Source organism: Bradyrhizobium sp. MI1.10 (genome assembly GCF_055811035.1).
The window spans coordinates 125,539-229,453 of the sequence record NZ_JBVVPN010000007.1; the positions used below are offsets into that span (position 1 = coordinate 125,539).

Sequence of the window (103,915 nt, forward strand, 5' to 3'; positions counted from 1 at the left end):
CCGGATCTTCGCCACGGAAGCCTATCCCGCTATCCGGTCTATCATTCAGCAGATCGTAGCCTCCGGCCTGATCTACCTCCCTTCCAGTGCCAGGGATCTGAAGGTGCCGGAGATCGAAAAGTACCTCGCGCGCTATGCACGCGGTTCGAACGGCATCGATCACGTCGAGCGCATCAAAATCATGAAGGCGCTCTGGGATGCCGTCGGATCCGAGTTCGGCGCGCGTCACGAACTCTACGAGCGCAACTATGCCGGCAACCATGAAGCGATCCGACTTCAGGCGCTCATCCACGCCAAGGTGTCGGGTACCATGGGAGAAATGGAGGCTTTGGCGACTTCCTGCCTCGCCGACTACGATGAGAACGGCTGGCGCGATCCCGCATATCACAACGGCGACGACGTCTCTGTGCTCGATTATCTCGCAAGGAGCCGCTGATGTCCGTCGATCGCATTGCCTTTCGGGACATGATGTCCCGGTTCGGCGTCGCCGTTTCGGTGATCACAACCGATGGCGCCGCCGGCCAGTGTGGCTTTACCTGCACGGCCGTTTGTTCGGTCACGGACGAACCGCCGACGATCCTGGTCTGCCTCAATCGCAAGACTCAGATGAACGCCGTCTTTCGTCAAAACGGTGTCCTGTGCGTGAACGTTCTGAGCGCGGAACAGGAAGACCTTTCCGCAACGTTTGCCGGACGTCGTGACATCAGCATGGCTGATCGATTCGCCGTTTACCCTTGGGATCGGGTCGCCACCGGCGCCCCTGCGCTACGACACGCTCTCGGAGCCATCGACTGCGAGATCTCCGAAACGCAGGATTATGGCACACATACCATCTTCTTCGGACGGGTGGTGGCGATAGCACTCAATCAAGCCCGCGACGCGCTGCTTTACCTCAACCGCGAATATCGTGTCGTGCCCTTTCTGCCGCCGGCTGGGGTCGATCAAAGCGGAGCCCGTACGCGCTAACCAACAACCTGGAGAGACCTATGAAACACGCGTTGGAGAACCCACCAATCAATCTCGACGATTGGATTGAAAAGAACAAGGCAACGCTCAAGCCCCCGATCGGTAATCGTCAATTTTGGAAGGGCTCTTGGGAGACAACCCTCGTTATGATGGTTGGTGGGCCGAATTACCGACCGGACTACCATGACGATCCAGGCGAAGAACTGTTCATTCAACTGCGCGGTGATGTCACGCTCAAGCTGATCGACCCCGCGTCGGGCGAACGCAGCGAGGTAGTTGTGCGGGAAGGGGAGATGTATCTCCTGCCGTCGCACGTCCGCCATTCGCCGCAACGGCCAGTGGGCTGCATCGGGCTCGTCATCGAGCGCTACCGTCAGCCAGGGGAGGTCGACGCCTTGGAGTGGTATGACGAGAAGGGCTGTCTGGAATTTCGTGGCGAGTTCCTGGTAAAGAATATTGAGGAAGATCTCGCCAAAGTTCAGGCGGCCTGGAAGGCTTGGTCAATAAATCCTGATCGGCTGATCCCCACGATGTGGAGGGTTGGAATGCCGGTGCCCACTTAGTAGGCACCGTTAGCCAGTAAGGGGACGAGCATGAAGCGCGAGAAGGAACCTATCGAGGTGCCTAATCATGAGCAACCGACGCAGGTGCTTAACGTTCCTGCCTATTTCCTTTATGGGGAAAACTGGTCGGGCTCCATCTTCGGCTTCTTCCATATCGAAGAACTGTTCGTTCGGAACGCTCCGAACAAATGGCACATTGCGCTGCACCGGCATTTGGACTTTGACCAACTTTCCATTCTTCTCAGTGGACACTGCACATTTGAACACGACGGTGTTTCGCGGCGGATCGAGGCGCCAAACTGCGTTTATACGCCAGCCAACGTTGTGCACCAATTTGACTATTCATCTGCGGCGGTCGGATTTGTCATCAGCGTATCACCAGACTTCGTTGTTGGTTTGCCTTCTGTCGAGGGAGCGACGAATACAGTTCTCCTGCGCTTGGCGGAAGAACGGGTCGTCGCCTTGGAAGGCGGCCGGCAGGTTACGACGGTCCGAAAGTTGCTCGAGTTGATCTCCGAGAAGGCGGCCTCGCGCAACCCCTATCGCCGCGACGCATTGCGATATCTCTTCGGAAGCCTACTTCTCGAACTCGGTGGGACATTGATGTCCCCGTCTCAGAACAAGATGCCGCAGGCATCCACATTCGAACTCGATCTATTCAAACGCTATCGTGAATTGATCGGCGTAACACTGAATGCAATTGGCTTCGCCGACGACCAGAGAACCAACCCTCTCACTGTCGAACTCTTCGCACAGCGCCTCTCGGCCACTCCATATACGCTCAATCTCGCTTGCCAACACATTTCCGGCATTCCAGCTCGCGACGTCTTGCAAGCTGCCGTCTTGGAGCAGGCAACGCGCCTGTTGTTGTACACGACAAAGCCCGTGAAGGAGATCTCATTCCTTCTTGGTTATTCGCACGCCTCCCACTTCGCTCGTTTCTTCAAACAACGACGCGGGACGACGCCGGAAGCATTCCGCAAGGCTTGCACCGACGGCCCGCCCGGCGAGGCCGCAATTAATTCAAACGCACATGGTTCGATCGCCAACAATGAGAAGGATGCCTGATGACACGGACGATCTTCAACAATCCCAACCTGCCACGGTCGAAGTCTCCGCATTCGAACGCGGTGAGAATTGGTAACCTGATCTTTGTCTCGGGCTTTCCGGGTTACGACGATAACGTGCAGATTCCGAAGGGTGATTTCGCAACGCAAATGCGGCTTGCTCTCAAGCACATCAAGGCGACGCTCGAATATGCCGGCAGCTCAATCGACAAGATCGGCAAGGTGAACATCTATCTCGATCGCAGAGCCGACTTCGATCAAATGAATGAGATTTATCAGGAGTTCTTCGGAACCGATCCCTCTGGCTGGCCTGCGCGCACGACCGTCGAAGCCAGGCTACCGCGGCCCGATTTTCTCCTCGAGATTGATTGCGTCGCGGAAGCATGAGCGCGATTCAGACGGCTTATGAGGCCGTTGGACCAATCTCGTGCGCGTGTCAGCCGCGCGCGCATCTTCAGAGCTGCAGGAAAGTGCACATATGCTAACAGACCAACAGCGCCACCAGGCCGCAGACGTTCTCATGGAGGCCGAGGGTGTTCGTGAGCAGGCGGGGCAACTCTCGACTGAGTGGCCGTCGATCGGCTTTGATGACGCGTATGCGATTTCGGCCGAGGTCAACAGGCGTCGCCTCGAAGCGGGCGCAAAGCTGATCGGCTATAAGGTTGGCTTGACCTCGAAGGCGATGCAGAGGTCCTCCCAGATCGACGAGCCTGATTACGGCTATCTCTATCAGCACATGATGATCGCGGACGGCGGAAAGACGCCTCGCGAAAAATATTGTGTCCCACGAGTTGAAGTCGAACTCGCTTTCGTGTTGGGCAAGCCTCTCAAGGGCCCCGGCGTCGGGATATTCGAAGCTCTGGATGCTTGCGATTATGTCTGTCCAGCGATCGAGATCGTTGATGCTCGCGTAAAGGATCCGCGAAAGATTTACGATACTATCTCCGACAATGGGGCGGCGGCAGGCCTTGTGCTTGGCGGACGACCCCTCCGACCCAGCGAAGTCGATCTGCGCTGGACCGGCTGCATCCTCTATCGCAACGCCGAGATCGAAGAAACGGGGCTCGCGGCTGGTGTGCTTGGCCACCCGGCCCTCGGCGTCTCGTGGTTGGCAAACAAGCTTGGTGCCCAGGGCATTACCATGGAGGCCGGTCATATCGTCCTTACTGGCTCATTTACCCGGGTGGTGTTCGCCCAGCAAGGCGACAGCTTTCACGCAGATTTCGGTGCGCTCGGCGGCGTTGCGGTTCAATTTAGCTAAGCGAAGTCGATGCTGAATCAGCCAGAACGATCGCGCTGGATCTTCTAGTAGCACTTGGCGCAAATGAAACATGATGGAAAATCCGAGGAACCGCGGGATTCCTTGGATCGAGTAGGCGCAATGTCACCGGCGCGGGTAAGTGGTTAGCGATTTTTCACAAATGGCTGTTGTGCAGACCTCCCTCCACCTCTCTTATTTCGTCGGCCCCGTTGTCGTAACTCGGGGCCTTTAGGAAGTGTAACGAAAGGAGAAGAGGATGCTCGTCCGTCTCATGGCGTCGCTGATGATGCTCGCGCTGTTAAGTTGCGCGGAGGCTTCCGCTCAGGTCCAAGCGGATTACAAGAAGGAGAGCTTCAACTACAGTGAATGGACCAAGGGGAAGTTCTCGGAGGTCGTGACTGTCACAAACGCGAACAAGTTCATCTTTCTTTCCGGGACGGGGGCAGAGCGCGAAGGAGACGGCGAGATTCTATTTCGCGATGACTTCATGGCGCAATGCACATACGCATACTCGAAGATCAAGAAGGCCCTGCAGGCTCAAGGCGCCACAATGAATGACGTGGTGCGGACCGTTACTTACACCACTGACGTAAGGTTCTTTCGGGATGCGCTAAAATGCAGAGCGGATGCCTTCGGGAGCGCTCCAATTCCCGCCTCGACCTTCTTAGTCGTCAGTCAGCTCGCGTGGCCGTTCATGACCATAGAGATCGACGTAACCGCCGCCCTTGGAAAATAGCGCCTCTTTCGGCGACTTGGTCGTCATCGGCAGTCGGATTCGATCATCGTGACGACTGCCCCGCTGCCGTCTCGGTGATAGGTCCATCGACCGACGACGCTTTAGGATATCGCTCGCGGCACTGCGGTGTTCGCTCCTCGTGAACGTCTCCTGAATTGTCGTCTACGCCTCGCGCTGCTGCTATTGCCGACCGGTTCGCGATTTTCCGGAAATGGTCATTGTCAGCTCGCGGACGCGACTTCAGCATGAAGGAGTAAGAACCCAAAGCGAGCGCGGCACCTGGCCTCTCAAGGGATGGTGCGCAACCTGTGAGGGCCACGAGGGGCTATGTTTCGTGGCGAGGAGAAGGGCTGCAGCGATGACGACAACTCGTCGAATTCCAGAACTCGACATCGATCCGTTTTCAATGGAGTTCTTCGACGATCCATATCACACGCACGATCTTCTACGCGAAACCGGACCGGTCGTCCGGCTTTCAAAATGGAACGTCTACGCGGTTGCCCGTCATCGGGAGGTTCGAGCCATTCTACATGACCACGTCAGCTTTTGCTCGAGCCGCGGTGCCGGACTGAGCGATTTTGCAAAGGAAGCGCCGTGGCGGCCGCCTAGCCTTATCCTTGAAGCAGATCCTCCGGAACATACCAGAATCCGCGCCGTCTTCGATCGAATACTGTCGCCGGCTCTCGTGAGAGACCTGCGGGAGCACTTCACAAGTATCGCTGAACTGAAGGCGGAGGAGGTGGTCTCAAAGGGCAATGTCGATGCTGTTTCCGATATTGCCGAGGCGTTCCCACTCTCAGTATTTCCTGATGCGGTTGGGCTGAAAAAAGAGGGGCGGGAGCATCTTCTTCCGTATGCCGGGGTCGTATTCAATGCTTTTGGCCCCCCGAATGAGCTTCGCCATCAGTCGCTGGAGCGGTCAATGCCTCATCAGGCTTATGTTCAAGAGCAGTGTCAACGGAAGAACCTCATGCCGGGAGGCTTGGGCGCGTCCATTTATTCTCGCGTTGAACTTGGCGAGATCAGCGATTTGGAAGCCCCATTGTTGGTGCGGTCACTGTTAAGCGCGGGCCTCGACACAACCGTCAATGCGTTAGGAGCAGCGTTGTATTGCCTGGCGCGCTTTCCGGACCAGTGGAGCCGGTTGAAGGGAGATCCCACACTGGCGCGCAAGGCGTTTCAGGAGGCAATCCGCTTCGAATCGCCAGTGCAAACCTTCTTCCGAACGACCACGCGCAAGGTCGAGATAGACGGCTTCGAAGTTCCAGCGGGCGAAAAGGTGCTGATGTTCCTGGGCGCCGCTAACCGCGATCGACGCAAATGGGACCGTCCGAATGAGTACGACATTTGTCGGCAAACGAGCGGGCACGTCGGCTTCGGTTCGGGAGTACACATGTGCAGCGGCCAATTCCTCGCACAGCTCGAGGGAGAAGTCATGCTGTCGGCTTTGGCGAGAAAAGTGAAATCAATCGAAATCTCGGGAGCGGTTCGGCGCCGCTACAATAACACGCTGCGCGGCCTAGACAGCCTTCCCGTTACCCTCAAAGCAATGGATTGACGCATGCCTTCCATAAAGTTCGTTCAGCCGTCCGGGAGCTCGGAATTTGTCCAGGCACGCGAGGGAGAGAGCGCAATGGAAGCGGCTACCCAGAACGCGATACCGGGCATTCTGGCTGAATGCGGCGGAAACGCCATGTGTGCGACGTGTCACGTTTACGTCGATGATGAATGGCTCGATCGACTGCCATCAGTCTTAGAGCAAGAGGAAGCGCTGCTCACCGAAGTCGCGGCCGAACGCCGCCAGACGAGCCGGTTGTCGTGCCAGATCCAGATGACGTCAGACCTCGACGGACTACTTCTCCACATTCCGAATAAGCAGATCTAAGTCCGAAGAAAGCCAATCCCGCTATTGCTGAACCGAAGGGTAACGAGATGAGAATGCGCGTGCTTACTTTGCTCATCATGGCCGCATTCGCCGCGCCGCAGATGGCGAACGCCGAATTGTCGGACAAGGTCGTCCGGATCGGCGTGCTCACCGACATGTCGGGACTTTATCAGGACACAAATGGTTCGGGGTCGGTCGAGGCTGCCAGGATGGCAGCGGAGGACTTCGAGAGTGCTCATAAAGGTATAAAGGTCGAGGTGATCTTTGCAGACCATCAGAATAAAGCCGATGTGGCGTCAGCGATCGTACGAAGATGGCTTGATGTCGACCGGGTCGATGCAGTGGTCGATGTGCCAAATTCGGCGGTCGGACTGGCGGTGAACTCGCTGCTCCGCGGTACAAGGGCGACCTTTCTCGCTGCGTCGACGGCCACATCCGAGCTTACCGGCAAGGAGTGCTCTCCCAACACCATCCAATGGGTCAATGACGTCTGGGCGACCGCGCATGCGACCTCGGCGGCAATGATGGAGCGTGGAGGCAAAGACTGGTATTTCATAACCGTGAACTTCGCGCTCGGCCAAGGCCTCGAGTCAGAAGCGACGAACTATATCGAAAAGCACGGCGGCAAAGTGTATGGCTCCAGCAAGCACCCCATCGGCACGTCGGACTTCGCGTCGTTCCTTTTGCAAGCCCAGAGTTCCAAGGCCAAGGTCATCGGGCTCGCAAATGCCGGCGGCGATACGGTCAACGCGATCAAGCAGGGGTCTGAATTCGGTATTCAGCAGGGCGGCCAGTCTATGGTCGCCTTCCTCCTCTTCATCAACGATGTTCACGGAATGGGTCTTAAGGTCGCGCAAGGTCTGCAATTGATCGAGGCGTTCTACTGGGACGCGGACGATGACACGCGAGCCTTCGCGAAGCGGTTCGCTGCGCGCGCTGGCATGAACGGAAAAATGCCGAGTGGAAACCAAGCTGGCGTCTATTCGTCGACGTTGACGTTTCTCGACGCGGTTGCCGCCACGCAAAGCGACGATTCGAACGCTGTGGTGCCGGAAATGAAGAAAGTGAATGGACGGGATAAGTTGTTCGGCGATATCAGAATTCGCGAGGACGGTCGCGTGATACATCCGATGCACTTGTTCGAGGTGAAGCGTCCGGAAGAATCGAGATATCCGTACGATTATTACAAGCATCTCTCGACCATCCCTTCGGAACGGGCATTTCGTCCTTTGGAAGCCGGTGGGTGTCCCTTGGTGAAATGAGCCTTCGCTTCCCCTTGCTCGACAATAGGACTGCTGGCGCCTGCCTTCGGCTGGGAATATGGTCAAGGCCGCCGCCGGCAAGGCACGCTGACCAGACGCCATGGCGGCCGAGGTGATCGAAATGGGGATCGTTGACGACCTTACACTTTTCGTGGAGACGGTCAGGGCCGGCAGCCTTTCTGCTGCAAGCCGTAAGACCGGCATTCCGAAGTCCAGCCTAAGCCGTCGTATCGGCGATCTCGAGAGCCAGCTTGGCGTGCACCTGCTTTACCGGGGGCCGAGAAATTTCTCCGCAACCGAAGTCGGAATTTCGATCTATGAACGGAGTGAGCGGATCAAGGAGGAGTTAGATGCCATTAAGGCGCTGGCGGAGAGCTTTTCAAATCACCCGTCAGGCAAGCTCCGCATCTCTTGCCCGGCCGTGCTGGCCGAAAGTCTGGTTTCCGAATTCGCGATCGGATTCTCGATCGTGCATACCGACGTTCGCATCACCCTGGATAGCGCGGTCGGTGCTTTCGATACCGCGATCGGCGACTATGACCTGATGATTCACCCGGCGCGCGGGGACACCATGGCCGACTCCGAGCTGGTCCGGCAAAAGCTTGCCGCCGCAAGCTACCGGCTCGTTGCCTCGCCTGGCTTCATGAAGCCACTCGGAATGATCAACGATCCATCGGAGCTTCAGGACCGGAACGGAATTGGCTGGGCGGCAGACGGCCATCTGGCACGCTGGACGCTCGTCAACCGAAACGCAAACACGACCGAATTGAACGTCAATCTGAAGTTCAGCGCGAACAACCTCAACGTGATCAGGCAGGCGGCGTTGAGCGGCGCCGGCTTGGCACGGTTGCCGCTAACGATGTGCGAAGCCGACCTCGTGGAAGGACGTCTGGTGCTTCCGCTGCCCGATTGGGCGCCGCCTTCTGTTACCGTTTATGCTCTTTACCCTTCGCGGCGGTCATTAACGCTTGCCGGCCGCCTGTTTGTGGCCGGATTGGCTCGTCATTTGCAGGACAGAATGCCGGCAGCCTAACCGAGTCGTGGCGAACAGCCCGCGGCCGACGAGACCTGATCCGCAATCATCCTGGGAACGCGGCTTGCAACGTGTCGCTTATTGCTTCGGCTGGCGATCAACGGACAAGAGGTTGGGAACTCCTGCGGCTATGCGAGCTGCCCGTTGCGTCCTCCATCCCGCTGAGAGCCGCCTGTCCCGGATTCGGAATGCACGGTCCCATTCCTGGGTCTCGACAAGCCCCGAACGAAATCTTTTAACAAACGAATGCGCGAGACAACGTAGTCATCGGGGGATGAGCTTGACGAACAAGATGGATGTGATTGGAAGGGGCGATGCGGCAAGCGTCGCAAGCGCCTCTCCGGCTGTTTCCGAAAGTCTTCAGCCGTCCTTTCTCAAAACCTTGCTGTTGTGTTTCCTAGCGATATTGCTCGACGGCCTTGATACGGGCTCCATCGGAGTAGCCGGTCCGGCAATCGCGGCTCACTTCGGCGTGTCGACAGCGTCCTTGACACTGCCATTTATCATGACAAGCATCGGAGCCGTGTTAGGATATCTGGCTTCCGGCTATCTGGTGGCCCGATGGCGGGCCCGACGTGTGTTGATTTTCAGCGTGATTGGATTCGGGGTGCTCACCTTGGCAACACCCTTTGCGAGTTCGATTATTGTCCTGTCCATCCTCCGCCTTGTCACGGCCATAGGACTTGGCGCTGCACTTCCCTCGGCCGTGGCGATCGCGGTCTTGCAGGCACCCGTCACGCTGCGAGCTGCCGCCACGATCGTGGTCGGAACGGGACTTGCTGCGGGTGGGGCCCTAGGCGGTGCGCTTGGCGGCCTTCTGACCAGAAAGTATGGCTGGGAGTCACTGTTCTACTTCGGAGGCGCGCTTCCATTGTTGCTGTCACTTGTACTGTTGCGCTGGCTGCCTGCGTCAGATGAAGCCGATGCTGCGGCAACGGCGGCGGGCGACAAGCGTATGGCGGGAAATCTGAAGCTCATCTCAAGCATATTTGCCGGTTCGCTCGGCGGTCGAACCGCAGGTCTCTGGGTCTTTTCATTTCTCATCTTCGCCGACGCCTATGCACTCATCTTCTGGCTGCCCCCGCTGCTGATCGGGTTCGGCTTTCCGGCCGCGGACGGCCAGTTCGCGGTCGGCTTCTTCAGCGCCGGCGGCCTCATCGCCAATTTGATTGTCGTGCCGCTGGTGGGCCGCTTCGCGGTCACCAGCGTGATGAGGATTGCCGCGTCGACGGCTGGGCTATGCGTGACTGGAATCGCGCTTTGGGCGACGACGTCGTGGGTCTGGGCGCTGATTCTAGGTGCCGGCGCCGGGCTTATCGCCTGTTCGGTCGGCCAGTCGGCGCTGGCCGTCTCAATCTATCCCGCGCCATTGCGAACCAACGGCGTCGGCTTCTCTGCGGCAGCGGGGCGGATCGGTTCGATCGTCGGGCCTGCTTTCGTTGGTCTGCTGTTCTCGCTTGGCTGGTCTCCGAAATCCATCGTCTTGGCGGCGGCCGTGCCGATCCTGGCCGCGATTCTCGTGCTGTTGCTCCTCCCGCGATCGGTTCAGGGCAGTGAGCTTTGGGATGTTTCCGCAGGGAAGCGGGGCACCTGATCGCATTTCGCGAGGTGCACCAAAACAGGCATTGGTCATGCAATGTTCAGGCTCCGCCCTTCTTCTACATGCCCTTCGCCTCGCTGCCGATCGACCCTGGACTTGTCGAAGCAATAAGTGAGCGTGGAGCAAACGGAAGGTCTCAATGCGAAACGACGGCTCTGTAGCGCGAAGGTTTGAGCTTGCAGAAGCGGGCAGCATTCGAGACCCGGCCAATGCCCCTCTTATCCAACACCAGGGGTTGGGAGTTAAGCTGCCCCCCGGTAGGAGAACAGCGCCTCCACGGCGGTGGGTTTAGCAATGTGGCGGTCTAGTGACTCGATCCCCGACAGATCACGGCATAGTCTAATGCGCTTACCCTCGCAGGCCTCGGCTGCTCGGCCGCCAGTCCAAGATCCCAATGACGCGCCGAGCGCCGTTCTCCCTGACTGCCGCCGCAACGAAATCGCAACGATTGGACGAAACGAGCGTGAACAAAACGGGACGGAAAGGCCATCCAGATCAAGAAAAATCAACGACTTAGAAGTTGTTCGCTGCGTTCGGGACGCTGGGCTCGCTCAGTCAGATGGTAATCTGAACCGAATGTCGGTATCGGTGGCTGCGCCTCCGAGATCTGAAACCTGCGTGGATCGTGCGATCGCGGGGACTGCAATCGAGCGGACTGCTTCAACGACGAATGTCATTGTTGACAGTGCCCAGTTGGATCACGATTGCCCGAGTTAAATCAAACTTCCCCATCATGGACTGGAGCGAGAGCACGGGTTTTTCAACCGGTTAGATGGCGTCGTGTGCACCGGGAGATCTAGAAAAATCTATCGTCAGCAAGAGTGGGGTATTCACTCTCTGACTCTCTGAAGGGATGCTGGGTCTATAGCTGGGTGCTTGCGTGAAGGCGGCTGATGCCCGTTATCAACGAGAGCTCGGCTTGGCGTGTTGTCGCGACTGTTTTGCGGTGAGGACAATCGTATTGGGGACCAGTCACGCCCTCTACCGTGGGCCACGATTTTGCGCGCCGGACTGCGATTTTATGCGATGTGTACCTTTGACGATCGCGGACGCTTCCAATAGTAGTAATTGCGTCGGCTTGGACCAAGGGTGAAGCCGTCGAGAGCTGACTGCTTCTTGGCGAAGTCGCTTCGAATTCCGGCCACATGTGCAGAAGCGGTGGTTTTCCGACTACGTCGAGACGCCAAACAGCTTGCGCACTGCCGGCAGCCACTCGCCAGTCATCGTGAACTCAAGCCCGAGCCGCGCTCCGACGGCAATCGCCAGCATTGTGATCGGCGCCGAGAGAGCGAGCGTTGAGAATGCGGCCAATCCCTGCCCGATGGTGCAGCCCATCGACATGATGCCGCCAATACCCATCAGAAGCGCGCCGCTCATGTGACGCTTCAATTCACGGGCGTCGTCGCAAGCCTCCCAGCGAAAGCCGCGCCCGAGCATGGCGGCGGCAAACGAGCCGACGACGACGCCGGCGACCGAGCTGATGCCAAAATTCAACCGCGCGCCGGAGAAGGTGGCGATGTAGAGGATGGTGTCGCCAAGCGGGGCAACGAAGGTGAGCGAGGAGACGCGCGCGGGATCGAATTCGTCATCCGCGAGCCACCCCGTCGCGAACCATCCGAACGTAATAGCGGCGCCGACGGCAAGACCGGAGACCAATAGTCGCGGCGACCGGATCAGCCGGCCATCCGCGAGCGCCCAGAAAGTGAGCGCGGCGGCAATCGACACGACGAGGATTGCGCGCATCGTGCTGCCGGCCCCGAGCAGCGAAGTTAGCGTCTGATTGTTGCCTTCGGTGAGGCGCACCGACAATGGCTCGATCAGCTTCACGCGGAGCATGCCGGTGATGCCGCGCATGGTCGCGAGCGCGGACAGGCCGAGCACTAGAAAGACCACGATGGCGCGTAGATCGCCACCGCCGATGCGCACCAGCGTGCCGAAACCGCAGGTCCCGACCAGCGCCATTCCGACGCCGAACATCAGCCCGCCGATGATCGCGCCGCCGAGGCCGATCGATGCTGTGAGATAGATCGACCGCGACAGGTCTACGATGCCGAACTCGGCCAGCGCTTGGGTCATGAGCAGGGCGACCGCCGCTGCCAGTGCAAAGGATTTCAGCCGGCGAAAATCCGATCCGAAGAACGCATCCTCGAACATCGCCAGCGTGCAAAAACGTCCCGCGCGGCCGGCAACGCCGAGCACGGCGCCGGCGGCAAGCCCACATGCAAACGCTATGGTCGATGTGCTCAGCATTCCCCGGCATCTGTTGGTTCTGCCTCGCGGGTAGTCTGCGCCGGTGGGTCGCGAAAAGCCAGCGCGGAAAATTACCGGCGGCGCCGGCGCACCGGCTCGCAGAACACGTCGTAAACGGCAGTGAGAATCTTGCGGACGTCCTCGCTCGCGAGACTGTAGTAGATCGTCTTGCCGTCGCGGCGAGTCGTTACCAGCCGATCGAGCCTCAACCGCGCCAGCTGCTGCGAGACGGTCGATTGTCGCTCGCCCAGGAACTGCTCGAGCTCGGTCACGGATTTCTCGCCCTCGGCGAGGATGCAGAGCAGCAGCAATCGGGACTCGTGCGACAGCGCCTTGAGCATGTCGCTCGCCTCGCGCGCCTTCTCGATCATCTGCTCGAGTTCGACGGAGCCCTCGATCTCCTTCAGCTTTGGCAACGGCATCGCGTCAAATTCTCCTGAGCAAAACCCGCAAGAACGGTCACGACCCCTTAAGCTCCGATCCCGTGCTTGACAGGATTCGGTCCAGGAGGCCGAAGAAAAAGGCATCCCCAGGATAGCCGCGAATGCGCCCGATCTCTCGGCCTTCTTGTACCACGACGAAGGTCGGCGTGAAGGCACCCGGATCGATTCCAGCGAGATCGGCGGGAAGGGGACCGTTGAGGTCGACCCGGCGCAGGGGTGCGGCCCGGCTTTCCCCGGTCTTGGCGTAGATCGGCGCGATCTCGGCGTTGAAGCGCGCGCACCAGGCGCAGCCGGCCCGCTCGAACATGACGAGCTCGGCGGCGCGCGACGCCGTCACGGGCAGCGCGAGCCCGACCGCGATTGCGAGCAAAATGATGATTCTGGTCATGCTGCGTCACCGGCCTCGTGGACTTGCTTGTAAACGGCTTGCTTGTAACGTCCCCGGCGCTTTATATCATTAAATTCGTATATGTGCTAGGGATGGGGCGCAATGACCTTGGACGTCACGCTTGGCGCGGCCTTTGTCGCCGGCCTGTTGTCGTTTCTGTCGCCGTGCATTCTGCCCCTGGTACCGCCCTTCCTGTGCTACATGGCCGGCGTATCGGTCACCGATCTGTCCGGCGGCAGGCCGGATCTACGGCCGCGCATCCTGATCTCCGCGCTGGCTTTCGTGGCTGGCTTCTCGCTGGTCTTCGTCGTGCTCGGCTCGACCGCGTCGATCGCGGGACGCTTCATCTCGGCGCATCTGTCGACGCTCGGCATCGTCGCCGGCGCCCTGATTATCGTCATGGGCCTGCATTTTGTGGGGCTATTCAGGATTCCGCTGCTCTATCGCAGTGCGACCGTGCAGGTCGACAGCCGTCCGGCCGGCGTGGCGGGAGCCTTCGTCATGGGCCTGGCATTTGCGTTTGGCTGGACGCCCTGCGCGGGACCGATTCTCGCCGCCGTGCTGCTGATGGCCGGCTCCGAGGATACGACCGGACGGGGCGCGCTACTGCTCTTCGCCTATTCGATCGGGACCGGCATTCCCTTCCTGGTCGCGGCTGCCTTCACCGGTCGCTTCATGGCCGCGCTCGGCCGTGTGCGCCGGCATCTCGGCCTGATCGAGAAGACGATGGGCGTCTTCCTGGTCGCGACCGGCCTGATGTTCCTGACCGGATTGATGCCCACCGTCTCGGAATGGCTGCTGGAGCATTTTCCTGGATTGACCCGCATCGGCTAAAGCATAATCCGGAAAAGTGCGCAGCAGTTTTCCCTCGCGACAAACGCGGAACGCGTTTGCGCGCAGATTATGCTTAAACAACAACCTAAAGCGCAATGACGATTCATCCTCATCGCATCTCGCTCTAGCCGTAACGAAAGTCGAGCAACTGGGCAAAGGACTGCAGCTCGATGAGGTTGCGATGCACGAGGGACCCGTCGCCCGCCATCGCGGCATGAGCGATCTCTTGGCTGCTGGCGATTGCGCCATCGATCAGGCGACGGAATTCACCTTGGGCAGCGATCTCGCCATTTACCCATTCGTTGCAGCGTATGAGCCGATCGCGGAATGCGCTCGCGGCGGCAACGGTCTCCTCGGCGTTCACCGGCGCCGGCCGTTCGCCGTGCCTGACAGCCGCGACACGCAACGCCTCCATGGCGGGCGCGATCTCGAAGATGCAATCGCCGAGATCGTACAGGCCTGCGTGACGCCTGAGCTCGTGAAAAGCCTGCCGAAGCGCAAGTAATTCGCGGCCGGCGGCGACGTCGTCCCCGCGGTCGAGGGCGCCCGTTGCCGTCACGAGCCGTTCGCGCCCCCGGTCGAGAAATCCTGACAGTTCGGCCGGCGCGTAAGCGGGCAGGGGATTGGAGCTGTCCGGCCCGAGCCGTTTCCACCTGGCGACCGCCTCATCGGTCTCGATCTGCGCCAGCGCGACGTTTCCGGTGCGCGCATAGCTCGCGGCGGTGCGCAGATTGGCCATGATCGGCGTCATCGCCGTCGCGAAATCCGCAGGTCTGTCGGCTCCCGCGCCGAGCGCGATTGCGTTCGACGCCAGCCATGCCAGCAGCACTATGGTGCAGCGCAAGATCGGAACTCCTTGTCACATTCGTGTATTCGAATATCATAATGAAAATGAGCAGCGCGCAAGATCTTCCAACGCAGAAAACCCCGACGTCGCTTCGCATGCCGACGCGGCGCGGCCTTCTCGCATTCGCATTTGGCGCGGCCTGGGCCGGCCGCGGCGTGGCGGCGGCCGAGCCCACGCCTGGAGAAGACGGGCTCTATCATGAGCCCTGGTTTCTGCAGAGCTTCCTCGATCTGCGCGAGGACCTGGAGAGTGCGGCCGCCGGCGGCAAGCGCCTCGCCATCATGTGGGAGCTGCGCGGCTGTCCCTATTGCCGCGAGACGCATCTGGTGAACTTCGCCGATGCCGGCATCGCGAGCTACATCCGCGACAATTTCGAGGTGTTGCAGCTCAATCTGATCGGCTCGCGCAAGGTGACCGACTTCGACCGCCAGGAATTATCCGAGAAAGAGCTCGCCCAGAAATACGGGATTCGGTTCACGCCGACCTTTCAATTCTTTCCGCCATCCCCCGACGGTCTCGAAGCCAAGGACGCGATCGCGCGCGAAGTGGCGCGGGCGCCCGGCTATCTCAAGCCGCAGCACTTCCTTTCGATGTTTCGCTTCGTGCGGGAGCGCGCCTATGAGCGCGGCTCGTTCCGGGATTTCCTGGCCGGGAATGGCTGACCGGACGCGTCGTTCGGATTTCGCTTGACGCCGCCTTTCATATGATCATATCATAATACTTGAATTTGATGGTCCGTCAGTCCATCGCCATCAAGAGCGGGCGTCACCCCGCGATCCCAAGGGTAGGAAACATGCGGCGCTCGCTTGCGGCTGCGTTTGCACTTTGCCTGTCGGCTGGCGGCGGTCTCGCCCAGCAGCCGATGCGAGAGCCGATCAAGGAGCCCATCAGGCTCGAAATCGTCGACGATTCCTTGCCGAAATCCCTGACCGGCGCGCCCGGCAATGCCGCCGCCGGCAAGAAGGTGTTTCTGACACGCACGCTCGGCAACTGCCTGGCCTGCCATCAGGTCACCAGCCTGAAGTCCGAGGAATTCCACGGCGAGTTCGGTCCGTCCCTGGACGGTGTCGCCGGCCGCTACACCGAGGCGCAATTGCGCCTCATCGTCGCCGACCCCAAGCGCATCTTCACCAACACGGTCATGCCGGCGTTCTTCAGGAACGAGGGCCTCAGCCGGGTGCGACCGGAATTCGCCGGCAAGTCCATTCTGACGGCCGCGCAGGTCGAGGACGTTATCGCTTATCTCAAGACGCTGAACTGACGGCGAGGAGGATCGGAATGAAAGCCATCAATCGACGGCAGGCATTTGCACTCGGGGGCGGCTTCATCATGCTGACGCTGATGCCGATGGCGGCCGATGCCGAAGTGACGAATGACGCGGCGAAGTGGATCGAGAAGTTCACCGGCGGCAAGCAGCCGGTCAAGGGCAAGATCGCGCTCGACCTGCCGGAGATCGCGGAGAACGGCAACACCGTGCCGCTGTCGATCAATATCGATAGCCCGATGACCGCGGAGTCCCACGTCACGGACGTTCTGATCATCGCGGACGGCAATCCGAATGCGGGCGTCGCGACGCTGTCGTTCACGCCGCTGTCCGGCAAGGCGGAAGCCTCGATCCGGATCCGGCTCGCGACCACGCAGAACGTGGTTGCGGTCGCGAAGATGAGCGACGGGTCGCTGTTCACGGAGCAGAAGACCGTCAAGGTCACCATCGGCGGCTGCGGCGGCTAAGAGCTTCAGGAGAGAAACAATGGCAGACAAACCGCGCATCAAGCTTCCGAAGGAAGCGGCCAAGGGCGAGGTCATCCAGATCAAGACCCTGGTCTCGCATCTGATGGAATCGGGCCAGCGCAAGGACGCGCAGGGCAAGACCATTCCGCGCAAGATCATCAACAAGTTCGCCTGCGAGTTCAACGGCAAGCCGGTGTTCTCCTGCGCACTCGAGCCGGCGATCTCGGCCAATCCCTACGTCCAGTTCGATGCCAGGATCGACGAATCCGGAACGTTCAAGTTCGCCTGGACCGACGACGACGGCTCGGTGATCACGGCCGAAGAGAAGATCGCGCTCAAGGCGTAACGCCGGAGAGGGAGAGGGCGGATGCTGTCGCGATATATTGGATTCGCCGTCGCGGTCGCCGCGGCCACATCGGTAGCGACATGTGCCTCCGCGCAGGAGGTCGAACGCAAGGGCATCCCGGCGCCCCCCGGACACGTCTTCAAGACCATCATCTCCGGCTACCAGTTCCGCAGCAAGGAAACGCGGGCGCTGCAGGACGACGATTTGGAGAACCCCGGCTTCCTCGCCGTCGAACGCGCGGCGGATGTCTGGAAGAAGGTCGAGGGCGGCGAGGGCAAGTCTTGCATGAGCTGCCACGGCGAGGCCGAGACCAGCATGAAGGGCGTCGGCGCGGCGATGCCGAAATGGGACGACAAGCTGAAGAAGCCGGTCAATCTCGAGCAGCGCATCAACATCTGCCGCAGCGAGCACATGAAGGCGGAGCCCTGGAAATTCAAATCCCAGGAGCTGACCGACATGACGACTTTCGTGCGCTATCAGTCGCACGGCATGAAGGTCTCGGTGAAGACCGACGGGCCGATGTCGCCCTGGTTCGAGCGCGGCAAGCAGATCTATTACACGCGCTATGGTCAGCTCGATCTCGCCTGCGAATCCTGCCACGAGCGCAACAACGGCAAGTTCATGCGCGCCGATTTCCTGAGCCAGGGCCAGACCAACGGCTTTCCGACCTATCGGCTGCGCGACCAGCGTGTGGTGCCGCTGCATGAGCGGTTCGAGGGCTGCATGTTCGACGTGCGGGCCGAGCCGTTTAAGCCGCTCTCGGACGAGTTCCTCGCGCTCGAGCTCTATGTGGCCTGGCGCGGCATCGGCTTGCCGGTCGAGACGCCGTCCGTCCGCAACTGAAACGATGAACCTGCAGGAGTATTGCGCATGATCTCTCGCCGCGAGTTCATTCAGGTTGCCGCTGCAACGGCGGCACTCTCGGCCGGCGCAGGTTCCGGCCTCAGCCGGGCGGTTGCCCAGCAGCGCCTGACCGAAAAGGACCTGCTGGTCTTCGAGCCGCTCGGCAACGTTACGCTGGTGCACGTGACCGATATCCACGGCCAGCTGATGCCGCTCTATTTCCGCGAGCCCTCGACCAATCTCGGGGTGGGCGAGGCCAAGGGCGTTCCGCCGCACGTCAGCGGCAAGGAGTTTCTCTCCCGTTTTGGCATCGCGCCCGGCTCGTCGGCGGCATATGCCCTGACCTCGGAGGATTTCGAGGCACTCGCCAGGAGCTATGGTCGGATCGGCGGCCTCGATCGCGCCGCGACCGTGATCAAGGCGATCCGCGCCGAGCGCGGCGACAAGGTCGCGCTGCTCGACGGCGGCGACACCTGGCAGGGCTCGTGGTCGTCGCTGAAGACGCGCGGCCAGGACATGATCGACTGCATGGCGCTGCTCAAGCCTGACGCCATGACCGGGCATTGGGAGTTCACCTACGGCACCGAGCGAGTCAGGCAGGCCATCGAAGGCCTCGGCTTTCCGTTCCTCGGCCTCAATATCCGCGACACCGAATGGAACGAGGCGGCTTTCGACGCCTCGACCACGATCGAGCGTGGCGGCGTCAAGATCGCGGTGCTCGGCCAGGCGTTCCCCTATACGCCGGTCGCCAATCCGCGCTGGATGATTCCGAACTGGTCGTTCGGCGTGCGCGAGGAGGACGTTCAGGCGCAGGTCGACAAGGCGCGCAGGGGCGGCGCGCAACTCGTCGTGCTGCTCTCCCACAATGGCTTTGACGTCGATCGTAAGCTTGCGAGCCGCGTCAAGGGCATCGACGTTATCCTGACCGGGCATACCCATGACGCGCTGCCCGAAGCCGTCAAGGTCGGCAAGACCCTGCTGATCGCGTCAGGCTCGTCCGGCAAGTTCGTATCGCGGCTCGATCTCGACGTTCGCGACGGCGAAGTCAAGGCTTACAGCTACAGGCTCATTCCGCTGTTCTCCGATGTGATCGCGGCGGACGCCGAGATGGCCGCGAAGATCGCCGAGGTTCGCAAGCCCTTCGCGGCGGATCTGGCCAAAGTGCTCGGCAGGACCGACTCGCTGCTCTACCGGCGCGGCAATTTCAATGGCACCTTCGACGATCTGATCTGCCAGGCGCTGATGCAGGAGCGCGACGCCGAGATCGCGCTGTCGCCCGGCTTCCGTTGGGGCACCAGCGTGCTGCCGGGGCAGGACATCACCTTCGAGGACGTCACCAACGCAACCGCGATCACCTATCCCGCGGTCTATCGCATGGGCATGACGGGCGCACGGTTGAAGGAGATCATCGAGGACGTCGCCGACAATCTCTTCAACGTCGATCCCTATTATCAGCAAGGCGGCGACATGGTGCGGATCGGCGGACTGTCTTACGCGATCGACGTCACCAAGCCGCAAGGCGGCCGCATCTCGGACATGCAGGTTCTCAAGACCGGCGCGCCGATCGATCCCGCCAGGGAATACCAGGTTGCCGGCTGGGCCAGCGTCAACGAAGGAACTGAAGGGCCGCCGATCTGGGACGTCGTCGCGAACTATTTGACGCGACAGAAAACCGTTCGGCTCGAGCCCAACAGGGCCGTCAAAGTTACCGGAGCGTAAGAAGCGATGTCGAAGTTGGACACTCCCCGGCAATCCCGACGCAGTTTCCTGGCCGCTGGCGCCGGTGTTGCAGCGTCTGTGCTCGCCAAGCCTGCCGCGGCCGGCGCCAGCAATCCCGCCAACCAGCCGCCCAACGTCCCTGAATGGACCAAGTCGCTCGGCGAGGGCGTCGCCGTCCGCCCGTACGGCAAGCCGTCGAAATTCGAGAAGGACGTCGTGCGGCGCGATGTCGAATGGCTGACCGCCTCGCGCGAGTCCTCGGTGAGCTTCACGCCGCTGCACGAGCTCGAAGGCATCATAACCCCGAACGGACTCTGCTTCGAGCGGCATCACGGCGGCATCGCCGAGGTCGATCCGGCCGATCATCGCCTGATGATCCACGGGCTGGTCGAGCGTCCGCTCATTCTCACGCTGGACGAGCTGAAGCGCTATCCGCGCGTCAACCGCATCCACTTCATGGAATGCGCGGCGAATTCGGGCATGGAATGGCGCGGCGCCCAGCTCAATGGCTGCCAGTTCACCCACGGCATGATCCACTGCGTGCAGTACACCGGCGTCTCGCTGCGCACCTTGCTGGAAGAAGCCGGCGTCAAGACGAGCGGCAAGTGGCTGCTGGTCGAGGGTGCCGATGCGGCCGCGATGGATCGCAGCCTGCCGATCGAGAAGGCGCTCGACGACTGCATCATCGCCTACAAGATGAACGGCGAGGCGCTGTATCCCGAGCAGGGCTATCCGATGCGGCTCGTGGTGCCGGGCTGGCAGGGTAATCTCTGGGTCAAGTGGCTGCGCCGCATCAAGGTCGGTGACCAGCCCTGGCACACCCGCGAGGAGACGTCGAAATACACGGACCTGATGCGGAACGGCAAGGCGCGCCGCTTCACCTGGTCGATGGACGCCAAGTCGGTGATCACGTCTCCGAGCCCGCAGGCGCCGATCAGGCACGGCAAGGGCTTTACCATCGTCTCAGGTCTGGCCTGGAGCGGCAACGGCAAGGTCAAGCGCGTGGACGTCTCGCTCGACGGCGGCCGCAACTGGTGGCCGGCGCGGCTCGACGGGCCCGTTCTCGACAAGGCGCTGACCCGCTTCTACTACGAGTTCGACTGGAACGGCGAGCCGCTGCTGCTGCAATCGCGGGTGCAGGACGAAACCGGATACGTGCAACCGAGCAAGGCCGAACTGCGCAAGATTCGCGGCGTCAACTCCATCTATCACAACAATGGCATCCAGACCTGGCATGTGCAGGCCAATGGTGAGGTCGAGAATGTCGAAGTCGCTTAAGCTCATTGCAGCCGCGCTGACGACGGCCTGCGCGCTGAACGCGCCGGCGCTCGCGCAGCAGAAGGCGGACGCCAAGAGCGGTTCGCGCTATCACATCGGCCGCGCGCCAACGGCGGACGAGATCCGCGGCTGGGACATCGACGTTCGCCCCGACGGCCAGGGCCTGCCGGAAGGCAAGGGCACGGTCGCGCAGGGCGAAAAACTGTTCATGGACAATTGCGCGACCTGCCACGGCGAGTTCGGCGAGGGCAACGGCCGCTGGCCGGTTCTGGCCGGCGGCAAGGGTTCGTTGACCTCAGACAATCCGGTCAAGACCGTGGGCTCGTACTGGCCCTACGCGTCAACCGTGTTCGACTACATCAGGCACGCCATGCCTTATGGCAACACGGGGTCCTTGTCCGTCGATGAATATTATGCGCTGGTCGCCTACGTCCTCTATCTCAATGACGTCGTTACCGATCAGAACTTCGAGCTGAACAAAAAGAACCTTGCCGCGATCAAGATGCCGAACGAGCAGGGCTTCGTGATGGACGACCGCGCCACCAGTGAGAAGTCGTTCTGGCAGAAGGACCCCTGCATGAAGGATTGCATCGCGCCGGTGAAGATCACCGGGCGAGCTGCCGCCATCGACGTGACGCCCGAGGACGGCAAGGAGAAGAAGTCGCGGGGCGTGGAGTGAGAACAGGCCGGGCGAGCCGTCGCACGCTTCTGCATGCCGGACTCGCTGTTGGCTTGCTCATCGCGATCCGTCCGGCCGCGGCCCATGCGGCCGAACCTCATGGGCTCGCGCTGCAGATCAGTGACGACGACCCGCTCAAGATGCGCGCCGTCCTCGATGTTGCGGCCAACGTCTCGCGGCATTATTCCGGGCAGGGCGAGGACGTCGAAATCGCAGTGGTCGCCTTCAACGGCGGTCTCGACATGCTGCTCGAGGACCGCTCGCCGGTAAAGGAGCGCCTGGTGAACTTCCTGAAATCGATGCCCAATGTGAGCTTCATCGCCTGCGGCAACACCCTGGAGACGCTGGCGGCGAAGGAGGACAAGCGACCGCCGCTGATCGAGGGCGTCAGCGTCACACAGGTCGGGGTTGCCGCGCTGATCGAACTTGCGGAGAAGAACTGGACGATTGTCCGGCCCTGAGGAGAAAGCCGCCGATGCGATGGTTGATGGAACTGACGGTCTTGCTCGCGCTCGCGGCGCCTGCGAACGCTGCCGAGCAGGAGCTCGAACAGTCGGTCGCCGGCCGTACGACGTTCGCGACCTTGCGCACACCCGCTGCGATGACACCGGATACGCCGCTCGTCGTGATGACCCACGGCACGCTCGCACACAAGGACATGGAGGTCATTCAGGGCGTTGCCAAGGCACTGGAGCAGCGCGGCATCGCTTCGCTCGCCCATACGCTGTCGCTGGGGCTCGACCGCCGCAAGGGCATGTATGACTGCGCCGTGCGGCATGACTACGTCGTTGCGGATGCAGTTGCGGAGATCGGCGCCTGGGTCGCGCGGGCGGGGGGTATGTCCCGGCTCGTCTTCGCGTTCGGCCATTCGCGCGGCGGCAACCAGGTCGCGCGGTATCTCGCAAGTGAAACCCCGCTGGCGGGTGCGGTGCTGCTGGCGCCGGTGACCGCAAAAGCCGAGGCCGACTTGCGCGCGTCCTACGTGAAGACATATGGCAAGCCGCTCGAGCCATTTCTGGAGCTTGCGACCAAGGCGGTCGCGGCGGGCCACGGCGGGGAGTGGATGGACGTGCCCGGCTTCATCTATTGTCGCAATGCCGTGGTCACCGCGCGGGCCCTTGCGTCATTCTACGGACCCAATGCCGGCCAGGACACGGCCGCGCTGGTGGCGCGCATCAAGCTTCCGGTGCTGGTGCTCGCCGCGACCAAGGATAATGTCGTGCCCGACGTGGCAGACGCATTCGCTCCGCTTGCGGGTTCGAGCGGGGGCAGGGTCCAGCTCGACAAGATCGAGGATGCCGATCATTTCTTCCGCGACCTGTTCGCGGAAGACGTCGCCGACCGCATCGCCGAATTCATCGAGCAGACACGATAGGAGGGGGACCATGCAGCGTCGATCCATGCTTCGCGCGAGCCTTGCCGGACTATTTGGTGCCTTCGCGGTGCACCAGGCATCCGCGGCGACGGAAGCGTCCGCGCGACAGCGCGTCGTCTATCATCTCGCCGACGCCGATCGTGTCGTCTTCGTTCTCGGCAATCTGCAGAACCATGTCGACGGCGTCGGCGGATCCGGGAAGGCCGACATCAGGCTGGTGGTGCACGGGCCGGCGCTGCGAGCCTTCCACGCGCTCGCGGCTCAGGACCACACGATTGCGATGATGACAAAGCTCGTCGACGCCGGCGTCGGTTTCGACGCTTGTGCCAACACGATGAAGGCGCAGGGCGTCAAGCTGGACGACCTCACGCCCGGCTTCGTGGTGGCCGAGAAGGGCGGCGTGGTGCGGCTCGCTGAGCTGCAGCAGCAGGGATATGCCTATCTACGGCCATGAGGCCGCTTCGCTCGGGCATCCTGAGGCATTGGCGCTTTGATCTGGCTCATGGGACGCGACGCCGAGATCGCTAGAATCGCATGCTCGCAGGAATAGCTGAGGCGGACGTGCTGACGCCGATCATCGATCTCTTGGGTGAAGACCGGCTGTCATGGCTCGGCGGGCTCCTGGTCGGAGGTCTGTTCGGGTTCTTCGCCCAGCGCAGCCGCTTCTGCCTGCGTGCCGCGGCGGTCGAATTCTCCCGTGGCGAGGGTGGACCGCGCCTTGCGATCTGGCTCCTGACCTTTGCCGCGGCGCTGGTGGGCACGCAAGGCCCGGTCGCGCTCGGCTGGCTCGATGTATCCGAGGCGCGCCAGCTCGCTCAACAGGGCAGCATCTCTGGCGATCTCGTGGGCGGCCTGATGTTCGGTTGCGGGATGATTTTGGCGCGGGGCTGTGCCAGCCGGCTCTTGGTGCTTTCGGCCAACGGCAATCTCCGCGCATTATTGTCAGGGCTGGTGTTTGCGGTGACCGCGCGGGCCTCCTATCGCGGCCTGGTATCGCCTGCTCGCGAACGCAATCTGTGGCTGGTCGATGGCGGCCCGTCGCGCGACATCATGGCCATGTTCGGTGCTGGCACGCCGAGAAACTTGCCTTCTGCACCCCTATGGGACTTACCAGAAGGACGCGGTGCCCTGCTGAGACATCTGCGGCATCTCAGCGGTGAGCTGTCAGAACGTCTCGGTAATCTTGCTCAAGCGAGGTGGACGATCCGGGTCAAATCCGCAGGCCCGCGCAGTCTGCTCGATCATCCGATAAGCCGGAATCAGCATGGTGATCGGGTCGGTGGCGGGATCATCCGCGGCCAACCAGGGCAGCGAGCCACGCGGTCCGCCGCATAAATGAAGCGCGATTTTTTGCCCGCGCAATTCTTCTGCCAGCGCGTCCACCATGGCCGCCGTTTCATCCATGAGGCGCATCATGATAACTGGCGTGCGCGACGATAACGCAGCGCGCGGCCCATGCTGCAGCTCGGCGGCGCTCAGACCAATGGAAGGCAGGCGCAGGATTTCCGACAATTTGAGAGCGATCTCCCGCGCCGAGCCGAGGCCCAGGCCCCGCGCCGCCACAAACACCGCTGACGCTTTGGTGAGGTCGTCAGCAATTCCGGACCAGTCGAGCGGTAGCGCGCAGTGCAGGCGCTCCGGCAGCCTGTCGAGGGCTGACCGCAGCGCATGATCTCCCGCCAGCTCGGCAACAAGTCCGGCGGCGGCGGCCATCGAGCCGATCACGGTCTTGGTCGCCGCTACGGAGTGCTCCTGGCCGGCTTCGATCGGAACAACGAATTCCGCTTCGTCAGCCACCGGCGACGACGTCGCATTGACGATGGCGATGGTGCGGGCGCCCGCGGCGCGCGCCGACCTGGTCGCCGCGACAAGATCCGGGCTGCGCCCGGATTGCGAGATCACGATGAACAGCGCATGGCGCAGCATCAACGGCGTGCGAAAAGCCGTGATCACCGAAGGAGCGCTGGCTGAAACGGGAAGGCGGAGCCGCGTCTCGACAAGGTATCTCAAGTAAACCCCGGCATGCCCCGAGCTGCCCCGGCCGCACACGACGCACAGGGGCGCACAGCCAATCCCAATTCGCCGCGCGATGTCGCGCGTGGCCGGGCGATTACCAAGGCTTTTGGCAACAACATCCGCGCTTTCCCCTATTTCGCTCGCCATCGCGGATGTCGTCACGGCTCGCGCGCTCCGCCTTGCTTCCGCGCCGCTTCCTTGGGATGCCGGTCAGGATGCGAGTCACGATCCCCGGCGAGCTCGGCAAACACGCGCCGAAGATTGCCGTCACAGTTTTTCAGGATAGTCTCGGCATCGACCCTGTCGACACCCAACGCCAGCAGGCCTGCCGTCTTGATGTCTCCCTCGGCCTGCTCAAGCCAGTGTGCTGCGTGCGACGGATCACAGCGCGCGATTTGCGCCACCATGGCCTCGGCACGCCGCTTCAGCTTGGCATTGGTCGGCTGCATGTTCACCATCATGCCGCGGTACACCCGGCCAAGGCGCAGCATGATTCCTGAGGAGATCAGGTTCAGCACGACCTTTTGCGCGGTGCCCGCCTTCATCCGCGTGGAGCCGGCGATCAGTTCGCGGCCGGTCTCGATCAGCACCGGAAACTTTGCCGACGCCAGCAGTATGGTGCCGGGATTGTTGGCAACGCCGATCGTCACTGTACCAAAAGAGCCTGCCTGCTGCAGCGCCGCGACCGTGAATGGCGTTGTCCCGCTGGCGGCAACGGCAATCACAACGTCGTGCGGCGTGAGCCGCGCGGCATTGATCTGTGTGACCGCGTCATCGATATCATCCTCAGCACCTTCGATGCTGGTGACGAACGCGCTGTCTCCGCCGGCGACGATGAAGTGAACGCGCTGGCTGGGCCAGGCGAAGGTCGGCATCAACTCGGCGCCGTCCTGGACCGCCACGCGGGCTGAGGTGCCGGCGCCGACATACAAAATGCGTCCATGATCACCCAGCGCCGCTTTGGCCGCCTCGGTCGCCGCAGTAATCGCGGGAAGGGCATGGCCGATCGCCGCGACTGCCGCAAGCTGGCCCTCCCACATCGCTTCCATCGCCGACGCGAGCTGCCATGCATCGAGATCGGCAAAGCGGGGGTCGACTTCTTCGGTGGCCATATTGTTGATCCATGCTCCATTAAACGCGGAACTTTGAAGCCTGCTCATGGTCAGCCTCTCTCTTGGGCAGGTCTTTGCTGGCCAACTCAAGCCGTCCTCGCGCCACCAGTAATGCGCCGGCCGCCGCGTCCGCGTCGGGATACCGCAGGCGGGCGCGCAGGTCAGGCGTCAGCCAGGGCGTAATGGCATCCGCGAGCCCGCCTACCAGCGAGAGCCGGTCAATCCCTCTCGCCAGGAAAAGATCAAGCAGATCGCCAATGGCATCGGCCGCGCGTTCGACAATGCGACGGCCGACCGGATCGCCCTGGTTGGCGTGCCGTATCACGATCGGCGCGAAGGCAGCGTAGTCTGTGGCCCTGGCTTCTTCCGACCAGGCCACCGCCTGATAAGGATCATGATCGAATGCGCCCAGCACCTCTGAAAGCAATGGGGTCAGCTCGCCGCGGCGATCCGCGGCCCGCAGCGCCAATCGAACAACCTGCAGGCCGATGTCGGCTCCACTGCCTTCGTCCGACACGGGAAAGCCATAACCCGCGACACGGATTTCGCGGCCGTCGATCAGACCGACACCCACGGAGCCTGTGCCGGCTACCACGATGGCGCCATCCGCGCCGCTATGGGCGCCGAGACAGGCCGCCAAACCGTCGCTGATGAAGATGACGGACGCAAAGGGATGCGCGATCTTCTTGAACTCTGCTTCCGCGCCCCGGCGGCCAAAACCAGCGAGACCAATTCCGGCGTGCATCCGCGCGAAATCCTCGCGCATCAGTCCGGCCTCTGCGGCAGCCGCTTCCGTGGCCTGCATGATGGAGCGCCAAGCCTTCTCGGAGCCAATCCGCGTGGTGGCGGGCCCCGAGATCGCTGCACCGAGCACCTTTCCATTTTCGTCCTCGATCCGGGCACGGCAGCCGGTTCCGCCACCGTCAACGCCGAGATACGTGGTACCTTTTGTTCCCATGCAAAGTTAACGCGAAGGTTTCGCTTCGGGTCCCGCCGGAGCTAGTTGGTGTACATGTCCTGCACGGGCTCCCCTCACGAGTCCGTGACTGCCATTGGTGGATGAATAGTGATGGGCCTCGCCGGTTCTCCCTCTCTCACGATTGCCGCGCAGCACATCTTCGATGGTGCCGACATGCGCGGCCCGGGGTCGGTCAGGATCTCGCAGGGGCGGATTGAGAGCGTCACCTTGGGCGAGGCTGAGACGCCCGCCTCAATCCAGCTTCCCGCAGACGCGATCCTTGCACCTGGATTCATCGACATCCAGGTGAACGGAGGCGGGGGCGTCCTTCTCAACGACCAGCCAACGGAAGCTGGCATTCGACGCATCGTTGAAGCGCACCGCGAGAAGGGGACCACCAGCTGCTTGCCGACTCTCATCACCGATCGTATCGAGGTCATCGAGCGATTGGCTGCTGTCGCCAAGGCTTGTCTAGAGATTCCGGGCGTTCTCGGCTTTCATCTGGAAGGACCCGCTCTCAACAGGTCTCGCAAGGGCATTCATCCGGAAGCCGAGATACGCGTGCCCGATCGGCGCGATCTCGCTGCGATCAAGAGTTTCGGTGGGCTTGGGCGCTCCGTTCTGACCTTGGCCCCAGAATGTGTGCCCGAGTCCATGATCGATGAATTGATCGGCGCTGGATTGCGTATCGCGGCCGGCCACAGCGACGCCACCGCAGCCGAAATCGGGCAGGCGGTCGATCGCGGTGTCTTGGGGGTCACCCATCTGTTCAATGCCATGTCGCAGTTGAACGCCCGGGAGCCGGGCCTGGTGGGCGCCGCGCTTTGGGAAGACCGGCTGTTTGCAGGCATCATCTGCGACGGCATCCACGTTGACCCCACTAGTTTGCGTGTTGCCTTCCGTTGCAAGGGACGCGATCGATTGATGCTGGTCAGCGACGCCATGCCATTGGCGGGCACCGACGACCGGCAATTCATGCTGCACGGAAGGCCGATCACGTTGCACGAAAACCGCCTGACGGGCCCCGATGGCACGCTCGCTGGCGCTCACCTCACCATGATCGAGGCGGTGCGCAACGCTGTTGCGCTGCTCGAAATCTCCCTTATCGATGCTCTCATCATGGCCTCTCGGACGCCCGCGGCATTTCTCGGGCTTGAGTCCGAGCTTGGACGCATAGCGCCGGGATATCTCGCGGAGTTGGTCGCCTTCAATCGGAACTTTGAAATCGTCGGCACGTGGGTAGGCGGTGTCGGTTCGATGGGCAGACAACTTCACGCTGAGGATTGAAGGAGAGGACGCAAGTCGGCCGCCCGGTTCATAGCGGATCACCGACTCGCAACCGCGACACTGAAGCGGGCGATGTCGGCATCTCTTCCGCTGGTGCTTGGGAGAGCCTCCAAGAGACCTGTCAGGCAACAGTGGCGGCCGTTCTCTCTCAGAACTCCGCAACGAAATCGCAATGAATTGGGTGAAACAACCGTGAACAAAACGGCATGGAAACGCCTGCCACAGCGAGAAAGATCAATTACTTAGAAGAGGTGCACTGCGTTCGGGACGCAGGGCATCCCTCAGTCAGATCGCAACTTGGACCGAATGTCGGTATCGGTGGTTGCGCCTCCCCGCAACCACTTTCATTATAACTCACTCACCGTCCCGGTCTAACCACCGGGACGGACTCAGATTTCTCTCAGGAACGTCTGATCGGTGCCTTTTACCCAAACGGACGTGACGACCCCGCGCGTTCTTGTTTTGGCTGCGCCGGCTAAGCCACAGCTTTCGAAATGGCATCCAGCAAGACATGCTGAGCGAACGGCTTGCGCAAATAGGCGATGCACCCGGCGTCCATCGCCTCACTGCGCGTGGCCTCGTCGTCGTTCGCGGTCATGAAGATGACGGGCCACTTCGATCCCGATGCCGTAAGCCGACGCTGCAGCTCAATTCCCGAAATTCCCCCGAGGTGAATGTCAAGCAGCAAGCAAGTTGCCGTCTGCACGCAGTCGCTCTCAAGCAACGCCTTCGGCCGAGGCGAACGTACGGCTCTCGATGCCGTGGTGCGTTAACAGCCGCGCCACGCTCTTCAGAAGGCCCGGATCGTCATCGATCACGATCACGAATGTCTGCTGCGCCATCATATCCGTGTCCAGCCCTTAGGCCGTAGATGGCCCCCAAAAGGGGTCGGCCAAACGTTGATCTGGATCAATGGAATCGAGTCCGCAATGAACCTAAGACGAACGGATCGTGGCCTGTAGAGGCACTAGCGTAGGACTAGGCGCGAACGCAGGTGTGGCTTACGCATGTACACTTCCGCTGATCGCACTAAAAAGCGCAAGAAATGTCGCGAGGATCAACTCGCCAACCAGCAGGGAGATTGTCCCGGACAGCCAGCCCCATCGCACCAGTTTGAATTTCGAGAGCAGGGGCCCACAGCGCGAACGACATAGAGGCACAAAATAATGATCATGGCTGGCCCTCATCATTTGGTTGTGCTAGCGTTCCATTCGCGAGGAGGTTTCAAGAAATATCTAATATCGCCTCATAGCAACGTTTTTCACCGCGCCTAATTTCGATTCCACATACGCCGTCAGGCGTTTGATCCAGCTACGTTGCGCGTTCTCTTGCAAATGCGCGCCCAAGCTCGTGCATATGCGCTCCCTCGTGCGACCAAGCGCGAGTGCTTCAAGTCGTTCCGACGGTTTTTGACGGGGAATGATGTCATGCGTATCACAATATTGAATCAGATCTTCGGAATGCTGGCCGTGACCGCAACGCTGTGCGGGGGCGAAACAGCGCTTGCTCAAAACGCGGCTGCTCCGCCTTCCATGAAAACGATCGGCACGCCATCTGCTTCGGCCAAACCTGAAATTGTGCCCTCGCTGTTCGTGCTCAACTCCCGCGGCGCGACGTTGCAGGGCGACACTCTCACCTTGACCGGCGTAACACCCAGTTCGATCATATTCGCCGACCGTCCGGTAAGATCCGCAGGCCACCAGCCCACCGCTGATGTGATCGCAGAATGGGGATCGGGCGACGACAGCTTCGCCAAGAACCCGCCGAACGCAACCTTGTCCGTGTTCGGCAAGGACGGTTCGGTGAAGGACGCCGTCGTTGTGCTGAAAAACCCGAAGCTCGAAGGTGACAAGCTGACGTTCAACGTTCAGACCCTCGAGGGAGACATCACCGGCGCGGATGGTGGGGCAGCACTCTTTATTGATATCATCGGCCGGCCGTTCACGCCGATGTCGTTTGCCGGCGTCGCTCGCCGTTCGGCGTTTCGCGGCGCCATGTATGCCGGCGCCGCCGGTGCCGCCGCTTATGGAGCGGCTGCCTACCCTGCACCTTATGGCTACGCCCGTCCGGCCTGCGGCTATTATCCTTATCCACCCTGTTACTAAAACGAATGAATACACGGAGAGGCGCGCGCTTCCCCGCATTCAATCGACCGATTCACTTTCGATCCGCGACTGAAGGATCCTGAGCGGAAGCTGGAAACTTCCACTGGTGGTCAAGGTGAACTGAGACGGAGGCGTCATGACAATCGCCGATGCGATCTCGTCGTCGAGCCGCGAACAGCTGCTGGAGCGTTCGACCGATTTGGGCATGCTCTACGTCCCAGGCGGCACGTTCCGCATGGGTTCGGATCGACACTATCCGGAGGAGATGCCTGTCCATCGCGTGACGGTAGACGGATTCTGGATGGACCGTACGCCGGTGACCAATCGGCAATTCCGGCAGTTCGTCGAAGCGACGGGCTATGTCACTTTTGCCGAAACAGCACCGGACCCCAAGGACTATCCGGGCGCGCTGCCGCATATGCTCAAAGCGGGCTCCCTCGCATTTGCGCCGCCCAAGCGGCGCGTTGATCTGCGGAATTGGGGCGAGTGGTGGACGTTCAAATTTGGCGCCAATTGGCGGCGGCCTTACGGACCCGGCAGCTCGATCCGCGAACTGGACGAGCATCCGGTCGTGCATGTGGCTTTCAAGGACGCCGAGGCTTATGCCAAGTGGGCAGGCAAGGAGCTACCCACCGAGGCCGAGTGGGAATTCGCGGCGCGCGGCGGTCTCGACGGCGCGGAGTACGCCTGGGGCGACGAACTCATGCCCGGCGGACGCCAGATGTCCAACACCTGGCAGGGTGAGTTTCCGCACGAGAATCTGGCGACCGACGGCTATGAGCGCACGTCACCGGTGACGGCGTTTCCGCCGAACGGCTATGGCCTCCACGACCTGATCGGCAATGTCTGGGAGTGGACGAGCGATTGGTACGTGGCGAAGCATAAGGCCGATGCGCTGAAAGCCTGCTGCATCCCGGAGAACCCGCGCGGCGGGCGCGAAGATCAGAGCTACGATCGCTGCACGCCCAATATCAAGATCCCGCGCAAGGTGCTCAAGGGCGGGTCGCATCTCTGCGCGCCCAACTATTGCCGTCGCTACCGGCCGGCGGCACGCCATCCCGAGCCGGTCGACACATCGGCAAGTCACGTTGGATTCCGCTGCATCAAACGAGAGGGCAAATCCCATGATCGATGAACAAAACAGGCTCCGATTGAAACAGAGGTGGCTGTTGGCCACCGGTCTTGCGAGCCTGCTCATCACTTTGCCGAGCCTCCTCGCAGTGACGGCAGCGGCCCAGCAAATTACGAGTACGCCGGGCACACCCGGCGCCACGATGACACTCGACGGCAAGCAGCTTCCGCCCGAGCCTCCGAAATTCGGTGGCGTGATCAAGGAGGATGCCACGGATTCCAAGCCATACTGGCCACCGTCGGTCGTGCCGCCTAAAGGCGCGCCAAACGTGCTGTTGATCATGACAGACGACCAAGGTTATGGCGTGTCCGGCACGTTCGGCGGCGTCATTCCGACGCCGAGCATGGATCGCATTGCCAACGCGGGCCTGCGCTATACCCAGTTTCACTCGACGGCGCTTTGCTCGCCGACGCGGGCAGCGCTGATCACCGGCCGCAACCACCATTCGGTCGGATTTGGCGTGATCGGCGAGATGTCCACCGGCTATCCGGGCTATGATTCCGTCATCGGCCCCGAGAGCGCGACGATCGGAACGATTCTTCGCGACAACGGATATGCCACGTCGTGGTTTGGCAAGAACCACAACACCCCGAGCTACCTGTACAGTGCCGCGGGCCCCTTCGATCAATGGCCAGTCGGAATGGGGTTCCAGTACTTTTACGGATTCATGGGCGGCGAGACCGACCAGTGGACGCCTTATCTCTTCCGCAACACGACTCAGATTTCTCCATGGCTTGGCAAGCCCGGCTACAACCTAATCACCGACATGGCGGACGAGGCCATCGGCTACATGAACAGCCTGAACGCGGCCGCGCCCGACAAGCCGTTCTTCGTCTATTACGTGCCTGGCGGCACCCATTCGCCACATCAGCCAAAGAAGGAATGGATCGACAAATTCAAGGGTAAGTTCGACATGGGTTGGGAGAAGTTGCGCGATCAAATCTTCGCCAACCAGAAGCGGCTTGGAGTCATCCCGGCGAACACCCAGCTCACGGCCTGGCCGGATACCCTGCCGAAATGGGACTCGCTCTCATTGATACAAAAGAAGCTGTATGCGCGCGAAGCCGAAGTGTTTGCCGGCTACGCGGCCTATACCGACAACGAAATCGGCCGCGTCATCCAGGCGGTCGAGGACATGGGCAAGCTCGACAACACGCTGATCATCTATATCAGCGGCGACAACGGTACTAGCGCCGAGGGTACGCTTGAGGGCACCCCGAACCAGATGACGGCCTACAACGGCGTTCTGAAACTCCCTGAGGCCGAGCTGATGCTACATTATGAGAATTGGGGCTCCGACAAGACGTACCCGCATATGTCGGTGGCGTGGTCATGGGCATTCGATACGCCCTTCATGTGGACCAAGCAGGTGGCCTCGCATTTCGGCGGCACCCGGCAAGGCATGGCCATCTCGTGGCCCGACCACATCAAGGACGTCGGCGGTCTCCGCAGCCAATTCCATCACATCATCGACATCGTACCGACCATCCTAGAGGCCGCGGGCATCCCGGCGCCGACGACGGTGAATGGCATAACGCAAAAGCCCATCGAGGGCATCAGCATGGCCTATACGTTTGACCGGGCCAACGCCAACGCACCGTCAAAGCGCGATACGCAGTATTTCGAGATGTTTGCAAATCGCGGCATCTACCACGATGGCTGGTATGCATGCACGACGCCGCCTGCGCCGCCATGGCTTCTGGGAACGGCAAAGCTGCCTGACATCAACAATTACAAATGGGAGCTTTACAATATCGCCGAGGACTTCTCGCAATCCAACGACCTCGCAGCCAAGAATCCCGACAAGCTGAAGGAGCTGCAAGCAGTGTTCATAAGTGAGGCTGCAAAATACCAGGTCTTGCCGTTGGACAATTCGGTCCTGCCGCGACTCGTCACGCCGCGTCCGAGTGCGACCGCCGGGCGAACTGAATTTACCTACAAGGGCGTGAATCCCGGCATCCCCGCCGAGAACGCACCCAGCATCATGAACAAGGACTACAAGATCACCGGCGATATAACGGTCTCAAACGGTGGCGCTGAAGGAATGATCGTGACCCTCGGCGGCCGATTCAGCGGCTATGGCCTCTATCTGCTGAAGGGCAAGCCGGTCTTTGTCTACAACATGCTGGATTTGAAACGCTACCGCTGGGAAGCCGGCGTGGGCGCGCGGGACTGGTTGGGCTCGGCGCTGAAACCGGGCAAGCACACCATCGTGTTCGATTTCAAATATGACGGGCCGGGCTTTGGCAAGGGTGGCACCGGGGTACTCTCGGTGGACGGCAAGGAGGTTTCCCGCCAGTCGATCCCGCACTCGATTGCGTTCCTGATGGCGATCGACGAGTCCTTCGACGTCGGCCTCGACAGCCGCACCGGAGTGGATGACAGCTACAAGCTCCCGTTCCAGTTCACCGGGAAGATCGACAAGCTGACGTTCAAGCTTGGACCAACGCAGCTGTCTGGTGATGATCAAAAGCTTATGCGTCATGCACTCGAAAAAGCGAGGGACTGAGCGAGACAAGCTCACACAATGCTTGCCCTACATCTTGGACAGAATAGACTGAGCAGCGAGCACGTGCGCGAAATATAACCACACAGCTTTTACATGGAGTGCTGGCGGTGGATTCTTCATTCGGCGCGTTGGATGCGTTCGCGTTTGTCGTGTTTGCTGTTCTGATCCTTGTTGGCGTCATCATTGTCGTCAATCTGGGCAAACTTCCAGGTCAGCTCGCACACAAATGGAATCATCCGCAGGCCGGCGCGATCAATGCCATGAGCTGGATCGGGATCGCGACCGGCGGGTTGCTGTGGCCGGTGGCGTTCATATGGGCGTTCACGACGCCCTTTGGCACCAAATCCCCGGTCGGGGACGGGAGACAGCCGGGTCGCGCGGCTGAATCCGAGGTCGCAGCAGCGCCTTTAGCGGTACTGCGCAAAGCTCCGGACAAGGAGACGCGCCCGTGATCGCATTTCTGATCATTGTCTACGTTGCCGTCGTTCTCGTGCTGTTCAAGGTGCTGCGCATCAAGCCCACGGCTTATATAATCGCAGGCATGATCGTGGCTGGCGTATTCATGATCGGCGGCGTCGTGGTGGTCTGGACGCAGTCGGCGCCGATTACGGACAAGATGGTCACCAGCCAATACGTGGTGCAACTCGTCCCTTACGTCAAAGGGCAGGTCAAGACGATCTACGCGCAGGCAAATCAACCGTTGAAAAAAGGTGATCTGCTGCTGGAGGTCGATCCGGCTCCCTACCAGTACACGGTCAACCAGGTCGAGGCGCAATTAACGGCAGCGAAGGCAAACGTAAAACAGGCCGAGGCTGCGCTCACGACCGCAAACGCAGCGATACCGAATGCGCAGGCCACTCTCGCGAAGGCGAAGGCTGCGGACGAACTGGCCAAGACCCAGGAACAGATTGCGCTCAACATTCAGCGCGCGGACAAAGCTGCCATTAGTCAGCTTAACGTAGCCAAGGCGACGCAAGAACGTCAGGAGGCGGACGCCGCCGCTCAACAGGCCGAAGCGGGCCTCGCGCAAGCGCAGGCTTCGGCTCAACAGGCTGCCGCCGCGTTGGTGACGGCCCAGAGCAATGTTCCTGCTGTCGAAGCTCAACTGGACGACGCGCGCTTTAACCTCTCGCAGTGCAAGATGATGGCACCTGGCGATGGCTACGTCACGAATTGGCAGGTGCAGGTCGGAACCATGCTGGTGCCGCTTCCGCTTGCCCCTGCTGGAACATTCGTCAACGTGTCAGATACCGCGGTCGCCGCGGTGTTTCCGCAGAACTGGCTTTCGAATGTCGAACCGGGCGATGAGGTGGAGATGGTGCTCAATCCCTACCCGGGCCGTCTGTTCCTTGGAAAAGTGGACTACGTGATTCCGGCCACTGGAGGCGGTCAGTTCACAACCAGCGGCACAATCCCGAACGCGGCCCGGATCGGATCTGACGGGCTTTATGCGGTGCGGATCAATTTCAGCGACGATGCCGTCGCCCACAAGCTGTCCCTCGGGTCAGGCGGATCGGCGGTAATCTACACGCAGAAGGGCAAGGCCACGCATGTCATTTCGAAGGTCGCGATCCGGATGAAGAAGTGGCTGTTGTACGTCGTGCCCACTGTGGAAAAGCCGCCATCGTAACGTGCAGTGCGACAATGAAGGGATACAGTCAGGTCAACGTGCGTGGGGAGCGAAAGCCTTGGAGACGCAGCATCGGGCACCATTTGGGCGGCGGCATAACGTCGGCGCTGATCTTGGCTGGTCATTTCATTGGTTGCTTGTGGCTGTGCTTCTCCTGCCAACTGCGGCATGTACGATTGGGCCGAATTTTACAACACCTGTCGCTCCGCTTGCCGAAAAGTTTCGCGGCGCAGACAATCGCTCGGTTAAATCCGGCCCCCTTGAGTACGTACACTGGTGGACGGGCTTTCATGACCCCACCCTCAACAAGCTGATCCAGATTGCGTATGGCCAAAACCTGACGCTGGAGAGCGCAGGGACTCGGGTGCTGCAGGCACGTGCGGCGCTGGGAATAGCTATCGGCATAACTTATCCGCAGGTGCAGCAAGGCGTGGGCTCGGTCATCTACAATCGAACCAGCGCGGCGACGCCGCTGGCCGGTCCGAATGCGACGCCTGCATATTTCTGGACCGATGCTCTTGCTGCGCAGGCAGCTTGGGAGCTGGACTTCTGGGGCAAGTTTCGCCGCGGTGTTGAATCCGCCGATGGCGTGTACCTGGCGTCGATCGCGACTTATGACGGCGTTCTGGTGTCGCTTCTCGCCGATGTTACCGCAACTTATATCGGTATCCGCACAACGGAGCAGTTGATCGGAATTGCACGGGCCAATGTCCGCAGGCAGGAACAGGCGCTTAGCATCGCAAAGGCAAAGTTCACGGGCGGCGGGACTTCAGAGCTTGACGTCTTCCAGGCGACAAACGTCCTCGAGCAGACACGTGCGGCAATTCCCCAATTGACGATACAATTGCAGCAGGGGCAAAATGCGCTCTGCGTCCTGCTTGGCGTTCCGCCGCAGTCCCTCGGTATGATGCTTTCACGCTCGGTAGGGCGAATACCATCGCCACCTCGCACAGTCGTTGTTGGAATCCCTGCGGATTTGTTGCGCCGCAGACCGGACGTCCGCGCCGCTGAACTCGCCGCGCTGGCGCAGAGTGCGCAGATTGGAATTGCCACGACGCAGCTCTATCCGGCCATCAGCATCACGGGCACGTTCGGCGGTTCGGCCAGTACTGCCAACGGCCATACCCTTGGCCAAGTCGTCAGTTGGAAGGGCGTGGCGTATGCTGCGGGCCCGTCGTTTCAATGGAATCTGCTGAACTACGGGCAAATCACCAACAACATTCGTTTGCAGGATGCCAAACTTCAGCAGTTGCTGATCGACTATCAGAACGCCGTGTTGAGTGCCCAGCAGGAGGTGGACAACGGTCTTGCGGCATATCTGCAATCACAGAACCAAGCCGCGTATCTGCGTCGCAGCGTTGACGCGGCAAATGGTGCCCTCAGAATCGCGCTTGAGCAATATGAGCAGGGTGCGACGTCATTCACCACAGTACTGACCGCGGAACAGAATCTCTTTCAGGCGCAGAACAGCCTGGCCAGCGCAACGGCCAGCGTTCCGCTCGGCCTCACCGCGGTGTTTCGGGCCCTCGGCGGCGGGTGGCAGATACGGGAAGGCGGCAACTTCGTGAGCCCGGCAACGGTTGACCAGATGCGTGCGCGAACGGACTGGGGCAACTTGCTTCCGCCCGCGAATGCGCCGCAACCGCCGGCGCCGGGCCTGCCAGGTTCTGAGGACATCGGGCCGACAGTCCGGCCTCCGGAGTGGTGATTGTCGCTGGCGAAAGCGTTGCATCTTCGGAGATGCCGATGTCCGCTACTAGCCGATTTTGTTGAATAAGTTTTTTGAGGTGACGAACGAAAATTTTCAGGACGCTGAGGCGCGTCTGGAGTGACGGATATGATGTCGATAAGATTGCCGCTCTGGCTTCGCTTTCTCCTGCTCATCGGCGTCGCTGGCTTTGCGGCGGGCGCAGGTCTCCTTGCCTATCGGTACTACACTCGCCCGGTAACGCTGACCGTGGCGGTGGGCTCGATCGACGGCGAGGCCGCCAAGGCAATGTCCGCGATGGCAAGCGAGTTCGTTTCAACGAACGCGCCGGTCCGGCTCAAGGTCGTCGACAGCGGCACCGCGCTTGAGGCCGCTGCCGCTTTCTCCGCGGGTAAGGTAGATCTCGCTGTGGTTCGCGGCGATGTCGGCGACTTGTCCCAGGCGCAAGCCGTCGTCGTCGTCAGCCACATGGTCGTACTGATCATCGCGCCGCCGGGATCGTCCATCGATAGCATTGCCAGCTTGAAGGGACGCACGGTCGGTGTGGTCGGCGGAGCAGCGAACGCCAAGATTGTCGATGTGTTGACCAAGGAATATGATCTTGCGAGCGCAAAAGTTGTATTCAAGAACGTTGCTTTGACGGATGTCCGGCAAGCCATTCAGTCAAAACAGGTCAGTGCCCTGCTTGTCGCCATCCCGCTCGCCGAAAAATACCTCTCGCTCGTTCGCGGATTTTTTCAACTCGACCATAAAAAGGTCCCGATACTGATCGCAATCGAGTCCGCGGGGGCAATTGCAGAGAATGAACGCGCCTTTGAAAGCTTCGACGTCCCAAAGGGCACGCTGCGGGGATCGCCGCCGGTCCCGGATGATGACCTGACAACCCTGAGGACCTCGCTGTACCTGGTTGCGCAAAAGAAGCTCGGCACTGATCTTATAACCAGCCTCACGCAGGCGATCATGAGCGCCCGCAGGAATCTTCTGCGCGAGCAGCCGATTTTCGCGCAGATCACGGCGCCCAGCACCGACCAGGATGCCTACCTTCCGCTGCACCCTGGCGCGGCAGCCGTCTACAACAGCACCACGCAGAGCTTCATGGATGAATACGGCAACTGGATCTATTTGACGCCGATGGTACTGGGTGGTGCGATTACCATGCTTGCGGCGGGGTGGAAATTCCTGGGTATCGGCAACCGTGCAACCGAAGGCCCGCTCGACTCTCTCTACGCCCTGGCGCGCCGGATTCGGAAAGTCGATACGGAGGCTGAGCTTTCGGATATCGAAGAAGAAATCGACGGCCTTCTAAAGGCGGAGCGTGCCAAATCCGCTGGTGGAGACGAGCGCGCGGTGGATGATGCCACATTGACCGTGGCAGCGCACCGGCTGGAGAGCTTGATTCACGACCGACGCACATTGATCGCTACGGGACCCGCAGTTGCCTCCGCGGCCAAGGCGACACACCGCTAAGCCGCAACACGCCGCGGCACCGCGATTGCTGGAACCCACAGAATAACCACCCAAGGGGAAAGCCGTCATGAAACATCTGATGATTTCCGTAGTCCGGCCGGTCCGGTCGCCGCGCCGCGGGCGTCCGTTGTTCGGCGCAGGGTGTACTGATGAGGGGCCACGACGCGTCAGGATACCCCGTCAACGATACGCGGCAGAGACCGAGGCTGCGCTCAGGCGAACGAGCTTGAACGGCCTGTCAGGCTCGTCGCTCTGTTGTTAAACTGGACGACCAACAGAGAGACGGCCGCTGCCTCGCGAGACGGGTGAATCATGAATGCAATCGCGTTATCGTGCATCACGTTTGTATGCATCTCAGGCGGCGCTTTGCTCGGTATGTTCCTTCCTGGGCATCACCTGAGCCCTGATGACAAGGATGTGGTCAGGCTGGGCACGGGCCTCATCGGGACGATAGCCGCGCTTGTGCTCGGGCTGCTGATCGGCTCGGCGAAGGGCTCCTACGACACGCAGAGCACTCAAGTCACGCAGATGACGAGTAATGTTGTCGTGCTCGACAATCTCTTGGCGGAGTACGGACCGGAGACGAACGACCTACGCAATCTATTGCGGCGCAGCATCGTTGTATTAGCCGATCGAATGTGGCGCGAGAAAAGTTCCGAGGTTGCCAGGGCGAACCCCTTCGAGGCGAGCGCCGCAAGCGACGCATTCTTTGCGAAGCTTCAGCAGCTTTCGCCGCAGAACGATTCCCAGCGCTCCCTGCAAGCCAGGGCCATACAGATCGCCACCGACATTGCGCAAACCCGCCTGCTGCTGTTCGCACAGACGAACAACTCGATCCCGATGCCGTTCCTGGTGGTGCTGATTTTCTGGCTCACCATCATCTTTGGAAGCTTCGGCCTGTTTGCCAAACCCAGCGGAACCGTTTTCGGCTCGCTGTTCGTTTTTGCACTGTCGGCTGCCGGGGCGATCTACCTGGTCCTGGAGCTGGGTCAGCCATTTGCGGGTTTGATGCAAATTTCCAGCGCGCCGCTGCGCAGCGCCCTCACGCCGACCCGCAGCGAGCCTCTAAATCCCTGCGCCTTGAGGCAACACCAAAGGTCGGCGCCATTACAACGGCCAGCAGTCCACTGAGCGTCGAGCCACGGCAGGTAGTGCTCGAGCGAGCTCTCGCGCACCCTGAACACGTCGGATCGCTGACCTCGCAATACCCTGCGGATGAGGCCCCGGCTATGGCCGGTGAGCCGTACGATCTCCTTTATGGAGATGCCCGTCTCAGCCTGTTTGAGGATTGCCGCGTTGGTGTCTTCTCGCCGAAGATAGCCCTCATATTGAATGCGCTCGGCGGCGGTCAACAAGCTGGGATTTATGGTGGCGGAGCCGACCGCGATGCGGACCTGGCGCATGGATTTGCGAACCGCATCCAGGAAGGCGTGGCTCGCGTTCTCCATGAGGTGCCAACGGTCGGCGACCTGGGTAGCGTGCGGGAGTGCCTTGGCCACAGCAAGGGCATATCCACCGCCGCGGTCGCGCGCGACCACAGCGATTTGTGGCTGCCCCGCGAGCCAGGCCTGCGCAGTGGCTGGCTCTCTGTCGGGTAAGAGAGTGATCGGTCGTCGCCGCTCGAGGTCACAGATGATCGTTCCGTACCGCTGATTGCGCCGCCAGGCCCAATCGTCGATGCCGATAACGCTCGGCACAGCAAAGGGCGGACACCCGCGCTTTCTAACCACCCGAAGCAATGTGTCGTTGCTCACGGGCAGCATAAGTCGACGGGCAAAACTCGCCGCCGGGCGGCCACCCAAGGCAAGGCCAAGGTGATGGACGATCAGATCGAGCCGGGTCGTTCGCCGCGCCCACGGTGCCAGAGCTGCGTCGTCAAAGCGCTCGGTGAAAACACGCCGACCGCACAAAACAGTAACGCAGCGAAAGCGGCGCGCCACGACCACCAGGCGAACCTGCCGCCCCGCCAGCGGCAGATCAGTGAGGCGCCGCTGATATCGGCTATGAATCCTCTCTGAACTGGTCCCGCAACCGGGACAGAGACTCGTCCTGCTCGTGGGATGTACGGTGATCACGGTTGTAGCGCCACTACAAAAGGCGCTTTCCACGTCAAATCCGCGAGGGACCAAGACCGACGGACGTAGGGCTCGCTGCATCATATTGATTCCTTTGTGAAACCAACGCGAGCCGGCGCCTGAACTTCATCAAAAGTGAGTCAGAGCCCTTATTCCATGCCGAAACACACGCGGTATTCGGCGAGCATTCGCCGTCCGCAGCGGAACGGCCTTGCTCCATGCGACTTGATTCTCCCAAGCGCCTCAGCTCGGAGAACGATCATGAAAACAATCCTAGCCATCACCTGCCTGTCCGTACTCGCCTTGGCGTCACCGGCGGAAGCCAAAGGATGCATCAAGGGCGCCATCGTCGGCGGCGTCGCCGGCCATGTAGCGGGCCATGGCAAGCTTGGCGCCGCGGCGGGATGCGTGATCGGACATCACGAAGCCAACAAGCAGAACCCGAACAACTCGAACGCCCAGACTCCCTCGGGGCAGAAGTAGAGCGGGCGCCCGGGCCTCGTCGTGAAGATCAGATCACATTCCGAGAGCCACATCGTCGAGCTCGACGATGGCTCGCGCTGGCGAATATTCCCTGGCGATCTCGATCTGACGCTGAACTGGAAGCCGAGACGGACATCGTCGTCATGCCGGCTGACGACGATTTGAGTTCTTACGTGCTGGTCGGCGGAGATGCAAAGGTCCGCGTGATCGCGGACGGCGAAAGCTGGCCGGTACGTGAGGTCAAGTCGGCGCTGAAGGAAGGATAGGACCGGGCTCCGCCGGTTCGGCGGAACGCGACCCGGAGGGAAATGCAATGAAAGCAACGATGGCGGCTCTTGCCTTGGCACTCGCTGCCTCGACAGTGACGGTATCGGCGCAACCGGTGAGATGGACCAGGTACACCATCTCGCAGACTGGCACCTCTGTAGATTTCCCTGCCTCGATCTTCACGGAAGAAGCCGGCCAACCCGACGGGTACGGGCAGCGATTCCGAACCGCAGACGGCCGCGCCGACCTCACGATCCAGGCTGCTCCCAACCTTGAGAACGATTCACCCGCCGCCTTTCTCGCCAAGAAGCACCCACCTTCCCGCATCCAGTACAAGCGCGTGACGTCGCGCTTCTTCGCGGTTTCCAGCTACAAGGGGGACAAGGTTTTCTACGACCGCTGCAGCTTCTCCGGGCGGCTGGTCCATTGCGTGTTGATCAACTATTCCGCCGAGGAAGAGCATGCCTGGGACGACGTCGTCACCCGCATGAGCCTATCCCTCAGCGGCAAGTAGGTCGTACCGGGTTCCTCCGTAGGCCTCGCGCTCTGAGCGCACTCAGATCGTCCGGGACGTCTTCGAACACGCGGATGAGCTCGGCTCCGGCCGACGGGGATTGGCGAACGGCACAGGCGCGCCGTCGACGATCGCATACCACCGGTGCAGCGGCCTAGCGGTGCGTTGGCTGCCGCCCGACCTTGGGCGGCTCGAGCAGGACTTCCTTCAAACGGTCACCGGTGGCGACGACGACAACGAAATTGAGTTTGCCGTCCTGCTTCATCAGTCCGCCAGCGAGCGCTTTTCCCTCCGCCGCTTTCTCCGCGACCCGCACCGCATCCGACAGCTCCTGCTTGATCCACTTCAGGGCGACGACCTTGGCGAGATCTTCTCGATCGAGATCCTTCAATGATGATGCAATCTCGCGCTGCGACACGCTCCCGGTGCTCGCATCTATCACATTCTCGTAGATATGCTCGTTCTTGACCGTGCGCACGCGGTAGACGGGCGGACCGGATATCTCGAAGTTGACGTCAGCGGTCCTTGAGCCGTCGTGCAAGCGCTCGGCGATCGTCATCGCCTGATCCAGCGGCACGCGGGTGGTATGGAACTGCTCGATCACTCGGCGGATGGCCGCTTCGTCGACATCGTGCTGCGTGGCAGCGCTTTGCTGTGCAGCGTCGGAAGGAGCTTGGGTGATGTCGGCCATCGCTCCCGTCCCGGTCAGGGCGGCGGAGCAAACCATGAGGGCAAGCAACTGCATTTTTGGCATCGGATAGTCCTTTGGTGTTCATTCAAAAATGGCTGGGGGATTAGTTCGGCGACCATGCGGTTCGGCAATGGCGGCGCTCGCGGATCGATGAACCGCAGGCACCAAGGCCGTTAGCGAAAGCAGAATGCGGAGCGTGCCGCCGCTTTACGGGATGGGCGCGATCGAGTTTGCGCTCTCGCACCGCGATGTCGCCTCGACTGGCGGTTTCGCCTGCGTGGTCGCGAACGTCAGGCTCCGATTGCCCCAGGCTTTGCCGAAGGCGCAGATCAGTCGGCTGCGTCGGAGTTTCGTCGCTACTTTCGAGGTGAGCTTCGGGCTGCCCCGCTGGACCGTCGGCGATGTCGTGCTCGGCTGCCCTCACGCGCAGTCCGAACCCGCTGGTATCGATGACGACCGCCTCCGGTGCCTTGGTGTCGGAGCGGATCCGGATCGGCGGCAGCGCAGAACGCGAGTCCGTGAGTGGGCTCGGCGCAGGAGCAGGCAGCGCCCAACCGGCTGCCAAAAGCAGCAAGAGCAGCGCGCCTCCGACCGAGAAAAAATAGCCCCGCAGGGGTAGCTCCGGTTCGACGAGACCGCTCGCACTTCGTGACAGCATGGATTGCCTGCTCATGGCAGCTCGATCCTGGACATGGCACGAGACCTTCTCATTGTCAGATGCCCCAAGGTCGCGGATGCCGGCGCGCGAGCTGGGCATCGAGATAACCGCGCTCGTCGATCCATTCGACCGGGCAATAGGCCGTGGCTTTTGGATCGATCGCGTGCCCGTCGCGCTTGAGGGCGGTGCGCGTGCCCGTGAGGCCGGTCCACACCGGATGGCCAGTGGCCGGATCCAGGTGCATGACGTCGAAGACTTCGATCACGCCGAGCATGTCAGAATTTCCGCCAGGATTGTCGTGGGGTGCAACAGAGCGCCGTCGAAGGCATCCGGAGCCCGGCCGGCTCGCCACATCGCAGGGGCGCGGGCTCCCGGTCGGCAAGCTGGTGAAGCCAGGCGAGTGCCGCGATGGTCACCGTCAGCAGCAGGCTCATGCCCACGAGCGACAAGGCGACCATGAAATTGAGAGATGCGAGTGCGATTCCGGGCCAGGGATTTTCCCTTGCGAGCGTCAACAGCAGGCTTGACATCGTTCCACCATTAAATAAACTATACCGTATATTTCGCATACAGCATGGGTCGCGAAAGTGTCAAGTGCAGAGACTCACAAGCGCGTGTTCGCGCTGCTCGGCCGCGGGGCTTCGGGTCCTGCGATGCGCGGTCGAATGAATCAACCGGTGAAAGGGATCGGATATGTTTAGGAAGCGAGCAGCGCTCGTCGGTGTGACGTTAGTTTCAGTAGCCAGCGCGGCGTTCGCGCAGGAGGGCCGGGGCACGGCCGAGCAGAGGGCCGCCTGCGCGCCTGACGCGTTTCGCCTGTGCATCGGCTACATTCCCGACCCCACCGGTGTGGAAGCCTGTCTCCGGCAAAGAAGGTCCGACCTGAGCGATGCTTGCGGGGCCGTCTTCGACCAGGCAGCCGCCGCTGCAGCCTCGATCAGAACGATGGAAGCGCGTCGGCATCGCGGCGCAAAAGATGAGGAGTGATCGCATGAACACGATCTATTTCCCCGCTTTCGCCGCGTTCGGAGGCTCGGCCTTCGGAGCGATTTCCACGATCGTCACGGGGTGGGCGACCCGCCGTCGGAGGGTCCGCGAACGCCATCATGCTCACGCGTTCGTCAAACGTGAAAAGCTGTATCGATGCTTCATCGAGGAGGCGTCCCGGCTGTATGCGGACGCGCTTACCAGCGACAAATCCGAGATTCCGGCGCTGGTGAATCTCTATGCGCTGATCGGGCGCATGCGGATACTATCCGACGACGAGGTGGTCCATGCCGCAGAGCGGGCGGGACGGCTGATCATCGAGACCTACCTGGCACCGAACACCTCGTTCGTCGACCTGCCGGGCTTCCTCGAAGAGATGGATCCGCTGCGTGAATTCGGCGAGGCTTGCCGGCGCGAGGTGCAGGCAATTCCGCCGCATTGAGCCCGAAGATGAACAAGACCCAGGCATCCCCGGGCGGATCGCCGTGCCCTCGCGAAAGAATCGTGCAGGCCGCCATTCGACTGTACCGGGCCATCGGCTATCGGAAGACGACCGTTGCGGACATCGCCCGCAGCGCCTCCATGTCCCCGGCAAATATCTATCGGTTCTTTCCTTCCCGCCAGGCGGTAGAGGAGGCCGTGGTGGCAGGACTCCTCGGCGAGATGTGCGCCGATGCGGGAATCGAGGCCCGCAGTAATGTCTCGGGCGAAGAGCGCCTGGAGGCCGCTTTTTGGGCGATCTGCCAGCGGCATGAACATAGGCTGGCGCACGATGCGAGGCTGCACGAGCTGGTGATTGCAGCAGAACAAGCGGATTGGCCGGTCGTGTTGTCCCATGCCGACACGGTCCGCGGCCTGGTCCGGTCGATCATCGCGGCCGGGCAGGCGAGTGGCGAGTTTCGGGCAGGGAGCCCGACGGCGCTGGCCCGCTGCACGTGTGAGGCAATGGGTGCGTACCTCTATCCGTCGCGCATGAGAACGATGGCTGGTAGGGCGGCCTTCGACGAGATGATGAGCTTTTGCTCGGGCGCGCTCCGCAGCGCCGCGCCGGCGCAGGTCGCCGGCCAGCCGCTGCACTACCGCGCGACGTGCCGGGCCTAGCGTCCGGTGCGGTTCAAGGCGTCCAATCCGCCTCGCACGCCGAGAGGAAAAACCGGACGCGTTCCCGCACGAAAGACGGCAACTCCCGTCGCAAGTCCTTCGGCGTTTCTCCCACCAGTGAGCGGAAAAGCATCGGGAGCAGGATCAGATCCAGGAAGATCTGAGCGGTGGCGATGCTGCGCTTGCCCGTGAAGGGACCTTTCGGTGCGCGCGCGACCTTCTGGGTCGTCTCGTTCAGTAGCTGAGAAATGGCGCCGACGGAACGATCCCGCGCGGCGTCGTGGACGTTGCGGCTCAACTCCGGGAAACGCTGCGCTTCCGCGATGGTGGCGCGAACCATCCCCAGAGATTCTTCGATTACCTTCTCCACGATCGCGGTGCCCAGGCTCATGAGCTTGTCCTGCAGGGTGCGGCCCTCCGGCTCGAAGCCTTCGAAATCCGACAGGCCGCTGATGGTCCGCGCCACCACGGCCGCGAACAGCGCCTCCTTGCCCTGGAAATGCGCATAGATCGTCGGCTTGCTCGCAGGGGCCAGCTCGGAGATGTCGTCGATGCTGGCGCTGCGGTAGCCCTTTTCGAGAAAAAGCTGCTGGGCCGCATCGAGGATCCGGGCCTGGACGTCGCCGGCGAATTCCTTCGCCGGCCGGCCCCGTTTCGGGGTGGTCTTCTTCGTCATCGACGGTCTCCCAATCACGAGTCTGTGCGTACGCAGAAGCCACTTGACATAGGCGGTCCGGAAAGGCAAGAAAAAGAAAATATACGGTATAGTTTGATTTACGCTTGCAGCGCCTTCGGGTGATCGGGGCCGCAAGAGCCTACGCGCCGAGGCCGATCATCCGATCCCACTTCAGGAGAACGCAGTGCCGGTTTTGAGCCAAGATTCGCATCGTCTGCCGGAAGGCGTCCTGTTGCGGGAGTCGCATCACAGGGTCGCGGACGGCGTCGCCTCGGCGCTCGATCTGGTCTCGGCTGCGATCGTCCGGGCCGAAGGGGCCGAAGCGAAGGCCGCCTTGAACGATGTGGCCTCCCTGCTGCACGGACATGCCGAAGTGCATCTGATGCTCGCGCGGCCTCAGGGCGAAGCCCTCGTCGATGCCGCAGCGCACGTCCATAAGTTGGGCTGCGCAATGCGCCGGTCCCGACTGGACGGCATGAACATCCAGCTGATCTTCGACACCGAATGCGTCCCCCTTCAGTCGGAGCGGTGCTGGCGGCTTGGTCTGATCGTCCATGACCTGATCGCGACGGCCGCCAAACACGCCTGTTTCGATGCGCGTGCCGGTGAGATCAAGGTCAAGCTGACCCGCCGCGGCGCACTGGTGAACTGCATCGTTCTCGACAACGGCTCGCGTTCGGCGCGGTCGGATTCCGGACGGCGGGTTCGGACCGACAACGACCTCGCGAGGAGCCTGGGCGGTCGGATCGAGCAGGGTTTCGGCAGCGAGTTCACGTCGGTCGTCCTCTCGTTTCCGCTGACCGAGCGCGAGCGGCAGACGAATTGGGGGATGGCGACGCGGCGCATGAGGTTGACTCGGCCCGTCAAGGCCAAGGCGGCCGACACCGCGCCTGTTCGTCCGCCTGCCCCCGTCCCGCACCAAGCCAATCATCCCGTTGCAGCCAAGCCGGATCCGAAACCGTCCGATGCCTTGGGTCAGCTGTTCTCATCCCCCAACCGCATGGTCGCGCTATGAAACCTCCCTGTCCGAAATTCGTCCGTGAGATGCGCTTGGTGAAGCCCATCGGCGGACTGACCCTCGCGCTCGTCGCCGCCGCGCTCGCAGGCTGCGACGATCACGCGGCCGCTCCCGCTGCTCGCGCAGCCTTCGTGCGCACGGAAATCGTGCAGCCGAAGGATCGGCAAGCCTCCCTCACCTTGACCGGGGAGGTCCAGCCTCGCTTCCGCGCCGATCTGTCGTTCCGTGTCAGCGGACGTGTGATCGCGCGCTTCGTCGAAGTCGGGACCCACGTCGAGGCGGGCGAGGTGCTGGCACTGCTCGACCCGGCCGAGCAGGAGGCCGATGTCGATGCCGCGACGGCCGCAGTGCTGGCGGCCGAAGCCCAGCTGCGCGTGGCGAAGACGACTTTCGAGCGCCAGAAGTCGCTGATCGCAAGCGGCTTCACCACGCGCACGGCCTACGACCAGGCGCAGGAAGGATTGCGAACCGCTGAAGGTGCGCTTGAATCGGCGCGAGCGTTGCTGGGGACGTCGAAAGACGCCCTCGGCTACACCGCGCTGCGGGCCGAGGCAGACGGCGTCGTCACCGCCCGCAACCTCGAAACCGGTCAAGTCGTACAGGCGGCGCAGCCGGTCTTTTCGCTGGCGCAAGACGGCGAACGGGACGCGGTCTTCGATGTGTACGAGTCGATGTTTCTTGGAAATTCCGACGGTGGCGACGTTTCGTTGAGGCTGGTGGCCGACTCGGCCGTGACCGCGAACGGCGAGGTTCGAGAGATCTCTCCGGCCGTCGATCCTAGGAGTTCGACCATTCGGGTGAAGGTGGCGATCAAGGCTCCGCCCCCCACGATGACGCTTGGAAGCGCCGTCGCGGGAACGGTGAAAGTGAAGGCCGAGCGGCAGGTCGCCCTGCCATGGAGCGCCTTGATGGCGGCGGGCAACAGACCCGCGGTCTGGACCGTCGATCCGGCGACGCGGATCGCCTCCCTGAAGCCGGTGATCGTCGGTGGGTACGAGGCCGGCGAAGTGTTGATCAAGGCGGGTCTCGAGCCGGGCGAGCGAGTGGTGGTGGACGGTGGCAAGCTCCTGAGCGTGGGCCAGCCCGTGACTTACGAAGGAGATCACTCATGACGAGGCCCGTGACTATGGCGGGCGCGCTGGCATGCGCGCTTGCGCTTGCCGGATGTCAGCAGGAAGCGAAGGCGCCTGAGCCCACGCGTCCCGTTCAATCGATGCTTCTCGAAGCCGATCATTCCGCCGATACCGTCGCAGTGGGCGTCATCGAGCCGCGCTACAAGACCAATCTCGGGTTCCGCGTGCTGGGACGCCTGACGAGCCGTCCCGTCTACGTCGGTGATCTCGTCAATGAGGGACAGACGATCGGCACCATCGACGCGACGGCCCTCGAGCTCGCCGTTCGCGCCGCCAAAGGGCAGCTTGCCAAGGCCGAGGCGCAGTTCGCGACCCTTCGAGCGACGGAGGAACGGCAGCGGACGCTCATCACCACCGACGCCACCACCAAGCAGACCCTGGACAATGCCGAGCAGGCGCGCGCCGGCGGCGAAGCGACGGTAGCGCGCGAACAGGCAAATCTGACGAAAGCGATGGAGCAGCTCGGCTATTCGCAGATCAAGGCCGACTTCGCCGGCGTGGTCACCGCGATCGGGGCGGAAGTCGGCCAGGTGGTGTCCCCCGGTCAAACCGTGGTGACGATCGCGAGGCCGGACGTTCGCGAAGCGGTCGTCGATATCGGCGAGGACTTTCCGCTGCCGCTTGAGGTCGGACTGCCATTCACGGTCGCCCTGCAGCTTCTGCCCGCTGTTCAGGTGCGAGGGACCATCCGGGAGATTGCGCCCCAAGCCGATGCGGTCACCCGACTGCGGCGCGTCCGGATTGCCCTCGACAATCCGCCCGACAGCTTTCGGCTTGGCGCGACCGTGACCGCCAAGCTCGACAGGGCTCAATCCCGGGCGCAGCACGTGCCTGCTTCGGCGCTGCTCGCCAAGGAAGGCGCAAATTTCGTCTGGGTCGTCGATCAGACCGCCAACACCGCCTCGCTGCAAAAGGTCGATGTCGTTGCCGATCCCGCCGGTCTCCGCGTCGTCGGCGGTCTTGCCTCCGGCGCCCGCGTCGTCACCGCCGGAATCCACAGCCTCAAGCAAGGACAGCAAGTCCGCATCGAACAGGATCAGAAGCCATGAAGTCGTTCAACCTCTCCGACTGGGCGCTCAGTCATCGTTCGCTCGTCTGGTATTTCATGATCGCCTTCATGGCGGCGGGCCTGTTTGCGTACCTTCAGCTGGGCCGGCAGGAAGACCCCGACTTCACCATCAAAACCATGGTGATCCAGGCGCAGTGGCCGGGCGCCTCTCCCGCGGAGATGACCCGGCAGGTCACCGACAGGATCGAGAAGAAGCTCGAGGAGCTGGAATCGCTCGACTACACCAAGAGCGTCACCGTCGCGGGCCAGACCACCGTCTTCGTCTATCTGCGTGACACCACCAAGGCTGCCGACGTGAAACCGACCTGGATCCGGGTCCGCAACATGATCGCGGACATCAAGGGCGAGTTTCCGCAAGGCGTGATCGGACCGGGCTTCAACGACCGCTTCGGCGACGTGTTCGGCAACATCTACGCGTTCACCAGCGACGGCTTGAGCCAGCGTCAGCTGCGCGATCACGTCGAAGACATCCGCGCCAAGGTGCTGACCGTGCCGGACGTCGGCAAGGTCGACATTCTCGGTGCGCAGAACGAGGTGATCTATCTCGAATTCTCCACCCGGAAGATCGCGGCCCTCGGCCTGGACGTCCACGCGATCATGGCCTCGCTGCAGGGGCAGAATGCGGTCGCGCCCTCCGGTGTGTTCCAGGAAGGGCCGGAGCGGATCAGCGTGCGGGTGAACGGCCAGTTCACCTCGGAGGCAAGCCTGAAGGCGGTCAACCTCCGCATCAACGACCGCTTCTTTCCCTTGACAGACGTCGCAACCATCACGCGCGGCTATGAGGATCCGGCCAAGACCTTGTTCAGGTACAACGGCGAGCCTGCGATCGCGCTGGCCATCGGCATGAAGTCCGGCGCCAACCTGCTTCACTTCGGCGAGGGCTTGAAGGAGGAAATGACCAAGATCATCGCCGACCTGCCGATCGGCGTCGGCGTTCACCAGGTCGCCGATCAGCCCGTCATCGTCGAGCATGCCGTCTCCGGCTTCACGGAAGCGCTGTTCGAGGCCGTGATCATCGTGCTCGGCATCAGCTTTCTCAGTCTGGGCTTGCGCGCAGGCCTGGTGGTCGCCGTCGCGATCCCGCTGGTGCTCGCCATCACCTTCGTCGTGATGGCCTATGCCGGGATCTCGCTTCAGCGAATTTCGCTTGGCGCGCTGATCATCGCTCTGGGCCTGCTGGTGGACGACGCCATGATCGCGGTCGAAATGATGGTGGCGCGGCTAGAGATCGGCGAGCCCCTGGAGAAGGCCGCGACCCACGTCTATACGTCGACCGCGTTTCCGATGCTGACGGGCACGCTGGTCACGGTGGCCGGGTTCATCCCGATCGGGCTCAACAGCAGCAATGCCGGTGAGTTCACCTTCACGCTTTTCGTGGTGATCGCCGTCTCCCTGATCGTGTCCTGGATCGTCGCGGTGCTGTTCACGCCGCTGCTCGGCGTCACGATCCTGCCCGCCAAAATGAAGGGCCATCATGGAGAGAAGGGCCGCGTGGCGCAGGTGTTTGCGCGTCTGCTTCTATTCTGCATGCATCATCGCTGGACGACCATCTCGGTGACGGCCGCAGCCTTCCTCGTCGCCTTGTTCGGTCTTCAATTCGTGCAGCAGCAGTTCTTTCCGTCCTCGGACCGCGCCGAGCTCGTGATCGACTGGAACTTGCCGCAGAACGCCTCCATCGCCGACACCAACGTCCAGATGGCGCGGTTCGAGCGCGAACAGCTTCAGGACAACCATTCGGTCGATCACTGGTCGACCTATGTCGGAACCGGCTCGCCGCGTTTCGTCCTGTCTTTCGACGTGCAGACGGCGAACACCTGGTTCGGCCAGATGGTGGTCGTGACCAAGGGCGGCATCAAGGCGCGCGACCAGGTCAAGGCGCAATTCGAGGCCTACCTGAAGAAGACGTTCCCCGGCACCGACACCTACGTCAAGCTGCTCGAGGTCGGTCCTCCGGTGGGGCGTCCCGTGCAGTACCGGTTGAGCGGTCCTGACATCGGCAAGCTGCGGGATCTTTCGCAGAAGCTTGCCGGGATCGTCCGGAGCAGCCCCGATTTGGGCAACGTCGTGTTCGACTGGATGGAGCCGGCGCGGGTCGTCAAGGTCGACGTTCTCCAGGACAAGGCGCGCCAACTCGGCGTGACCTCCGAGGACATCGCCACCACCCTGAATTCGGTGCTCGAGGGCACGCCGATCACCCAGGTGCGCGACAGCATCTACCTGGTCAATGTCACCGGACGGGCGACCGCGGCGGAACGAGCGTCCATCGACACTCTGCGCGATCTGCAGTTGACGGGCGTCGGTGGTCAGTCCGTGCCCCTCGGGGCCGTGGCCAACCTGCGTTACGAGCTCGAGCAGCCGACGATCTGGCGGCGCGCGCGGATCCCGACCATCACGTTGAAGGCGGGCATCGTCGGCAGCGCGCAGCCCAAGACCGTGGTCGATCAGCTCGCGCCGAAGGTGGCGGAGTTCACGAAGGAGCTGCCGGCGGGGTACTCGGTGAATATCGGCGGCTCGGTGGAGGAGAGCGCCAAGAGCCAGGCGCCGATCGTGGCCATCGTTCCGCTCATGCTGTTCGTCATGGCGACGGTGCTGATGATTCAGCTGCAGAGCTTCCATCGCCTGTTCCTGGTGTTCGCGGTCGCCCCGCTCGCCGTGATCGGCGTCGTCATGGCTCTGTTGCCGAGCGGAGCGCCCCTCGGCTTCGTCGCTATCCTAGGCGTGCTGGCCCTGATCGGCATCCTGGTCCGAAACTCCGTGATCTTGATCGTCCAGATCGAGGACCTCAGGAAGGAGGGACGCCCGGCCTGGAACGCCGTGGTGGAGGCGACCGAGCATCGCATGCGGCCGATTCTGCTGACGGCCGCCGCCGCAAGTCTCGCCCTCATTCCGATCGCGCGCGAGATCTTCTGGGGCCCGATGGCCTACGCGATGATGGGCGGCATCATCGTCGGCACGCTGCTGACGCTGTTGTTCCTGCCGGCGCTGTATGTGGCCTGGTTCCGCATTCAGCCCGATCTCGACCATGAAACATCCGCGGAGGAGCCCGCCGCGCCTGCGCACGACACCCGGCGTCCGGAGGCGCCGACGCCGGCATCCGTTCCCGCGTCCAAGCCGACGCCGGTCCTCGAAACACAGTCCTGAGAGAGAGAACGCCATGAAACGAATGACACTGATGCTGTCGCTCACCGCGACGCTCGCAACATTGACGCTGTCGACGCACGCCGCGTTCGCGCAGTTTCCGCCGCCGCCCCCGATGGCGGGACCTCCGCCGATTGCAGCCGGAGGTCCGCCGCCGCTGGCAGCCGGGGGCCCTCCGGCCTTTGCGGCTCGTCCTCCGATGGGACCCGGCGGTGCGCCGCGTGCCGGCCTCGCCGGCGGGGCGCCTCGTCTCGGTGCCGGACCTGCGCCGCGCGGCGATCTCGCCGGCGTCGGAAGGGGCGGACCGGCGAACGCCACCCGTGCCGCATCGGCCGGCTACGGCCGCTTCGGCGGCTATGGCCGTTACGATGGATCGCGGTACGGCTATCGTGGTGCGTATGCGGCGAGCGCTTACGCGGGAGCCGCTGCGGGTTACGCGTACGGACGCGGCTACTCGTCCGACAGCGACTGCTACTACACCTACACGCGCCACCGTCGCGTTCTGGTCTGCGACTGACGACCACGAAAGTCCGTCCTTTGGGGTCGCGTCGGCCCGCCGAACAGATCGGCGTGGCTGACGACTCCGCACCCGGCACCCATCAGCTCCAGCACGCGCATGTGAACGCGAGTGTCTTGACCATTTAATAAACTATACCGTATAGTTCATTAAATGATTGGCTATGCGGGCCGGCCGGCGGAACGAGCCGCCGGCTTGAACAACCGAAAAATCAAGGGCAAGAACCATGAACTTTCAGCCTCGACAAAATCTCGCGACCGCCGACCGGCGTCTGCCGTTCGATTGCATCGCCCTGCTGCTGCAGGGCGGCGGCGCCTTGGGGGCCTACCAGGGAGGCGTCTATGAGGCCTTGGCCGAAGCCGATATCCATCCCGACTGGATCGCGGGCATTTCGATCGGGGCGATCAATGCGGCGATCATCGCCGGCAATCCGCCGAACGTCCGGGTCGATCGGCTCCGCGAGTTTTGGACGCAGGTGACGCTGGACGCGCCGTTCACCGATCTGATGAACGGCGATCACACTCGCAATTTTCTCAATCAGGTGAATGCGGGCTTTGCTGCGGTGTTCGGGGCGAACGGATTCTTTTCCGCGCGGCCGTTCGCGCCGTGGCTTCAAGCGGGTGGAACGCTTGCCGCCACCAGCATCTACGACACCAGCGCGCTGAAGACGACGCTGGAGCGTCTCGTGGATTTCGACCGCATCAACGCTGGTGTGACGCGGTTCAGCGCAGGGGCCGTGAACGTGAGGACCGGCAATATGGTCTATTTCGACACTGCCACCCATACCATCCGGCCGGAGCACATCCTGGCGAGCGGTGCGCTGCCGCCGGGCTTTCCGGCCGTCGAAATCGACGGCGAACAGTATTGGGATGGCGGGCTCGTATCCAACACTCCGTTGCAGTGGGTGATCGAGTGCGGCGCCCGACAGGACACGCTTGTGTTTCAGGTCGATCTCTGGAGCGCGCGCGGCCAGATTCCGGGCAACATGGCGGAAGTGATCACTCGCCAGAAGGAGATCCAATACTCCAGTCGCACGCGGGCGAGCACGGACCAGTTCAAGAGCCTGCACCGGTTGCAGCGAGACCTGGCGGCTCTCTTGAGCAGGCTGCCGGAAGACCTGCGCGATCAGGAGGACGTCAAGCTGCTCAGGACCGCTGCCTCCAACAACGTGCATAGCCTGGTCCACCTGATCTATCGCGCGCGGGACTACGAAGGCCACTCCAAGGACTACGAGTTTTCCCGTCTGTCGATGCAGGATCATTGGCGCGCCGGCTATCACGACGCCTTGCGCACCCTTCGGCATCCCGAGGTGCTGGCCCGCCCGACGAGTGCGGACGGCGTCTCCACGTTCGATCTTGAGCACGACGGTCGCGAATAGGCCGGCTCTTCCCAATCACAGGACAATTCAAATGCGCGAGAGTGAAGTCGTGAGGCGTGCGTTCGCCATGCCGCTGACGAATCCGGCATATCCGCCGGGACCGTATCGTTTCGTCGACCGCGAATACCTGATCATCACCTATCGCACCGATCCGGCGAAGCTGCGATCGGTCGTTCCGGCTCCGCTTGAGCTCGATGAACGCGAAGCGCTGGTCAAGTACGAATTCATTCGCATGCCGGATTCCAACGGTTTCGGCGACTATGCCGAGAGCGGCCAAGTCATCCCCGTGTCGTTCCGCGGTCGCAAGGGCGCCTACACTCACTGCATGTTCCTGAACGATGAGGGACCGATCGCGGGCGGCCGGGAGCTCTGGGGCTTTCCGAAAAAGCTCGGCCAGCCAACGTTGCGGACCGAGCTCGATACGCTGATCGGTACGCTGGATTACGGTCCGCTGCGGGTAGCGACCGGCACGATGGGATACAAGCACCGCGAAGCCGACGTGGCGCAGGTGAAGGCCGCGCTGCAGGAGCCGAACTTCCTGCTCAAGATCATTCCGCACGTCGACGGCACTCCGCGGATCTGCGAGCTCGTCGAATATCACCTCGAGCAGCTTGTCTTGAAAGGCGCGTGGACCGGACCCGCCGCTCTCTCCTTGACGCCCCATGCCCTCGCTCCGGTGTCCGATTTGCCGGTGCTCAAGATCGTGTCCGCGGTTCACATCCGCGCAGACCTTACGCTGGGATTGGGCAAGGTCGTTCACGATTATCTGCAGCAGCCGGTCCGACGTCCGGTCGGGAGCTACGAGCGAGCCCTTGTCACCTGAGTGACGGTCTCAACGGGCTGCGTAGGTCCGGAAACACCGCGGCGAGGAGCCGCAGCACCTCACAAGAAGGAAAGACCAAATGAGTATACTGAAAGGTAAAGTCGCAGTCGTGACCGGGTCCACCAGCGGCATCGGTCTCGCGTATGCTCGTGCTTTCGCGGGCGCCGGGGCCAACGTCGTGCTCAATGGAATGGGGGCGCGGGCCGATGTCGAGAACGAGCGCTCCGCGATCGAGAGGGAATTCGGCGTCAAGGCGGTCTATTCGGCTGCGGACATGGACAGCCCGGACCAGATCGCCGAGCTCATCGCGCTGGCGGAAAGCACCTTCGGCAGCGTCGATGTCCTCGTGAACAATGCCGGCGTCCAGCACGTCGCCCCTGTCGAGGAGTTTCCGGTCGACAAGTGGAATGCGATCATCGGGATCAACCTGTCGTCCGCCTTCCACGCCATCCGTGCAGCCGTGCCCGGCATGAAGAAGCGCGGCTGGGGCCGGATCATCACCACGGCCTCGGCGCATTCGATCGTCGCTTCGCCCTTCAAGTCGGCCTACGTCGCCGCCAAGCACGGCATCGTCGGACTCACCAAGACGGTGGCGCTGGAGCTCGCCCGGTCCAAGATCACCTGCAACTGCATCAGCCCCGGATATGTCTGGACACCGCTCGTGGAGAAACAGATCCCGAACACGATGGTGGCGCGCAACATGATGAGGGATGAGGTGATCAGCGAGGTTCTGCTCGCGGCCCAGCCGACGAAGGAATTCGTCACGGTGGAACAGGTAGCTTCGCTGGCGCTGTTCCTGTGCAGCCAGGACGCCGCCCAGATCACCGGCGCCAACCTTTCCGTCGACGGCGGCTGGACGGCCGCATAGCCCCAGAAAAACGTCAGAGACCGAGAGGGGTTCGCGAAGAATTGCTCGCGAACACCTGCGCTTGATCAAGCGCCGATGCTCCGACCTATGACCCCTTAGTACCAACATCAACAAATCATGTGGAGAGAAGATCATGAACAAGCGACTAATCGCGAGTGTCGTCGGCTTTGCGTGCCTTACCATGGCGACGGCCGCCGAGGCCCGAACCTCTTACGATGGATCCTGGAATCTACTTTTCGTCACGCAGCGCGGCAGCTGTGATCCGACCTACAGCTTTACCGTGAACATAAACGACGGCTTCGTCACGCATCCCAATCTGGTGAAGTTTGCCGGCCACGTCGGACGTTCGGGCGCGGTTCACGCCTCGGTTACGGTCCACGACAAATACGCAGCAGGGTCCGGGAGGCTGACGCGAGACGCTGGCCGCGGGAGCTGGAGTGGCCACGCAGCAGGCGCGCGCTGCTCGGGATATTGGACCGCGCAACGAAACGGGTAGGAAGCAAGGCACGGCATTTGGCTCCGAAACCGCTCAGACCCTGCATCGGCGCTGCGTTTGCGCACCGGCGCCTCGCGCCGGTGCGGGGCGATGGACGCGGAGCGGCGAGGCTAGTTGATCCTGGTCAAGGTGGAGCAGGCGCAGGGTGCGTACGCTGATCGCATCGATGAAACCGATGGAGACGAGCGATGAGCACGCAAGCGAACTTTCAGTCCTGGGCTAAGGAGCGGCTCGACGAAATGGAAGCTACGCTCACCTTTCTCGATGGCAAAGCGGGGGAGGTGCAGGCGGAGCTTCGAGCCAAGGCCGACGGACTTCGCACCGACCTTCGCGCCAAGCAAAGCGAATTCCGAGACATCGTCAAGAAGCACGCCGAGGCGAACGAAGCGGCCTTCGTTGCCGCCAAGGCAAGACTGGAAGTGGACTGGAAGGCTTTCGAGGCCGATGTGGCGAAATACGTCGATGGCTTCAGCAAGCGGCTCGAACAGCAGCGGGCCGCTTTCGAGGTTCAGGCCGCAGCCCAACTGAACGCCTGGCGCGAAGCGGCCGACAAGATCGCCAGCGATGGCACGCAGTTTGCTGCAGAGCGTCGGGCCCAAATAGAGGAGGCCGTGAAGCGCATGAAGGCCGAGGCGGCCGAGGCGGAGGGAAAGCTCCAGAAGCTAAGCCAGGCCGGAGCGCAGTCATGGTCCGCCCTGATGGTGGCTCTGGCCGAAACGCGGACCAGCTTCGATCGCGCCAACCAGGCCGCGCAGGAAGCGTTCAAACGAGCGGCCTGAGACTCGACCTTTCGGGGGAGACTGCCGCGAGGCGGTCTCCCCCTGTTCACTCAAGTCGGCCTCGCCGAGCCGCCGCTCTCGACGCGTTGCGGAGAGCGCCGACCATCTGAGCCGGTCGGTGAATGACGCTGGCCCGCTGCAGCATCTGGATCTCGCGCTTCTGGGCTCGGACCAGCCCGCCCAAGCAGGCGGATCTCCGTCCGGAACCAGTGAAGTCTCACAGGGCGCTGAGATCGTCCGGCACCTCGCCGAACTTCCGGATCAGCTTGGCGTCCCTGAAGTCGCCGCTGGACGGGTCCCCGGTCCGCGAGAACGCGATGGCGCCGGCATGGCCCGGCTTGCGGGACAGCGCCTCCGCCCGCATGACCGCGGCGTTGGCGCTCAGGCACTCCGCCGCCTCGCCGGCGGCTATGCCGTCGTCGGAGGAAACGAACGGTAGAGCGACATAGTAGGTCACTTCAGCCATCTGCCTCATCCTTGCGTTCGCGCGTCCCTGGGAACCGTCCCCGGGCGTAGCCTTTGGGGACCTTCGTAGCTCGTCGGCCTCGGCCTCGAGAAAGTCGATGGCGACGAGCAGCGCCTTGGTCGCCCCCCCTGCGTCGCCGCCGCACGCCGCGATCGCCTGGTCGGCGGCGGCATCAAGGTCGTCGGGGGCCGGACCGGCCTGCTCGAAGGTAGCTTCATCCGATTATGTTCCCGTTTTGTTCTCAATAGTCAAGAGACCCTCTCCCGAATTCCCATGGTGCAGCCGCGGGCTTTGAAGGAATCTCGGGGACGCGCGCCGGGCTTGTCGGAACCGCGCCGCCCCGTTCGTCTTGAGTCCGTGTCCCCGTAGTCTGGAGCGTTGCGTACCCATGGCCCCCCGCGCGAACTGGAAAGGCTTCCTCCGTCTGTCCCTCGTCACCTGTCCGGTCGCGCTCTACCCGGCGACGTCGGAGAGCGAGAAGATCTCGTTCAACCAGCTCAACCGGCAAACCGGCCACCGCATCAAGTATCTCAAGGTCGACGCCGACACCGGCGACGAGGTCCCCAACGAGGACATCGTCAAGGGCTACCAGCTCGAGAAGGACCAGTTCATCGAGGTCACGAAGGAGGAGCTCGAGGAGATCGCGCTGGAGTCCACGCGCACCATCGAGATCGACGAGTTCGTCGACAAGGCCGACATCGACCCGCGCTACCTGATCCGCCCCTACTACATCAGGCCGGACGGCAAGGTCGGGCACGATGCCTTCGCGGTGATCCGCGAGACCATCCGCGAGATGGACAAGGTCGCGATCGGCCGGGTCGTGCTGACCAACCGCGAGCACATCATCGCGCTCGAGCCGATGGACAAGGGTCTCGTCGGCACGCTGCTGCGCTACCCCTACGAAGTGCGCTCCGAGCAGGAGTATTTCGACGAGATCCAGGACGTGAAGGTCACCAAGGACATGCTGGATCTCGCCAGGCACATCGTGAACCAGAAGGCCGGCAACTTCGAGCCGGAGAAGTTCGAGGACCACTACGAGACCGCGCTGATCGAGCTCATCAACCAGAAGCGCGCCGGCAAGCCGATCACGCCCAAGGAAAAGCCCGCCGCGACCAACGTGGTCAACCTGATGGAGGCGCTGCGGCGGAGCGTCGGACAGGAGGCCGCGCCGGCGAAGGCGGGCAAGGCCGCCAAGAAACCGCGCAAGGCTACCGCGGGCCAGAAGGAGATGCTGATGCCGATCGCCGGCAAGAAGCCCGCGAAGGAGGCGGGAGCAAAGAAGCCTGCGGCCAGGTCGCAGCGGAAGTCCGCCTGACAAACAGGAGAGCCGCATGGATATGAAAGAAGCCTCGGCAATGACGGAAGCGTCCGGCCTGACGAACGAGCAGGACGGCGTCGATCATGTGTCCGCGGCGAGGTTGCGCGCCGAGGCGGAAGCGAGCCGGCGCCCGCTGCGGCCGACGTCGCGGGATGCCGCGATGCGCTGGGTCGACCAACTTCGCGAGGTGACCTTGAAGGCGCCGCTGCAGTCGCTGTGCGTAGCGTTCCTGCTCGGAGTATGGGTCGCGCGCCGGCGCTAGACCTTTAGCCGGCAGCGCCCGCCAGTTGGCTGTGGCAAACGGTTCGCCTACATGCAGATAGTCCGGAGAGCGGGTGCGCGGAGGGAGATGTCGGCCGGCATCGTGCTGGTCGCGGTCTTGACCTTGTTCGTCGCAGTGCATCTCGGCACGCGCGCCTCGATCTGAGGGCGGTTCCTGAGTTCCGACGGGCACTCGCTGGTCGAAGACCTCGCCGTCAGAGTCCGAACGGATAGGTGTCCGGGAGGCCGGCGCGGCGATGTTCCGGTCCCAAGGGCCTGACTGCCTTCGTCTCATCGAACCACAAGAATGCATCAAACTGCTGAGGCAGCGACGCTTCGGCGTAATGGCTTTGCAGTTCGGTGTTCGGCCGGTAGATCACGCCGATGAACCGTTCGAGGCGCGGCTCGAGCAAGCGCCGCCGAAGGCTCTCGTCCCGGCGAAATTCGAGCAGGCCGCGCGCCACACCGGCGTCGTGAAACTGCCGCTCGTAGCTGTCCGGTCGAGAAGGCCGCACCTGCATCACTTCCATCTCGCCGTCCCAGTCCGACGCGGCGGCCACGGTGCCGGTATGGGTGCCGAAGCCGACCAAGAACGCCGCCTCGGCGAACTTCTCTCGACAAAGCTGACCGATGTTGAGCTCCTCGCGGACCGCCCCCATCTCGGTGAAGCGTGCGTCGCCGATATGGGAATTATGCGCCCAGACCACCGCCTTGGATCGCGGGCCCTGGGCGTCCAGGACATGGCCCAAGGTTTCGAACATGTGCGTGTCGCGCAGGTTCCAGGATTCGGCCCCGCCATAGTACATGATCCGGTAGTAGCGCTCGGCGGAGGCGATCAACCGCGCGTTCTGCGCAGCGTCCAGGAAGCTGTCCGGGTCGTTCGCGGCGTAGTTGAGTTGCTTTCCCAGAATGTCCTGGCACTGGCGAACCACCAACGCCTCGCATTTCCGATAGGCTTCGGTCAGGACGGCACGGCCGTAGGTCGAAGGTTCGCGCTGCCAAGGGGTTAGGCATCCGTAGCGCTCGCGCGCCACGGCCGCGGCTTCTGGATCTACGCCATCGAGGTAGGCGAGAACGGCCGCGATCGAGCTCCGCATGTTGTAGATGTCGAGCCCGAAGAATCCGGCCCGCTCGCCTGCGGGCTTGCTTTCGTTGTGCTCGCGCATCCAGTCGATGAAAGCGGCGACGTCGGTGTTTCGCCACATCCAGGTCGGGAAGCGCTCGAACGGCTTCTCGCCCGAACCGCGCGACGACCGGTGGCGAACGTAGCGGTCGACCGCCGCGGCGTCGGGCCAATCGGCTTCAACCGCGACGGTCGTAAATCCGTGCTTCTCGATCAGGCGCCGCGTGATCGCAGCGCGCGCCCGGTAGAACTCCGACGTGCCGTGGCTGGCTTCGCCCAGCAGGACGACCCTGGACTGCGCAAAGCGATCGAAGAGGGCGCCGAAGGCGGGATCTTCGAAAGCCGGCAAGGGTTCGAGGGCGGCGCCGATCATGTCCGTGAGCGAGCGGAAACGCGTGCGCCCGGGGAGGTGATTGCTGGCGGAGCGCGTGCCGTCCTCGGCCCATCCGTGCTCTCCGATCAGGGGCACGAAGCGAACGGCCCCGAAAGCTTCTTCGTCGTATTGGGTGTCGCTCCGGCGCGTGATCCGCAGCAGCGATTGTTCGTGCTCCAAATCGCCGATTGGGATGACGAGACGCCCCCCAATGGCCAATTGGCCCTTGAGCGCGTCCGGTACTTCCGGACCGCCGGCCGCGACAAGGATCGCATCGAACGGCGCCTCTTCGGGCAACCCGCGGGTGCCGTCGCCGGTATGGACGACGCAATTGTCGTAGCCGAGCGCCGCAACCCGCTCGGCGGCGACCCTGGCCAGGGCGCGATGGCGCTCGACGGTGTGAACCGTTCTGGCGAGCCGCGATGCGACCGCCGCCGCATAGCCGGAACCCGTTCCGACCTCGAGCACCTTGTCCGCTGGCTTCAGCTCGGCCGCCTCCGTCATCAGCGCGACGATGTAGGGTTGCGAGATGGTCTGCGCGTTCGCGATCGGCAGGGCGCCGTCCTCGTAGGCGAATTCCTCGAAACCGGATTCCACGAACCGCTCCCGAGGGACCTGTGCCATCGCGTCCAGAACGCGCCGGTCGCGGATGCCGCGGCGTGCAAGTTGAACCTGGACCATGCGGTCGCGAAGCTGTGCGAATTCGACCATGGCCGCGCCGTTCGTCAGAGTTCTGGTGCGACAAGCCAATCGGGACGAGCCGGACAGGTTCCTCCTACGACAAAGTAACAGGTTGGGTGGCGCGCCGGCGCTAGGACGGCCTCGACACGGGCCGTCGGCTGCTTCGGAACGAACGCAACGCAGCCGGGTGGGTCGCCGATAATCGGAGTGCTCGATGCACTTGGTCCGCCGGTCACATGGACGGAAAACGATCTCCGCGGGAACCTTCCTGATCGCTGTCTTGGTCGTCATGGCCGCGGTGCATCTCGCTACGCGTTCCGAGACGTGACGTGTTCGGGCGGATCTCGCGTGGCGCGAGAGGCATTCCGCCATGATCGTGCAGACCATCGAGATCGCTGCGGGAATGGTCCTGGTCGCGTTCGCGCTGCGCGATGTATTCGACACGGTGGTGGTCCCGGGCGAGAGCAGGGGCGCACTGCGCGTGGCGCGGCGGCTCCTCGCCGTCGCGCTGCCGATTCGGAAGTGGGCTCGCCGCGGCAAGAGCGGGGTCTCGACCAGCTTCGCGCCGTCGATCCTCATGGGCTCCTTCCTGATCTGGATGGGACTTCTCTTGCTCGGCTACGGGCTCATCGCGCATGCGCTGGGGGGCTGGTTCTCTCCGCCGGCCGATTTCCAGGAGGCGCTCTTCATCGTCGGAAGCGCGTTGTGCACGGTGGGACTGAGCGGCATCGAGGCGCACGGACCGGCTCGCTGGGCTCTGGTCTGCGCGGGCCTTTCAGGCCTCTCCGTTCTGACCATGGCCGTGACGTACCTGCTCGAAGTGCAGGAGGGGATCTCCCGTCGCGACACCGGAATTCTAAAGCTCACCACCGCCCCAGGGGAGCCGCCCTCGGCGCTCGGTCTGCTGGAGCGCTACTCGGATCTCGACTCTCCCGAGGAAATCAGGCGTGTGATGTATCGCGGGCGCGACTGGTGCGCGTCCGTGCTGCAGAGTCACGCTTCGCATCCTTCGCTGATCTACTTCCGATCCGTCGGCGTCGGCTCCGGCTGGCCTGCAACGCTCGGAGCCCTGATGGACCTCGCACTGATCTTCGAACTGCTGATCGAGGACCGCGAGAGCCGAGCGCTGGCGATCCTCCTTCGAAGTGAAGGATTGCGCCTCATCGACGATCTGAATGGACTGATCGGCCTCGAGCCAAAATCCGACGACACCACTGCTGGGGCGGTGCCTCGGGTGTGCGCCCGCTTGAAGGCGGCTGGATACAAGCTGCGTTTGCCGGTCGACGCAGCGGAGTTCGCGGAGCAGCGGCGAAAGCACGCTGGCCGGGTACGCGCCGCTGCTGAGCATCTTGGCACCACGGCGGCGCCCCTGATCCCTTGATCGACAGCGGCATCGGACCGTGGGTTGTCAGTGCGGTTCAGTCGGGCGGGCATTCAGGGCAGGTATCGCCGATCGAATCCAGCACTTCGCGGACCTCGGCGACAGCCCGGTCCGGAGACAAGCCGTCTGGAGGCTCCTGCCTCGCGAGGTCCAAAGCGCGCTCGCGGGCGTGAGGGTCGGCCCGATCCTTTGCCCAGCCATGCTCCTCGCATTCATGGATGGCGCCCGCCTCCTGCAGCACGCCGAGTGCCCATCCACGCAGCGTTCTGATTGCCGGCCGTCTTTCTTTCGTCATCAGCATCGAGCTCGCTCCTGCCGGGACGAATCCTTTCGCCCGTCTTCTCGTTCCGGGCGGTTAGCACGCAGCAGGGATTCGCAATCGGCAGGGCTGAGGTTTGTCCCCGTGTTCCGCGGTGCTGTGCACAACGCCACCTTCCGGTGCCGCCATGAGGCGCGCGCCAGTGCCCTGCAAGCTGTTCGGCATTGCGATCCCGACCGCGGAAGCTGTAATTGCACTCGCGGGTACCTCCGAACTGACAGGAGGGGTGCATGGGTAACTGGCTCGTTATTCCCAAAGGGACAAGCTTGGCGAGGCGGACCCGAGCGCGCCGTGCTGCGCAGTACGTTCGAATGTCGAGGGAGCTCCAGCGCTACTCGATCGCGAACCAGATGGCGGCCATCGCCGCCTATGCCGAGACGAACGCGCTCACGATTGTGCAGACCTATCGCGACGAGGGCCGCAGCGGCCTCCAGATCAAGGGGCGTCCTGGTCTTATCGAACTGATCGAAGACGTTCAGTCAGGCCGAGCCGATTTCGACCACATCCTCGTTTACGATGTCAGTCGCTGGGGCCGGTTCCAGGATGTCGACGAGAGTGCCTATTACGAATTCCTGTGCAAGCGGAGCGGCGTGCAAGTCGAATATTGCGCGGAGATTTTCAAGAACGACGGCGCCTTTGTTTCCGGGATCGCGAAAAGCCTGAAGCGCGGCATGGCCGCCGAGTGGAGCCGGGAACTCTCCGTCAAGGTGCACGCCGGACACTGCCGGGTCGCGAGCCTTGGATACCGCGTTGGCGCTCCCGTCGGCTACGGCCTCCGACGCTTGATGGTCGACGAAAGCGAGCATCCGAAGGCCGTTCTCGCAAAGGGGCAATTCAAGGCTCTGCAATCGGATCGCGTTCGGCTGCAGCATGGCTCGGCCGAAGAGACCGCCGTGATCCGGGAGATTTTCGATCAGTTCGTCAACTGCCGGGAATCCTACAGCGACATCAGGCGTCAACTGAACGACGCGGGCATCGCCAATCACAACGGTAGGCCCTGGACCGACGGCATGATACCCACCATTCTCGGGAACGAGAACTACATCGGCAAGACCGTCTACAATCGCACCTCAAGACGCTTGGGGCAGAAGCTAGTCAAGAATCCGGATAACGCTTTGGTCCGAGGCGCTGCGGCGATCGAGCCCATCGTGGACCAAGGCATCTTCGCTCGCGCCCAGAAGCTGCTGGCCGAACGCCGCGTGGAGATTCCGGAAGAAGAGATGCTGTTGCGCCTTCGTCTCACCCTCCGCCGGCGCGGTAAGCTCAACTCGCACATCATCAATACGACGCTGGGTCTCAATCACGTCTCCTCGTACGTGAAGCACTTCGGTTCGCTGCGGAAGGCCTATGCGCTGATCGGATATGTGTCGCCGCGCGACTGCGACTGGATCGATACCCGGGATTTTTGGGCCGCCGAACAATCGAGGCATGCGACCGAACTCGCGGAGGCGCTGCGAATGGACCTTGGCCTCCAGGCTGATCTTGTTCCGGACGGCATAGGGCTTGATGTGGGAGGCGCGCGCGTGATTTCGTTTCTCGTCGCGCGACGACTGGCGCATCGTGGAAAGGACCACGCTGCGCAATGGAAAGCCTACCGAAGGCAGATCTCATCGGGCCTACTTGCCGTGATGCGGCTGGATGCGGCGAATCGGGAGATCGAGGACTACGTGCTGATGCCTGCCCCGTTGAGGTCAGGACGGTACGTCTGGCTCTCATCCGATTCCCTTCGTCGACGTCAGGGCGCACTTTACGAAGAAAAGGGGGCATTGTTCTGTGCCATCAAGGCAATGCTGGCAAAAACCAGCCGTGTCGCCCCAACCAGCTCAGCGCCGCCGAAAAAGCGATCGAAATCAGGCCGGCCCAAAGCCAAGGGCTTCGGCGGGCGGCGCTCACCGTGCGGAGATACAAAATCGCTCCGATGATCGTGCCGTAGTTCCTTCGGAAGTCACCATTCAGTTTGGCAATCTTGGACAATTCCGAGGATGTATCGACGTCATTTGCCATCGGGCTGGCTCCTTCGTCCTGCTAGGACCAGCGCCTTATGAACCACTGTTTTGCCCGACGGAGCAAGTGATATTTCGCGTTATCAGAAATGACATGGTCGCAGTGGAACTTGGCCGGAAGCTTTAGAGCTCTCAGATGCGGCCACAGTCCAGGCCCCTGCTTGGTTATGAATTGCTACGCTGCTTCGCGGTACCCCTCTTCGCTCCGCTTCTTGTTTATGAGATTCAACAACTGCGCCGAGGCCCGCGCATCGCATAAGGCTCGATGATGATTGTCGAGCGAGATGCCATATATCTCGCAAAGCCGCCCAAGTCCGTAGGACTTGTGTCCTGGATAGCGCCGCCGCATTCCGGCGCACGTGCAGAGCTTCGGGAATCTGAAACGCCGCTCGATCCTATCGAATTCGTAGGACATGAAACCGTAGTCAAAGCTGACATTATGGGCGACGAAAATGCCGTCTCCCATGAACTCCATGAAACGATCCGCCACCTCCGCGAACAAAGGTGCGTCCCGAACCATTTCGTTCGTGATGCCGGTCAGCTGAACGATCTTTGCGGGAATGGAACGCTGAGGATTGATGAGAGAATGCCACTCGTCGACGACACAGTGATTGCGAACCTTCACCGCGCCGATCTCGGTGATGCGATCGCCATTCGACCAGGAGCCGGTCGTCTCGCACGTAGTCCTGCTCGGGGTCGAAACGATAATCCACCCGACCGATCTCGGCCATGATGCCGGCTGCGCCGAGCTGGCGGAGGCGGGTCAGCTGGTTGCGGCGGATCACATCCCCTTCGGCCTTGACCTCCACGAAGGACGCTTTGCCGTCTTGCACCAGCATCAGGTCGGGGAAACCGTCCCGCATGCCGCGGAAGTCGTCGCACATGCTGCGGACAATGCTGACTATCGCAATCGGATCGCATCCTTCGAGCAACGCGCGGAGCGCCTCCACTTGCACATGATCCCAGCTGAAGATCCCATTCGGGCGGCCCCATTTTGCTGCGACAGTGCGGAGGATCAACGGAAGAGAAGCTCCGGACGCAATGGCGGCCAGCTTCTCGTCGATCGTCACAGCGAAGAGCCACGCTCGGGACCGTAAAACTACGGCTGAGACGGTGATGAGACGACCGTCGCAAGCACCGCAGCTGTTATTCGGGTCGTAAGAAAGAGTTGGGAGACTGATAAGCTTTCGAGCAAAACGGAGTCAGTTTGCAGACTGATAAGGTTTCATACGAAACGGAGTCAGTTGGCCAACTGATAAGGTAATTGCCAAAAGCTTATCAGTACTCCTGCTTGACGCTGTTCACGGTGGAGAGATATGGGCCTGACTGGCTGACTGACGGATCACCGCTTCTCCAACCCATTTTCACTATCGACCTGATCTTACAGTGTGTTTACCAAACAGGGTGTCATTTCCATGCCTTAGCTACGGTAGTGATCTACGCTTTGTCGTCCCATCGCGCCAGCCCAGGGCGGCTCGCTCGGCCGCGATAAGGCATGATTACCAATAGTTGGATTGGACTTGGTTCAACACCGGCGCGGCTACCGGCGCTTTCGCCTTCCGCGCCCGGCGCCCGCTCCTGGAATGGTTGCCGAGCGGAGCGTACACGTTTTCGTTAGCAGCACGTCGGGCGGGGACCTGTGGATGACCTCCATGCCAATGGCAACAGCTCTAACGTCCTAGTACTCGCCGGACGCAAAGCATTCTGATTTCATTAGTTTGGCGTAGTTGCTCAGCGCTCGGGGGATCAATGGAGCCGAGAGTCTCGGTACTAAATTTCGCTTCCAATTCTGAGGCCATGCAGTTGCAAATCTGCGAGCAAGCGTCCGTCGAAAAGCCACCATGCTGCGCGCAACCGTTTTGGCACGCCGAGAGAAACTGCGGTCGCCATTCTGCGGCCGTGGCGATTGTTATCAAATTGATAGCAGCTATCGTCAGAGCTGGAAGAAACGCGGACATCGCTTCGCTACCTTTTTTTTGTTTGCTGAGGGGCTGCTCTAATTCGACTCCATCTTTTTCGCCTCTAGCAAATCGAGCTACTTGCGTAGTTGTCCCCTGAAGCGGAACCACAAATGACCGATCAATGATAGGGCTATGGCGGTCAGAATTATCGGGAGCCAGATCGACGTGGTTATGAAGAACAAGGATATGATGACGACGCGTCCAAAGACCGATTCGCTGACCGGATTCTTAAGGCGAGCGAAATAGGCGTAGATAATAAAAATGGTGGCCGGCACCATCCACGCGGCGAAAAGCACCAGTAACAGGTCAACAAGTTGGCTGGCATAATGGTGCATGAGCGCACCTCCTGACAGCGTCGGTGCGAATTGCTGTCACCGCCGCGAGAGATGCGGTGATTGTCGACGATAATTGGTCTTTGTTCGCGTTGGTGGGCATCTGCACGCTCGGGGTCGCTGTCACGGTCGGTGCCCAAACTCATGCGAACTCGCAACCTTCGACCCGCCTGAGCTAGGGCCTCTCAACGCGCACTCGTTGAGATGGCTCGGGCAAGGCCTCGTCCAATGCAATCATAACCATCGGCGGTGTTGTGCAATCCGTCCCATGTTACAAGCGCGCTTTGCGCAACCCCGGCACTGACCGAGTTTCGCATCAGCGCAAAACGAGAGAACAGCCCGACCCGTTCCTGTTTTGCGACATCGATTATGATGTCCTCCATTGTCGAATAGCCAACTGAGGCGAGCACCTGTGGCGCATATTGCAGATCCATCAACACGACATCGGCAGACCCCGCCTTAAGTGCCCTTACCCCTTCAAGAACGCTTCTTTTGAGCCCTTGGTCCGGCCGGCCACCCCAGGCGACGTCATTAGTACCTAATTGCCAGATAACGAGATCAGGCGTGTGCGCGAAAACGTCACGCTCGAACCGTGCGACGTTGTTCGGAATCGTGTCGCCGACTCGACCGCTGTTGATGACCTCGATCGTGGCGTTGGATCTAAGTCTCGAGAGTTCTCGGCGCATCACCTCCGGATATGTGGCCGCGGACCTAAGTACCCAAAGTCCCACCGTCGACGATGATCCAATCGCTACAATCTTTAACGGCTCACCAGATTTCAAACGCGACGCCGTGCGGGGCAATTGTGCACCCAGCGAGGCGTTGGAATTTGCTGAAAGGCATTTCTCGGCAGATGATAACTCGTCCTGCGCTTGAGAGGACCCACTGCCAGACAATCCGATAAGCAAGACCGCGCCGATTGACGCTATTGTTCGAGCGGTTCGGCTTACGCATGGAAGAACAAATCGACACATGTTCCCCAATAACTGGTCGATTCTCTCTTGACAACCCTTGGCGTCAAACGTCTGTGTTTGATTACAGGTCGATTGACGCGTGGGCAGCGAGCAGCACGATGAGTCCGGGGATAAGACCATGTCCGGAAAGCCTGTAGCGAAGCGGCTGGTAGTTCATATCGGCGGCTATGATCCAATCACGTCGCATGTCAGCGCGCAACGACGCTTTGTGCGCGAAATTGCCAGGTTCCAACGAACCTGGTCAGTGAAAGCGACCGTTGACGGTTTGCAGGATACCCCTGATCAGATTCGATGGAATGTGACGACAACCGGCCCCGATTGGCTCGTCGAAACCGATTACCGTCTGGTCCGGTGGCACGACGTCATTGAGGCATTCGGGCGTCGGAGCATTGGCTCACGCATTTCCGTCGGCATTCTTGCGTTTCTGGATTTCGTTTTAACCGGCACTCTCTGGCGGTACTTGCTGACCAACTGGCGCTACGCACTATTCTTTCTCTATCCCTTGGTCATGTTCGGACTGCTCATCGTGGCCGCCTTTTTGATTGGCGTGGTCGCATTCGAGATTACCGGATCCATCGCTATCGCTGCCGGTGGCGGTCTCTTCGGAATCGTAGCTGTTTTGGCGGGTCCGTGGCGCTGGCTCCACCTAGGCGACTTGTTCGACGATTGGATTTTTTCTCGCGAGTATATTCGATGCGTTAATTCGGAAATTGAGCAGAGGCTTGACAGAGTGGCCGCCGAGCTCGTGGCTGCGGCGAGCAACTCCGCCGCAGACGAAATTTTGGTCATAGGGCACAGTCTTGGCGCCGTACTTGCGGTTGATCTACTTGATCGCGCTTTGAGGCTGGACCCTACGCTCGATCGGAACAAAACTCCCGTGACATTCTTGAGCGTTGGATCATCCATACTCAAGATCGGCCTGCACCCGAAGGCAATACGCTTTCGCACCGCTATGGAACGCGTCGCCAATTCACGCGCGATCTTCTGGGGCGACTATCAAGCCCTCATCGACCTGTTGAACTTTTACAAAAGCCGGCCAATGGCCGAAATGGGCTTGTCGACAGAAAACGAGGCGATCGTTAGGATCGTGAGACTTAGTCGTATGCTTGACGCCGACATGTATCGACGCATCCGCTTCAACTACTTCCGCTTGCACTGCCAGTTCGTTAGCGGAAATGATAAGCGAACATCGTATGACTACTTTATGCTCACTTGCGGACCTATTTCAGCCAAATCCCAGACGCTCGCGCCGGATGGCGCCCTGTCGATGATCGCTGACGGCGGAGGACTTATTGCGAGCGCGCCGCTGTCAGGAAGCGAACTGCCCGGTATCCCGGGCGCGGCAGCCTAGTTCAAATGACGCCCACCATTTCGAAAATCATCTTCGTTGCGTTGGTGATCGGCTGGTACGTTATACGTTATAAGTACGCGCGGCGTTCTCGCCGTGCCAGGATCGTGTGGAGCGCTCGCGGCCCCCTGGAAATTGCTCTCCTGCTTACATCTCTTTCGGGACTCGGACTTGTTCCGCTCGTCTACGTAGCGACTGGAATGCCTCGTTTCGCAGCTCACAGCTTTTATCCCTCGTTGGCGTGGCTGGGGTCTTTCTTTGCGATTGCGGCTTTGGGCGTGTTTCACCTTACTCACCGTGCACTCGGCCGGAATTGGTCGATAAGTCTCGACGTGCGGGAGAATCATGAACTCGTGACGGAAGGGATTTACCGGAGAGTTCGACACCCGATGTATTCGGCATTTTGGCTGTGGGCTATCGCCCAGACATTGCTGCTGCCTAATTGGATTGCCGGTTTCGCGGGCCTGGCCGGCTTCGGGATTTTGTTCTTTGGCCGCGTCGCACGAGAAGAGCGAATGATGTTGCAGACGTTTGGCGACAGCTATCGCGAATATATGGCGCGGACCGGTCGAGTCTTCCCGTGGATACTCTGAGGTAGGTCCCGGCACGTCTCGACCTGTGGTACCCACGAGATTGATTTGGAACCAAACGCCTCAATTTGCGTGCCATTTCCGCAACATGCGGCGGAAAAAGCTGTCGGAACCGCCGACTCCCCAGTCTATTCGTTAGTGTCGTGGCGAGTGTCAGGTTATTTCTATGCGTGTCAGGTGAATTCCAATCCCTCCCGAACAATGGTGAGAACCCGATGTTGAAATTCGTTGTCCTTGGAATCGCTTCTCTGGCTTTCGTGGGAACCGCAGTTGCTGCCGACATGCCACGGCCTCAGCCGGTTGCCGCCGCCGCCGCGCCGGTTGGCAAATATCCCGTTGGCAAATACCCCGTTGGTAAGAGCCCGGTGGGCAAATACCCGGTCGCTGCCCCGGCTCCGTTGGTGACCAAAGGTTGATCTGACTTCCATTCCGACGCCAGCGGCGTTCGTGTGGGGTAGCAGACTACCTGTGGCATCGGTTCTTGGATCCAAGAGGATTCGAAGATGGTGGGAGTGATTCGGAAATATCCGGGTCTAAAGCTCCTTGCAAAGGCCGCCATGCTGGCGGCCTTTGTGGGCTTGGGGTCCGGGATCAGTAGCGCACAACCACTCGCGGCGCGTACCGACCAGCAGCGACGGGACGTTCTCCCCAGTTCGGCGATGAAGCATGCGGAGAGCATGGCTGCTGCTACGCCGGCCACATCAGATGTAAAGCCAGTTCGAAGAGCTGCCGCCACGGGTCCCTACTACGTTGATTTTCGTGCCCGCACGGCAGCAACGTACGGTCATGCATTCGTCTGGTACGGGAAGACGAGCGAAAAGCAGGTCGAGGTCGCTGGTCTGGCTCCGGCCGGCGACGAGATACCGTACCTCTTGGGACACCTCATATTTGTCCCCTCTGAGACGGGTGCGAGCTATGGTGATCTTGACGAGCAATATCTGACGGCCAGCTATCGCGTCTATTTGAATGAGGCTGACGCAAAGAAGGTCTTTGCTCATATCAAGCACCTGCAGGACACTTCGCCGCTGTGGAATGCAGCAACGATCAACTGCACTGCTTTCCTTGGCCGCATAGCGACTTTTATGGGCCTCAATGCTCCGTTTCACCTGCTAAAGCCTGAGGAATACGTCAACAAACTCAGAGAGCTGAACGGGGGGCGAAAGACAGTCCAGCTTGAACCCGGCCGAGGCTAGAATCCTCGGATTGAGTTCATCTAGTTTTCCTTGCGTCAGGATAGGTGTGAGGTTTTCAAGAAATTCAAGCGAGCTTGCTCTTTGAGGATGCGGTTCGATGTCGAGATCTGTACCATCAGTTCGCCTATGTTGATCCGCGATCATGATCACGGCGGATCCGACCTTTGCGACGGCAACGGCGCGGAAAGCTGCGTATTATAAAGTCGACACTTCGGCTTTATGGAAGGAAGAGCTGAGTTCACGCCGCTCTTATTTAGACGGTGGATCAGACGCTTTTTATCAGCTAAGCCGTCGGAGCCGCTTGGAACGGCGCGGGCGGCCGCTTTATTGCGGCATACTGAATCCAGTAAGCTGTCGCGCCGCTGTTCGGGGGACGCCGATGCGGGTCCATATTATTGTTGCCGGCCTAATCCTATCGGTCATCGGGAAGGCGAGCGCCACGGTTGTCGATAAAGGAAGCGACGCGCAAAAGTACTGCGAACTGCTTGTTCAGAACTCGTTTCGGAATCAGGACGAAGCTCGGTCCGCTGGCGTATGTGAGGGAATGATCGAGACTGCGATGCTCTTTTCACCAAATCTGCCAGCTGACGTGCGTGCATGCCCCCCCGCCCAAGGCAGCACTTTGCAGAGTGCCAAGATTCTTCTGCGATATCTTGATAACAATCCGGATCGAGTGGATGCACCGGGGATCACCGTCGCCATCGAAGCATTCAGAGATGCTTGGCCCTGCCGTGGGGACGACGCTCAGTCGTCCACCGGAACTGGATCGAAAAAGCGTGCCCCAAAAAAATCCAATTAGAAGGCGTATCTGCGGATACTGATACTAGGCTTATGGTCCGTCTTCATATTCATCTCTCGGCTGAGGATATGTTCCGTCAGGCTTGATTGATTCGCAATGCACTGCCGCGGAGGTGCGAAACGGGACCGCAGTGCACACCTCCACGATCAGCACTCAACGTCTTATCGACGAGCGAAAGCGAATCCTTGAGCCCCGATAAACAGCGGGGCATTGCGCCATCAACGCCCGGGCCTGTAACAGCATGACAATCCCCTGCCGCGTCCTGATGATCTATCCGAAGTTCGTTCCGAATTCGTTTTGGAACTATGCGGAGGCCTGCGAACTCGTCGGTGCGAAGTATCCAACGGCGCCACTCGGCCTGATCACCGTCGCCGCTATGTTGCCGAAGCATTGGGACATCCGCCTCGTCAACCGCAATACCGAGGCTTTGACAGAGGCGGACCTCGATTGGGCCGATCTTGTGATGATCGGCGGTATGCTCAACCAGCAACCGGATGCCATCTACCTGATCAATCTCGCTCACCTGCGCGGCAAGCCAGTATGTGTCGGTGGGCCGGACGTCTCCTCCAGCCCGCATCTTTACGCGGACGCGGATTTTCAGGTGATCGGCGAGGCCGAGCATGTCATCGAGCAGTTCATTGCCGCTTGGGAAAGCGGCGAACGCAAAGGCGTGTTCATCGCCGAGAAATTCAAGATAGATGTCACGCTGAGTCCGATGCCCCGCTACGATCTTCTCAACTTCGATCACTATCTATACGTCGGCTTGCAGTATTCGCGTGGCTGCCCGTTCACCTGCGAGTTCTGCGATATTATCGAGTTGTATGGTCGCGTACCGCGTACCAAGACCAACGACCAGATTCTCGCAGAGTTGCAGGCACTCTACGATCACGGTTATCGCGGGCATGTCGACTTCGTCGACGACAATTTCATCGGCAACAAGAAGAACCTCCGCACCTTGATGCCGCGGCTCAAAGCCTGGCTGGAAGACCACGACTATCCATTCGAGTTCTCAACCGAAGCCTCGATCAACATCGCGGACGACAGCGAGTTGTTGCAGGCAATGAAGGATGCGAACTTCTTCGCGATCTTCGTCGGCATCGAGAGCCCGGATCCCGAGACGCTCGTGCAGATGAAGAAGAAGCAGAACACCAGGCGCAACATCGCCGAGTGCATTCACAAGATTTACGGCTACGGCATGTTCGTCACCGCTGGCTTCATCGTCGGGTTCGATAGCGAAAATGCCTCGATAGGACAGGCGATGGCCGACCTCATCGAGGAGGCAAGCATTCCAGTCTCCATCGTTGGACTGCTTTATGCGCTGCCTGGGACGCAGCTTACACGCCGGTTGGCCGCGGAAGGCCGCTTGCACCAGGGCCATGATCTCATGAACGTCGAGCAGGCGGGCGATCAGTGCACGCTCGGCTGTAATTTCGATACCAAGCGTCCGCTTCGTGACATCCTTGCCGATTACAAGGCCGTGCTCGGGCACGTCTATAGTCCGGCGGCATATGCAGGACGGCTATCGCGTCTCGCAGCCATGCTCGACCGGTCCGACCGGCGCCGCGACCTGCCCGATGGCGATGTGCGCAAGAGGCTTGGTGGCATCGACAGCGTACACAAGATCATGCGGGCCGTGCCGGAGGTTCGCGAGCCGTTCTGGAAGACCTTCGTCGAGGTCGCCAAGACCAATCCAGGTGCACTGCGTTACATCGTCATGCTGATGGCGCTGTACATGCACCTCGGGCCGTTCTCGGAGCGCGTGATTGGCGAGATTGACCGCCGCATTGCCGAACTGGACGATGTGCTTCCGCTGCCGGCCGCGGAGCTTGAGCGGGTGCTACCGCCAGCGACGGTGTAGCCACAGCCACTGATCGGGATATTCGCGGATCCAGCCCTCAATCACCGACGTGACCGCCTGCATCGTTCCCTGAACGTCGATTTGTCCTGCGGCATCGCGGACGGGCTTCACTTCTTCAGACAGTTCGCCACGAAAGCGGTGTCCGGGTAGGCGGATGATGCGCACGCCATGAACCGGGCACTCGATCTGCCGCAGCAGTCGGGCCAGCATCGGATTGGCCTTGGTCTTGCGGCCAAAGAAAGTAACCTCGACCCCGTTGGTCAGATATTGGTCGACCAGCATCCCGACGTGCTGTCCGCTTTTCAGGGCTTCCGCAAGTCGTAGGGGAGCGTCACGACCAGCCGCAATAAGCGTCCCCATGTTCACGGCCCGCATATCCTGGATGATGCGGTCGGCGGACGCGATGTTGGGTCGGCGATACAGGATCGCGGTGTCCAGCCCGTGTGCGACGCCTGCCAGCGCGGGAAGTTCCCAGTTGGCAAGATGACTTGCAAAGATCAGCGCCGGTTTGCCGTCGAGTCGCAGTTGTGTAAACAATTCATACGAGCGCTTGTCGATTTCGATCCGGCTATCCTCGGGCCGTGCGGGATCGTACTTCCAGATGTGATCAAGATGCGCGAATTCGGCGCCTACACGACCGAGATTGTCCCAGACGCCTGCGAGAATGGTCTCGATCTCTGCAGGCGATTTCTCCGGAAATGCGGCGGTTAGATTGGCTCGACCAGTCTTTTTGCTCCCGCATCATGGGCCCGATTGAGCGAGTGATCCGGGCGAACAAGTTGGCAGTCTTGGTCGGATCGAAATGGCGGGCGGTGCGCAGTATGCCGATCGTCAACGCGCCCACCGCCGCTTGGCCCAGGAGCTTGGCTACGTCACGAAAGTGGGGCCTAGTGCGCATAGCAACGACAGCCTTGGCTAACACTTTTCAGCTTTCGACCTCTTCAGCGTGCATCATCATACCACCGATACGCGATGCGATCAAAGACACCAACGAGTTGCGCAGGGCGCGCCTCTCGGATCGAGCTTCGTTCGGAGTAAATGTCCGCCAATGGGACGGACCGGTTGCTTCTCCCGCGAGGATAGTCTGCAGGGACGACCCTGCGGCATTCGGTGAAGTAGCCCATGGACACCACCACTCAGCTGCTAGCCTCGATCGGAATCGATTCGCGAAGGAAGTCTTCCACGTTGTTGGTCATGCCCTCGTTCGATGCAAACTGGGAGGGCTTGCTAAAGGTGATGTTTCGAGACTTCGCTTCAAGCTTGCGCGAGGCGCTCTCAGACCGCACCTGTCCTGCTAAACGCTGCCGGGAAGGCACTTGAGCCCATAAGAAATCCCGCCGTGAAGCGGCCGCTCGCCGCGCGCTTGACTGACGCGATTATCGAGCACGAAAAACGGTCGTGACCTTTAATGTGCACGAAATCCTGACCGACCTCCTTGTCTTGGCGTCAATCAACCCAGCTAAGACTGAGGATAAGCCGAACGGACATTCGCCACGCGCAGGAACGGGAAGGGCGCCCGACACCTATCGTGCCCAACTCAGAGCGCGCTCGTGTAGCGTCGACATATCGCTTGGAAGTGCAAGTCGTTGCGAAGGGATGCTCGACCGTCTCGCATGGCGTCGGACTGGCCTTGGCGAAACTGGTCTGCATAAATTCGAGCGACTGATTGCGCATGCCCCGTGTAGAAACCCAGTGCATTCACATCTTGGCGCTGGTCGCAGGCCCGATGCCGTGAAATCTGCCGACGGGCAAGGCTTCGACGAACGCCGGCCCCATATCTGGCGAGATGACGTACTGTCCGTTCGGCTTGCGGTGATCGGAGGCGAGCTTTGCGAGAAACTTGTTATAGGAGATGCCGGCTGAAGCGTTGAGGCCGGTTACCTCCTTGATGTTCGCACGGATCTCCCCCAGCGCCCGGAGTGGACCAATCGAAGCACTCGGGCCGAGTTTCCGCAAACTCGCGCCGCGCGACCTGCTCCGGAGCATCCGCGGCATCAATTTCGCCCTTCGGAATGGACCAGGCGCCGTTATCCTTTGTGCGCCAGAACGGACCGCCGGGATGAACGAGCAGAACCTCGAGCCCGCGAGCGCCCTTGCGGTAGGCGAGAATGCCCGCACTCAACATTGATCTCCTGGAAGTTTTTTTCAGCGCAGCCATATCGCTCCCTGCCGCGGACGACGAAGTAACGGCCGTCTAGCGTCACTGGATGCTTAACGACAAGTTAGGCTGACTTCCGCTGCGGTCTGGCCGCTGGCCTCTTCGCGGCCTCCTTCGCCGGTTGCTTGCCGGCAATCGGCATCAGCATTTCCTTCTGCCCGGCTGTTGCTTTGCGCGCCTTCTTGGCTGGCTTCTTCGGCGCCTCTCTCGTTGCCGCCGCGTCTCGTCCGATGCTCTTGCGCAGCGCATCCATCAGGTCCACCACGTTCTCGCCGCGGGGACGCGCTTTCGCGGTGATGGGGTTACCGGCGCGCTTCTGGTTGATGAGATCGATGAGGGCGGTTTCGTACTGGTCTTCGAACTTGTCCGGCTCGAAGTGTCCCGCCTTCTGATTGACGATGTGCTTGGCGAGGTCGAGCATGTCCTTGGTGACTTTGACGTCCTGGACATCGTCGAAATACTCATCCGCGGAGCGGACCTCATAGGGATAGCGCAGCAGGGTCCCCATCAGCCCCTTGTCGAGCGGCTCCAGCGCGATGATGTGTTCGCGATTGGTCAGGACCACCCGACCGATCGCGACCTTGTTCATTTCCCGGATCGTTTCGCGAATGACGGCAAAAGCGTCATGGCCAACCTTGCCGTCAGAGCGCAGATAATAAGGACGGATGAGATATCTCGGATCGATCTCGCTGCGGTCAACGAACTCGTCGATCTCGATGGTTCGCGTCGACTCCAGCGCGACGTTCTCAAGCTCCTCCTTCGTCAGCTCGATGAAGGTGTCGGTGTCGACCTTATATCCCTTGACGATGTCCTCGTTGTCGACCTCCTCGCCGGTGTGGCGTCGACCTTGGCATACTTGATCCGATGGCCGGTCTTTCGGTTCAGCTGATTGAACGAGACCTTTTCGGATTCGGAGGTGGCGGGATAGAGCGCGACCGGACAGGTGACGAGGGAAAGACGCAGGAAGCCTTTCCAGTTCGCGCGGGGGGCCATGGCGGGGAACTCCGATACTGATGCCGGATTCAAGACGAACGGCCCGGCTTGGTTCCGACATCGCGGCCCGTCCACCAGGATGATTTTTTCTCGCCGCGCGGTTGAGTGGACTCGACTTTTGTTCTCTTTATGTTCTAATTCCGGCATGACTGATCGACCCGCAAGCTGGCGCATGCCGACCCCAAAGCAGATGGAAAAACTGGCTGCTGAGGCCGCTCGCAGGCCGGCTTCCCCCGCCGCGGCTCCAGATGCCCCCCTCCCGGCCGAATATTGGGAATCGGTCCTCAAAGAGCCTCGCGCCGACGCGACCGGAGCCCAGATGCGGCAGCGGCGTCTTTCCGAGATTCAGCGCCACGTGCTGCGCATCTCCTGCCGTCGTTGCGAGCGGACCGTGGAAATCCAGACCGCCGACGCAGTCCGATTGTATGGCGGCAACGCGGTCTGGAAGGACGTCGCGCAACGGCTGCTCGACAACACCTGCCAGCAGCGCACTGGCAGACATGAAGAGGACGGGTGCTGGCCGGCGTTCGAGACGCCGTAGCCCGCTCCGGATCGCCAATCCGATATTTTCGCGTCTGGATGTGGATGGCCCCGAAGTATCACCCTACGCTGCTGTCGGGCGGCGACCGCAAGGCTCTGGCGAAGGAGCTTGGCAAGGCGAGGGCAATGGCCAACATTCTGGCTACCCAATCGGCGGAGACGCGGGCGAAGGGGGAAGCGCTCATCCAGCGGGCGGACAGGCTGCTATGCGAGAGTTGGAACGAACGCATGTGGTCAGACGGAGAGCCGATTGATCCGTCCCCGACGATCGACCAGGCCGTGAATGGAGGCTTCCCTTGGCTGGAGATCCAGTGCGCGCGCTGCAAGACGCCGAGCGATGTTGACCTCGCGGCGATGAAGCATCCGCCGACCACCTTCGTGCACGATCTCGGCAGCCGGCTGCGCTGCCGCAAATGCGCGAAGGCGGGCCGGCGTCCTTCCGCGACTCTACTACAACTAGCTTGGCAGCCGCGCCACCCTCGGACCGAAGCCTGACCAATGTGCTGGTGTGGACGGCCTCTCATCCCCACGGTTCTATGGCGCTGTCAGCGTCACAGCTAGATGAGAGGAAAGTCTGATGAATCTTCCTGTTCGCATCGGTATGGACACTTCCAAGTCGGTTTTCCAGCTTCATGGTGTTGATGAGAACGAGGTGGTGGTGGTCCGCCGCCAGTTCCGGCGAGCCGAGATGATCCGCTACTTCGAGCGGCTTCCACCGGTTCTCGTCGCCATCGAGTCCTGCGGCAGCTCGCATCATTGGGCGCGCCTGCTGCAGTCGTTCGGTCACGAGGTGAAGCTGATCCCACCTCAGTACGTGAAGGCTTACGTGAAGCGGGGCAAGAACGACGCGGCCGATGCCGAAGCGCTGTGCGAGGCGGTCACCCGGCCGAGTATGCGGTTTGTACCGGTCAAATCGAAGGAACGCCAAGCGGCCTGCATGTTAATGACTGTGCGGGAACGCCTGGTCAGCGTGAAGTCGCAGCTTTCCAATGCTTTCAGGAGCTATGCGGCTGAGTTTGGCATCGGCGGCCCCGCCGGTCGGCAGAATGTCGCGCAACTTATCAAGCGGGTGCTCGAGGATGATAGCTTACCGGAAATGGCAAAGGATCTCTTCCGACTCCAAGCAGAGGAATATGCCACGGTCGAAGCCCGCCTGGCAAAGATCGAAGCCAAGCTAATGAGGTGGCACCGCGACGATGATGTCAGCAGGCGGATCGCGACGATTCCCGGCGTCGGTCCGATTGGGTCGTCCATGCTAAGCATGAAGGCGCCGCCGCCGGAGACGTTCAGGTCAGGCCGCGACTTTGCCGCTTGGCTCGGACTGACACCCAAGGATCATTCGACGGGCGGCCGGCAAAGATATGGCGGAATCACAAAGGCCGGAGACTCAATGCTCCGATCGACGTTGATTGTCGGCGCGACCGCGCTGCTAAGGCACATTCGAAAGGGCCGTCATAAGCCCACACCCTGGCTTGCATCGCTACTGGAGCGAAAGCCGCCGAAATTGGTGGCGGTGGCCTTGGCCAACAAGTTCGCCCGTATCGCTTGGCGATTGATGATATCGGGCGGAGTATACAACCGACCGGTAGCCGCCATGCCCGTCTGATCTGAAATCGGCACCGCGAGCGAGTTGCTCGGCGGATAGCCCACGAACTTGCAGGACGCAGTAGATGGAAGGACCGATCGGTCGATACGCGCGAGCTTCCGTAGATTACACTGGCATCATCAAGGTCGCCTATGTGCTTGGAGCGTGCGTAGCGAACACCATCTTGGCCAGCGGACTTTGTCCGAGCAAACAGGCCGGACATCTGATAGCAAGCGATCAGGTCAAAAGTCTGCTACCATCCTGACAAGTGGGGGGCCGTCCACATCTGCAATCTCTACTCGATCACGACCAATCAAGCCGCGATTACCGCGTTGTTCCGCGTCGTGAACCGATACGTTGGCAATCTGGCGCCGATGCCGGGCGTGTTTCCCGATTACAAGGCACCGATCGTGCGCAACGGGGCCGCGGGCCGCGAACTCGCCACGGCGCGCTGGGGAATGCCGTCGTCGTCAAAAGCGCTGATGGACGCCACGAAGAAACGAGCCGAGAAGCTGCAGGCCAAGGGCAAGGCCGTCGATTTCAAGGAGCTGCTACGGATGGAGCCGGACGGCGGCACGACGAACATCCGCAACGTGAAGAGCAAGCACTGGACGAGATGGCTGGGAGCCGAAAACCGCTGCGTGGTGCCGTTCAACTCCTTTAGTGAATTCAACAAGGCTGAGGGCGGTGATATCTGGTTCGCGCTCGACGAGACCCGTCCCCTCGCCTGCTTCGCCGGCATCTGGACCAACTGGACGTCCGTCCGGAAGGTCAAGGAAGGTGAGACGACCAACGACCTCTACGCGTTCCTCACGACCGAGCCGAACGGCGAGGTCGGCGCCATCCACCCCAAGGCGATGCCGGTGATCCTGACGACGCCAGACGAAGTCGAGACCTGGATGACAGCCCCTCGGGACGAGGCCCTGAAGCTTCAGCGGCCGCTGCCGGATGAGGCACTCCGGATTGTCGCCCGCGGCGTCAAGGAAGATACGGTCGGGCTAGCGACCTGACCATCGAGGACGAGGACGACCAGGCGGCTTCCCCGGGCCGCCAACGCAAGATCATCCACATCGGACATGGACGCCTTCTATGCGTCCGTCGAGCAGCGCGACAATCCAGATCTCCACGGCAAGCCCGTCGCGGTCGGAGGATCCCGCGAGCGCGGCGTCGTGGCGGCAGCCAGCTATGAAGCCAGGAAGTTCGGGGTGCGCTCGGCCATGCCGTCCGTCACGGCAAAACGGCAATGCCCCGATCTGATCTGTCAAGCCGCGCTTCGAGGTGTACAAGGCAGTCTCGCAGCAGATCCGCGAGATCTTCGCCGAGCATACGCTGATTATCGAGCCGCTGTCGCTGGACGAGGCTTACCTTGACGTGAACGGAAAATCTGCAGGGCATTCCGTTGGCGCGGGATGTCGCGTTGGCGATCCGACAGCGAGGAGGGAAGCGCGTTAGCGCATTCGCCGGAGAAGGCCATTTTGACCCGGCGACGCTGACCAGCAATACCTTCGATATCGAATGGCCGAGCGTGAACGCCGTCAGCAGGCGGTCGACAAGGCGCAAGCTGCATTGGACAAGGCCGAGCAAGAGCACGCGAAGCGGGTAGCTGATATCCAGGCAGAGCTTGAGGCTCTCGAGAAGAGATCGCAGGCCGAAAAAGCCCGCTCGGATAAGGAGAAGGAGCGATTGGGAGCCGCGCTGCGGCGCGCGGGGTTGGTCAAGGGTCCTTAGTCGGTGGCACCCACGCGCAGCGCCATCAACCTGCATTGGCTCGGTCCGCTCCGCCCATTCGCGTCCACCCGTTTGAGATCCTCCATGACGGCGAAGCCATCCGGATAGCTCACCAGGATCTTGAGGACCGTCACCTGAAAGTTCACGCCCCCTCCGGATCGATCAGCGCCACATCGTGGGTGCACGGGACGAGGCATCGCGGCCGACCCGCCTAAGCCCCTCCAGTGAGACCTCGCCTCTGGTAGCAGCTTCCAGAATGTTCGTTGCGACGTGGGTACGTGCTCCGATGCCGCGGTGCGAGACGCCTTCACATACTTGGTCGGGGACCGCGCGCACTAGCGCGGTGGTTGCCGTGTCGAACATGAGGTGCCCCCATCAAGGGAAAGCCCATCCTAGCCCGGTTCTTCTGGCTTGGGAGTCACGCATGTTAGATTTTTTTGCGCGGCAGGCGTGCCGATGTCGTTCTTTCAGAGACTCTGTACGTTGTCTCGTACGGTCTCAGATCAGTGTCGCTGAGACCGCATTGATGGGACGTCGATTTGCCATGCGCCGAGCGCGGGTGGTCCCATGCCTACGTCAGCGTCCAGATCCGTCCATAATGCGATGGGACATTCAGCCCCACTTGCCGAAGCGAAAGCACGTTCCTCAGGTCGAGAGCGCCGCCATGCAGCTCTTCGACGTAGTCTCCGGCCATTGGAAACCAGAACGGGACGGTCCGGTCAGTGTCTCCAAAATTCACGGCGATCAAGGTGTAGCGACCGCCGTCGTAGCGGGCGAACAGAAGCACTCCGAACTGCTGATACCGGTCCCAGTCATTGAAGAAGAAGTACGTGCCCTGACGAATGTGGTCGCGCTGCCGCCGGATCCGCAGCAGCTTGCGGACCAGGCTCACAATCGGCCGGCCGGACCCGTCGTAGAAAAAATCCCAGCGCATCGGCCGCAGGAGCGAGACGCGGCCCATTCCGAAATCGGGCAGAAAATAGTTTTCGGCGAATTCCTCGCCTTGCCAGAGCATCGGAATCCCCTTGCTCAGCAGCAGACCGATCAAATAGGGCTGCAGCATGTACCAGCGCGCCCGGTCACCCTCGGCGAACAGCGGATTGCCGGCTTCGTCGGGATTGGAGGTGCCGAAATTGCAGAGGAACCGTTCGTGATCGTGGTTCTCGATGTACTGAAGCGCGCTCTTGGGGACGTCGTCGCTATTGACGGTCTCCCGGTCGGGGTAGCCGAAGAGACCAAGCTGCAGACCCAGGTCGGCGAGCCGGCCGCGGTCCCCCTGCGCTACGGCGCGTGCCGCGCCATAGGTGCCGTTCTGCCACGTGCAGTTGGAATACGTCGAGCGCAGGACGTCCTCCGGAGCTTCGAGCTGTTCGGCCATCTGCACGAGCGACAGCGGCTTGCCGGCGCCTGCGTCGAAGCGGCTCCAGTACGGGCGACCCGCCGCGATGTTCGCCTTGGTCAGCTGGTGCGTTTCATAGACCAGGCTCGCATAACCCACGCCCATCGGCCCGTCCCAGTAGTTCGGGACACAGTCGTAGCGGAAGCCATCGACGTGGTAGACCTCGAGCCAATGGTTACTGGCCGTATAGAAGTAGTCGCGCGTGATTTCTCGATTGAAATCCGTGCTCTTGCCGAAATTGCTGAAATAGTCCTTGGCAAACGGCCCCATGAATGGATTGTCGCGGTACTGCAGCCGCGTGTAGGCGTCGTAGTAAGGAAAATCCACGCCCGTATGGCCATAGACGACGTCCACGATCACCGCGATCCCGTGTTGGTGGCATATGTCGACCAGCTGCTGGAAATCCGATCGCTTGCCGAAGCGCTCATCGACACCAAAATAGCCGATTGGGAGATAGCCCCAATCGACCGAGTTGCCGACGTTAGACAGCGGCATGATCTCGATGGCGTTGATCCCGAGGTCGGCGAGGTAGGCCACGAACCCGCGGGCGCGGTCGAAATTGTTGCCGAACTCCGCGATGTTCACCTCATAGAGGATCAGGTCTGCCAGCGCCGGTGTTCGCCATTGCGTCTCGCCGGCGCTCCAGAGGTAGGGCTGATAGCCCAGGGTGAAGGCGGATTGCTTGCCGACACCGAACTCGCGCGCAAAGGGATCCATTATCCAGTCGAGCGTTCCGACGTTCGGGTTGGTGATGGTGTAGCGGTAGACATAGCGACCCGGACTGCCCCAGGCCGAGCCCGGCACTGCGGGCGGCGTCCCGGCGAGGGGGACCGTGACCGACCAGAAGTCGCCATACGGAGCACGAACGCTGTGCGCGAGTGCAAACTCCCGGGCCGGCATCTCTTGCAGGAACTGGTCCGCCTCATGGATGATCTTCACCGTGACGACGTTGCCGTCGGCCGCCGACAACCAGGGCATCCAGAGTCCGAACGTCACCGTGCCGTTGGTTTCCACGGCGCCCAACGATCCGAGTGGCATCAGGTTCATGCCACAAGACCCTCCAACGACTTCCACTGAATGCTGCGAAAGAGCACGCGACCCGTATGCGTCTGCAGGCCGATGAAGCGCGGGTCCTGCGCAGTAGACGGCAGCCCGCGGCGCGGCGACTGCGGGTCGCCCGCGAAATGGAAAATGTTCACCGTCTGCCCGTTCAGCGCGACGGTGATGTCGGCACCATCGACGGTGATCTCATAGCTGTTCCATTCTCCGACCGGATGGACCGTCAGCGGACCATCGGTCGGCCCCTTGAAGGAGTAGACCGCACCCGTCCTGTGGATGGGCGCATTGTCAGGCCGGGCCAGTTCGTCGATCTGAATCTCGAAGCCAAAGTTGACGCCGACATATGCAGTGTTGTCGTAGCCTTCGTTTCGAGGGTCCGGAAAGCCGACGAAGACGCCCGAATTGTCGTCCGGCGCCGTCATCATCCATTGCAGCCGCAAAACGTAGCGAGGCGGGGTCGGGCGCTTCAGCCAGAGCAGCCCCAGGTCGGTCCCCGTTCGCGCCTCGAGAACGCCGCGCCGTACCCGGAACGAGCCAGGGTCGTCCCGACCGGGCTGGTTGCTGATCGTCGACATTGTCCAGTCCCCCAGAGAGGTGCCATCGAACAGCGTCTCGAAACCCGCCTCGGCGACGAAGGCTGGAGGCGTCATGATCCGGTCGCCGGTGCGGCGCGATAGCGCTATCCCGGTCAGCATCGGGTTGGGCGAACCGATGCTCGGGAATAGCGCCGGGCCGGCCGCATACAGGTTTTCGGTGTGATGGAAGCGTCCGTTGCCGTCGGTGACGCTCGCGGTCGGGTCGGTGCCCATCCAAAGAGTTCCGGCTTCATGATGGGTCGTCCCGAGCCCGTCCTGGTTGCTCTGGAGCACCTGCATGGGCTGACCGTTGGCGAAGGCGGCGGCGACCTTCTGCATCGCCGCATCCATGGCGGCCCAGAGATCCCGATCGCGCTGCGTCGGCGTCAGCGCAACCGATGCGCGACGAACACCGTACTCGTCGGTCCGCGAGCTCAGATCAACGCGGCTTGGATGAGCCGCAGGATTGGCCGGATCGGCGGGCTCCATCTCTCCGAGCCCTCTGATCGCAATTGCGACATGCGTATCGGTCGAGGTCTTCAGCTGATCGAAGAAGTCGACGTCGGGCACCTTGCGGTAGAGCTCGTCCTCGGCGCCGATGGTGTTGGCGCCGCCGCTCGCGGAGATCTGAAGGTGGAAGTGGCCGATCAGATCACCATTCGGGCGCGTGGCCCGCCCCTTCACGAACAGGGCCGCGGTCTGCAGCTCGTTCACCACCGCGGAAAGCCCGGAAATCGCCGACCGCGGCACGCGGATGACGAGGTTCGAGCGAAGGTGCGCGATCAGGTTCTTGCCGATGAGCGGCAGGGTCGGAAGTCCGGTGGCATCGAACGATGCGAGAACCAGCCGCGCGTTCTCGATCGTGCCGAGCGACATGACGACCACACCACCCGGTGCCAAATCTATCGGACCTCGGCTGGTGTCGATGCCCGAGATGCGCCAAGTCCCTGCTGAGGTAGGAACGCTGCGCAGCGTGAGCACATGCGTGTCGGGCAGCACCATGAATTCCTTGAGGGCATCGCTGCCGTTGGAGTCGCTCGCCGCGGTCCGAGCAGCCTTCATCAGCAGCGGAACGACGCTGAACTTGTTCAGGGGAAAGAACCCCGCATGTGGCGGGCGCGCCTGCACAGCAAGCGGCGCTTCCAGCTTCAGCAGGTCGTTTTGCGAAAGCCCGCCGCTCGACGACAGACCGAGCAACTGTGCGGGGTCGGCGCCGGGCATCAGCAGCGGCGAGGGTGGGAGCGCGTCGAGCGTAATCGCCCCGGGCACGCTGGACAAATTGTCGAAGAGCTGGCGACGAAGCGCGTTTTGCAGTTCGCCGAAAATGAAGTCATTCGCCTCGTCGACACCGATCTGCCGCGAACTCTCATCGAAATAGCGGCCGTTCAGATCGGCTACGGTATTTGCCGGCCAACCCGACATCTCCTCGTCCAGCAGACGAGGCGACCAACCGCCCCAATAGAGTGATCGGCCTCCGAGCGTATACGCCAGTCCCTTGAAGGGAATGGTCGACTTCCAAGGAATGCCCCAAACCTCGTTGCGTGGCGGCTCCGGCTGCGGCAGGTTTTCGTTCAGAAAGAACGGATTGGCCGGATCGCCAAACCCCTGGATCCCCGTGTTCTGGACGTGCTCAGGAACGGTGAACAGCCCGGCGTCTACGACCAAGGTCCGTAATCCGCCGCCACTCTGCTTCTGACGAAACCACAGATGCTCGGCGATAGCCGAGCCGAACGTACCGCCTCCCACAATGATGAAATCGAACGGACGCCCGCCTGCGGATTTCCACGCATCAACCTCCGCTAGGTTGTTGCAGAGGTAGCGGCCCTGGATGTCTTTGGTGAACGAGGTCGTCTCGGTAGTGATCGCCATTGCCCGCCTCCTGGTGCAATCCTCGAACTCGCTTTCCTGTTAGGGCACGATCTTCTTCAACCTTAAATGAGCTAGTTCACAGATTGCTCTTACTTTCAGCGCCGCAGCGAGAGGGGCCTCGCTGGGCGGCATCGGTCGAGTTCCATCTTCGTACTGGAGCCGCTCCCCGCTCAGGTCAGAACTCCAGCCTGTCGCCAATCGCGTCGATGCCATCCCTCGCGCATGCTTCGTCGGCGTCGCCACCCGGAGCTCCGGAGACACCTACCGCTGCGACCAGCGAACGGGTCGCTTCGACCACTAGTCCTCCCCCTATGATGACTACTCCAGGAAGGTGGCGAATGCCCGCCTGCATCATGCCGGGTTGACTGATCGCATTGAGCTCAGTCGTGCTGGTCCTGAACGACGCGGCCGTCCAAGCCTTTCCTGCCGCCGTTGGCGGCGTGTGAGGACCTGCAAAGCGATCACGCAGCATCACTTGCGTCACGCCGAAACGATCGACCACGGCGACTGCGACTTGGAATCGCTCCAGACCTCCACGCGCGAGACCTGTCGTTGCCTCTCGGCGCGGACGAAGGATTCGGTGTAGGAGACCCGCAACGGGATGTCTTGGGTGGTCATTGGTCTGTTCCTTTTCGCATCGATCTTGATTTGCAATTGTCGGGTCGATGTCGGCGGACGACAATCAAGGCCCCGGCTTGCGAGCACCGCATCGTCCTTCCAAATCTCAGGCTCTCACCGAGGCCGACTGCGCACCCTTGCCTGCGTCCCCAATTCGGCAATAAGCGGTCGCCCGTGTGCCCCGGCGAGGCGCGGGTCATGATGGCCAGCGTCATTGTGCCGATCGCGCCAACCGCCAAGGCATGGAGAGCTGGAACTAATGCACAGTTACGATAAGCTGTTTCACCATCTCCAGTTTTCGAGGTCCAATGTCTGAAGTGGACTGGCTTAGCCATCTCCTCCAAATCGTGACCGTTACCGGCCAGCTCGAAGTCCGTTGCGCGTACGGCGCGCCATGGCGTGTTACCTGGGCCAGGGCAGCGCCGAATGAGATCCCCTATCACGTTATTGTCGGGAGCCGGGCCATTCTCGAGGATCCGGAGTCGAGAACAGCGTGGGAGCTAGTGAACGGGGATATCGTGCTGCTCCCTCATGGTGCTGCGCATGTGCTGCACGACGGCAGCGGCCAAACGCCGGTCCGTACTCACGAGAGCCGGGGCTCTGCCGGATGGATGTTGAGCGAGAACGATGGGCGGGGTGAGCAACTGGATCTGCTGTGCGGACGGTTTGTCGCCTTCCGAGTATGACCTTGGAGGTTACAAGACTCATTATTATTATGGTGCCTGGGAGCGGACATGAAGTAGCGCGCGTTGTGCGGGTCCGTGAATGTGATCGGCGCAACCATGGGAGCGCCTCCGGAAAACGCCAATCCGTCCGGACGCGACGAAGGCGTCGGCGGCACTCAGAGGATAAGATCGTGTTGGAAGGGTAGCTGTACGCCCTGGCCACCAGCCTCCTGCTCGTCGAAACGCCAACTCTCCGGCGTCGCATCGGCCGGATGGGGCCATGCGGTCACGGCGGAATCGTGCTCCGGATTGAGCGCGGCGACGGGGACCGAGGAAGCGACTGCCGCAGCCGTCGAGCTGGCATGCTGCAGTTCCGCACCCGCCTCGAAATGGAACGCGGGCTCGGCCCGGTTGCGAAAGCCTTGGTCGTCGGCGCCCTGGATGACCACGGTCACGATCTGCGGCGTGCCGTCGATCGTGGTCACGGTGAAGGTGTCGGTCAGCGCGTCGCAAGGTCCCAGGGCCTGGACCTCCGGGTCGTCGGGGTCGAGCACGTATGTCCACGTGCCGCAGGTCGTCATCGTGAAACTGCCGTAGCCGTGGTCGCTCGCCTGCGGGCATGTCGTCGCCGTGAAGGTGTCGTCGGGATTGTCGACGTCCCTGTCGGACAAGGTGCCGCTGGCGCGTGGCGGGGGCTCGCAGGAGTTGCTTGGCTCGGTCACGCGTCCGCAAATATCGCCGCAGACGACCGCGGCGTCGTTGCTGCCCTCGATGGTGACGGTCACCGTCTGTGCCGTACCGTCCGCGGCCCTCACGGTGAAATCGTCAGTCAGCGATTGACCTGCGTTCAGCGCCTGCACCGCGCAGTTGCCGTTGTCGAGCGCGAAGGTCCAGTGCCCATCCGCGGTCATCGTGAAGCTGCCGTAACCGTGGTCGCTCGGCTCCGGACATTTGACGGGATCGAACGCGTTCGACGGGCCGTCGACGTCGGTGGCGGTCAGAAGGCCGCACGCGGTTGGGACGCCCTGCGCGGAATCGTGGACGCCGCCTGCTTCGACGACGCGACCATGCGTGTCCCCGGAGATGACGGCCGGATCGTCGGCGCCTTGGATGGTCACCATGACAATCTGCGGCGTGCCGCCGATCGTGGTGACGGTGAAGGTGTCGGTCAGGGTCTGGTACGCCGTAAGCGCGAGCACTGCGGCGCTTGCGGGATCCAGCGCGTACGTCCAGTGCCCGTCGGACGTCATCGTGAAGCTGCCGTAGCCTTTGTCGCTGGTATGCGGAGAGCTCACCGCCGTGAACGTGTTGGCCGGATCGTCGACGTCGGTGTCGGCGAGCTTGCCGGTCGCGGTCGGGACGTCGTGCGCCATGAACGCCGCCGCAATCGCGGCGGCGTCCATTGTAACCGCGGCGACGGATCCACCGGTCCCGCCGCTTATCGCTGCCGCGTCGTCGGTGCCGGCGATGTCGATCGTGAAGGTTTGGCTTGCCGAGGCAAAGCCGTCGGACGCCGTGATGGTGAAGCTGTCGGCGTTCGGCGCCTTCAGCGCGTTGATAGCGTCGTTGTTCGGTACGTAGGCGTAGGCGCCGGTCGCGCTGTTCAAGTACAGGATTCCGAAGGAGCCGGCCTTCTCGACGTCGTAGCTTGCGCCCGCGACGGTGAAAGGGCCGATCGCGCCGCCCGCGATGCCGAAGGTCGGGGTCGTGCCGGAGCCGAAGCTCGTGGTCGAGAAGCTGCCGCTGCTCGCCGAGAACTCATCGAACGCGACTGTGTCGATCTCGACCGGGCCCGACCCGAGCGTCAGTGTCGGTGGCGAATGGATCAACGGCCCATCCGGCACGAAGCTGGCCGGCACCACCAGCCCGGGAAGGGCATGTTGTGGATTGGGCCCCTCCGGCGCCTGGAAATCGATCGGCTGCAGCGTCTGATCGACCGCTTCGCCCGGAGGCGTGCCGGATCCGGACGGCCCATGCTCCTTCGAGTAGTTGTCAAGCACGTCCTGCTGCCGGCTTTGCAGGTCCTCCATCCGCGAAGCGTTGTTGGCGATCTGCGCGAAGCTGACGGACGATCCGGTCTTGCTCAGGATGACCGTCTGCCCGGGATCGTCGACGATGATGTGGCGCGGCACCGCCTCCTTCGTGATGAGTTCGAAGGTGCCATGCTCGAACCCCTTGTAGGTGATGGAGGCGTCGTCGAACAAGGCGAGATCGGGATCGGCGGCCCACGCTTCTTTCAGCGCCGTCAGGATCAACGCGACGAAGGACAGCCCTCCGGCCCATCCGAGTCCCGCGACGACCGGCGACTCCACAGCGCGCCCGCCGCGGACGGACGGCGGACTGCGTTGGTGCTGCGCCGGCCAAAGACCGGCGAAGACACGTGCGAGCGACATCCTACGCCTCGCATGCTGCCCGCTTCCGCCGAAGCGGCCGGACCGATCGAGTGTAAGTCCACCCGCCCACGTTCCGGTTCCGCGAACCAGACTACGCTTTGTCGTCCCCAGGCTCCTTCACGAAATGTTGACTGGGTGTGCGCAAATGCGCTCTTTTGTTGGCGCTGAGCGGTCGGGACCATCGTCCGCTGCGACTAAAAAGTGGCGGTCGCGACATGCGGTATGGTGCGCCGGGCGCGCTCTGCCATCATTCCGCCGAAGCGGCTCTTCACGGACGGGAGCGGACGCATGCATGGACAAAGGACGGTCGCAGGACTTCTCTGCCTTTTGCTCGTTGCAGTGGCGTATCCGCCTGCGCCGGTTCGGGCGCAGGACGTCAAGCCAATCGGCAAAGTCGTGGCCGTTGCTGGCAAGGCAACGATCGAGCATATCGATGCCGCGGTTGTGCAGGCGAGACTGTCCGACGAGGGGGGCAGCGCGAAGGTCGGCGATCCAGTCTATCGGGGCGACGTCGTCAGGACGGGCGCCGACGGCCGCCTCGGTATCAACTTCGCCGACGGCAGCTCCTTCAGCCTGTCGAGTAACGCCAGCATGGAAATGAGCGAGTTCGTCTACGATCCGGACGGCAAGGACAATTCGACCCTGATCAGCCTGACCAGAGGCACCTTCACCTTCGTCGCCGGCAGCGTCGCTAAGACCGGGAACATGAAGGTGGACACGCCGGTGGCGACGTTGGGGATCCGGGGCACCACGCCCCACATCGAGATTTCGGACGACGGCACGGTCAAGTTCGCCACCCTGATCGAGCAGGGCAAGGATGCCGTCATGAAGCGGAAGGCCGGTTCGACCGTTGCGCCTCCCCGGCAGCGGAGGGCAGACCGCGCTCTCGGCATCTGCCGGGGATGCTGAAGGTCTTCGGGACGGCGCCAGTTATGATCCTGCTGCTGACCGCCCCCGCGTCGGCGCAGAAGCCGGAAGGTCAATTCCGGAACGTCGAGCTCTGCAACGCCGCCTCGTCGCCCGACCGGAGGATCGAGGCCTGCTCTGCCTTCATCGGAGCCGGCCGTGGCGGGCCACAGGCCTTGGCCATCGCCCACAACAACCGCGGCATCGCCTACGCGGCGAAGGTCGACTACGACCGCGCCGTCGCCGACTTCGACGCGGCCATCGGCATCGATCCGACCTTCGCCAAGCCCGTCAACAACCGCGGCGCGGCGAGACTGAGGACGGGCGACTACGACGCCGCGATGGAGGATTTCGACCGAGCCATCGCCCTCCAGCCGGCATACCCCGGGGCCTTCGTCAACCGCGCCGAGGCCTGGCTGAAGAAGGGCGATCTCGTACGCGCCGAAAGCGACTACACCGCCGCGACTCGTCTGAACGCCGACATGGAAGTGGCTTGGAGCGGCCTTTGCTGGATCCGGGCGAGCACGGGCGACCCGCAAGGCGCGGTGGAAGCCTGCGACAAGGCGATCGGGTCGGGCGCGCATACGGCTGCGACCTACGATTCCCGCGCGCTCGCCCACCTCAAGGCTGGACGGACCGATGCGGCCATCGCCGACTACGACGCCGCGCTACGCATCGACCCCACGCTCGCCGCCGCGCTGTACGGTCGCGGCCGGGCAAAGATCCGCCGCGGCGAGACGGCTTCGGGAGAAGCCGATGTCGCGGCCGCGAAAGCCGTCCGGGGCGACATCGCCGAGGAATTCGCGCGCTACGGCGTACCGTAGTCCGTCCTCAACGCGTGCCCGTCGGAGAATGCCGTCTCTCCCCTACCGAGAGAACCTGAGCTGCAGCGTTCGAGCAAGTTTTTTTGCAGATTCTCTCCCTCCGCCATGCACGCCGAAAAAGTCTTTATCCTTCAGTGCTTCCTGAAGCGGACTATTTGGCGGCCCATATCCGAGCCCATACCTTCGATCGAAGGACTGGAAGGATAACGTGCGTCGCGTGGGGCTTTGCACGGTCCTAGTCACCCACAACCTTCATCCGCCCATCCATCTGCCAGGTTGCGGCTCTCAGAGGTGCGCTTCGGAATGAAATACCTTCGAGATTATTTGGATCCGGCTCTCGCGCTCGGAACCCCACCCGAGGGCCGACCCAAATAGCTTCGTCCCTTTGTCTTGGTAGAGCGACTAGCCGGATGTCACCGCTATCAATTCGCTTGCCATCTATCGACTTAATAATCTCTCTGTCGTCATCGGACCATTTCTGAAAGTGAAACTGCTTCCCAGCGCGCACAATGCTCGTGAACGCCGTTCCTGGTCCCTTGTGCTTGCAAATCTGCCTCACCAAGAGACCGCCATGTATGGCCCTCGGCTTTGAACCGCAGGTAATATCAATCCCGGACCTCCTGGGGGGCCGCGATCTTGCTGTTCCAGCCTCTCGTTGAAGGGAGTAGTGGGGACGGTGCACGTACCAGGTGCCCGATTCGAGTTGTTCTGCTTGGCAATGAGTGTACGGGTCACGCCAGATGTCGGAATCGGTACACAAGTACAACTCGCCGGTCGTCCGGGCTACCCGGTCGCAGGCCGAGGGTATTATCGCGGATACGGCAGGGCAGCAGTGGGAGCCGCAGCCGTTGGTGCCGCGGCCTATGGCGCTTACGGTGCTTACAACAACTGTTACGATGCGTACGGCAATTGGATTGAAACGCGCCGAGCCCATGCCGACGGCGGTTGGCTGGCGCTGGTGACCGCTGTGGCGCTCGCCGACCGGACGGCGAACACGGGCAGCAGCGTCCTACGGCTGCGTCCCGCGATCGGCATCGTTCGCCATTAAGGGCCAGTTCTTCAGCATCAGCGCCAAGTCGCCGTCCCAGATTGCTAGCGCGCCGCATCGACCGGAGTCGCGAGCGGCGCGGTCCTGACGCGCCGCAGGAGCCACGCGCGGAATTCTCGCCTGTCGAGCCGCATTCAGGCCCGCTTGGAAAAACCGCTCGCGCTGCGCCGCGTCGAGCCGCGCCCAGCCCTGCATCGTGGCCTCGAACAGATCGATGCGCCGCATCTCGGCGTGCCTTTCAAAAGCAGATGCAGCAAAGGAAACACAAAAAACGAAAAACGCAAATATGCCGAAGGGGCGCGGTCGCGCGGTCCCCGCGTTTATCTATGCACCCAGAGGGACCCGAAACGTGGCGGGTGCGCGGAGACGGAAGCGCACAGTAGTCGCCTCCGATGCGATTTGCCGCACGGGACCGTCCTTCTGATGAGTTAACGTTAGGGAAGATGGCTGGCCTGACGGAGATCAGCGCTATGGGGTCCTTTGAAGCACTCGCCATCGTCCTTGTTTTTGTTCTGGTGGCGGTGGTCGTGACCATGCTCGTGCCGACCCGGAGACGATAGCGACGGCGTCCCGACCCAATGACTGGAAAGCGGTTGACGACGGCGGCAGGCAGCGCGCGTTCGCGCTGTCCTGATCGTTCACGACCCGGCGGCGCTGGTGCAAATTCGCCACGGCAGGGCCATCGACGTACAGGCGGCGCACTATGTGGCGCATGTCGAGAAGCGGGACGCTGATCTTCATCGCGGCGGTCGTCGCCCGCGAACATCGCGAAGAACAACGCTTCATTGTTCGCAGCAGCGAACTCGCCAGATGGATCAGAGGTAAGGGGCATCTCGGGAAGTCCGTCGCTCAATCTTCGTAAAATCGCGGCCCAGTTCGCTGCTGCCCGGCTCTCCACGGCTGCGTCCATTGAACGAGTCACGCGGCGCTGGACCGAGAACGTAGATGCGCCGGTATGCTTGGAGAGAAGAAGTCAGCCACCATTAATGACCTGATGTTGCGCGGCTTCGAGTACCTCTCCCGTGAGTGCAATAGGGGCGCCAACTCGTCACCCTCCAGTATGCAGAGCACATTCGTGCCAGGCTATCGTGGACTTCCTTCTCATCCGGCATCGCTCATGCCGCGCCTAACGGAGTTCTGCTAGATCAGTAAGCCGTATTGTACATTCAAAGTCATTGCATTGTGCCACGAACTGCTGACAAAATGGTCGGCATAGCCGGGTGAGTGGCAGTCGTGAATTTCCAGGTATCCATTTTGACGGTACTTGCTAGCTACCCCAATGGGCTGGCGACGCTTACGGATATCAAACGCGACCTCGCATTTTTGGCAACGAGCGGCGCTGATTGGGCAAGCTACAGCAAGCGGCTGGGTGCTACGCTCCCCTCGTTGGACGTCTTCTCCTTAGGCTTTGTGCAAAGGTATTCGTTCGGTTGGCGATTGACAGCAAAGGGCGCAGCCGCACTCGAACTTATGGAACAGAAGGTGAGAGCTCCCGTCGCTAATGTCGAAGCAGAAGCGGCAACGTCGGATAGCTTGCTGGAAAAGTGTACGCCACCTGTAGGGTCCGCTGAAAAGCCTGATCAGCCGAGTAGCTCACCAATTGATCGGCGCGCGCTGTTCATGGTCATCGACGGCGGTCGAAGCCAGGCTGCATAATAGTCACAAACGGAACGCAGCGTGCGGCGTGACGGCGACAGGTCTCAGAGGGCGCTGCCCGCATCTGCGCGCGAGGAGGTTGCTAGCTGACGTGCGATCGCCGGTCCTTTGTAAACATGCCTCCGACAAGAGTGGCATCGTTCACCGGGTTCGCGAGCGGGGGAACGCTTTTATAGGCGGAGTGCCGATCAGGAGCGCGACCCAGCGTTCGGGATGAACACAGCCGCGGGCTAAGCACAGCAACAACTTGGCACAGTAGTTCTACGGCGCCGCATCTGGCGCCTGTCTCGCTTCAAAAAGCAGCGCAACCGTGATTCCGTCGTCGAGCGTCGCGCTAGAAGCTCTAAGCTCCCGCCCCTTGAGCCGTCTTTCTCCCTGGAGCGCAACCGCCATTGTAAGCCTTGGGACCCTGGGAAATTTCCCAGGTGTCCGGCCGGTAGGTCCCCGCTAAACAGCTATTGGAACGTGGGCGAGTAGAAGAGCGAGAATGGAAGAGCTTATTGCTCAACTTGAGAAGTTTCGAGCGGAGGCAGGCTATTGTGCTCGGTTGGCGAGAACTGCACCGGATAGGCAGACGCGAGCGCTGTTCGAACGGCTCGCCGAACGGGTGCGAGAGATGGTTCAGGAAATCGAGACGACGATCGCCGCGCGAACGAAACCAAGTGGTCGCTGGGAATGATCGTCCGGTGGCAACTCCAAAGCCAGCGTCGATGCCTTCTTTGATGCACCCTTGATTGCACTGTTGTATTCTTGCTCGGTCTTGAGCATGGACTTCTTTGCATGACAGACGGTATCAGCGAACGGGTTGATTTGGAGGGCTCACTTGATGAGCGCCGGAACAACCCCTCAATCACTGTTGGCGCAAACGATACAGCCGCCGCGACGATTCACCACTCGGAATATCTGGGCGCGTCGGGTTGCAACACCCTTCCAGGGCTCGATCATTTTATTTCAGCTCCTCTAAGCGTCAAACCATTTGTAATCTTGCGAGAACGAATGGATGATCATCGCGGCGTCGTCGGTCTTGAAGCGAGCGGCTTCGAGAACTGCCGAGGCGGTGCGGTGAAATAACTGGTATCATCGGGTGGTGGACACGCAACGTCGATCAGATCACACAAGAACGCCAGCCGCTGTTGCTTCCTCGCGGATGGGTCCACATACCAATCTTTTATGGTCGGCCCAAAGGACTCATTGACCTTGCCCTCCACCGCGACGGCGATAGTGCGATTGTTCGATTTTATCAGAGCGAAAACATCCGTCTGACTTTCTCGTCCGTTATCGCGAAGTGATACCTTGTGCTCTGGGATCGCGATGAGCAACTCGGTGGCCAATCCGAACAGCCCGGCGATTTCCGGCGGCAGTCCTTCTGCGGCTTCCCAGCAATGCGCGAGTGTTCGCGCAGAGTAGCCACTACGCCAATGCTTAAAAGGGTCCGCTAACGGAAATGATCGCTAAGGCGATAATCAAGATCGCGCAAACCGGCGCTCATGACGCCGCACAGAGTTCGGCTCTGGCGATCAAGGAACTAGAACTGCGGTAGGGCATCTCGTTCCACCGGATGGCGGCGCGACCAAAGTCGCCTCATGCGACTTTTAATTTCCGATCGCCGCCCTGCTTGGAACTGAAACATTCCCCAAGGTCGGGGAGTTTGGCTCTTGGCTTCGGGGCTTCGCAACGCGCGAGGCATCTATGACCCCTCTACCAGCGGGCGACGCGTTCCTTACGGTCGCCATTATGAGCGTCACTTTCCTGACCGAGATCGCTCTTTTCATCTTGATTGGAATGATCTGAAAGGAGCGCGCTCTGGGCAGCGCGCGCCGATGCGAATGGTCTAGCTCTCCACGAACTTGATGGTTGAGACCGGCCATCTTCCATCATGGCCTGTAATCGAAATCCGGAGCCCGTGCAATTCATCCAGCCAAACGTTCTCGACCGTGCCTGCCTTTCCGTCGCTAAGGACGACGGCTTTGCCGATCAATTCGGAGTGCGCCTCACCGTACTCACTCAAAATCCTTGACGCACGAAGCTTCACCGGTGACAGCGCTCGTCCATGTTCGGCCGAGCCGTTTGCGGCTCAACCGCGCAGCTTGTTCCAGCGCTTGGCCGCTGGAATGATCGATGGTGACGGCTCTTCCAGTTCGCGGAGCCGAATCTGCATCCTAAGGTTCGCCGGTAATTCCGGCTCCGGTTTCAGCGACGCTCGTAGCCTCTCGCCGATCTCTCGAACCATGGCCGGGCTGTGTACATAGTCGATGTCGATATGGTTGGGCATGACGGAGCCTCGGTAAGAACAACGCCACCGGCACGCCGACATCAGCCCAATGCGATTCCCCGCAACCGATCGGGGCGCGGCTGGCGATTTTGAATGGAACCGGAGACCGCCGCTTTTGGCTATCTTGCGCGAGCGCTTGTAGAGAAAAGCGGGTCAGCAACCTTTGGCTATCCGCGACATGCGCCGTGTTAGTACCGGCGAGCGGCGGTCTCACATTTTCTAAAGCTCGCAGACGGCTTTCGTTCCCGTTTTCTAATCGCGACGCCAATGTTCCACTCGGAAGGAGGGAACCTAGGAGCGACTAGGCGCGCTGGCGCCGTGGTAGCAACTTCCGCTGCGGACGAAGACATCGAGCCGCGCGGCTGGTCGGAACCATTTCTGAGAGTGTCCGGTTAGCTTCTGGGGGTGATGAAGGGACCATCTCCATGAGGACCGAATATCTCGCGGCGATTGTGATAGCTGTTCTTTCCGCTGGTACCTGGCTGGCAGTCGATTCTATCGGCTCCCTGCCTTCCGAAAAGCAGTCCACGGCGGTCGCCGTGCAACTGGCGGACCGGTTAGCTGGGTCCGTGGATCCATTTCTTCGTTCTGGTGGATAACAGCCGGAGTAACTCAAACGCATTGATGCACGCCTCGAATTGGGCCGAGGTTAAATGCGGCCGTCCTGCAGCGGCTCGATGCCGCTGGCGATCTCGACCAGCTTGCGGGCGGCCGCGTCGGGGTCGACGAATGGACCTTCGGCGGCGTACTTCATGCGGCGGAGTCCCGCTTGTGCACACCATGCGATGTCTCGTCGCCTGCTAGGTCAATGCATGCCAATGCAACGCGCAGCCACTTCAAGCGATCAAGCGCGCTCGTAGCCGCTACGGCTCGCCTCATTGCCTCTTCAGCCTCGGCTGGATGATCAAAATTCCGACTCACGGAGAGCGGGTATATCCGATAAAACTTAACTGGAAACGGCGGGTGCCGCCCGGAAAACTACGGCCTGCGCCATGAGCGAGATCGACCGAACGGCGGCAAACTTGCCGATCTGCGACTGCGTCGGCAGCGACCGCGTGCCGATCGTGTCTGAAATGTTCAATCCGCACACGGGCCGGACCGTGACAATGTTCCAGTGCAGGCAGTGCGGATATGTGACGTGGGATGATCGACCCACATTTCCTTCGCCGTGGGGAGCCTCTGGGTGAGACGGGCCTGCGAGATTACAGGCACGCTTGGCGTGTACTGGATTCGCACAGCCACCGGCCTTTACCCAGTCTTAACGCTGGTTGTGCCGATCATCGGGCTCTCGCGCGAACACCGAGGGAGAGGCTTCCTCCAGATGCTGAAAGACGGCACTTACAGGGCGTGGCTCAAGACCCCGCTCGGCCAAGGCACCGGCATTGCCCATGTTGCAACCGGCAGAATCTGGGGCCGCAGCAGCATTATGACCTACAACGGCACCTGCGAAGTCGATGGAGATCGATTCACCGCAATCGTATCGATCAAACGGCATACCGATGAGCATGTAACTATCTTCGGCGCCGATGACCTCACGCTCAAGCTTGAGGGAACGTGCTCCGGCAAGATAGGTCGCTATGTCGGGACGGCAGAAGAGGTGCCGGGAGTGCTCTTCGAGGGAACGCTCATCCTCACCGAGGAGGAGCCGCCTTCGCTAAAGGCGAGCGAGTCGACGCCAACGTTCAACCCGAACAAACTTCCCAAACTGCCGAAGCGCTCCCGCTAAATGACCCCGCAAGCCGGTACGCCTTCGCTCGCTTCTTGCGGGCTTTGCGACCGGCTCGCGATGCCGATTGAGCGCGCGCACAACGCCGATGCGGGCGAACATCGTCGGGCCACCGAGGTCGGCCACCAGCATCAGCGCCTCGATCGCGGCCTGCCATTCCGGCGCGTCATGCTCGCGCTTTGGCAGCTTGGTGATGAACGTCGCGGCGTCGTGCAGGGTGATCAGCTTGCAGCCATCTGGCAGTAGGATCGGATCGTCGAAAGTCCGCTGCCAGCCTCGGTATTACGCTACTGCGGCTCGTGCTTGTCCGTCAGTTCTCGCACCGCCAAGCTAAGCTCCAGCTCTCGAAGCCGTTCTATCAGCAGTTCTACGATATCCTCGTAGTCGGAGGGCGATAGCGAACTCACACCGCGCAACGTCTGTTGCTGAAGACGGTCGACACCCTGCTGATCATCCCGAACCAGAATCTGTTCCGGGTGGCCAGCGAGAAGACCACGTTCGCCGATGCCTTTGCCCTTGCCGACCAGGTGCTTTATTCCGGCGTGGCCTGCATCAGCGACCTGATCGTCAAGGAAGGCCTAATCAATCTCGATTTTGCCGACGTCCTCTCCGTCATGAAGGAGAAGGGCAAGGCCATGATGGGACGGGGCGAGGCCTCCGGCGAGAAGCGCGTGCTTGCCGCTGCTGTGGCCGCGATTTCCAATCCATTGATCGAGAATCCCTCGATCAAGCGCGCCAGTGGCCTCATCATCTCTATCACCGGCGGCAAGGATCTCATGCTGTACGAAGTCGACGAAGCTGCGACCCGCATTCGCGACGAGGCCGACCCGGACGCCAACATTATCGTCGGCGCGTCGTTTGACGATAGCCTCGACGGTATCGTCCGCGTCTCGGTGGTGGCGACCGGAATCGATAATCTCGACCCGGCGTCTCAGGCGCAACCGGTGGAAACCGCCATCGCCCAGCTCGCGGGCAGGCTGCGCAACGACGGCCGCCGCATCGCCGATCGCATCGAGCGCAGTGCACCCCTTCCGCAAGTGGAATGCCCGCCGCCCCGCTCCGAAGCGCGACAGCCCGTGGGGCAACCGGCAAGGGCGGCTCCGGAATATGCGCGCCACGCGGCCGACCGGCCGCTCGATCCTTACGGCCGCACCGCTGCGCGCAATGCGCCCGATGAGGCTATTCTCGATATCCCGGCCTTCCTGCGCCGCGCCGCCAACTGAACGGTCGCAGGAGGGGAGTTACGGTCGTCATCCCGGGGAGCGACGAAGTCGCGAGCCCGGGATCCATTGTGAACAAGCGTTCAAGATTAACCCCTTCGCCGCTTGCTGGATCAATGCTTTAGCTCGCCGATCGGCGTCGGGACGCCACGCCGATTTACACGCTGGGCCAACTTCCGGGCTTTCTACCGCGATGTTCATCCGAAACCGTCATGGCGGCACCTGCTCGTGCGCGCCGATCCGACTGGCGAGTTTTCGCCGGACAATTGCCTCTGGCAGGGTGGAAGACGGTATCGGGGGCGATCGACCGCTCGATGACCGAGGACAGGGCGTTACTGCTCGCGTCCTCAAGTCGTTGACGCCGCAGCGGTAAAGGCCCCTTCGAGGGAGGCCGGAAGGCATGATCCAGATCAAGGCTGCCGCTTGACTGCCGCCCAAGGAATTCGCGCAGTAAGTTGCTCAACCCGTTTTCTGGGCTGGACGCTTTGCGGTTGGATCGCTGCGCTGGTGAGTGTGGTGGGCCGCGACGATCCCCACCCCCGCCGCCGTTTACTGCCCGGTGATCTGGAGCATGTCACCAATGAAACGCTGTCTCGTTGCTTTCGCAATCGCCGCCAGCCTGTTCGCACCAGTTGCGCACGCCAACGATGTCTTGGAAGCCAAGTTGCGGGCCTACGTTCCGGTCTTCTCCCTCGCCAGAGTATGTGACATCACGATCAATGACGCCACCTCGGGTGACCACCGCGCCACGCTTGAAGCGGTGAAATCTGAGCCGAATGCTGAGAAACTCGCCTACCGCCTCCATTACGAAACGCAGACGGCCTACATCAAAGCCCGCGACGGAGGTCAACGGGTCGCCTTCTGCAAAGACTTCATCGCAGCCAACAGCCAATACGCCAAGGCGCGCGTCACCGCCGTGGTCGAGGACCACATGAGCCACGTCAGCACTAATGTGCAGAAAGCGATTGCCTACAACGTCTGTGGAGCGAACACCTACGCCAAGCTGTCCAAGGCCGACTGGAAGCCGTACGCGCTTACCAAGAAGATGCTTGAGATCGAGCATAAGCTGGCCAAGGAAAACGCCGAGACGAACGGCTGGAACGTCGCCGAGGAAACGACGGCGGTCACGGAACAGTTCTGCGCCGCGGTAAAAACCCGATGAGCATCGCCGCCGCCAAAGTCCGAGCCCCGCTGATGCGTCTTTGCGCGGCTTTGACACGATGCCTCCAGCCCGAGCCTGAAGGCGTGCAGCACCGCCTCATGGCGTCGGCTCCGCAGCGCATGGAGGTCCGACTTAGCAGCAACTACCGCGATCACCGAGCGGAAAGCCTTGCAGGTCCTTGGTTGGAACATCGTTTCGTCCGAACATTTCCAAGAATGGTCGCTTCGTCAGTGCGAAAAGTTCTGGCGATCCAATATAGCTGGAATACTTGCGCGCCGACCAGACGTCAGAGGCGTCGGCGGACGACCACTCAAACAACGGACGAAACTTTCGTTTTGGGTCCAATCGGGTGCCCGGTCAAACAACAATGATATCTCGGGTGCGAGGCGCACACGGGCCAGTTTTCCCGAGCGCCCTGGCGCATCGACCACCCTATCGAGCCGTTGACGAAATTCCGTCGCGGTTCCTTCGGGCAGCTTTTTGAGTAAGACCTCAACCAGCCGCCCGGCGGGAGCATTCAAAGCGTCCGTAGCCGCGCAGGGCGCCTGCCATGTCGTCCGTGCTATGTTGCTTTCCGGGCATCGAACGGCGGCAGGATGCTTGATAGGTCGAGATAGCGATACGGCATACTGTGCGTTACCTGTGATCCGCGAGAAAGCCAGCAACGAAGGTCCGGTTCTGGCCCTAAGCCGAAGAGCAGTTCAGCCGCCGTGATGTCCGCTGTCGCTGGTGACCCGGAACGGAAGTCGCAGACCAAGACCGTCCGAACCTCTGGCACGGACACCACCCGACGAATCCGGCGGTGGCGCAAATGCGAAGTGCGGCGGCGTCTCCTAGGGCGACCTTCGCATAGACCAGAGGATAGCGTTCGTGAGGATTCGCTGGTAGCGGGCGTCCTGCCAAACTGACGGCTCGTGGCCTAGCGCCGAATAAAATACTCGTCCCTCGCCATAGAATCGGGTCCAGGTGAGAGGCCAGCCATAGAATCGTTGATGCACGCCGGTCTTGCCAAGGTCCACCGAGCTTGGGTCGAGGCGCAGGAGCACGCGTGAACCACGATAGTCGAAATCGCTGATTTGGTAGATTTCGTCCTCGACTTGCAACGAATTCCCGAGAAAAGCCACCAAGGCATCGCCAGGATCAACCACCTCGATCTTCACGGCCTGATGCCAAGGATGACCATTAAAGTAGCCGCCGACCAGATCGAGATAGTCCGGCCAAGTGTAGAATGTGTCCGTCGCCGAATGAACGCCGAGGAACCCGCGGCCCGAGCGCACAAAGTTGAGAAGAGCTCTCTTTTGCGCGGCGCTCATTGGAAGTTCTCCGGTTGTGTAGAACATCACCGCCGCGTAGCGCTCGAGATTTTCGGTAGAAAATTCGGACGTGTCTTCCGTTGGAATGACTTCAAAGACACCCGAATTGCTTCCGAGCTGGGTCAGGATTACCTTGGAAAGCGGTATGACATCATGCCGGTAGCCGGCGGAGTATGTGAAATAGAGGATGCGCTCTGGCGGACGCTCCGCATGCGCGCCGAGTGGTCGGATTGCCGCCGCGCCGCCGAGGAGCGCGATGAACTCACGTCGCCTCACAATCACCTCCGCCAACGCCAACCAACATGTTTTGAAGAAGCCTAGCACAGATCAGCCCCGCACCGGCCTTGGGGCATCGCCCTCTGGCGTCCTATGCAACGCTGCGGGCCCATCAGCGAAGTGGCGAATCGTCTCATTAAGGTCAGCTTCGTGGGTGGAAGCGGACTGGTTTTGCTCAGGCCGGGTTCTTCGCACCTTGACCCGGAGCGGACATCGCGAATCCTGCAAGTGCTGCTCCTGTCGCCTTCCGAGTATGACCTTGGAGGTTACAATGACTCATTATTATGGTGCCTGGGAGCGGACATGAAGTAGCGCGCTTTCACGGCTCTTGATGGCCGTGCAGCTGATGGCGGTGCGGGTCCGTGAATGTGATCGGCGCAACCATGGGAGCGCCTCCGGAAAACGCCAATCCGCCCGGACGCGACGAAGGCGTCGGCGGCTCTCAGAGGATAAGATCGTGTTGGAAGGGTAGCTGTACGCCCTGGCCAGCAGCCTCCTGCTCGTCGAAACGCCAACTCTCCGGCGTCGCATCGGCCGGATGGGGCCATGCGGTCGCGGCGGAATCGTGCTCCGGATTGAGCGCGGCGACGGGGACCGAGGAAGCGACTGCCGCAGCCGTCGAGCTGGCATGCTGCAGTTCCGCACCCGCCTCGAAATGGAACGCGGGCTCGGCCCGGTTGCGAAAGCCTTGGTCGTCGGCGCCCTGGATGACCACGGTCACGATCTGCGGCGTGCCGTCGATCGTGGTCACGGTGAAGGTGTCGGTCAGCGCGTCGCAAGGTCCCAGGGCCTGGACCTCCGGGTCGTCGGGGTCGAGCACGTATGTCCACGTGCCGCAGGTCGTCATCGTGAAACTGCCGTAGCCGTGGTCGCTCGCCTGCGGACATGTCGTCGCCGTGAATGTGTCGTCGGGATTATCGACGTCTTTGTCGGACAAGGTGCCGCTCGCGCGTGGGGGGTCGTCGCAGGAATTGCTTGGCTCGGTCACGCGTCCGCAAATATCGCCGCAGACGACCGCGGCCTCGTTGCTGCCCTCGATGGTGACGGTCACCGTCTGCGCCGTACCGTCCGCGGCCCTCACGGTGAAATCGTCAATCAGCGACTGACCTGCCCACCGGTAAATCGCGCGCCGGATGACGTTCAAGTCACGCCACCATCCGTCGTCGAGGGCCAAGGCGAGCAAACGATCGGCACGGCACTGGAAGATGTCTTGGCAGATGTTGTTCAGGTCACCCCGCCGCGCATTATC

General features: G+C 61.5%; 102 protein-coding genes and 10 pseudogenes (1 of these 112 cut by a window edge). 73 read left to right on the top strand and 39 right to left on the bottom strand.

Annotated elements, in window-relative coordinates; all coding sequences use genetic code 11:
• From AC0L3K_RS09955 to AC0L3K_RS10010, 12 genes are all read left to right on the top strand, one after another.
• Positions 1-436 carry the end of a 4-hydroxyphenylacetate 3-hydroxylase N-terminal domain-containing protein gene (locus AC0L3K_RS09955; protein WP_473365919.1) on the top strand. The gene continues 1,115 nt to the left of window position 1, outside the view, so the window shows 436 of its 1,551 coding nt (coding positions 1,116-1,551); its start codon lies beyond the left edge, outside the window; it ends in the stop codon at positions 434-436.
• Positions 436-966, top strand: a complete 531-nt coding sequence (locus tag AC0L3K_RS09960; protein WP_473365862.1) for a flavin reductase — start codon at positions 436-438, stop codon at positions 964-966. Before AC0L3K_RS09955 ends, AC0L3K_RS09960 begins: the two co-directional genes overlap by 1 nt.
• A 20-nt stretch (positions 967-986) precedes the next feature.
• Positions 987-1,529, top strand: a complete 543-nt coding sequence (nbaC, locus tag AC0L3K_RS09965) for a 3-hydroxyanthranilate 3,4-dioxygenase (protein WP_473365863.1) — start codon at positions 987-989, stop codon at positions 1,527-1,529.
• Between the two features lie 30 nt (positions 1,530-1,559).
• A complete protein-coding gene (locus tag AC0L3K_RS09970; RefSeq protein ID WP_473365864.1) occupies positions 1,560-2,597 on the top strand; it encodes a helix-turn-helix domain-containing protein in 1,038 nt (345 codons plus the stop codon).
• Complete coding sequence (locus tag AC0L3K_RS09975) at positions 2,597-2,983, top strand: RidA family protein (RefSeq protein WP_473365865.1); 387 nt, start codon at positions 2,597-2,599, stop codon at positions 2,981-2,983. Before AC0L3K_RS09970 ends, AC0L3K_RS09975 begins: the two co-directional genes overlap by 1 nt.
• 91 nt (positions 2,984-3,074) lie before the next feature.
• Positions 3,075-3,857 (top strand): fumarylacetoacetate hydrolase family protein, encoded by a 783-nt coding sequence (locus tag AC0L3K_RS09980; protein WP_354128415.1) that lies wholly within the window; start codon positions 3,075-3,077, stop codon positions 3,855-3,857.
• 256 nt (positions 3,858-4,113) lie between these two features.
• Positions 4,114-4,593: a RidA family protein gene (locus tag AC0L3K_RS09985; RefSeq protein ID WP_354128414.1), complete on the top strand. Its 480-nt coding sequence runs from the start codon at positions 4,114-4,116 to the stop codon at positions 4,591-4,593.
• A gap of 358 nt (positions 4,594-4,951) precedes the next feature.
• On the top strand, positions 4,952-6,151 hold the full coding sequence (locus tag AC0L3K_RS09990) for a cytochrome P450 (protein WP_473365866.1): 1,200 nt from the start codon (positions 4,952-4,954) through the stop codon (positions 6,149-6,151).
• Between the two features lie 3 nt (positions 6,152-6,154).
• Positions 6,155-6,478: a 2Fe-2S iron-sulfur cluster-binding protein gene (locus tag AC0L3K_RS09995; protein WP_473255285.1), complete on the top strand. Its 324-nt coding sequence runs from the start codon at positions 6,155-6,157 to the stop codon at positions 6,476-6,478.
• Between the two features lie 53 nt (positions 6,479-6,531).
• Entirely contained in the window at positions 6,532-7,740 is a 1,209-nt protein-coding gene (locus tag AC0L3K_RS10000) for an ABC transporter substrate-binding protein (RefSeq protein WP_473365867.1), read from the top strand.
• A gap of 100 nt (positions 7,741-7,840) precedes the next feature.
• Positions 7,841-8,773 (top strand): LysR substrate-binding domain-containing protein, encoded by a 933-nt coding sequence (locus AC0L3K_RS10005; RefSeq protein ID WP_473255283.1) that lies wholly within the window; start codon positions 7,841-7,843, stop codon positions 8,771-8,773.
• A 280-nt stretch (positions 8,774-9,053) separates the two neighbouring features.
• Positions 9,054-10,367: an MFS transporter gene (locus AC0L3K_RS10010; RefSeq protein ID WP_157158663.1), complete on the top strand. Its 1,314-nt coding sequence runs from the start codon at positions 9,054-9,056 to the stop codon at positions 10,365-10,367.
• A gap of 1,176 nt (positions 10,368-11,543) precedes the next feature.
• Here AC0L3K_RS10010 and AC0L3K_RS10015 read toward each other — a convergent pair.
• The 3 genes from AC0L3K_RS10015 to AC0L3K_RS10025 all read right to left on the bottom strand — a co-directional run bounded on the left by AC0L3K_RS10015 (position 11,544) and on the right by AC0L3K_RS10025 (position 13,454).
• Entirely contained in the window at positions 11,544-12,623 is a 1,080-nt protein-coding gene (locus tag AC0L3K_RS10015; RefSeq protein ID WP_354128408.1) for a YeeE/YedE family protein, read from the bottom strand.
• Between the two features lie 71 nt (positions 12,624-12,694).
• The gene (locus tag AC0L3K_RS10020; RefSeq protein ID WP_007601673.1) at positions 12,695-13,045 is read right to left on the bottom strand and encodes an ArsR/SmtB family transcription factor; all 351 of its coding nucleotides are present in this window, start codon (positions 13,043-13,045) and stop codon (positions 12,695-12,697) included.
• A 37-nt stretch (positions 13,046-13,082) separates the two neighbouring features.
• The gene (locus tag AC0L3K_RS10025; RefSeq protein WP_007601675.1) at positions 13,083-13,454 is read right to left on the bottom strand and encodes a thioredoxin domain-containing protein; all 372 of its coding nucleotides are present in this window, start codon (positions 13,452-13,454) and stop codon (positions 13,083-13,085) included.
• Positions 13,455-13,556: 102 nt separating this feature from the next.
• On the opposite strand from AC0L3K_RS10025, the gene AC0L3K_RS10030 reads away from it, so the two are divergent.
• On the top strand, positions 13,557-14,288 hold the full coding sequence (locus AC0L3K_RS10030) for a cytochrome c biogenesis CcdA family protein (RefSeq protein ID WP_473365868.1): 732 nt from the start codon (positions 13,557-13,559) through the stop codon (positions 14,286-14,288).
• Between the two features lie 124 nt (positions 14,289-14,412).
• On the opposite strand, the gene AC0L3K_RS10035 is transcribed toward AC0L3K_RS10030, so the two are convergent.
• The gene (locus AC0L3K_RS10035) at positions 14,413-15,132 is read right to left on the bottom strand and encodes a hypothetical protein (protein WP_473365869.1); all 720 of its coding nucleotides are present in this window, start codon (positions 15,130-15,132) and stop codon (positions 14,413-14,415) included.
• 98 nt (positions 15,133-15,230) lie between these two features.
• Here AC0L3K_RS10035 and AC0L3K_RS10040 point away from each other — a divergent pair, with 98 nt between their 5' ends.
• The 12 genes and pseudogenes from AC0L3K_RS10040 to AC0L3K_RS10095 form a co-directional block, all read left to right on the top strand.
• Positions 15,231-15,797, top strand: coding sequence for a SoxW family protein (locus AC0L3K_RS10040; RefSeq protein ID WP_354128514.1), 567 nt, complete (start codon positions 15,231-15,233; stop codon positions 15,795-15,797).
• Between the two features lie 200 nt (positions 15,798-15,997).
• Complete coding sequence (soxX, locus tag AC0L3K_RS10045) at positions 15,998-16,396, top strand: sulfur oxidation c-type cytochrome SoxX (RefSeq protein WP_051058552.1); 399 nt, start codon at positions 15,998-16,000, stop codon at positions 16,394-16,396.
• A 17-nt stretch (positions 16,397-16,413) separates the two neighbouring features.
• Positions 16,414-16,866 carry a thiosulfate oxidation carrier protein SoxY gene (gene soxY, locus AC0L3K_RS10050; RefSeq protein WP_007601687.1) on the top strand — a complete coding sequence of 151 codons (453 nt, stop codon included), beginning with the start codon at positions 16,414-16,416 and terminating at the stop codon, positions 16,864-16,866.
• 19 nt (positions 16,867-16,885) lie between these two features.
• Entirely contained in the window at positions 16,886-17,212 is a 327-nt protein-coding gene (gene soxZ / locus AC0L3K_RS10055; protein WP_007601688.1) for a thiosulfate oxidation carrier complex protein SoxZ, read from the top strand.
• Positions 17,213-17,233: 21 nt separating this feature from the next.
• On the top strand, positions 17,234-18,055 hold the full coding sequence (gene soxA / locus AC0L3K_RS10060) for a sulfur oxidation c-type cytochrome SoxA (protein ID WP_007601689.1): 822 nt from the start codon (positions 17,234-17,236) through the stop codon (positions 18,053-18,055).
• 27 nt (positions 18,056-18,082) lie between these two features.
• Complete coding sequence (gene soxB, locus AC0L3K_RS10065; RefSeq protein ID WP_473365870.1) at positions 18,083-19,774, top strand: thiosulfohydrolase SoxB; 1,692 nt, start codon at positions 18,083-18,085, stop codon at positions 19,772-19,774.
• Between the two features lie 6 nt (positions 19,775-19,780).
• On the top strand, positions 19,781-21,052 hold the full coding sequence (soxC, locus tag AC0L3K_RS10070; protein WP_473365871.1) for a sulfite dehydrogenase: 1,272 nt from the start codon (positions 19,781-19,783) through the stop codon (positions 21,050-21,052).
• A complete protein-coding gene (locus AC0L3K_RS10075) occupies positions 21,036-21,731 on the top strand; it encodes a c-type cytochrome (RefSeq protein ID WP_007601692.1) in 696 nt (231 codons plus the stop codon). Before soxC ends, AC0L3K_RS10075 begins: the two co-directional genes overlap by 17 nt.
• A gap of 53 nt (positions 21,732-21,784) precedes the next feature.
• On the top strand, positions 21,785-22,192 hold the full coding sequence (locus AC0L3K_RS10080; protein ID WP_473365872.1) for a DsrE family protein: 408 nt from the start codon (positions 21,785-21,787) through the stop codon (positions 22,190-22,192).
• A 14-nt stretch (positions 22,193-22,206) separates the two neighbouring features.
• Complete coding sequence (locus tag AC0L3K_RS10085; protein ID WP_473365873.1) at positions 22,207-23,106, top strand: alpha/beta hydrolase; 900 nt, start codon at positions 22,207-22,209, stop codon at positions 23,104-23,106.
• A gap of 10 nt (positions 23,107-23,116) precedes the next feature.
• Positions 23,117-23,560 carry a DsrE family protein gene (locus AC0L3K_RS10090; RefSeq protein ID WP_473365874.1) on the top strand — a complete coding sequence of 148 codons (444 nt, stop codon included), beginning with the start codon at positions 23,117-23,119 and terminating at the stop codon, positions 23,558-23,560.
• Between the two features lie 107 nt (positions 23,561-23,667).
• Positions 23,668-24,210 (top strand): annotated as a pseudogene (locus AC0L3K_RS10095) (YeeE/YedE thiosulfate transporter family protein); the annotation flags it as partial.
• 60 nt (positions 24,211-24,270) lie between these two features.
• Here the strand turns inward: AC0L3K_RS10095 and AC0L3K_RS10100 are convergent.
• Genes AC0L3K_RS10100 through AC0L3K_RS10110 form a run of 3 tightly spaced genes read right to left on the bottom strand, consistent with a single transcriptional unit; the run spans position 24,271 to position 27,192 of the window.
• Entirely contained in the window at positions 24,271-25,284 is a 1,014-nt protein-coding gene (locus tag AC0L3K_RS10100; RefSeq protein ID WP_473365875.1) for an SIS domain-containing protein, read from the bottom strand.
• The gene (locus AC0L3K_RS10105; RefSeq protein ID WP_473365876.1) at positions 25,281-26,234 is read right to left on the bottom strand and encodes an N-acetylmuramic acid 6-phosphate etherase; all 954 of its coding nucleotides are present in this window, start codon (positions 26,232-26,234) and stop codon (positions 25,281-25,283) included. Before AC0L3K_RS10105 ends, AC0L3K_RS10100 begins: the two co-directional genes overlap by 4 nt.
• 19 nt (positions 26,235-26,253) lie before the next feature.
• The gene (locus tag AC0L3K_RS10110) at positions 26,254-27,192 is read right to left on the bottom strand and encodes a glucosamine kinase nucleotide-binding domain-containing protein (protein ID WP_473365877.1); all 939 of its coding nucleotides are present in this window, start codon (positions 27,190-27,192) and stop codon (positions 26,254-26,256) included.
• Positions 27,193-27,303: 111 nt separating this feature from the next.
• On the opposite strand from AC0L3K_RS10110, the gene nagA reads away from it, so the two are divergent.
• Positions 27,304-28,479, top strand: coding sequence for an N-acetylglucosamine-6-phosphate deacetylase (gene nagA / locus AC0L3K_RS10115; RefSeq protein WP_473365878.1), 1,176 nt, complete (start codon positions 27,304-27,306; stop codon positions 28,477-28,479).
• 475 nt (positions 28,480-28,954) lie between these two features.
• On the opposite strand, the gene AC0L3K_RS10120 is transcribed toward nagA, so the two are convergent.
• Positions 28,955-29,167 (bottom strand): response regulator, encoded by a 213-nt coding sequence (locus AC0L3K_RS10120; RefSeq protein WP_473365879.1) that lies wholly within the window; start codon positions 29,165-29,167, stop codon positions 28,955-28,957.
• Between the two features lie 28 nt (positions 29,168-29,195).
• On the bottom strand, positions 29,196-29,324 hold the full coding sequence (locus tag AC0L3K_RS10125; RefSeq protein WP_473365880.1) for a hypothetical protein: 129 nt from the start codon (positions 29,322-29,324) through the stop codon (positions 29,196-29,198).
• Between the two features lie 582 nt (positions 29,325-29,906).
• Here AC0L3K_RS10125 and AC0L3K_RS10130 point away from each other — a divergent pair.
• The 8 genes from AC0L3K_RS10130 to AC0L3K_RS10165 all read left to right on the top strand — a co-directional run bounded on the left by AC0L3K_RS10130 (position 29,907) and on the right by AC0L3K_RS10165 (position 40,161).
• The gene (locus AC0L3K_RS10130; RefSeq protein ID WP_473365881.1) at positions 29,907-30,584 is read left to right on the top strand and encodes a hypothetical protein; all 678 of its coding nucleotides are present in this window, start codon (positions 29,907-29,909) and stop codon (positions 30,582-30,584) included.
• A gap of 136 nt (positions 30,585-30,720) precedes the next feature.
• Complete coding sequence (locus AC0L3K_RS10135; protein WP_473365882.1) at positions 30,721-31,719, top strand: formylglycine-generating enzyme family protein; 999 nt, start codon at positions 30,721-30,723, stop codon at positions 31,717-31,719.
• The gene (locus AC0L3K_RS10140) at positions 31,709-34,225 is read left to right on the top strand and encodes an arylsulfatase (RefSeq protein ID WP_473365883.1); all 2,517 of its coding nucleotides are present in this window, start codon (positions 31,709-31,711) and stop codon (positions 34,223-34,225) included. Before AC0L3K_RS10135 ends, AC0L3K_RS10140 begins: the two co-directional genes overlap by 11 nt.
• A gap of 107 nt (positions 34,226-34,332) precedes the next feature.
• On the top strand, positions 34,333-34,677 hold the full coding sequence (locus AC0L3K_RS10145) for a DUF3302 domain-containing protein (protein ID WP_473255277.1): 345 nt from the start codon (positions 34,333-34,335) through the stop codon (positions 34,675-34,677).
• Positions 34,674-35,855 carry an HlyD family secretion protein gene (locus AC0L3K_RS10150; RefSeq protein ID WP_473255276.1) on the top strand — a complete coding sequence of 394 codons (1,182 nt, stop codon included), beginning with the start codon at positions 34,674-34,676 and terminating at the stop codon, positions 35,853-35,855. The genes AC0L3K_RS10145 and AC0L3K_RS10150 overlap by 4 nt, the downstream gene beginning before the upstream one ends.
• Before the next feature lie 58 nt (positions 35,856-35,913).
• On the top strand, positions 35,914-37,563 hold the full coding sequence (locus AC0L3K_RS10155; protein ID WP_473365884.1) for an efflux transporter outer membrane subunit: 1,650 nt from the start codon (positions 35,914-35,916) through the stop codon (positions 37,561-37,563).
• Between the two features lie 129 nt (positions 37,564-37,692).
• Entirely contained in the window at positions 37,693-39,030 is a 1,338-nt protein-coding gene (locus AC0L3K_RS10160) for a TAXI family TRAP transporter solute-binding subunit (RefSeq protein WP_473365885.1), read from the top strand.
• A 312-nt stretch (positions 39,031-39,342) separates the two neighbouring features.
• On the top strand, positions 39,343-40,161 hold the full coding sequence (locus AC0L3K_RS10165) for a bestrophin-like domain (RefSeq protein ID WP_473365886.1): 819 nt from the start codon (positions 39,343-39,345) through the stop codon (positions 40,159-40,161).
• On the opposite strand, the pseudogene AC0L3K_RS10170 reads toward AC0L3K_RS10165, so the two are convergent.
• A pseudogene (locus AC0L3K_RS10170) lies at positions 40,080-41,186 on the bottom strand (ISL3 family transposase); the annotation flags it as partial. The gene AC0L3K_RS10165 and the pseudogene AC0L3K_RS10170 sit on opposite strands and share 82 nt — an antisense overlap.
• Positions 41,187-41,366: 180 nt before the next feature.
• Here AC0L3K_RS10170 and AC0L3K_RS10175 point away from each other — a divergent pair.
• The 3 genes from AC0L3K_RS10175 (at position 41,367) to AC0L3K_RS10185 (ending at position 42,369) form a co-directional block, all read left to right on the top strand.
• A complete protein-coding gene (locus tag AC0L3K_RS10175; RefSeq protein WP_473365887.1) occupies positions 41,367-41,588 on the top strand; it encodes a hypothetical protein in 222 nt (73 codons plus the stop codon).
• A gap of 143 nt (positions 41,589-41,731) precedes the next feature.
• Positions 41,732-41,854 (top strand): hypothetical protein, encoded by a 123-nt coding sequence (locus tag AC0L3K_RS10180; RefSeq protein ID WP_473365888.1) that lies wholly within the window; start codon positions 41,732-41,734, stop codon positions 41,852-41,854.
• A 47-nt stretch (positions 41,855-41,901) separates the two neighbouring features.
• Positions 41,902-42,369 (top strand): hypothetical protein, encoded by a 468-nt coding sequence (locus AC0L3K_RS10185; protein ID WP_473365889.1) that lies wholly within the window; start codon positions 41,902-41,904, stop codon positions 42,367-42,369.
• 154 nt (positions 42,370-42,523) lie between these two features.
• Here AC0L3K_RS10185 and AC0L3K_RS10190 read toward each other — a convergent pair whose 3' ends face one another.
• The 4 genes from AC0L3K_RS10190 to AC0L3K_RS10205 all read right to left on the bottom strand — a co-directional run bounded on the left by AC0L3K_RS10190 (position 42,524) and on the right by AC0L3K_RS10205 (position 44,248).
• A complete protein-coding gene (locus tag AC0L3K_RS10190) occupies positions 42,524-43,060 on the bottom strand; it encodes a PepSY domain-containing protein (protein ID WP_473365890.1) in 537 nt (178 codons plus the stop codon).
• 103 nt (positions 43,061-43,163) lie between these two features.
• Positions 43,164-43,733 carry a hypothetical protein gene (locus tag AC0L3K_RS10195; protein ID WP_473365891.1) on the bottom strand — a complete coding sequence of 190 codons (570 nt, stop codon included), beginning with the start codon at positions 43,731-43,733 and terminating at the stop codon, positions 43,164-43,166.
• Positions 43,734-43,773: 40 nt separating this feature from the next.
• Positions 43,774-43,992, bottom strand: coding sequence for a hypothetical protein (locus AC0L3K_RS10200; protein ID WP_473365892.1), 219 nt, complete (start codon positions 43,990-43,992; stop codon positions 43,774-43,776).
• 1 nt (position 43,993) lies between these two features.
• Positions 43,994-44,248 carry a hypothetical protein gene (locus AC0L3K_RS10205; protein WP_473365893.1) on the bottom strand — a complete coding sequence of 85 codons (255 nt, stop codon included), beginning with the start codon at positions 44,246-44,248 and terminating at the stop codon, positions 43,994-43,996.
• A 461-nt stretch (positions 44,249-44,709) separates the two neighbouring features.
• On the opposite strand from AC0L3K_RS10205, the gene AC0L3K_RS10210 reads away from it, so the two are divergent.
• Positions 44,710-45,147, top strand: coding sequence for a hypothetical protein (locus AC0L3K_RS10210; protein WP_245289054.1), 438 nt, complete (start codon positions 44,710-44,712; stop codon positions 45,145-45,147).
• An 8-nt stretch (positions 45,148-45,155) separates the two neighbouring features.
• A complete protein-coding gene (locus AC0L3K_RS10215) occupies positions 45,156-45,806 on the top strand; it encodes a TetR/AcrR family transcriptional regulator (RefSeq protein ID WP_473365894.1) in 651 nt (216 codons plus the stop codon).
• Between the two features lie 13 nt (positions 45,807-45,819).
• Here the strand turns inward: AC0L3K_RS10215 and AC0L3K_RS10220 are convergent, their stop codons facing one another.
• Entirely contained in the window at positions 45,820-46,482 is a 663-nt protein-coding gene (locus tag AC0L3K_RS10220) for a TetR/AcrR family transcriptional regulator (protein ID WP_473365895.1), read from the bottom strand.
• A 343-nt stretch (positions 46,483-46,825) separates the two neighbouring features.
• On the opposite strand from AC0L3K_RS10220, the gene AC0L3K_RS10225 reads away from it, so the two are divergent.
• The 10 genes from AC0L3K_RS10225 (at position 46,826) to AC0L3K_RS10270 (ending at position 57,701) form a co-directional block, all read left to right on the top strand.
• A complete protein-coding gene (locus AC0L3K_RS10225) occupies positions 46,826-47,497 on the top strand; it encodes a sensor histidine kinase (protein WP_473365920.1) in 672 nt (223 codons plus the stop codon).
• Positions 47,498-47,526: 29 nt separating this feature from the next.
• On the top strand, positions 47,527-48,612 hold the full coding sequence (locus tag AC0L3K_RS10230; protein ID WP_473365896.1) for an efflux RND transporter periplasmic adaptor subunit: 1,086 nt from the start codon (positions 47,527-47,529) through the stop codon (positions 48,610-48,612).
• Complete coding sequence (locus AC0L3K_RS10235) at positions 48,609-49,682, top strand: efflux RND transporter periplasmic adaptor subunit (protein WP_473365897.1); 1,074 nt, start codon at positions 48,609-48,611, stop codon at positions 49,680-49,682. Before AC0L3K_RS10230 ends, AC0L3K_RS10235 begins: the two co-directional genes overlap by 4 nt.
• Positions 49,679-52,843, top strand: a complete 3,165-nt coding sequence (locus AC0L3K_RS10240; protein WP_473365898.1) for an efflux RND transporter permease subunit — start codon at positions 49,679-49,681, stop codon at positions 52,841-52,843. The genes AC0L3K_RS10235 and AC0L3K_RS10240 overlap by 4 nt, the downstream gene beginning before the upstream one ends.
• 13 nt (positions 52,844-52,856) lie before the next feature.
• Entirely contained in the window at positions 52,857-53,357 is a 501-nt protein-coding gene (locus AC0L3K_RS10245; protein WP_354129326.1) for a hypothetical protein, read from the top strand.
• Positions 53,358-53,583: 226 nt separating this feature from the next.
• Positions 53,584-54,735, top strand: a complete 1,152-nt coding sequence (locus AC0L3K_RS10250) for a DUF3734 domain-containing protein (protein WP_354129325.1) — start codon at positions 53,584-53,586, stop codon at positions 54,733-54,735.
• Positions 54,736-54,766: 31 nt separating this feature from the next.
• Positions 54,767-55,558 (top strand): acetoacetate decarboxylase, encoded by a 792-nt coding sequence (locus tag AC0L3K_RS10255; protein ID WP_354129324.1) that lies wholly within the window; start codon positions 54,767-54,769, stop codon positions 55,556-55,558.
• Positions 55,559-55,637: 79 nt separating this feature from the next.
• On the top strand, positions 55,638-56,426 hold the full coding sequence (locus tag AC0L3K_RS10260) for a 3-hydroxybutyrate dehydrogenase (RefSeq protein ID WP_354129323.1): 789 nt from the start codon (positions 55,638-55,640) through the stop codon (positions 56,424-56,426).
• A gap of 133 nt (positions 56,427-56,559) precedes the next feature.
• Positions 56,560-56,922 carry a hypothetical protein gene (locus tag AC0L3K_RS10265; RefSeq protein WP_085401384.1) on the top strand — a complete coding sequence of 121 codons (363 nt, stop codon included), beginning with the start codon at positions 56,560-56,562 and terminating at the stop codon, positions 56,920-56,922.
• Positions 56,923-57,110: 188 nt separating this feature from the next.
• Positions 57,111-57,701 (top strand): sll1863 family stress response protein, encoded by a 591-nt coding sequence (locus AC0L3K_RS10270; protein ID WP_473365899.1) that lies wholly within the window; start codon positions 57,111-57,113, stop codon positions 57,699-57,701.
• A 217-nt stretch (positions 57,702-57,918) separates the two neighbouring features.
• Here the strand turns inward: AC0L3K_RS10270 and AC0L3K_RS10275 are convergent, their stop codons facing one another.
• Positions 57,919-58,167: a hypothetical protein gene (locus AC0L3K_RS10275; protein ID WP_354129339.1), complete on the bottom strand. Its 249-nt coding sequence runs from the start codon at positions 58,165-58,167 to the stop codon at positions 57,919-57,921.
• A 388-nt stretch (positions 58,168-58,555) separates the two neighbouring features.
• Here AC0L3K_RS10275 and ku (AC0L3K_RS10280) point away from each other — a divergent pair, with 388 nt between their 5' ends.
• Both ku (AC0L3K_RS10280) and AC0L3K_RS10285 read left to right on the top strand, forming a co-directional pair.
• Positions 58,556-59,482: a non-homologous end joining protein Ku gene (ku, locus tag AC0L3K_RS10280; RefSeq protein WP_473365900.1), complete on the top strand. Its 927-nt coding sequence runs from the start codon at positions 58,556-58,558 to the stop codon at positions 59,480-59,482.
• Between the two features lie 16 nt (positions 59,483-59,498).
• On the top strand, positions 59,499-59,747 hold the full coding sequence (locus tag AC0L3K_RS10285) for a hypothetical protein (RefSeq protein ID WP_354129319.1): 249 nt from the start codon (positions 59,499-59,501) through the stop codon (positions 59,745-59,747).
• 214 nt (positions 59,748-59,961) lie between these two features.
• On the opposite strand, the gene AC0L3K_RS10290 is transcribed toward AC0L3K_RS10285, so the two are convergent.
• Positions 59,962-61,953 carry a protein-L-isoaspartate(D-aspartate) O-methyltransferase gene (locus AC0L3K_RS10290; protein WP_473365921.1) on the bottom strand — a complete coding sequence of 664 codons (1,992 nt, stop codon included), beginning with the start codon at positions 61,951-61,953 and terminating at the stop codon, positions 59,962-59,964.
• 340 nt (positions 61,954-62,293) lie between these two features.
• Between AC0L3K_RS10290 and AC0L3K_RS10295 the strand changes: the two genes are divergently transcribed.
• On the top strand, positions 62,294-63,304 hold the full coding sequence (locus AC0L3K_RS10295; protein ID WP_473365901.1) for a hypothetical protein: 1,011 nt from the start codon (positions 62,294-62,296) through the stop codon (positions 63,302-63,304).
• Positions 63,305-63,341: 37 nt separating this feature from the next.
• Here AC0L3K_RS10295 and AC0L3K_RS10300 read toward each other — a convergent pair whose 3' ends face one another.
• Positions 63,342-63,605 (bottom strand): hypothetical protein, encoded by a 264-nt coding sequence (locus tag AC0L3K_RS10300; protein WP_247392928.1) that lies wholly within the window; start codon positions 63,603-63,605, stop codon positions 63,342-63,344.
• A 248-nt stretch (positions 63,606-63,853) separates the two neighbouring features.
• On the opposite strand from AC0L3K_RS10300, the gene AC0L3K_RS10305 reads away from it, so the two are divergent.
• Positions 63,854-65,545 (top strand): recombinase family protein, encoded by a 1,692-nt coding sequence (locus AC0L3K_RS10305; protein ID WP_473365902.1) that lies wholly within the window; start codon positions 63,854-63,856, stop codon positions 65,543-65,545.
• 256 nt (positions 65,546-65,801) lie between these two features.
• Here AC0L3K_RS10305 and AC0L3K_RS10310 read toward each other — a convergent pair whose 3' ends face one another.
• The 4 genes and pseudogenes from AC0L3K_RS10310 to AC0L3K_RS10325 form a co-directional block, all read right to left on the bottom strand.
• A complete protein-coding gene (locus tag AC0L3K_RS10310; protein ID WP_473365903.1) occupies positions 65,802-66,251 on the bottom strand; it encodes a 3'-5' exonuclease in 450 nt (149 codons plus the stop codon).
• 145 nt (positions 66,252-66,396) lie between these two features.
• Positions 66,397-66,696, bottom strand: a pseudogene (locus AC0L3K_RS10315) (VRR-NUC domain-containing protein); the annotation flags it as partial.
• A gap of 965 nt (positions 66,697-67,661) precedes the next feature.
• Positions 67,662-67,922: a hypothetical protein gene (locus tag AC0L3K_RS10320; RefSeq protein ID WP_354129315.1), complete on the bottom strand. Its 261-nt coding sequence runs from the start codon at positions 67,920-67,922 to the stop codon at positions 67,662-67,664.
• A 182-nt stretch (positions 67,923-68,104) separates the two neighbouring features.
• The gene (locus AC0L3K_RS10325) at positions 68,105-69,013 is read right to left on the bottom strand and encodes an SGNH/GDSL hydrolase family protein (RefSeq protein ID WP_473365904.1); all 909 of its coding nucleotides are present in this window, start codon (positions 69,011-69,013) and stop codon (positions 68,105-68,107) included.
• Here AC0L3K_RS10325 and AC0L3K_RS10330 point away from each other — a divergent pair.
• The 6 genes from AC0L3K_RS10330 (at position 69,012) to AC0L3K_RS10355 (ending at position 74,681) form a co-directional block, all read left to right on the top strand.
• On the top strand, positions 69,012-70,244 hold the full coding sequence (locus AC0L3K_RS10330) for a hypothetical protein (protein WP_354129314.1): 1,233 nt from the start codon (positions 69,012-69,014) through the stop codon (positions 70,242-70,244). The two genes, AC0L3K_RS10325 and AC0L3K_RS10330, sit on opposite strands and share 2 nt — an antisense overlap.
• Positions 70,245-70,249: 5 nt before the next feature.
• Positions 70,250-70,834 carry a protein-S-isoprenylcysteine O-methyltransferase gene (locus tag AC0L3K_RS10335; protein WP_354129313.1) on the top strand — a complete coding sequence of 195 codons (585 nt, stop codon included), beginning with the start codon at positions 70,250-70,252 and terminating at the stop codon, positions 70,832-70,834.
• 212 nt (positions 70,835-71,046) lie between these two features.
• Entirely contained in the window at positions 71,047-71,247 is a 201-nt protein-coding gene (locus AC0L3K_RS10340) for a hypothetical protein (protein ID WP_275174697.1), read from the top strand.
• An 87-nt stretch (positions 71,248-71,334) separates the two neighbouring features.
• Positions 71,335-72,024 carry a hypothetical protein gene (locus AC0L3K_RS10345; RefSeq protein ID WP_473365905.1) on the top strand — a complete coding sequence of 230 codons (690 nt, stop codon included), beginning with the start codon at positions 71,335-71,337 and terminating at the stop codon, positions 72,022-72,024.
• A gap of 142 nt (positions 72,025-72,166) precedes the next feature.
• Positions 72,167-72,823 carry a Rap1a/Tai family immunity protein gene (locus AC0L3K_RS10350; RefSeq protein ID WP_354129312.1) on the top strand — a complete coding sequence of 219 codons (657 nt, stop codon included), beginning with the start codon at positions 72,167-72,169 and terminating at the stop codon, positions 72,821-72,823.
• Between the two features lie 241 nt (positions 72,824-73,064).
• The gene (locus AC0L3K_RS10355; RefSeq protein WP_473365906.1) at positions 73,065-74,681 is read left to right on the top strand and encodes a B12-binding domain-containing radical SAM protein; all 1,617 of its coding nucleotides are present in this window, start codon (positions 73,065-73,067) and stop codon (positions 74,679-74,681) included.
• On the opposite strand, the pseudogene AC0L3K_RS10360 reads toward AC0L3K_RS10355, so the two are convergent.
• From AC0L3K_RS10360 to ku (AC0L3K_RS10375), 4 genes and pseudogenes are all read right to left on the bottom strand, one after another.
• Positions 74,661-75,579 (bottom strand): annotated as a pseudogene (locus AC0L3K_RS10360) (lipid A biosynthesis lauroyl acyltransferase). The gene AC0L3K_RS10355 and the pseudogene AC0L3K_RS10360 sit on opposite strands and share 21 nt — an antisense overlap.
• 728 nt (positions 75,580-76,307) lie before the next feature.
• A pseudogene (locus tag AC0L3K_RS10365) lies at positions 76,308-76,583 on the bottom strand (Y-family DNA polymerase); the annotation flags it as partial.
• On the bottom strand, positions 76,525-76,839 hold the full coding sequence (locus AC0L3K_RS10370; protein ID WP_473365907.1) for an NUDIX domain-containing protein: 315 nt from the start codon (positions 76,837-76,839) through the stop codon (positions 76,525-76,527). The gene AC0L3K_RS10370 and the pseudogene AC0L3K_RS10365, both read right to left, overlap by 59 nt.
• 64 nt (positions 76,840-76,903) lie before the next feature.
• Positions 76,904-77,832 (bottom strand): annotated as a pseudogene (ku, locus tag AC0L3K_RS10375) (non-homologous end joining protein Ku).
• A gap of 145 nt (positions 77,833-77,977) precedes the next feature.
• Between ku (AC0L3K_RS10375) and AC0L3K_RS10380 the strand changes: the two are divergent.
• From AC0L3K_RS10380 to AC0L3K_RS10405, 6 genes and pseudogenes are all read left to right on the top strand, one after another.
• Positions 77,978-78,373 (top strand): hypothetical protein, encoded by a 396-nt coding sequence (locus AC0L3K_RS10380; RefSeq protein WP_354129310.1) that lies wholly within the window; start codon positions 77,978-77,980, stop codon positions 78,371-78,373.
• Between the two features lie 44 nt (positions 78,374-78,417).
• Positions 78,418-78,867 carry a hypothetical protein gene (locus AC0L3K_RS10385; RefSeq protein ID WP_354129309.1) on the top strand — a complete coding sequence of 150 codons (450 nt, stop codon included), beginning with the start codon at positions 78,418-78,420 and terminating at the stop codon, positions 78,865-78,867.
• Between the two features lie 82 nt (positions 78,868-78,949).
• Positions 78,950-79,978 carry an IS110 family RNA-guided transposase gene (locus tag AC0L3K_RS10390; RefSeq protein WP_354129308.1) on the top strand — a complete coding sequence of 343 codons (1,029 nt, stop codon included), beginning with the start codon at positions 78,950-78,952 and terminating at the stop codon, positions 79,976-79,978.
• A gap of 263 nt (positions 79,979-80,241) precedes the next feature.
• Positions 80,242-80,967 carry an SOS response-associated peptidase gene (locus AC0L3K_RS10395; RefSeq protein ID WP_473365922.1) on the top strand — a complete coding sequence of 242 codons (726 nt, stop codon included), beginning with the start codon at positions 80,242-80,244 and terminating at the stop codon, positions 80,965-80,967.
• A 2-nt stretch (positions 80,968-80,969) separates the two neighbouring features.
• A pseudogene (locus AC0L3K_RS10400) lies at positions 80,970-81,392 on the top strand (Y-family DNA polymerase); the annotation flags it as partial.
• An 80-nt stretch (positions 81,393-81,472) separates the two neighbouring features.
• Positions 81,473-81,685 (top strand): hypothetical protein, encoded by a 213-nt coding sequence (locus AC0L3K_RS10405; protein ID WP_354129343.1) that lies wholly within the window; start codon positions 81,473-81,475, stop codon positions 81,683-81,685.
• On the opposite strand, the pseudogene AC0L3K_RS10410 reads toward AC0L3K_RS10405, so the two are convergent.
• The 5 genes and pseudogenes from AC0L3K_RS10410 to AC0L3K_RS10430 all read right to left on the bottom strand — a co-directional run.
• A pseudogene (locus tag AC0L3K_RS10410) lies at positions 81,685-81,882 on the bottom strand (hypothetical protein); the annotation flags it as partial. The gene AC0L3K_RS10405 and the pseudogene AC0L3K_RS10410 sit on opposite strands and share 1 nt — an antisense overlap.
• A 374-nt stretch (positions 81,883-82,256) precedes the next feature.
• A complete protein-coding gene (locus tag AC0L3K_RS10415; RefSeq protein ID WP_354129307.1) occupies positions 82,257-84,131 on the bottom strand; it encodes an alpha-amylase family glycosyl hydrolase in 1,875 nt (624 codons plus the stop codon).
• Complete coding sequence (locus AC0L3K_RS10420) at positions 84,128-86,587, bottom strand: 3-keto-alpha-glucoside-1,2-lyase-like domain-containing protein (protein WP_473365908.1); 2,460 nt, start codon at positions 86,585-86,587, stop codon at positions 84,128-84,130. The genes AC0L3K_RS10415 and AC0L3K_RS10420 overlap by 4 nt, the downstream gene beginning before the upstream one ends.
• A 175-nt stretch (positions 86,588-86,762) precedes the next feature.
• Entirely contained in the window at positions 86,763-87,164 is a 402-nt protein-coding gene (locus tag AC0L3K_RS10425) for a GlcG/HbpS family heme-binding protein (RefSeq protein WP_473365923.1), read from the bottom strand.
• A gap of 37 nt (positions 87,165-87,201) precedes the next feature.
• A complete protein-coding gene (locus AC0L3K_RS10430; RefSeq protein WP_473365909.1) occupies positions 87,202-87,540 on the bottom strand; it encodes an NnrS family protein in 339 nt (112 codons plus the stop codon).
• On the opposite strand from AC0L3K_RS10430, the pseudogene AC0L3K_RS10435 reads away from it, so the two are divergent.
• Positions 87,514-87,873, top strand: a pseudogene (locus tag AC0L3K_RS10435) (cupin domain-containing protein); the annotation flags it as partial. The gene AC0L3K_RS10430 and the pseudogene AC0L3K_RS10435 overlap by 27 nt on opposite strands.
• A 173-nt stretch (positions 87,874-88,046) precedes the next feature.
• Here the strand turns inward: AC0L3K_RS10435 and AC0L3K_RS10440 are convergent.
• Complete coding sequence (locus AC0L3K_RS10440) at positions 88,047-90,263, bottom strand: VCBS domain-containing protein (RefSeq protein WP_473365910.1); 2,217 nt, start codon at positions 90,261-90,263, stop codon at positions 88,047-88,049.
• A gap of 288 nt (positions 90,264-90,551) precedes the next feature.
• On the opposite strand from AC0L3K_RS10440, the gene AC0L3K_RS10445 reads away from it, so the two are divergent.
• Together AC0L3K_RS10445 and AC0L3K_RS10450 are read left to right on the top strand one after the other, a co-directional pair.
• Positions 90,552-91,172 carry a FecR family protein gene (locus AC0L3K_RS10445; RefSeq protein ID WP_009859194.1) on the top strand — a complete coding sequence of 207 codons (621 nt, stop codon included), beginning with the start codon at positions 90,552-90,554 and terminating at the stop codon, positions 91,170-91,172.
• Positions 91,166-91,993 carry a tetratricopeptide repeat protein gene (locus AC0L3K_RS10450; RefSeq protein ID WP_009859195.1) on the top strand — a complete coding sequence of 276 codons (828 nt, stop codon included), beginning with the start codon at positions 91,166-91,168 and terminating at the stop codon, positions 91,991-91,993. The genes AC0L3K_RS10445 and AC0L3K_RS10450 overlap by 7 nt, the downstream gene beginning before the upstream one ends.
• 1,009 nt (positions 91,994-93,002) lie before the next feature.
• Here AC0L3K_RS10450 and AC0L3K_RS10455 read toward each other — a convergent pair.
• On the bottom strand, positions 93,003-93,266 hold the full coding sequence (locus AC0L3K_RS10455) for a hypothetical protein (RefSeq protein WP_473365911.1): 264 nt from the start codon (positions 93,264-93,266) through the stop codon (positions 93,003-93,005).
• Positions 93,267-94,274: 1,008 nt separating this feature from the next.
• Here AC0L3K_RS10455 and AC0L3K_RS10460 point away from each other — a divergent pair.
• Entirely contained in the window at positions 94,275-94,697 is a 423-nt protein-coding gene (locus tag AC0L3K_RS10460; protein ID WP_473365912.1) for a hypothetical protein, read from the top strand.
• A 621-nt stretch (positions 94,698-95,318) separates the two neighbouring features.
• Here the strand turns inward: AC0L3K_RS10460 and AC0L3K_RS10465 are convergent.
• The 4 genes and pseudogenes from AC0L3K_RS10465 to AC0L3K_RS10480 form a co-directional block, all read right to left on the bottom strand.
• On the bottom strand, positions 95,319-95,465 hold the full coding sequence (locus AC0L3K_RS10465) for a hypothetical protein (RefSeq protein WP_354129583.1): 147 nt from the start codon (positions 95,463-95,465) through the stop codon (positions 95,319-95,321).
• 192 nt (positions 95,466-95,657) lie between these two features.
• A pseudogene (locus AC0L3K_RS10470) lies at positions 95,658-96,076 on the bottom strand (DUF6946 family protein); the annotation flags it as partial.
• Positions 96,077-96,528: 452 nt separating this feature from the next.
• On the bottom strand, positions 96,529-96,738 hold the full coding sequence (locus AC0L3K_RS10475) for a PRC-barrel domain-containing protein (RefSeq protein WP_354129587.1): 210 nt from the start codon (positions 96,736-96,738) through the stop codon (positions 96,529-96,531).
• Between the two features lie 33 nt (positions 96,739-96,771).
• A complete protein-coding gene (locus AC0L3K_RS10480; protein ID WP_354129581.1) occupies positions 96,772-96,969 on the bottom strand; it encodes a hypothetical protein in 198 nt (65 codons plus the stop codon).
• A 1,321-nt stretch (positions 96,970-98,290) separates the two neighbouring features.
• Here AC0L3K_RS10480 and AC0L3K_RS10485 point away from each other — a divergent pair.
• From AC0L3K_RS10485 to AC0L3K_RS10500, 4 genes are all read left to right on the top strand, one after another.
• Positions 98,291-98,695 carry a hypothetical protein gene (locus tag AC0L3K_RS10485; RefSeq protein WP_009859228.1) on the top strand — a complete coding sequence of 135 codons (405 nt, stop codon included), beginning with the start codon at positions 98,291-98,293 and terminating at the stop codon, positions 98,693-98,695.
• Positions 98,696-98,941: a hypothetical protein gene (locus AC0L3K_RS10490; protein ID WP_157158496.1), complete on the top strand. Its 246-nt coding sequence runs from the start codon at positions 98,696-98,698 to the stop codon at positions 98,939-98,941. It begins immediately after the preceding gene.
• Between the two features lie 176 nt (positions 98,942-99,117).
• On the top strand, positions 99,118-99,918 hold the full coding sequence (locus AC0L3K_RS10495; protein ID WP_473256351.1) for a hypothetical protein: 801 nt from the start codon (positions 99,118-99,120) through the stop codon (positions 99,916-99,918).
• 577 nt (positions 99,919-100,495) lie between these two features.
• Entirely contained in the window at positions 100,496-101,077 is a 582-nt protein-coding gene (locus tag AC0L3K_RS10500; protein WP_354129580.1) for a hypothetical protein, read from the top strand.
• Positions 101,078-101,910: 833 nt separating this feature from the next.
• Here the strand turns inward: AC0L3K_RS10500 and AC0L3K_RS10505 are convergent.
• Complete coding sequence (locus AC0L3K_RS10505; protein ID WP_354129586.1) at positions 101,911-102,672, bottom strand: ThuA domain-containing protein; 762 nt, start codon at positions 102,670-102,672, stop codon at positions 101,911-101,913.
• A gap of 436 nt (positions 102,673-103,108) precedes the next feature.
• Positions 103,109-103,915, bottom strand: an 807-nt coding sequence (locus AC0L3K_RS10510) for a VCBS domain-containing protein (protein WP_473365913.1), incomplete at its 5' end; no start/stop codon positions are given.

Coding starts and splice junctions, on each gene's coding strand:
- AC0L3K_RS09960 (WP_473365862.1), top strand. CDS start 436: ATGTCCGTCGATCGCATTGCCTTTCGGGACATGATGTCCCGGTTCGGC.
- nbaC (WP_473365863.1), top strand. CDS start 987: ATGAAACACGCGTTGGAGAACCCACCAATCAATCTCGACGATTGGATT.
- AC0L3K_RS09970 (WP_473365864.1), top strand. CDS start 1,560: ATGAAGCGCGAGAAGGAACCTATCGAGGTGCCTAATCATGAGCAACCG.
- AC0L3K_RS09975 (WP_473365865.1), top strand. CDS start 2,597: ATGACACGGACGATCTTCAACAATCCCAACCTGCCACGGTCGAAGTCT.
- AC0L3K_RS09980 (WP_354128415.1), top strand. CDS start 3,075: ATGCTAACAGACCAACAGCGCCACCAGGCCGCAGACGTTCTCATGGAG.
- AC0L3K_RS09985 (WP_354128414.1), top strand. CDS start 4,114: ATGCTCGTCCGTCTCATGGCGTCGCTGATGATGCTCGCGCTGTTAAGT.
- AC0L3K_RS09990 (WP_473365866.1), top strand. CDS start 4,952: ATGACGACAACTCGTCGAATTCCAGAACTCGACATCGATCCGTTTTCA.
- AC0L3K_RS09995 (WP_473255285.1), top strand. CDS start 6,155: ATGCCTTCCATAAAGTTCGTTCAGCCGTCCGGGAGCTCGGAATTTGTC.
- AC0L3K_RS10000 (WP_473365867.1), top strand. CDS start 6,532: ATGCGCGTGCTTACTTTGCTCATCATGGCCGCATTCGCCGCGCCGCAG.
- AC0L3K_RS10005 (WP_473255283.1), top strand. CDS start 7,841: ATGGCGGCCGAGGTGATCGAAATGGGGATCGTTGACGACCTTACACTT.
- AC0L3K_RS10015 (WP_354128408.1), bottom strand. CDS start 12,623: ATGCTGAGCACATCGACCATAGCGTTTGCATGTGGGCTTGCCGCCGGC.
- AC0L3K_RS10020 (WP_007601673.1), bottom strand. CDS start 13,045: ATGCCGTTGCCAAAGCTGAAGGAGATCGAGGGCTCCGTCGAACTCGAG.
- AC0L3K_RS10025 (WP_007601675.1), bottom strand. CDS start 13,454: ATGACCAGAATCATCATTTTGCTCGCAATCGCGGTCGGGCTCGCGCTG.
- AC0L3K_RS10030 (WP_473365868.1), top strand. CDS start 13,557: ATGACCTTGGACGTCACGCTTGGCGCGGCCTTTGTCGCCGGCCTGTTG.
- AC0L3K_RS10040 (WP_354128514.1), top strand. CDS start 15,231: ATGCCGACGCGGCGCGGCCTTCTCGCATTCGCATTTGGCGCGGCCTGG.
- soxX (WP_051058552.1), top strand. CDS start 15,998: ATGCGAGAGCCGATCAAGGAGCCCATCAGGCTCGAAATCGTCGACGAT.
- soxY (WP_007601687.1), top strand. CDS start 16,414: ATGAAAGCCATCAATCGACGGCAGGCATTTGCACTCGGGGGCGGCTTC.
- soxZ (WP_007601688.1), top strand. CDS start 16,886: ATGGCAGACAAACCGCGCATCAAGCTTCCGAAGGAAGCGGCCAAGGGC.
- soxA (WP_007601689.1), top strand. CDS start 17,234: ATGCTGTCGCGATATATTGGATTCGCCGTCGCGGTCGCCGCGGCCACA.
- soxB (WP_473365870.1), top strand. CDS start 18,083: ATGATCTCTCGCCGCGAGTTCATTCAGGTTGCCGCTGCAACGGCGGCA.
- soxC (WP_473365871.1), top strand. CDS start 19,781: ATGTCGAAGTTGGACACTCCCCGGCAATCCCGACGCAGTTTCCTGGCC.
- AC0L3K_RS10075 (WP_007601692.1), top strand. CDS start 21,036: ATGTCGAAGTCGCTTAAGCTCATTGCAGCCGCGCTGACGACGGCCTGC.
- AC0L3K_RS10085 (WP_473365873.1), top strand. CDS start 22,207: ATGCGATGGTTGATGGAACTGACGGTCTTGCTCGCGCTCGCGGCGCCT.
- AC0L3K_RS10090 (WP_473365874.1), top strand. CDS start 23,117: ATGCAGCGTCGATCCATGCTTCGCGCGAGCCTTGCCGGACTATTTGGT.
- AC0L3K_RS10105 (WP_473365876.1), bottom strand. CDS start 26,234: ATGGCCACCGAAGAAGTCGACCCCCGCTTTGCCGATCTCGATGCATGG.
- AC0L3K_RS10110 (WP_473365877.1), bottom strand. CDS start 27,192: ATGGGAACAAAAGGTACCACGTATCTCGGCGTTGACGGTGGCGGAACC.
- nagA (WP_473365878.1), top strand. CDS start 27,304: ATGGGCCTCGCCGGTTCTCCCTCTCTCACGATTGCCGCGCAGCACATC.
- AC0L3K_RS10125 (WP_473365880.1), bottom strand. CDS start 29,324: ATGATGGCGCAGCAGACATTCGTGATCGTGATCGATGACGATCCGGGC.
- AC0L3K_RS10130 (WP_473365881.1), top strand. CDS start 29,907: ATGCGTATCACAATATTGAATCAGATCTTCGGAATGCTGGCCGTGACC.
- AC0L3K_RS10135 (WP_473365882.1), top strand. CDS start 30,721: ATGACAATCGCCGATGCGATCTCGTCGTCGAGCCGCGAACAGCTGCTG.
- AC0L3K_RS10140 (WP_473365883.1), top strand. CDS start 31,709: ATGATCGATGAACAAAACAGGCTCCGATTGAAACAGAGGTGGCTGTTG.
- AC0L3K_RS10160 (WP_473365885.1), top strand. CDS start 37,693: ATGATGTCGATAAGATTGCCGCTCTGGCTTCGCTTTCTCCTGCTCATC.
- AC0L3K_RS10165 (WP_473365886.1), top strand. CDS start 39,343: ATGAATGCAATCGCGTTATCGTGCATCACGTTTGTATGCATCTCAGGC.
- AC0L3K_RS10175 (WP_473365887.1), top strand. CDS start 41,367: ATGAAAACAATCCTAGCCATCACCTGCCTGTCCGTACTCGCCTTGGCG.
- AC0L3K_RS10180 (WP_473365888.1), top strand. CDS start 41,732: ATGCCGGCTGACGACGATTTGAGTTCTTACGTGCTGGTCGGCGGAGAT.
- AC0L3K_RS10185 (WP_473365889.1), top strand. CDS start 41,902: ATGAAAGCAACGATGGCGGCTCTTGCCTTGGCACTCGCTGCCTCGACA.
- AC0L3K_RS10190 (WP_473365890.1), bottom strand. CDS start 43,060: ATGGCCGACATCACCCAAGCTCCTTCCGACGCTGCACAGCAAAGCGCT.
- AC0L3K_RS10195 (WP_473365891.1), bottom strand. CDS start 43,733: ATGAGCAGGCAATCCATGCTGTCACGAAGTGCGAGCGGTCTCGTCGAA.
- AC0L3K_RS10200 (WP_473365892.1), bottom strand. CDS start 43,992: ATGCTCGGCGTGATCGAAGTCTTCGACGTCATGCACCTGGATCCGGCC.
- AC0L3K_RS10205 (WP_473365893.1), bottom strand. CDS start 44,248: ATGTCAAGCCTGCTGTTGACGCTCGCAAGGGAAAATCCCTGGCCCGGA.
- AC0L3K_RS10210 (WP_245289054.1), top strand. CDS start 44,710: ATGAACACGATCTATTTCCCCGCTTTCGCCGCGTTCGGAGGCTCGGCC.
- AC0L3K_RS10215 (WP_473365894.1), top strand. CDS start 45,156: ATGAACAAGACCCAGGCATCCCCGGGCGGATCGCCGTGCCCTCGCGAA.
- AC0L3K_RS10220 (WP_473365895.1), bottom strand. CDS start 46,482: ATGACGAAGAAGACCACCCCGAAACGGGGCCGGCCGGCGAAGGAATTC.
- AC0L3K_RS10230 (WP_473365896.1), top strand. CDS start 47,527: ATGCGCTTGGTGAAGCCCATCGGCGGACTGACCCTCGCGCTCGTCGCC.
- AC0L3K_RS10235 (WP_473365897.1), top strand. CDS start 48,609: ATGACGAGGCCCGTGACTATGGCGGGCGCGCTGGCATGCGCGCTTGCG.
- AC0L3K_RS10240 (WP_473365898.1), top strand. CDS start 49,679: ATGAAGTCGTTCAACCTCTCCGACTGGGCGCTCAGTCATCGTTCGCTC.
- AC0L3K_RS10245 (WP_354129326.1), top strand. CDS start 52,857: ATGAAACGAATGACACTGATGCTGTCGCTCACCGCGACGCTCGCAACA.
- AC0L3K_RS10250 (WP_354129325.1), top strand. CDS start 53,584: ATGAACTTTCAGCCTCGACAAAATCTCGCGACCGCCGACCGGCGTCTG.
- AC0L3K_RS10255 (WP_354129324.1), top strand. CDS start 54,767: ATGCGCGAGAGTGAAGTCGTGAGGCGTGCGTTCGCCATGCCGCTGACG.
- AC0L3K_RS10260 (WP_354129323.1), top strand. CDS start 55,638: ATGAGTATACTGAAAGGTAAAGTCGCAGTCGTGACCGGGTCCACCAGC.
- AC0L3K_RS10265 (WP_085401384.1), top strand. CDS start 56,560: ATGAACAAGCGACTAATCGCGAGTGTCGTCGGCTTTGCGTGCCTTACC.
- AC0L3K_RS10270 (WP_473365899.1), top strand. CDS start 57,111: ATGAGCACGCAAGCGAACTTTCAGTCCTGGGCTAAGGAGCGGCTCGAC.
- AC0L3K_RS10275 (WP_354129339.1), bottom strand. CDS start 58,167: ATGGCTGAAGTGACCTACTATGTCGCTCTACCGTTCGTTTCCTCCGAC.
- ku (WP_473365900.1), top strand. CDS start 58,556: ATGGCCCCCCGCGCGAACTGGAAAGGCTTCCTCCGTCTGTCCCTCGTC.
- AC0L3K_RS10285 (WP_354129319.1), top strand. CDS start 59,499: ATGGATATGAAAGAAGCCTCGGCAATGACGGAAGCGTCCGGCCTGACG.
- AC0L3K_RS10290 (WP_473365921.1), bottom strand. CDS start 61,953: ATGGTCGAATTCGCACAGCTTCGCGACCGCATGGTCCAGGTTCAACTT.
- AC0L3K_RS10295 (WP_473365901.1), top strand. CDS start 62,294: ATGATCGTGCAGACCATCGAGATCGCTGCGGGAATGGTCCTGGTCGCG.
- AC0L3K_RS10300 (WP_247392928.1), bottom strand. CDS start 63,605: ATGCTGATGACGAAAGAAAGACGGCCGGCAATCAGAACGCTGCGTGGA.
- AC0L3K_RS10305 (WP_473365902.1), top strand. CDS start 63,854: ATGGGTAACTGGCTCGTTATTCCCAAAGGGACAAGCTTGGCGAGGCGG.
- AC0L3K_RS10320 (WP_354129315.1), bottom strand. CDS start 67,922: ATGCACCATTATGCCAGCCAACTTGTTGACCTGTTACTGGTGCTTTTC.
- AC0L3K_RS10330 (WP_354129314.1), top strand. CDS start 69,012: ATGTCCGGAAAGCCTGTAGCGAAGCGGCTGGTAGTTCATATCGGCGGC.
- AC0L3K_RS10325 (WP_473365904.1), bottom strand. CDS start 69,013: ATGGTCTTATCCCCGGACTCATCGTGCTGCTCGCTGCCCACGCGTCAA.
- AC0L3K_RS10335 (WP_354129313.1), top strand. CDS start 70,250: ATGACGCCCACCATTTCGAAAATCATCTTCGTTGCGTTGGTGATCGGC.
- AC0L3K_RS10340 (WP_275174697.1), top strand. CDS start 71,047: ATGTTGAAATTCGTTGTCCTTGGAATCGCTTCTCTGGCTTTCGTGGGA.
- AC0L3K_RS10345 (WP_473365905.1), top strand. CDS start 71,335: ATGGTGGGAGTGATTCGGAAATATCCGGGTCTAAAGCTCCTTGCAAAG.
- AC0L3K_RS10350 (WP_354129312.1), top strand. CDS start 72,167: ATGATCACGGCGGATCCGACCTTTGCGACGGCAACGGCGCGGAAAGCT.
- AC0L3K_RS10355 (WP_473365906.1), top strand. CDS start 73,065: ATGACAATCCCCTGCCGCGTCCTGATGATCTATCCGAAGTTCGTTCCG.
- AC0L3K_RS10370 (WP_473365907.1), bottom strand. CDS start 76,839: ATGGCTGCGCTGAAAAAAACTTCCAGGAGATCAATGTTGAGTGCGGGC.
- AC0L3K_RS10380 (WP_354129310.1), top strand. CDS start 77,978: ATGACTGATCGACCCGCAAGCTGGCGCATGCCGACCCCAAAGCAGATG.
- AC0L3K_RS10385 (WP_354129309.1), top strand. CDS start 78,418: ATGGCCCCGAAGTATCACCCTACGCTGCTGTCGGGCGGCGACCGCAAG.
- AC0L3K_RS10390 (WP_354129308.1), top strand. CDS start 78,950: ATGAATCTTCCTGTTCGCATCGGTATGGACACTTCCAAGTCGGTTTTC.
- AC0L3K_RS10405 (WP_354129343.1), top strand. CDS start 81,473: ATGGCCGAGCGTGAACGCCGTCAGCAGGCGGTCGACAAGGCGCAAGCT.
- AC0L3K_RS10415 (WP_354129307.1), bottom strand. CDS start 84,131: ATGAACCTGATGCCACTCGGATCGTTGGGCGCCGTGGAAACCAACGGC.
- AC0L3K_RS10420 (WP_473365908.1), bottom strand. CDS start 86,587: ATGGCGATCACTACCGAGACGACCTCGTTCACCAAAGACATCCAGGGC.
- AC0L3K_RS10430 (WP_473365909.1), bottom strand. CDS start 87,540: ATGGCTAAGCCAGTCCACTTCAGACATTGGACCTCGAAAACTGGAGAT.
- AC0L3K_RS10440 (WP_473365910.1), bottom strand. CDS start 90,263: ATGTCGCTCGCACGTGTCTTCGCCGGTCTTTGGCCGGCGCAGCACCAA.
- AC0L3K_RS10445 (WP_009859194.1), top strand. CDS start 90,552: ATGCATGGACAAAGGACGGTCGCAGGACTTCTCTGCCTTTTGCTCGTT.
- AC0L3K_RS10450 (WP_009859195.1), top strand. CDS start 91,166: ATGCTGAAGGTCTTCGGGACGGCGCCAGTTATGATCCTGCTGCTGACC.
- AC0L3K_RS10455 (WP_473365911.1), bottom strand. CDS start 93,266: ATGCGGCGCATCGATCTGTTCGAGGCCACGATGCAGGGCTGGGCGCGG.
- AC0L3K_RS10465 (WP_354129583.1), bottom strand. CDS start 95,465: ATGCTCAAGACCGAGCAAGAATACAACAGTGCAATCAAGGGTGCATCA.
- AC0L3K_RS10480 (WP_354129581.1), bottom strand. CDS start 96,969: ATGCCCAACCATATCGACATCGACTATGTACACAGCCCGGCCATGGTT.
- AC0L3K_RS10485 (WP_009859228.1), top strand. CDS start 98,291: ATGCTGAAAGACGGCACTTACAGGGCGTGGCTCAAGACCCCGCTCGGC.
- AC0L3K_RS10490 (WP_157158496.1), top strand. CDS start 98,696: ATGACCCCGCAAGCCGGTACGCCTTCGCTCGCTTCTTGCGGGCTTTGC.
- AC0L3K_RS10500 (WP_354129580.1), top strand. CDS start 100,496: ATGAAACGCTGTCTCGTTGCTTTCGCAATCGCCGCCAGCCTGTTCGCA.